General features: G+C 67.2%; 103 protein-coding genes (1 of these 103 cut by a window edge). 68 read left to right on the forward strand and 35 right to left on the reverse strand.

Annotation, left to right across the window (positions count from 1 at the left end; translation table 11 throughout):
- Positions 1-254: 254 nt before the first annotated feature.
- Entirely contained in the window at positions 255-650 is a 396-nt protein-coding gene (locus AC1DCJ_RS15685; protein ID WP_128096965.1) for a DUF2628 domain-containing protein, read from the reverse strand.
- Positions 651-834: 184 nt separating this feature from the next.
- Between AC1DCJ_RS15685 and AC1DCJ_RS15690 the strand changes: the two genes are divergently transcribed.
- Complete coding sequence (locus AC1DCJ_RS15690; RefSeq protein WP_137190453.1) at positions 835-1,020, forward strand: hypothetical protein; 186 nt, start codon at positions 835-837, stop codon at positions 1,018-1,020.
- Between the two features lie 43 nt (positions 1,021-1,063).
- On the opposite strand, the gene AC1DCJ_RS15695 is transcribed toward AC1DCJ_RS15690, so the two are convergent.
- Complete coding sequence (locus tag AC1DCJ_RS15695; RefSeq protein ID WP_428711643.1) at positions 1,064-3,115, reverse strand: TonB-dependent receptor domain-containing protein; 2,052 nt, start codon at positions 3,113-3,115, stop codon at positions 1,064-1,066.
- Between the two features lie 506 nt (positions 3,116-3,621).
- Between AC1DCJ_RS15695 and mdoH the strand changes: the two genes are divergently transcribed.
- From mdoH to hemC, 5 genes are all read left to right on the forward strand, one after another.
- A complete protein-coding gene (gene mdoH, locus AC1DCJ_RS15700) occupies positions 3,622-5,529 on the forward strand; it encodes a glucans biosynthesis glucosyltransferase MdoH (RefSeq protein WP_137190451.1) in 1,908 nt (635 codons plus the stop codon).
- Between the two features lie 42 nt (positions 5,530-5,571).
- Entirely contained in the window at positions 5,572-6,237 is a 666-nt protein-coding gene (locus AC1DCJ_RS15705; protein ID WP_141059469.1) for an alpha/beta hydrolase, read from the forward strand.
- Positions 6,238-6,240: 3 nt separating this feature from the next.
- Complete coding sequence (locus AC1DCJ_RS15710; protein ID WP_137190449.1) at positions 6,241-7,287, forward strand: sensor histidine kinase; 1,047 nt, start codon at positions 6,241-6,243, stop codon at positions 7,285-7,287.
- Positions 7,256-8,020, forward strand: a complete 765-nt coding sequence (locus AC1DCJ_RS15715) for a LytR/AlgR family response regulator transcription factor (protein ID WP_181406281.1) — start codon at positions 7,256-7,258, stop codon at positions 8,018-8,020. The genes AC1DCJ_RS15710 and AC1DCJ_RS15715 overlap by 32 nt, the downstream gene beginning before the upstream one ends.
- Before the next feature lie 133 nt (positions 8,021-8,153).
- Positions 8,154-9,065: a hydroxymethylbilane synthase gene (gene hemC / locus AC1DCJ_RS15720; protein ID WP_137190447.1), complete on the forward strand. Its 912-nt coding sequence runs from the start codon at positions 8,154-8,156 to the stop codon at positions 9,063-9,065.
- Positions 9,066-9,164: 99 nt separating this feature from the next.
- Here hemC and AC1DCJ_RS15725 read toward each other — a convergent pair whose 3' ends face one another.
- Positions 9,165-9,941, reverse strand: a complete 777-nt coding sequence (locus tag AC1DCJ_RS15725; RefSeq protein ID WP_038686071.1) for a DUF481 domain-containing protein — start codon at positions 9,939-9,941, stop codon at positions 9,165-9,167.
- Between the two features lie 119 nt (positions 9,942-10,060).
- Complete coding sequence (locus AC1DCJ_RS15730; RefSeq protein WP_313246318.1) at positions 10,061-10,678, reverse strand: hypothetical protein; 618 nt, start codon at positions 10,676-10,678, stop codon at positions 10,061-10,063.
- Between the two features lie 92 nt (positions 10,679-10,770).
- On the opposite strand from AC1DCJ_RS15730, the gene AC1DCJ_RS15735 reads away from it, so the two are divergent.
- A complete protein-coding gene (locus AC1DCJ_RS15735; protein WP_038686074.1) occupies positions 10,771-11,736 on the forward strand; it encodes a helix-turn-helix transcriptional regulator in 966 nt (321 codons plus the stop codon).
- Positions 11,737-11,832: 96 nt separating this feature from the next.
- Positions 11,833-12,627 (forward strand): MetQ/NlpA family ABC transporter substrate-binding protein, encoded by a 795-nt coding sequence (locus tag AC1DCJ_RS15740; protein ID WP_314404523.1) that lies wholly within the window; start codon positions 11,833-11,835, stop codon positions 12,625-12,627.
- Positions 12,628-12,987: 360 nt separating this feature from the next.
- Here the strand turns inward: AC1DCJ_RS15740 and glpK are convergent, their stop codons facing one another.
- From glpK to AC1DCJ_RS15755, 3 genes are all read right to left on the reverse strand, one after another.
- Positions 12,988-14,487 (reverse strand): glycerol kinase GlpK, encoded by a 1,500-nt coding sequence (gene glpK / locus AC1DCJ_RS15745; RefSeq protein WP_428711640.1) that lies wholly within the window; start codon positions 14,485-14,487, stop codon positions 12,988-12,990.
- Between the two features lie 65 nt (positions 14,488-14,552).
- On the reverse strand, positions 14,553-16,067 hold the full coding sequence (gene glpD, locus AC1DCJ_RS15750; RefSeq protein WP_478071361.1) for a glycerol-3-phosphate dehydrogenase: 1,515 nt from the start codon (positions 16,065-16,067) through the stop codon (positions 14,553-14,555).
- Positions 16,068-16,197: 130 nt separating this feature from the next.
- Positions 16,198-16,836, reverse strand: coding sequence for an OmpW/AlkL family protein (locus tag AC1DCJ_RS15755; RefSeq protein ID WP_478071362.1), 639 nt, complete (start codon positions 16,834-16,836; stop codon positions 16,198-16,200).
- Between the two features lie 191 nt (positions 16,837-17,027).
- On the opposite strand from AC1DCJ_RS15755, the gene AC1DCJ_RS15760 reads away from it, so the two are divergent.
- The 4 genes from AC1DCJ_RS15760 to lpdA all read left to right on the forward strand — a co-directional run bounded on the left by AC1DCJ_RS15760 (position 17,028) and on the right by lpdA (position 21,680).
- The gene (locus tag AC1DCJ_RS15760) at positions 17,028-17,552 is read left to right on the forward strand and encodes a DNA-deoxyinosine glycosylase (RefSeq protein WP_478071363.1); all 525 of its coding nucleotides are present in this window, start codon (positions 17,028-17,030) and stop codon (positions 17,550-17,552) included.
- Positions 17,553-17,752: 200 nt separating this feature from the next.
- Entirely contained in the window at positions 17,753-19,156 is a 1,404-nt protein-coding gene (gene aceF, locus AC1DCJ_RS15765; protein ID WP_137190439.1) for a dihydrolipoyllysine-residue acetyltransferase, read from the forward strand.
- Positions 19,157-19,191: 35 nt separating this feature from the next.
- The gene (locus AC1DCJ_RS15770; protein ID WP_181406280.1) at positions 19,192-19,848 is read left to right on the forward strand and encodes a hypothetical protein; all 657 of its coding nucleotides are present in this window, start codon (positions 19,192-19,194) and stop codon (positions 19,846-19,848) included.
- Between the two features lie 17 nt (positions 19,849-19,865).
- The gene (lpdA, locus tag AC1DCJ_RS15775) at positions 19,866-21,680 is read left to right on the forward strand and encodes a dihydrolipoyl dehydrogenase (protein WP_478071364.1); all 1,815 of its coding nucleotides are present in this window, start codon (positions 19,866-19,868) and stop codon (positions 21,678-21,680) included.
- Positions 21,681-22,258: 578 nt separating this feature from the next.
- Here the strand turns inward: lpdA and AC1DCJ_RS15780 are convergent.
- On the reverse strand, positions 22,259-23,068 hold the full coding sequence (locus tag AC1DCJ_RS15780; RefSeq protein ID WP_392732983.1) for a hypothetical protein: 810 nt from the start codon (positions 23,066-23,068) through the stop codon (positions 22,259-22,261).
- A gap of 554 nt (positions 23,069-23,622) precedes the next feature.
- Between AC1DCJ_RS15780 and AC1DCJ_RS15785 the strand changes: the two genes are divergently transcribed.
- From AC1DCJ_RS15785 to AC1DCJ_RS15835, 11 genes are all read left to right on the forward strand, one after another.
- Positions 23,623-23,991 (forward strand): hypothetical protein, encoded by a 369-nt coding sequence (locus tag AC1DCJ_RS15785; protein ID WP_181394075.1) that lies wholly within the window; start codon positions 23,623-23,625, stop codon positions 23,989-23,991.
- A gap of 31 nt (positions 23,992-24,022) precedes the next feature.
- Positions 24,023-24,817, forward strand: coding sequence for a F0F1 ATP synthase subunit A (atpB, locus tag AC1DCJ_RS15790; RefSeq protein WP_038686091.1), 795 nt, complete (start codon positions 24,023-24,025; stop codon positions 24,815-24,817).
- A gap of 67 nt (positions 24,818-24,884) precedes the next feature.
- Positions 24,885-25,187 carry a F0F1 ATP synthase subunit C gene (gene atpE, locus AC1DCJ_RS15795; protein ID WP_038686092.1) on the forward strand — a complete coding sequence of 101 codons (303 nt, stop codon included), beginning with the start codon at positions 24,885-24,887 and terminating at the stop codon, positions 25,185-25,187.
- A gap of 112 nt (positions 25,188-25,299) precedes the next feature.
- Positions 25,300-25,770 (forward strand): F0F1 ATP synthase subunit B, encoded by a 471-nt coding sequence (locus AC1DCJ_RS15800; protein WP_038686094.1) that lies wholly within the window; start codon positions 25,300-25,302, stop codon positions 25,768-25,770.
- Between the two features lie 3 nt (positions 25,771-25,773).
- Positions 25,774-26,301, forward strand: coding sequence for a F0F1 ATP synthase subunit delta (locus tag AC1DCJ_RS15805; protein WP_128097914.1), 528 nt, complete (start codon positions 25,774-25,776; stop codon positions 26,299-26,301).
- A gap of 44 nt (positions 26,302-26,345) precedes the next feature.
- Entirely contained in the window at positions 26,346-27,893 is a 1,548-nt protein-coding gene (gene atpA / locus AC1DCJ_RS15810; RefSeq protein WP_038686097.1) for a F0F1 ATP synthase subunit alpha, read from the forward strand.
- A gap of 82 nt (positions 27,894-27,975) precedes the next feature.
- Positions 27,976-28,839 carry a F0F1 ATP synthase subunit gamma gene (gene atpG / locus AC1DCJ_RS15815; protein ID WP_038686099.1) on the forward strand — a complete coding sequence of 288 codons (864 nt, stop codon included), beginning with the start codon at positions 27,976-27,978 and terminating at the stop codon, positions 28,837-28,839.
- Between the two features lie 37 nt (positions 28,840-28,876).
- Positions 28,877-30,283, forward strand: coding sequence for a F0F1 ATP synthase subunit beta (atpD, locus tag AC1DCJ_RS15820; protein ID WP_038686100.1), 1,407 nt, complete (start codon positions 28,877-28,879; stop codon positions 30,281-30,283).
- A 112-nt stretch (positions 30,284-30,395) separates the two neighbouring features.
- Entirely contained in the window at positions 30,396-30,818 is a 423-nt protein-coding gene (locus AC1DCJ_RS15825; RefSeq protein WP_038686101.1) for a F0F1 ATP synthase subunit epsilon, read from the forward strand.
- Positions 30,819-31,056: 238 nt separating this feature from the next.
- The gene (gene aroQ / locus AC1DCJ_RS15830; protein ID WP_478071365.1) at positions 31,057-31,593 is read left to right on the forward strand and encodes a gamma subclass chorismate mutase AroQ; all 537 of its coding nucleotides are present in this window, start codon (positions 31,057-31,059) and stop codon (positions 31,591-31,593) included.
- Positions 31,594-31,692: 99 nt separating this feature from the next.
- Positions 31,693-32,052 (forward strand): hypothetical protein, encoded by a 360-nt coding sequence (locus AC1DCJ_RS15835; RefSeq protein WP_081797307.1) that lies wholly within the window; start codon positions 31,693-31,695, stop codon positions 32,050-32,052.
- Positions 32,053-32,101: 49 nt separating this feature from the next.
- Here AC1DCJ_RS15835 and AC1DCJ_RS15840 read toward each other — a convergent pair whose 3' ends face one another.
- Positions 32,102-32,485: a GtrA family protein gene (locus AC1DCJ_RS15840; protein WP_137190433.1), complete on the reverse strand. Its 384-nt coding sequence runs from the start codon at positions 32,483-32,485 to the stop codon at positions 32,102-32,104.
- 86 nt (positions 32,486-32,571) lie between these two features.
- Between AC1DCJ_RS15840 and glmU the strand changes: the two genes are divergently transcribed.
- Positions 32,572-33,936, forward strand: coding sequence for a bifunctional UDP-N-acetylglucosamine diphosphorylase/glucosamine-1-phosphate N-acetyltransferase GlmU (gene glmU, locus AC1DCJ_RS15845; RefSeq protein WP_314403870.1), 1,365 nt, complete (start codon positions 32,572-32,574; stop codon positions 33,934-33,936).
- Positions 33,937-34,217: 281 nt separating this feature from the next.
- Here glmU and AC1DCJ_RS15850 read toward each other — a convergent pair whose 3' ends face one another.
- The 7 genes from AC1DCJ_RS15850 to AC1DCJ_RS15880 form a co-directional block, all read right to left on the reverse strand.
- Positions 34,218-35,561: a sensor histidine kinase gene (locus AC1DCJ_RS15850; RefSeq protein WP_320491873.1), complete on the reverse strand. Its 1,344-nt coding sequence runs from the start codon at positions 35,559-35,561 to the stop codon at positions 34,218-34,220.
- Positions 35,558-36,901 carry a sigma-54-dependent transcriptional regulator gene (locus tag AC1DCJ_RS15855; protein WP_313426217.1) on the reverse strand — a complete coding sequence of 448 codons (1,344 nt, stop codon included), beginning with the start codon at positions 36,899-36,901 and terminating at the stop codon, positions 35,558-35,560. The genes AC1DCJ_RS15850 and AC1DCJ_RS15855 overlap by 4 nt, the downstream gene beginning before the upstream one ends.
- Positions 36,902-36,980: 79 nt before the next feature.
- Entirely contained in the window at positions 36,981-37,373 is a 393-nt protein-coding gene (locus AC1DCJ_RS15860) for a PDZ domain-containing protein (protein WP_478071366.1), read from the reverse strand.
- A gap of 1 nt (position 37,374) precedes the next feature.
- Complete coding sequence (locus AC1DCJ_RS15865) at positions 37,375-38,595, reverse strand: ABC transporter permease (protein WP_141059456.1); 1,221 nt, start codon at positions 38,593-38,595, stop codon at positions 37,375-37,377.
- A gap of 16 nt (positions 38,596-38,611) precedes the next feature.
- Positions 38,612-39,913 (reverse strand): ABC transporter permease, encoded by a 1,302-nt coding sequence (locus tag AC1DCJ_RS15870; RefSeq protein WP_141059455.1) that lies wholly within the window; start codon positions 39,911-39,913, stop codon positions 38,612-38,614.
- 8 nt (positions 39,914-39,921) lie between these two features.
- Positions 39,922-40,641, reverse strand: a complete 720-nt coding sequence (locus AC1DCJ_RS15875; protein WP_038686113.1) for an ABC transporter ATP-binding protein — start codon at positions 40,639-40,641, stop codon at positions 39,922-39,924.
- A gap of 42 nt (positions 40,642-40,683) precedes the next feature.
- The gene (locus tag AC1DCJ_RS15880) at positions 40,684-41,952 is read right to left on the reverse strand and encodes an efflux RND transporter periplasmic adaptor subunit (RefSeq protein WP_137190427.1); all 1,269 of its coding nucleotides are present in this window, start codon (positions 41,950-41,952) and stop codon (positions 40,684-40,686) included.
- 204 nt (positions 41,953-42,156) lie between these two features.
- Here AC1DCJ_RS15880 and glmS point away from each other — a divergent pair, with 204 nt between their 5' ends.
- The 3 genes from glmS (at position 42,157) to AC1DCJ_RS15895 (ending at position 45,203) form a co-directional block, all read left to right on the forward strand.
- Complete coding sequence (glmS, locus tag AC1DCJ_RS15885) at positions 42,157-43,998, forward strand: glutamine--fructose-6-phosphate transaminase (isomerizing) (protein WP_141059452.1); 1,842 nt, start codon at positions 42,157-42,159, stop codon at positions 43,996-43,998.
- A gap of 429 nt (positions 43,999-44,427) precedes the next feature.
- Positions 44,428-44,859 carry a CBS domain-containing protein gene (locus AC1DCJ_RS15890; RefSeq protein WP_038686119.1) on the forward strand — a complete coding sequence of 144 codons (432 nt, stop codon included), beginning with the start codon at positions 44,428-44,430 and terminating at the stop codon, positions 44,857-44,859.
- Positions 44,856-45,203 (forward strand): hypothetical protein, encoded by a 348-nt coding sequence (locus AC1DCJ_RS15895; protein ID WP_478071367.1) that lies wholly within the window; start codon positions 44,856-44,858, stop codon positions 45,201-45,203. Before AC1DCJ_RS15890 ends, AC1DCJ_RS15895 begins: the two co-directional genes overlap by 4 nt.
- A gap of 145 nt (positions 45,204-45,348) precedes the next feature.
- On the opposite strand, the gene AC1DCJ_RS15900 is transcribed toward AC1DCJ_RS15895, so the two are convergent.
- The 4 genes from AC1DCJ_RS15900 to gloA form a co-directional block, all read right to left on the reverse strand.
- Positions 45,349-46,821: a UdgX family uracil-DNA binding protein gene (locus AC1DCJ_RS15900; RefSeq protein ID WP_478071368.1), complete on the reverse strand. Its 1,473-nt coding sequence runs from the start codon at positions 46,819-46,821 to the stop codon at positions 45,349-45,351.
- Positions 46,818-48,089, reverse strand: a complete 1,272-nt coding sequence (locus AC1DCJ_RS15905) for a putative DNA modification/repair radical SAM protein (protein ID WP_141059450.1) — start codon at positions 48,087-48,089, stop codon at positions 46,818-46,820. The genes AC1DCJ_RS15900 and AC1DCJ_RS15905 overlap by 4 nt, the downstream gene beginning before the upstream one ends.
- A gap of 160 nt (positions 48,090-48,249) precedes the next feature.
- Positions 48,250-48,684 carry a VOC family protein gene (locus AC1DCJ_RS15910; RefSeq protein WP_478071369.1) on the reverse strand — a complete coding sequence of 145 codons (435 nt, stop codon included), beginning with the start codon at positions 48,682-48,684 and terminating at the stop codon, positions 48,250-48,252.
- Between the two features lie 132 nt (positions 48,685-48,816).
- Positions 48,817-49,344, reverse strand: coding sequence for a lactoylglutathione lyase (gloA, locus tag AC1DCJ_RS15915; protein WP_478071370.1), 528 nt, complete (start codon positions 49,342-49,344; stop codon positions 48,817-48,819).
- A gap of 110 nt (positions 49,345-49,454) precedes the next feature.
- Here gloA and AC1DCJ_RS15920 point away from each other — a divergent pair, with 110 nt between their 5' ends.
- On the forward strand, positions 49,455-50,567 hold the full coding sequence (locus AC1DCJ_RS15920; protein WP_313246339.1) for a PLP-dependent cysteine synthase family protein: 1,113 nt from the start codon (positions 49,455-49,457) through the stop codon (positions 50,565-50,567).
- A 278-nt stretch (positions 50,568-50,845) separates the two neighbouring features.
- On the opposite strand, the gene AC1DCJ_RS15925 is transcribed toward AC1DCJ_RS15920, so the two are convergent.
- Positions 50,846-51,241, reverse strand: a complete 396-nt coding sequence (locus AC1DCJ_RS15925; RefSeq protein ID WP_320491868.1) for a hypothetical protein — start codon at positions 51,239-51,241, stop codon at positions 50,846-50,848.
- A gap of 157 nt (positions 51,242-51,398) precedes the next feature.
- Between AC1DCJ_RS15925 and AC1DCJ_RS15930 the strand changes: the two genes are divergently transcribed.
- Complete coding sequence (locus tag AC1DCJ_RS15930; protein ID WP_478071371.1) at positions 51,399-53,432, forward strand: M3 family metallopeptidase; 2,034 nt, start codon at positions 51,399-51,401, stop codon at positions 53,430-53,432.
- A gap of 288 nt (positions 53,433-53,720) precedes the next feature.
- Here AC1DCJ_RS15930 and AC1DCJ_RS15935 read toward each other — a convergent pair whose 3' ends face one another.
- Positions 53,721-54,521, reverse strand: coding sequence for an SDR family oxidoreductase (locus AC1DCJ_RS15935; RefSeq protein ID WP_478071372.1), 801 nt, complete (start codon positions 54,519-54,521; stop codon positions 53,721-53,723).
- The gene (locus AC1DCJ_RS15940) at positions 54,512-55,105 is read right to left on the reverse strand and encodes a DUF1415 domain-containing protein (protein ID WP_141059445.1); all 594 of its coding nucleotides are present in this window, start codon (positions 55,103-55,105) and stop codon (positions 54,512-54,514) included. The genes AC1DCJ_RS15935 and AC1DCJ_RS15940 overlap by 10 nt, the downstream gene beginning before the upstream one ends.
- Before the next feature lie 254 nt (positions 55,106-55,359).
- On the opposite strand from AC1DCJ_RS15940, the gene AC1DCJ_RS15945 reads away from it, so the two are divergent.
- From AC1DCJ_RS15945 to AC1DCJ_RS15955, 3 genes are all read left to right on the forward strand, one after another.
- Positions 55,360-56,826 carry a benzaldehyde dehydrogenase gene (locus AC1DCJ_RS15945; protein ID WP_478071373.1) on the forward strand — a complete coding sequence of 489 codons (1,467 nt, stop codon included), beginning with the start codon at positions 55,360-55,362 and terminating at the stop codon, positions 56,824-56,826.
- Positions 56,827-56,840: 14 nt separating this feature from the next.
- Positions 56,841-57,965: an NAD(P)-dependent alcohol dehydrogenase gene (locus tag AC1DCJ_RS15950; protein WP_478071374.1), complete on the forward strand. Its 1,125-nt coding sequence runs from the start codon at positions 56,841-56,843 to the stop codon at positions 57,963-57,965.
- A gap of 115 nt (positions 57,966-58,080) precedes the next feature.
- Positions 58,081-59,181 (forward strand): helix-turn-helix domain-containing protein, encoded by a 1,101-nt coding sequence (locus AC1DCJ_RS15955; protein WP_478071375.1) that lies wholly within the window; start codon positions 58,081-58,083, stop codon positions 59,179-59,181.
- A gap of 65 nt (positions 59,182-59,246) precedes the next feature.
- Here the strand turns inward: AC1DCJ_RS15955 and AC1DCJ_RS15960 are convergent, their stop codons facing one another.
- On the reverse strand, positions 59,247-59,729 hold the full coding sequence (locus AC1DCJ_RS15960; protein ID WP_038686143.1) for a YajQ family cyclic di-GMP-binding protein: 483 nt from the start codon (positions 59,727-59,729) through the stop codon (positions 59,247-59,249).
- Positions 59,730-59,808: 79 nt separating this feature from the next.
- On the opposite strand from AC1DCJ_RS15960, the gene AC1DCJ_RS15965 reads away from it, so the two are divergent.
- From AC1DCJ_RS15965 to AC1DCJ_RS15980, 4 genes are all read left to right on the forward strand, one after another.
- Positions 59,809-60,705, forward strand: coding sequence for a DMT family transporter (locus AC1DCJ_RS15965; RefSeq protein WP_038686144.1), 897 nt, complete (start codon positions 59,809-59,811; stop codon positions 60,703-60,705).
- Between the two features lie 139 nt (positions 60,706-60,844).
- Positions 60,845-61,852, forward strand: coding sequence for a methionine ABC transporter ATP-binding protein (locus tag AC1DCJ_RS15970; RefSeq protein ID WP_478071376.1), 1,008 nt, complete (start codon positions 60,845-60,847; stop codon positions 61,850-61,852).
- Complete coding sequence (locus AC1DCJ_RS15975; RefSeq protein ID WP_038686148.1) at positions 61,849-62,538, forward strand: methionine ABC transporter permease; 690 nt, start codon at positions 61,849-61,851, stop codon at positions 62,536-62,538. Before AC1DCJ_RS15970 ends, AC1DCJ_RS15975 begins: the two co-directional genes overlap by 4 nt.
- Positions 62,539-62,671: 133 nt before the next feature.
- Positions 62,672-62,974 (forward strand): HigA family addiction module antitoxin, encoded by a 303-nt coding sequence (locus AC1DCJ_RS15980; RefSeq protein WP_137190416.1) that lies wholly within the window; start codon positions 62,672-62,674, stop codon positions 62,972-62,974.
- 9 nt (positions 62,975-62,983) lie between these two features.
- Here the strand turns inward: AC1DCJ_RS15980 and AC1DCJ_RS15985 are convergent, their stop codons facing one another.
- Positions 62,984-63,589: a lipocalin family protein gene (locus tag AC1DCJ_RS15985; protein WP_137190415.1), complete on the reverse strand. Its 606-nt coding sequence runs from the start codon at positions 63,587-63,589 to the stop codon at positions 62,984-62,986.
- 161 nt (positions 63,590-63,750) lie between these two features.
- Here AC1DCJ_RS15985 and AC1DCJ_RS15990 point away from each other — a divergent pair, with 161 nt between their 5' ends.
- Both AC1DCJ_RS15990 and AC1DCJ_RS15995 read left to right on the forward strand, forming a co-directional pair.
- Complete coding sequence (locus AC1DCJ_RS15990; RefSeq protein WP_313426241.1) at positions 63,751-64,098, forward strand: hypothetical protein; 348 nt, start codon at positions 63,751-63,753, stop codon at positions 64,096-64,098.
- Positions 64,099-64,132: 34 nt separating this feature from the next.
- Positions 64,133-66,226, forward strand: coding sequence for a prolyl oligopeptidase family serine peptidase (locus tag AC1DCJ_RS15995; RefSeq protein WP_478071377.1), 2,094 nt, complete (start codon positions 64,133-64,135; stop codon positions 66,224-66,226).
- Positions 66,227-66,555: 329 nt separating this feature from the next.
- On the opposite strand, the gene AC1DCJ_RS16000 is transcribed toward AC1DCJ_RS15995, so the two are convergent.
- The 3 genes from AC1DCJ_RS16000 to AC1DCJ_RS16010 form a co-directional block, all read right to left on the reverse strand.
- Positions 66,556-67,242: a hypothetical protein gene (locus tag AC1DCJ_RS16000; RefSeq protein WP_478071378.1), complete on the reverse strand. Its 687-nt coding sequence runs from the start codon at positions 67,240-67,242 to the stop codon at positions 66,556-66,558.
- A 172-nt stretch (positions 67,243-67,414) separates the two neighbouring features.
- Positions 67,415-68,107, reverse strand: coding sequence for a hypothetical protein (locus AC1DCJ_RS16005; RefSeq protein ID WP_478071379.1), 693 nt, complete (start codon positions 68,105-68,107; stop codon positions 67,415-67,417).
- A 136-nt stretch (positions 68,108-68,243) separates the two neighbouring features.
- Complete coding sequence (locus AC1DCJ_RS16010) at positions 68,244-69,431, reverse strand: pyridoxal phosphate-dependent aminotransferase (RefSeq protein ID WP_478071380.1); 1,188 nt, start codon at positions 69,429-69,431, stop codon at positions 68,244-68,246.
- A 113-nt stretch (positions 69,432-69,544) separates the two neighbouring features.
- On the opposite strand from AC1DCJ_RS16010, the gene AC1DCJ_RS16015 reads away from it, so the two are divergent.
- The 8 genes from AC1DCJ_RS16015 to hslU all read left to right on the forward strand — a co-directional run bounded on the left by AC1DCJ_RS16015 (position 69,545) and on the right by hslU (position 77,082).
- Positions 69,545-71,662 carry a S9 family peptidase gene (locus AC1DCJ_RS16015; protein WP_137190406.1) on the forward strand — a complete coding sequence of 706 codons (2,118 nt, stop codon included), beginning with the start codon at positions 69,545-69,547 and terminating at the stop codon, positions 71,660-71,662.
- A 77-nt stretch (positions 71,663-71,739) separates the two neighbouring features.
- A complete protein-coding gene (locus AC1DCJ_RS16020; RefSeq protein ID WP_038686160.1) occupies positions 71,740-72,159 on the forward strand; it encodes a YbaN family protein in 420 nt (139 codons plus the stop codon).
- 175 nt (positions 72,160-72,334) lie between these two features.
- Positions 72,335-72,574 carry an LPS translocon maturation chaperone LptM gene (gene lptM / locus AC1DCJ_RS16025; RefSeq protein WP_038686161.1) on the forward strand — a complete coding sequence of 80 codons (240 nt, stop codon included), beginning with the start codon at positions 72,335-72,337 and terminating at the stop codon, positions 72,572-72,574.
- Positions 72,567-73,418, forward strand: a complete 852-nt coding sequence (gene dapF / locus AC1DCJ_RS16030; protein ID WP_478071381.1) for a diaminopimelate epimerase — start codon at positions 72,567-72,569, stop codon at positions 73,416-73,418. Before lptM ends, dapF begins: the two co-directional genes overlap by 8 nt.
- A complete protein-coding gene (locus AC1DCJ_RS16035; protein WP_137190405.1) occupies positions 73,415-74,092 on the forward strand; it encodes a DUF484 family protein in 678 nt (225 codons plus the stop codon). The genes dapF and AC1DCJ_RS16035 overlap by 4 nt, the downstream gene beginning before the upstream one ends.
- Positions 74,093-74,111: 19 nt before the next feature.
- Positions 74,112-75,002 (forward strand): tyrosine recombinase XerC, encoded by an 891-nt coding sequence (gene xerC, locus AC1DCJ_RS16040; RefSeq protein ID WP_314403764.1) that lies wholly within the window; start codon positions 74,112-74,114, stop codon positions 75,000-75,002.
- A gap of 91 nt (positions 75,003-75,093) precedes the next feature.
- Entirely contained in the window at positions 75,094-75,645 is a 552-nt protein-coding gene (gene hslV, locus AC1DCJ_RS16045; RefSeq protein WP_019183676.1) for an ATP-dependent protease subunit HslV, read from the forward strand.
- 60 nt (positions 75,646-75,705) lie between these two features.
- Positions 75,706-77,082: an ATP-dependent protease ATPase subunit HslU gene (hslU, locus tag AC1DCJ_RS16050; protein ID WP_038686167.1), complete on the forward strand. Its 1,377-nt coding sequence runs from the start codon at positions 75,706-75,708 to the stop codon at positions 77,080-77,082.
- Positions 77,083-77,547: 465 nt separating this feature from the next.
- Here the strand turns inward: hslU and AC1DCJ_RS16055 are convergent, their stop codons facing one another.
- Positions 77,548-78,072: a TetR family transcriptional regulator gene (locus AC1DCJ_RS16055; RefSeq protein ID WP_478071382.1), complete on the reverse strand. Its 525-nt coding sequence runs from the start codon at positions 78,070-78,072 to the stop codon at positions 77,548-77,550.
- Between the two features lie 232 nt (positions 78,073-78,304).
- Between AC1DCJ_RS16055 and smeD the strand changes: the two genes are divergently transcribed.
- The 3 genes from smeD to AC1DCJ_RS16070 are packed head-to-tail and all read left to right on the forward strand — an operon-like array spanning position 78,305 to position 84,065.
- Positions 78,305-79,480: a multidrug efflux RND transporter periplasmic adaptor subunit SmeD gene (gene smeD, locus AC1DCJ_RS16060; protein ID WP_478071383.1), complete on the forward strand. Its 1,176-nt coding sequence runs from the start codon at positions 78,305-78,307 to the stop codon at positions 79,478-79,480.
- Between the two features lie 12 nt (positions 79,481-79,492).
- A complete protein-coding gene (smeE, locus tag AC1DCJ_RS16065) occupies positions 79,493-82,681 on the forward strand; it encodes a multidrug efflux RND transporter permease subunit SmeE (protein WP_428711981.1) in 3,189 nt (1,062 codons plus the stop codon).
- On the forward strand, positions 82,674-84,065 hold the full coding sequence (locus AC1DCJ_RS16070; RefSeq protein WP_141059437.1) for an efflux transporter outer membrane subunit: 1,392 nt from the start codon (positions 82,674-82,676) through the stop codon (positions 84,063-84,065). The genes smeE and AC1DCJ_RS16070 overlap by 8 nt, the downstream gene beginning before the upstream one ends.
- Before the next feature lie 368 nt (positions 84,066-84,433).
- Here AC1DCJ_RS16070 and AC1DCJ_RS16075 read toward each other — a convergent pair whose 3' ends face one another.
- From AC1DCJ_RS16075 to AC1DCJ_RS16090, 4 genes are all read right to left on the reverse strand, one after another.
- Positions 84,434-84,880 (reverse strand): low affinity iron permease family protein, encoded by a 447-nt coding sequence (locus AC1DCJ_RS16075; RefSeq protein WP_478071384.1) that lies wholly within the window; start codon positions 84,878-84,880, stop codon positions 84,434-84,436.
- Between the two features lie 70 nt (positions 84,881-84,950).
- The gene (locus tag AC1DCJ_RS16080) at positions 84,951-85,292 is read right to left on the reverse strand and encodes a hypothetical protein (RefSeq protein WP_137190400.1); all 342 of its coding nucleotides are present in this window, start codon (positions 85,290-85,292) and stop codon (positions 84,951-84,953) included.
- Between the two features lie 62 nt (positions 85,293-85,354).
- Positions 85,355-85,645 (reverse strand): hypothetical protein, encoded by a 291-nt coding sequence (locus tag AC1DCJ_RS16085; RefSeq protein ID WP_478071385.1) that lies wholly within the window; start codon positions 85,643-85,645, stop codon positions 85,355-85,357.
- A 257-nt stretch (positions 85,646-85,902) separates the two neighbouring features.
- Positions 85,903-86,355 carry a nucleoside deaminase gene (locus AC1DCJ_RS16090; RefSeq protein WP_019186053.1) on the reverse strand — a complete coding sequence of 151 codons (453 nt, stop codon included), beginning with the start codon at positions 86,353-86,355 and terminating at the stop codon, positions 85,903-85,905.
- Positions 86,356-86,490: 135 nt separating this feature from the next.
- On the opposite strand from AC1DCJ_RS16090, the gene ubiE reads away from it, so the two are divergent.
- From ubiE to AC1DCJ_RS16120, 6 genes are all read left to right on the forward strand, one after another.
- On the forward strand, positions 86,491-87,252 hold the full coding sequence (ubiE, locus tag AC1DCJ_RS16095; protein WP_038686180.1) for a bifunctional demethylmenaquinone methyltransferase/2-methoxy-6-polyprenyl-1,4-benzoquinol methylase UbiE: 762 nt from the start codon (positions 86,491-86,493) through the stop codon (positions 87,250-87,252).
- A 68-nt stretch (positions 87,253-87,320) separates the two neighbouring features.
- Complete coding sequence (locus AC1DCJ_RS16100) at positions 87,321-88,184, forward strand: GGDEF domain-containing protein (protein ID WP_478071386.1); 864 nt, start codon at positions 87,321-87,323, stop codon at positions 88,182-88,184.
- Between the two features lie 84 nt (positions 88,185-88,268).
- A complete protein-coding gene (locus AC1DCJ_RS16105) occupies positions 88,269-90,194 on the forward strand; it encodes a M1 family metallopeptidase (RefSeq protein ID WP_478071394.1) in 1,926 nt (641 codons plus the stop codon).
- 576 nt (positions 90,195-90,770) lie between these two features.
- Positions 90,771-91,502, forward strand: coding sequence for a hypothetical protein (locus AC1DCJ_RS16110; protein WP_137190396.1), 732 nt, complete (start codon positions 90,771-90,773; stop codon positions 91,500-91,502).
- On the forward strand, positions 91,499-92,122 hold the full coding sequence (locus AC1DCJ_RS16115) for an HAD family hydrolase (protein ID WP_478071387.1): 624 nt from the start codon (positions 91,499-91,501) through the stop codon (positions 92,120-92,122). The genes AC1DCJ_RS16110 and AC1DCJ_RS16115 overlap by 4 nt, the downstream gene beginning before the upstream one ends.
- A 330-nt stretch (positions 92,123-92,452) precedes the next feature.
- Positions 92,453-94,450, forward strand: coding sequence for an LTA synthase family protein (locus AC1DCJ_RS16120; protein ID WP_478071388.1), 1,998 nt, complete (start codon positions 92,453-92,455; stop codon positions 94,448-94,450).
- 428 nt (positions 94,451-94,878) lie between these two features.
- Here the strand turns inward: AC1DCJ_RS16120 and AC1DCJ_RS16125 are convergent, their stop codons facing one another.
- A complete protein-coding gene (locus AC1DCJ_RS16125) occupies positions 94,879-95,817 on the reverse strand; it encodes a carbohydrate kinase family protein (protein WP_137190393.1) in 939 nt (312 codons plus the stop codon).
- A gap of 285 nt (positions 95,818-96,102) precedes the next feature.
- Between AC1DCJ_RS16125 and AC1DCJ_RS16130 the strand changes: the two genes are divergently transcribed.
- From AC1DCJ_RS16130 to AC1DCJ_RS16170, 9 genes are all read left to right on the forward strand, one after another.
- On the forward strand, positions 96,103-97,149 hold the full coding sequence (locus AC1DCJ_RS16130) for a rod shape-determining protein (RefSeq protein ID WP_038686189.1): 1,047 nt from the start codon (positions 96,103-96,105) through the stop codon (positions 97,147-97,149).
- 129 nt (positions 97,150-97,278) lie between these two features.
- Entirely contained in the window at positions 97,279-98,394 is a 1,116-nt protein-coding gene (mreC, locus tag AC1DCJ_RS16135) for a rod shape-determining protein MreC (RefSeq protein ID WP_478071389.1), read from the forward strand.
- Complete coding sequence (gene mreD, locus AC1DCJ_RS16140; protein WP_038686193.1) at positions 98,391-98,876, forward strand: rod shape-determining protein MreD; 486 nt, start codon at positions 98,391-98,393, stop codon at positions 98,874-98,876. Before mreC ends, mreD begins: the two co-directional genes overlap by 4 nt.
- 1 nt (position 98,877) lies before the next feature.
- Positions 98,878-100,947 carry a penicillin-binding protein 2 gene (gene mrdA / locus AC1DCJ_RS16145; RefSeq protein WP_137190391.1) on the forward strand — a complete coding sequence of 690 codons (2,070 nt, stop codon included), beginning with the start codon at positions 98,878-98,880 and terminating at the stop codon, positions 100,945-100,947.
- Positions 100,944-102,056: a rod shape-determining protein RodA gene (rodA, locus tag AC1DCJ_RS16150; protein WP_137190390.1), complete on the forward strand. Its 1,113-nt coding sequence runs from the start codon at positions 100,944-100,946 to the stop codon at positions 102,054-102,056. The genes mrdA and rodA (AC1DCJ_RS16150) overlap by 4 nt, the downstream gene beginning before the upstream one ends.
- Positions 102,057-102,280: 224 nt before the next feature.
- Positions 102,281-103,411, forward strand: coding sequence for a rod shape-determining protein RodA (rodA, locus tag AC1DCJ_RS16155; RefSeq protein WP_478071391.1), 1,131 nt, complete (start codon positions 102,281-102,283; stop codon positions 103,409-103,411).
- Positions 103,412-104,000: 589 nt separating this feature from the next.
- Positions 104,001-105,146 carry a lytic murein transglycosylase B gene (gene mltB / locus AC1DCJ_RS16160; protein WP_137190388.1) on the forward strand — a complete coding sequence of 382 codons (1,146 nt, stop codon included), beginning with the start codon at positions 104,001-104,003 and terminating at the stop codon, positions 105,144-105,146.
- Complete coding sequence (locus AC1DCJ_RS16165) at positions 105,143-106,375, forward strand: septal ring lytic transglycosylase RlpA family protein (protein ID WP_313246367.1); 1,233 nt, start codon at positions 105,143-105,145, stop codon at positions 106,373-106,375. The genes mltB and AC1DCJ_RS16165 overlap by 4 nt, the downstream gene beginning before the upstream one ends.
- Positions 106,376-106,480: 105 nt before the next feature.
- On the forward strand, positions 106,481-107,695 hold the full coding sequence (locus AC1DCJ_RS16170) for a D-alanyl-D-alanine carboxypeptidase family protein (RefSeq protein ID WP_141059427.1): 1,215 nt from the start codon (positions 106,481-106,483) through the stop codon (positions 107,693-107,695).
- 505 nt (positions 107,696-108,200) lie between these two features.
- Here the strand turns inward: AC1DCJ_RS16170 and AC1DCJ_RS16175 are convergent.
- Positions 108,201-109,265 carry a lipid A deacylase LpxR family protein gene (locus AC1DCJ_RS16175; RefSeq protein ID WP_038686205.1) on the reverse strand — a complete coding sequence of 355 codons (1,065 nt, stop codon included), beginning with the start codon at positions 109,263-109,265 and terminating at the stop codon, positions 108,201-108,203.
- A gap of 193 nt (positions 109,266-109,458) precedes the next feature.
- Here AC1DCJ_RS16175 and AC1DCJ_RS16180 point away from each other — a divergent pair, with 193 nt between their 5' ends.
- From AC1DCJ_RS16180 to AC1DCJ_RS16195, 4 genes are all read left to right on the forward strand, one after another.
- Positions 109,459-109,737, forward strand: coding sequence for a DUF493 family protein (locus AC1DCJ_RS16180; RefSeq protein ID WP_038691809.1), 279 nt, complete (start codon positions 109,459-109,461; stop codon positions 109,735-109,737).
- Positions 109,725-110,432, forward strand: a complete 708-nt coding sequence (gene lipB, locus AC1DCJ_RS16185; protein WP_447595753.1) for a lipoyl(octanoyl) transferase LipB — start codon at positions 109,725-109,727, stop codon at positions 110,430-110,432. Before AC1DCJ_RS16180 ends, lipB begins: the two co-directional genes overlap by 13 nt.
- Positions 110,433-110,449: 17 nt before the next feature.
- The gene (gene lipA / locus AC1DCJ_RS16190; RefSeq protein ID WP_038686209.1) at positions 110,450-111,460 is read left to right on the forward strand and encodes a lipoyl synthase; all 1,011 of its coding nucleotides are present in this window, start codon (positions 110,450-110,452) and stop codon (positions 111,458-111,460) included.
- Positions 111,461-111,925: 465 nt separating this feature from the next.
- Positions 111,926-112,063 carry the 5' portion of a carboxy terminal-processing peptidase gene (locus AC1DCJ_RS16195; RefSeq protein WP_137190384.1) on the forward strand. The gene runs 2,040 nt beyond the window's last position, so 138 of the gene's 2,178 nt are visible here — the first part of the coding sequence; the start codon lies at positions 111,926-111,928; the stop codon falls past the right edge of the window.

Below are 112,063 nucleotides of genomic sequence, written 5' to 3' on the forward strand. Positions count from 1 at the left end.
CTGGGGCCCCATGCCCTTGGAGGCGAAATAAAGGAGGAGGTGGCGGCCGCAGGCCGACGCCGGGGGACATTCGCCGGAAAGGGCATGGGGCCCCAGCGCCCGACCCGCCGACGGCTGCGCCTGGAAAGCGTCAAAGCACGTTTCTTCACCTGGAAAGCGTCAAGCACGTTTCTTCTTGCCCCGCTTATGGGCGAAGAACCAAAAAAAAGCCCGGTCATGCGACCGGGCTTTGATTCAACGCGTCAGGGCAGTGCTTACCAGCGCATGCCCGCGAAGGGGTTCCAGCTGGTGTCGCCCTTCACCTTCTCCAGGTAATAGGAGTAGTTGGCGGTCAGGGCGATCAGCAGCGACCACGCAATGGCGATGCCGTTGCCGACAGCCTTCGGCATGAAGGCGGCCACCACCATCACCACGATCGACAGGCCCAGGATGGTCAGGGCCTTGCGCCACATGCCCAGGATCAGGAAGTAGATCCAGCTGAAGAACAGCGCGAAGAAGTTGAAGTTGACCTTGATCTTCTCGCCGAACGGCAACTGCTTGTACGCGGCCTTGAAGGCCGGCGAACTCGGGGCGCCATGCTGGTTGAAGAAGTTGAAGCGGAACTGCCACTTCGGGCTGAGCGGTGCAGAAGAAGAGGTATTGGAATCCATGTCCGTAGTATTTGTGTAAACGCTTACATGATAGCTGTGGTGTTCGGCCCGGCGCCAGTATTTTGGCGCGTCTGCGGGGGAGTGCAGGCGCCGTCACACATTCGAAATCGATTTGATATAGGGTGCGCATTCCGCGCGGCGGGGAGCCGTGGGGCGTATTGGAATGCATCGAGAAAACCAGACCATGTCGAGTGTTGTCACCCTGCCCGAACGCGCTGAAGCGGGTCCGTGCATCGCGCCTTGCCCCATCGCCACCCAGGCCCAGCACCAGCTGGCGCAGCTGCAGTTCTCGCAGTCCGCGTCGCGTGCGTTGGCGCGCCCGCCGGTAGTGGCCGACATCGCGGCGGCCAGCACCAGCCTGACCGCCTGATCGGCGCGCGCGCGGGGACCCCCCGCGCGCTGCCACGCACGCCTCAGAAGCGCGCGGTCATGCCCAGGAAGTAGCTGCGGCCGGCCACGAAGTAGTCGGTGGCGCCTTCGGCGTACAGCTTCTTGTCGGCCAGGTTGCTCACCCCGCCGCGCACGGTCAGCGTGCTGTTGACGTGCCACGCCGCGGTCAGGTCATACAGCGTGTAGGCCTTGATGAAGGTGCTGGCGATGCCGGCCTGCTTGCCGGTGTACTGCGCCGACACCGTGGCCGAGAACGCATCCACCGGGGTCCAGTCCACCGAGGAATAGCCGGAGAACTCCGGCGTATCGATCAGGTTCTCGCCGGTGGTGAGGTTCTTGGCTTCCTTCATCCAGGTGGCCGCGGTGCGCCAGCGCCAGTGGTCGCCCATGTTGAGGTTGAAGTTGCCTTCCATGCCGCTGGTGCGGGCGCGCTCGACGTTGTCCATGCGCGTCCACCAGTACCCGTTGAAGAAGCCGAGGGGTTCGTACTCGATCTTGTTCTTGAAGTCGGTATGGAAGTAGGTGAGCCCGGTGTCCACGGTGCCGTTGTCGAAGTTGAAGCCGATCTCGCGGTTGGTGCTGGTTTCCGGATCCAGGTTCGGGTTGCCGGCCATGTAGCAGCCGCCGGTGACATAGCCCAGCGGGCGCAGCGAACCGCAGCCGCGGCCGCCGGACTGGGTGGCGGCCGACGCCGCGTTCTCGGTCAGGCTGGGCGCACGGAAGCCCTTGGAGATGCCGCCGCGCAGCGTCCAGCTTTCGGCCGGGTGGTAGACCAGGTACGCACGCGGGCTGACGTGGCTGCCGAACTGTTCGTGGTGATCCAGGCGTGCGCCCAGGGTCAGGGCCAGCGTTTCATGCAGCTTCAGTTCGTCCTCGACGAACACCGCCCAGGTATCCACTTCCAGCGATGCGCCATTCACCGGGTTGCCGGCGTAGTCCACCGGGGCCTGGCCGATGGTGTCGGTGTTGGTCAGCTCCTGGCGCTTCCACTGCCCGCCCACGCTCAGCTGGTGGTCCACCCACAGGGTGAACGGCGTGCTCAGGCTGCCTTCCAGGATCATGTCCTTGGCTTCGGAGCGGCCGGTCGGGCCGATGTCGTTCTTGAACTCGGTCCAGTAGCCGGTGACCTTGGAGGTACCGAAGGACCAGTTGCCGGTGTGGCTCAACGACAGGCTGGTGCGCTTGAGCTCGCTGGCGCCCCAGGCGCCGTCGCCCTCATCCTCCAGCGAGGTGCTGGCAAAGGCCTGCTGCACGCCATAGCCCGCTTCGAACTGCAGGCTCTGGGCGTCGCTCAGTTTCCAGTCCAGCAGGGCATCGAAGTTGCGGTCCTTCTCGCCGCCATAGGCATTGCCGTACACGCCGCCATTGCTGCGGTCCGAGTCGCGGTTGGTGTAGCTGGCGCCCACGCGCATGCCGATGTTCTCGGTGAGCGGGCCGGAGAAGTTGGTGCCGATCTGCTGGGTGTCCCCGCGCTTGCCGTCCTGCGGCGAGGTGTAGCTGTGGGTGGCGCTGCCGCCCCAGGTGTCGCCGATGCGGCGGGTGATGATGTTGATCACCCCGCCCATCGCATCCGAACCGTACAGCGAGGACATCGGGCCACGCACCACTTCGATGCGTTCGATCTGGTCCGGCGAGATCCAGTTGAGGTCCTGGCGGCCCAGGTCCGGGCGGTAGTTGGTGGAGGCCGAGCTGCCCACGCGCTTGCCGTCCACCAGGATCAGCGTGTAGTTGGACGGCATGCCGCGCAGCTTGATCTTGGACTGCTCACCGGCGGCGCTGAGCCCGCCGGTGACACCGGGAATGCGGCTGAGCAGGGTGCCCAGGTCATGCACGGGCTGGCGCTCGATATCCTCGCGCGAGATCACGCTGATGCTGGCCGGGGCATCCTTGATCCATTGCTGGTTGCCCGAGGCGGTGACCACCACGGTGTCCAGGTTCTTGGCGGCGGGCTCGCCGGCGGCGTCGGCCAGCGCAACGGCAGGGGTGGCCAGCAGCAGGCACACGGCCATCGCCAATGGTGCGCGGACCAGGCGCGCGGGACGACCGTGCAGGGGGGAGGGGCGGGGAGCAGACATGAGGGTCTTCCATGGAGGGGTAAGAGGTACCCGACCGGGAAGCGACTCGCGAAGACAGCACGACGAAGCAGGCAACCCGACCGGAGGGACTGCGCACGGCGGGGGTGCCGGCGCGTCTGGGTGGGTAGTGCGGTAACGCATGCCTGCCTGGTTAACGTAATGATAACCGTTTACAAAATGAATGGGGAGAGGCCCGTGCCACAAGGCCTGCGGCGTTCTGTCGCAGCGGGCGTGCCGATCGCACGGCCCGATCTGCCTGAATGGGGAGAAATCACGAAAGGAACTTTCGCGCCCGGCTTACATTTGCCCCCCTATGCTGAGCCGCATTTTTCGTCTCGGTACGGTGGAGAGTTCGTGGGTTCCGGTAGTGACAGACAACAGCTGCGTGCCGGCCATGGCCCCGCGCAGGCAGGACGCAAGCACGCCGCTGGGCGTGTCGGGATCTGGATGACCCTCACCGCACCGGGCACGCCCGGCCTGTCATCACCCACGCAGGGGCGCCACCGATGAGTGTGCAAGCCGTCATGCACGTGGCCGATGCCGGGCAGGCGATCCTGCCGGCCGAAGCGCCGATGTCGATGCCCGAGCAGTCCTTCAAGGACGGGCGGCTGCAGGTGCCACGGCAACGCACTGCGCCCCGGATGATGGCGCTGCGGCGCTTCTACATCCTGGGCGGCACGGCAGCGATGACCATCGCCGCGACCGTGATGATGTGGAAGGTGCTGGCCATGAACGGCATCAGCGTGCTCGAAGCGTGCCTGCTGGTGCTGTTCGTGGCCCTGTTCGCGTGGATCGCGCTGTCGTTCTCCGGCGCGGTGGCCGGCTTCCTCACTGCGGTGTTCGACCGGGGCTACAAGCTCGGCATCGACCCCGACCAGCCGTTGCCGGTGGTCCACACCCGCACCGCGCTGCTGATGCCCACCTACAACGAAGACCCGCGCCGGCTGCTGGCCGGGCTGCAGGCCATCTACGAATCGGTGGCCGACACCGGGCAGCTGGCGCAGTTCGATTTCTTCGTGCTCAGCGACACCCGCCGCGAGGACATCGGCCTGGCCGAAGAGCAGGCCTTCGCCGCGCTGTGCGATGCGGTGGGCGGACACGAGCGCCTGTTCTACCGGCGTCGCGGCGACAACAGCGGCCGCAAGGCCGGCAACATCGCCGACTGGGTGCGCCGCTTCGGCGGTGGCTACCCGCAGATGCTGATCCTGGACGCCGACAGCCTGATGACCGGCGACACCATCGTGCGCCTGGTGGCGGGCATGGAACACAACCCCGACGTCGGCCTGATCCAGACCCTGCCGGCGGTGATCGGCGGGCGCACGCTGTTTGCGCGCATGCAGCAATTCGGCGGCCGCGTGTACGGGCCGGTGATCGGCCGTGGCGTGGCCTGGTGGCACGGCGCGGAAAGCAACTACTGGGGCCACAACGCCATCATCCGTACCCAGGCCTTCGCCGAGAACGCCGGCCTGCCCGCGTTGCCGGGCCGCGAGCCGTTCGGCGGCCACGTGCTCAGCCATGACTTCGTCGAAGCGGCCTTGATGCGCCGCGGCGGCTGGGCCACGCATATGGTGCCCTACCTCAAGGGCAGCTACGAAGAAGGCCCGCCCACCCTCACCGACATGCTGGTCCGTGACCGGCGCTGGTGCCAGGGCAACCTGCAGCACGCCAAAGTGGTCGGCTCCAAGGGCCTGCACTGGGTGAGCCGCATGCACATGATGATCGGCATCGGTCACTACTTCACCGCGCCGATGTGGGGCATGTTGATGCTGGTCGGTATTGCCATCCCGCTGTTCCAGGGCGGCATCGATTTCAATGAAATGCTGCACCTGTCGCCGGGCGTGTACTGGCGCCACCAGGACGAAGAGAAAGTGATCCGCATGTTCGCCATCACCATGGTGGTGCTGCTCACCCCCAAGGTGCTGGGCTACATCGCCATGCTGCTGGACCGGGTGGATCGCCGTGGCTGTGGCGGCGGCATCCGCGCGCTGTTGTCGATGCTGCTGGAAACCGTGCTGGCCGCGCTGATGGCACCGGTGGTGATGTACGTGCAGTCGCGCGGCGTGGCCGAGGTGCTGGCCGGCAAGGATTCGGGCTGGGATGCGCAGCAGCGCGACGACGGGGGCATCTCCTGGCCGGCGCTCATCCGCGGCTATGGCGGGTTGAGCGTGTTCGGGCTGTTCATGGGCACCCTGGCCTATGCCGTGTCGCCGTCGCTGGCGGCGTGGATGGCCCCGGTGGTGGTGGGCATGGTGCTGGCCATTCCGGTGGTGGCGCTGACCTCCTCGCGCAGTGCCGGCACGGTGATGCATCGGTTGCGGCTGATGGAGATTCCCGAGGAAACCGCACCGCCCAAGGTGCTGGTGCGCGCCGCCGAACTGCGCAAGGCCGCCGCGGAGCACCCCACGCTGGGCTGAGCGGCGCGGCATAATGCGGTTCGAACGTATTGGAGCCGCACCATGCTGGACAGCGTCATCAACGAAACCGGCACCGACCCGCAATGGGCGGTGCTGTGGCTGCACGGCCTGGGCGCCGACGGCAATGACTTCGCCCCGATCGTGCCCGAGCTGCTGCGCCCGCATTGGCCGGCGATCCGCTTCGTGTTTCCGCATGCGCCGGTGCAGCCGATCACGATCAACAACGGCGTGCCGATGCGCGCCTGGTACGACATCGTCAGCATGGACTTCCGCTCGCGTGCCGACGCGGCCGGCGTGGCGGCCTCGGTGCAGGCGCTGGACACCCTGATCGACCAGCAGGTGGCGGCCGGCATTCCGGCCGAACGCATCCTGCTGGCCGGGTTCTCGCAGGGTGGGGCGGTGATCCTGAGCGCGGTACTGCGCCGCAGCCGCCCGATCGGTGGCCTGATCGCGCTGTCCACCTACCTACCCGACCCGGAAACAGCCGCCGCCCAGCGTGACCCCGACGGTATCCGGCCGCCGGTGTTCATGGCCCACGGCGTGCAGGACCCGGTGATTCCGCAGGCGATTGCCGCGCACACCGCGCAGACCTTGAAGGACCTCGGCTTCCCGCTGGAGTGGCATTCCTACCCGATGGCCCACCAGGTCTGCGCCGAGGAACTGGAGGCGCTGGGCGACTGGCTGGACGCACGGTTCCGGGCCGCCTGAGCCATGAACGACCCCCGCCAGCAGCCGTGGTTGCCCGAGCTGTGCCGGTTGCCGCGGCTGGCGGCGATGCTGGGCCTGGCCGAGCTGGTGGTGGTGGTGGTGGCATTGGCGCCGGATGGCAGCCGCCATTGGAGCCTCTCTGATTTCCTGTCGGCCAGCGGCTTTGCGCTGTGGCTGTCGCTGGCGGTGACGGTGTGCCTGTGCGCGGCGCGCACCGCGTTGTCGCGGTTGCCCGAAGCGGCCGGCACGGCGCTGGCGGTGGCCATGACCGGGCTCATCGCCGCCGCCTGCGCCGGCATCGTGCACGGCCTGTATGGCGTGCTCGATGCACAGAGCTTCGCCCGGCACATCGGGTTCTGGCGCTTCACCCTGGGCAGCGCCACCATGACCGCCCTGATCGTGGCGCTGGCGCTGCGCTACTTCTATGTGAGTGATCGCTGGGCCGCGCAGGTGGTGGCCAACGCGCGTGCCCAGGCCGACGCGCTGCAGGCGCGGATCCGCCCGCATTTCCTGTTCAACAGCATGAACCTGATCGCCAGCCTGGTGCGCCGCGACCCGGTGGTGGCCGAGCGCGCGGTGCTGGACCTGTCCGACCTGTTCCGCGCGGCGCTGGGCGCGGGCGAGGGCGACTCCACCCTGCAGGCCGAGTGCGAACTGGCCGAGCGCTACCTGTCGATCGAATCGTTGCGCCTGGGCGAACGCCTGCAGGTGCAGTGGCAGCGCGACGAGCCGTTGCCGTGGTCGTTGCCGATGCCGCCGCTGGTGCTGCAGCCGCTGGTGGAAAACGCCGTGCTGCACGGCATCTCGCGGTTGCCCGGCGGCGGCACCATCGTCATCGCGTTGTCGTGCGTGAATGGCCAGCTGCATATCCGCGTGCACAACCCCGCGCCGGACCCGCAGGCCCGCGCGCTGCCGCTGACCCAGGGCGCCGGCCACGCCCAGCGCAGCATCGCCCACCGGCTGGCGTGGCGCTTCGGCCCGGCCGCGCGGATGACGGGAGCATGGAGCGACGGCTACTATGCGTGCGACATCACCGTCCCGGTGCCGTGAGGAAACAGCCTTGAAGGTGGTCATTGCCGACGATGAGCCGCTGGCCCGCGAGCGCCTGCGCAGCCTGCTGGCCGAACAGGCCGGGGTAGAGGTGGTGGCCGAGGCCGAGAACGGGGAGCAGGCGCTGCATGCCTGCGCCGCGCTGCAGCCGGACCTGGTGCTGCTGGACATCGCCATGCCTGGGCTGGACGGCCTGGAAGCGGCCCGTCACCTGGCTACCTTCGACCCGCGCCCGGCGGTGGTGTTCTGCACCGCCTACGACGCCCACGCGCTGTCGGCCTTCGAGGCCGCCGCGATCGACTACCTGATGAAACCGGTGCGCCCCGAACGGCTGGCTGCCGCGCTGGAGCGCGCGCGCACCTTCCTGGCCGGGCGCAGCGGGCATCCCGGTACGCCCAACCAGCAGGCGCGCACCGTGTTGTGCGCGCGCCTGCGCGGCAGCCTGCGGTTGATCCCGATCGAGGACATCCACTACCTGCAGGCCGAGGAAAAGTACGTGGTGGTGCACCACGCGCGTGGCGAAGACCTCCTCGAGGAATCGCTGAAATCGCTGGAAGAAGAATTCGCCGGCCGCTTTGTCCGCATCCATCGCAACTGCCTGGTGGCCCGCCACGAGCTGCTCGAGCTGCGACGAAATGGCGCAGGCCAGGTCCAGGCCGTGCTGCGCCATGGCAACGCCCCGCTGGAAGTGAGCCGGCGCTGCGTGGCCAGCATCAAGCAGGATCTCCTGTAGGTATCGACCGTTGGTCGATACGCCGCTTGCCGGCGCAGCGAAGCGCGCCGGCGCTGGTCGATACGTCGCTTGTCCGCGCAGCGAGGCATGCCGGCGTTGGCCGATACGCGCTGCTGCGCGGATAATGGGCGGCATGACAACCCTGCGCATCGCCACCCGAAAGAGCCCGCTTGCCCTGTGGCAGAGCGAACACGTTGCCGACCGCCTGCGCGAGGTACACCCCGGGCTGGACGTGGTGCTGGTGCCGATGAGCACCCGTGGCGATGAAGTACTGGACCGTTCGCTGGCCGCGATTGGCGGCAAGGGCCTGTTCCTGAAGGAACTGGAGCTGGCGATGCTGCGCGGCGACGCCGATTGCGCGGTGCACTCGCTCAAGGACGTGCCGATGGAGCTGGACGCACCGTTCGCGCTGCCGGCCATGCTGACCCGCCACGATCCGGCCGACGGCTTCATCTCCAACCTGTATGCCTCGGTGGACGCGCTGCCGATCGGCGCGCGCGTGGGCACCTCGTCGCTGCGCCGCCAGGCCCAGTTGCGCGCACTGCGCCCGGACCTGGAACTGCTGGACCTGCGGGGCAACGTCAACACGCGCCTGGCCAAGCTGGACAACGGCGGCTACGACGCGATCGTGCTGGCGGTGGCCGGGCTGGAGCGGCTGGGCCTCGGTGGGCGCATCGTGGCCCGGTTGAACGCACCGGCGTGGTTGCCGGCCCCGGCGCAGGGCGCGGTGACGGTGGAATGCAACGGCGACGACGCACGGGTGATGGCGTTGTTTGCCGCACTCGACGATGCGCGCACCCGCGCCTGTGTGGAAGCCGAGCGCGCCATGAACCGTGCGCTGCATGGCAGCTGCCACGTGCCGGTGGCCGGGTTCGCGCAGTGGGAAGGCGAGGATCTGTTCCTGCAGGGCCTGGTGGGCGGCGTGGCCGATGGCCGCCTGGTACGTGCCGAGGCGCGGGGCCCGGGCCGTGACCCGGATGCGCTGGGCAGGCAGGTGGCAGCGGGGTTGCTGGCCGGTGGGGCGGGGGAGTTGTTGGGGGTGTAGCTGGGGTGTCGGGCTGCCGCCCGCCGGGTTTAGGGCAGCCGGGTTGAGGGCAGCCGACCAACGGTCGGCTCTACCCGGGGGTAGAGCCGATCGGGGACATCATTTGAATTTGTAGACCACGTTCATGGTGGTCAGCGTGTCGGTCTTGCGCTTGTCCTCGGCCACGTCGCTGTTGTAACGCGCCTGCCAGCCGGCCTTCAGTGCCAGGTGTTCGTTCATGCTCACCGACACGCCGAAATCGTTCTGGCCGAAGGTGTTGTACGAGCCCGATTCCACCAGCAGCGTGTTGACCAGGTCGGTGTTGGGGGTCAGCGAGTACTTCACGTCGAACAGGCCACGGCCGATCAGGCCGGTGCGGGTTTCGTCGTCTTCGGTGTTGTGCGTGCGGCGCACACCGGGGCCGATCTGCGCGTCCATGTAGAAGCGGTCGCCTTCCACCAGCCGGGTGCCGTAACCCAGACCGAACGAGCTCTGGCGGTCGTAGGTGGCGAAGTCGTCGCGTTCGTAACGCACCGTGGCCGTCAGCTGGCGGTGCTCGCCCAGCTGCAACGCGCTGCCGGCGCTGCCGGTGTAACGGTTGGCGGTGGTGTTGCGGCGCTTGGTGACCGTGCCGTCATCGGCGGTCTCGACATATTCCGAGCGCGAACGCAGCCCGAACAGGTCCATGCTGTGCACCCAGTCGTCGTCGGTATAACGCAGGCGCAGGCGGCCGTTGGCACTTTCGGTGTTGCTGTTGCCGCGGGCCGAGGCGAAGCCCAGCTCACCGCCGCTGCCGCTCCATGGCGAGGTCATCGCAGCCAGATCGGTGGTGTCCTGGGCAAACGCCGCCGGGGCGCACAACAGCAGGGGAACAAGCAACGAGACGCGCAGGGACATCAACGGTTCTCCGGATCAACCAGTGGGGGACGGGCAACGGGGGATGATACTTGATGCATCCAGCGTGCAATTCCCGCCATCTACCGCCGCTTTAGGCGGGGTTCGGTCGAATGCCCTGTTCAGGGAAGGTCGATGCGCAGCGCCGGGTCGTCGAAACGCGAGAAGCGCAGCGTGATCCGGAACGTCTCGCCCTTGGTCTGGCCCTGGCGCTCGATCTGCACCGGCAGGCCCTGTGCGTTGATCCAATACAGCATGCCGTCCGGCGCGGCGCTGGCATGGCGCACCCGGTATTTGTGGGCCGGTTGCCCGCCGATGGCATCACTGCCCAGGTCTTCCACCTGCAGCTGGGCCGGGGCCAGGTCCGGCGGCAACGGGTTGCGCCACTGCGCCAGCAGGCCCGGCGGCACCGGCACCTGGCGGACCTCGCCGGCGCGCTGCAGGAAGAAGGTGTCGCCGATGATCAGCTGCGGGCCGTCATCGGTGACCAGCCGGTAGCGGTCCGGGGCAACGAAGTCCATCGTCGCCTCGACCGTGCGCGGCCCCTGCATGCGCAGGCTGGCGTGGAAGCTGCGCAGCTGGCCGAAGCGCTGGCTGGCGCCCAGCACCGCCTGCACCGGATCCACCGCGGCCGGCACGCTGCCCTGCGCCGGGGTCGGCGCGGTGGCGGCCGGATCGGGCGCACGCGCGCAACCGGACAGCAGCAGGGACAGCACGGCAAGGGCAGGTAACAGTCGCATGACAGGCGGCAACGGGGTTTTCGGGGGCTCCACGATAGCCGAAGATGATGCCGAAGCCGCCACAACGACGGCGACTCGGACATAATCGGGTCATGGACCGATACGAACGCATCAACGCCCTGCATCGCCTGCTCAAGTCCGCCCGTTACCCGGTGACGGTGGCCACCCTGCAGGAAAAACTGGAGTGTTCCCGCGCCACCGTCTACCGCGACCTGGCCTTCCTGCGCGATGCGCTGATGGCACCGGTGGAGGGTGACGGCGAGGCCGGCTTCCGCTACCAGGACGACGAAAGCGACCGCTTCGAGCTGCCCGGCCTGTGGCTCAGTTCCGAAGAACTGCACGCGCTGCTGGCCTCCCAGCACCTGCTGGCGCGTACCGGTGGCGGCGTGCTGTCCTCGGTGCTGGCACCGCTGCAGCAGCGCATCGAAGGGCTGTTGGCCGCCCAGGCCGGCGTGTCCACCTGGCCGGTGGACCGGGTCCGGGTCATTCCGCACCGCGGCCGCAAATTCGACGAGGCCAGCTTCCGCGCCGTGGCCTCGGCCGTGCTGGAGCGCAAGCAGCTGGCGTTCGAATACCGCGCCCGTTCCACCGACGAGGCCACCAAGCGCACCGTGTCGCCGCAGCGCATGACCCACTACCGCGACAACTGGTACCTGGATGCCTGGGACCACGGCCGCGAGGGCCTGCGCAGTTTCGCGGTGGACCGCATCTACAAGGCCCGGGTGGTCGACACCGTGGCCCGCGACGTGGATGACACCGAGCTGGACGAACAGCTGGGCGCCAGCTACGGCATCTTCTCCGGGCCGCCCAAGGGCTGGGCCACCATCGTTTTCAGTGCCAAGGCCGCGCGCTGGGTGGCCGACGAACATTGGCATTCCAAGCAGCAGGGGCGCTTCCTGGCCGACGGCCGCTACGAGTTGAAGGTGCCCTACAGCGTGTCGCGCGAACTGCTGATGGACGTGCTGCACTACGGCTCGGACGCGGAGATCATCGAACCGGTGATGCTGCGCGAACAGGCCAAGGCACTGCTGGCGCTGGCGCTCAGCAATTACGAGTGACCGCCGGGCTCATGCCCGCCGGTCATATGCCACCGATACCGCACGGCCGGGGTGTGCGGTAAGGTTGGGCGCTATCGCTGCCCCCGGATACCCCCCATGAAGAAGTACCTGCTGCTCCCGCTGCTCGCCGCCTCCTTGGCCCTGGCCGCCTGCGGTAAATCCAACCCTGATTCGAAGAAGCTGGTGGTGGCCGCCACCGCCGTGCCGCATGCCGAGATCCTGGCGGTGGTCAAGCCGATCCTGCAGAAGGAAGGCCTGGAGCTGGACGTGCGCGTGTTCAACGACTACGTGCAGCCCAACGACCAGCTGGTGCAGAAGCAGGTGGACGTCAATTACTTCCAGACCGAGCCCTACCTGGACGCCTACAACCGCGACCGCAAGACCGACCTGGTCAAGGTCATCGGCGTGCACATCGAACCGTTCGGTGCCTACTCGCGCCGGTTCAAGTCGCTGGACGAGGTGCCGGTCGGCGCCGACGTGGTGATCCCCAACGACCCCAGCAACAACAGCCGCGCGCTGATCCTGCTGCACAAGGCCGGGCTGATCACGCTGAAGGACCCGACCAACGCGCTGGCCACCCAGCGCGATATCATCGCCAACCCGAAGCAGCTGAAGTTCCGCGAGCTGGACTCGGCCATGCTGCCGCGCGTGCTCGACCAGGTCGACCTGGCCCTGATCAACACCAACTACGCCCTGGATGCCGGGCTAAACCCGACCCAGGACGCGCTGGCGATCGAAAGCAAGGACTCGCCGTACGTGAACTTCCTGGTAGCCCGCCCGGACAACAAGGACGACGCCCGCGTGCAGCAGCTGGCCAAGGCGTTGACCAGCCCGGAAGTGAAAGCCTTCATCGCCGAGAAGTACAAGGGCGCGGTGTTGCCGGCGTTTTGACTGAGGTGGGTCCGACCCAGGGTCGGACACCCCGCCAAAAAAAGGTTCTTCCGGGTCTGTCGCGAGCGTGTGGGCCCCGTCGCGGCCGGTAGGCCCCTGGTGCAAATGTCCCCCGGCCGCGACGGGGCTCGGCTTGCGGCATGGGCGGGAAGCCAAGGCTTTTTCCTGTAGTCGTTGGGTCGGGCGCTGGGCCCCCGTGCCCTTGGAGGCGAACTAAAGGGGGAGGGGGCGGCCGCAGGCCGACGCCGGAGGACATTCGCCGGAAAGGGCATGGGGGCCCAGCGCCCGACCCAACGACACCCGCGCCTGCAAAGGGCCCACGGTTCTGCTGGCCCCGCAGACGGGCGAAGACCCGAAAACTCACCCCACCCGGAACCCCATCGTGGCCTGTACCGCCTGCTGCCAGCCGGCGTACAGCGCCTCGCGCTGGTCCACTGCCATCTGCGGCATGAAGCGCCGGTCCACCGCCCACTGCGCGGCGATCTCGTCCCGGCTGCCCCAGAACCCCGTGGCGAGCCCGGCCAGGTAGGCCGCGCCCAAGGCAGTGGTTTCAGCTACCTGCGGGCGCACCACCGGCACGCCCAGGATGTCGCTCTGGAACTGCGCCATGAAGTCGTTGCCGATCGCACCGCCATCGGCGCGCAGCTCCTTCAGTTCGATTCCGGCATCGGCCTGCATCGCGGCCAGCACGTCGCGGGTCTGGTAGGCCATCGACTCCACGGCGGCGCGGATGAAGTGCTCCTTGCGCGTCCCGCGGGTGATGCCGAACATCGCCCCGCGCACGTCGCTGCGCCAGTACGGCGCGCCCAACCCCACAAAGGCCGGCACCAGGTACACCCCGCCGGTATCAGGCACGCGTTCGGCATAGGCCTGGCAGTCGCTGGACCTGCCGAACATGCGCAGCCCGTCGCGTAGCCACTGCACCACCGAACCGGCGACGAAGATCGAACCTTCCAGCGCGTACTCGACCTTGCCGTCGATGCCCCATGCCAGCGTGGTCAACAAGCCGTTGCGCGATACCACCGCCTTGTCGCCGGTGTTCATCAGCATGAAACAGCCGGTGCCGTAGGTGTTCTTGGCCATGCCGGGCTCGAAGCAGGCCTGCCCGAACAGTGCGGCCTGCTGGTCGCCGGCGATCCCGGCGATGGGAATGTGCTGGTCGAAGAAGAACTGCGCCTGGGTGGTGGCATACACCTCGCTGGAGCTGCGCACCGGCGGCAGCATCGCGCGCGGAATGTTGAACACCTGCAGCAGCTGGTCGTCCCAGGCCAGGGTATGGATGTTGAACAGCAGCGTGCGCGCGGCATTGCTGTAGTCGGTCACGTGCGTGGTGCCACCGCTCAGGTTCCACACCAGCCAGCTGTCGATGGTGCCGAACAGCAGCTCGCCACGCTCGGCGCGGGCCTGCGCGCCGTCCACATGGTCCAGGATCCAACGGATCTTGGTGGCCGAGAAATACGCATCGATCAGCAACCCGGTGCGCTCACGCACCAGCGGCTCATGGCCTTCGGCCTGGAGCCGCTCGCAGATCGCATGGCTCTGCCGCGATTGCCACACGATGGCGTTGTGGATCGGCTGGCCGGTGGCCTTGTCCCACACCACCGTGGTTTCGCGCTGGTTGGTGATGCCGATCGCGGCGATGCTGCGCGGGTCCACCTGCTCGCGGTTGAGCAGTTCGGTCAGCGTGGTGTAGACGCTGGTGAGGATCTCGCGTGGGTCGTGTTCCACCCAGCCGGGCTGGGGAAACAGCTGGGTGAATTCGCGCTGCGCACTGCCGACGCTGCGGCCGGCGCGGTCGAACAGGATCGCCCGCGAACTGGTGGTGCCCTGGTCGATCGCGAGCACGTACTGCTTGTCCATGCGTTGCTCCGTACAACGAATCAAGGGTGGCCCGGCCGGTGACATGCGACGGCCAGCGCCCCAGCCTACGCCATCGCCGCCACCCGCTGCGCGGCGTACTGGGCCAGTACGTCGCGTTGCGCCGCGTCCAGCCGCAGGCCCAGCTTGGTGCGGCGCCACAGCAGGTCATCGAGCGTGCGCACCCATTCGTGCGCGATCAGATAATCCACTTCGCGTGCGTACAGGTCCGCGCCGAAACCGGTGCCCAGCTGCACCGTGCTGGCCGCGTCGCCGAGCACGGCACTGGCGCGGCTGCCGTAGCGTCGAGCCAGCGTGGCCAGCAGCGACGGCGGCATAGCCGGGTACTGTTCCTGCAGGCGTGCCAGCACCACCGGCGCAGCACCGATGTCGCCGCCGGGCAGGGGCGCGCCGTCGGCGGTCCACGCCGGTTCGCCACGGCCCAGCGCCGCGCCGAGCTGGTCCACGGCCTCCTCGGCCAGGGTGCGGTAGGTGGTGAGCTTGCCGCCCAGCACGCTCAGCAGCGGGGCCTGGCTGGCATCCAGCTGCAGGCGGTAATCGCGGGTGACCTTGGCTGCGTCGTGGTGGTGGTCGGCCAGCAGCGGCCGCACCCCGCTGTACTGCCAGACCACGTCGGCCGGCTGCACCGGCGTGCGCAGCCAGCGGCTGGCCGCCGCGCACAGGTACGCCACCTCGCTGCCGGCGGCCTGCACCTCCGCCGGGTCGCCGTCGTAGTCCACGTCGGTGGTGCCGATCAGGGTGAAGTCCTGCTCGAACGGCACCACGAACACGATGCGCTGGTCCGGCTGCTGCAGCAGGTAGGCGCTGTCGTGGGCATACAGGCGGGGCACCACGATATGACTGCCTTGTACCAGTCGCAGTCCGATCGGTGCGTCCATGCCGGCGCGCTCCAGCAGATTGCCGGCCCAGGGCCCGGTGGCGTTGACCACGGCGCGGGTCCGCAGGCGCTGCACGCGGCCATCGGCGTGGCGCAGCACCGCCCACCAGTGGTCGCGGTGGCGGATGAGTTGTTCGCAGCGGGTGCGCACGTGGATCTGCGCGCCGCGTTCGTGTGCGTCCAGTGCGTTGAGCACAACCAGCCGCGCATCATCCACGCGCGCATCGGAATAGCTGAAGCCACTGCGGAAGCCCGGTTGCAGCGCCGCACCGCGCGGGTCGCTGCGCAGGTCCAGCCGCCGCGAGCGCGGGAACGCGCTGCCGGCGTGGCCCAGGTGGTCGTACAGCCACAGCCCGGCGTGCAGCATCCAGCCCGGCCGCAGGTGCGCGGCATGCGGCAGCACGAAGCGGGTAGGGACCACCAGGTGTGGGGCCAGGCGCTGCAGCACGCTGCGCTCGCGCAGCGCCTTGCGGACCAGCCCGAACTCGCCGTACTGCAGGTAGCGCAGGCCGCCGTGGATCAGCTTGGTACTGGCGCTGGAGGTGTGTGAGGCCAGGTCGTCCTGTTCGCACAGGCACACCGACCAGCCGCGCCCGGCTGCGTCGCGGGCGATGCCGGCACCGTTGATGCCGCCGCCCACCACCAGCACGTCGAGCGGGTCCTGTCCGGTTCCGGTATCGCCCATGCGCGCTCCCCGTTTCGCGTCAGGGCCAGTATTGCCGGGCGTGGGGAAAGGGGGAATGAAAGGTGTGGCTGAAAACAACAACGGGCCCGCGAGGGGCCCGTTGCGTTACTGCCTGTTGGCTGGCCGGTGCTTAGAAGCGGGCACCGATGCCGAAGCCGACGGTCCACGGATCCAGCTTGGCCTTGTCGCCGGTCTTGTCACCGTTGACGGTCAGTTCCGGGCGCGAATGCATGTAGCGGGCATCGGCGCGGGCGAACCAGGTGCTGTTGATGTTCATGTCCACGCCCACGGTGCCGATGGCGCCCTTGGCGGTTTCCAGCCCGATGTGACCTACGTCGCTGGCCAGGTCTTCATTGCTGAAGTTCGACTCGTAGTAACCGACGCCCACGAACGGACGGAACACATTGTCGGCCTGGCCGAAGTGGTACTGGCCGCTCAGCGCGATTGGCTGCTGCTCAACCGTGCCCAGGCGCGCACTGTCGGTGCCGCGCACGCGGTGGTCGAACTTGTCGGCTGCGCCCCACAGTTCCACGGCCCAGTTGTCGTTGATGTAGTAGCTGAAGCTGACCGTCGGCGCCGGGCCACCGTCCACCTTGCGCACGCCGTCGATGGGATCGTTCTTGGGCTGCAGCAGCGACACGCCGCCGACCACGGCAAAATGCTTGCCCGAGGCGGTGTCGTCAGTGGTGGTGGTGTCCTGCGCGAAAGCGGCCGGTGCAAAGGCCAGTGCGGTCAGGGTTGCCAGGGTCAGGGTACGGATGGAGCGCATGGGGGAATCTCCTCAGGTATTTTTTTGTTCTGGGCCCCGTTGCTTCCGGGGCGAGGCAAACGTAGTCCCCGCAACATGAATCGAATCCGACGCGCGTTAAATTTTAGTTTGTTCCGTTCAGCGAACAGCGGAAAATCCCTGCAATCGCGGGCAATTCGGCCGGCGAAGATGTTCATGCACCTGTTGGAGATGTGATGGAAGCAACCACGTGCATCGGCTTGCCCGCGCAGGTATCGCCGCAGTGCCGCGTGCTGGTGCTGGGCTCCATGCCCGGCGTGGCGTCGCTGCAGGCCGCGCAGTACTACGCACATCCGCGCAATCGGTTCTGGCCGCTGATGCAGTTGTTGTGCGGCGTGGAGGCAACGCTTGCCTACCCCGCGCGCATCGCCGCACTCAACGCGGCCGGCGTGGGCCTGTGGGATGTCATCGGGCGCTGCGAGCGACGTGGCAGCCTGGATGCGTCGATCGTGCGCGGCAGTGAAGTTCCCAATGCGCTGCCTGCACTGATGGCCGGGTTGCCCCGGCTGCAGGCCATCGCCTGCAACGGTGGTACTGCCCACCAGCTGTTCATGGCGCGCATCGCACCGGCGCTGCCAGCCGCCGATGGGGCGCCGGCGGTCTGGGCGCTGCCGTCCACCAGCCCGGCCAATGCGGCTTGGCCGCTGCCCCGGCTGCAGGCGGCATGGCAGCCGCTGGCCGACGCGTTGCAGGGCTGAGGGCCTGGCCCGGGCCGGACAATACGGTACCGACTGGAAAATACTGCTTCGTGCTGTACCAAGCACAAGCCCGCCAAGGCAGGCCACTGCAACAGCTTGTCCCGGGACAGGGGCAGCAAAAAATCGCCCAGCCGGTTGGCGCTGCCGCCTCCTGCCCTACAATAGGCGATTCCCTACACCAGATTGCCGGAGTTATCCCCATGGCCGAAATCAAGGAAGCACTTGTCCCCGATATCGGTGACTACAGCGATATCCCGGTAATCGAGGTGCTGGTCGCCGTTGGTGACACCGTCAAGAAGGACCAGGGCCTGGTCACGCTGGAATCGGACAAGGCCACGATGGAAGTGCCGTCCTCGGTGGCGGGCGTGGTCAAAGAGATCAAGGTCAAGATCGGCGACAACCTGTCCGAGGGCAAGGTCGTGGCGCTGATCGAAGTGGCCGAAGGCGAGGCCAAGCCGGCCGCCGCCGCTGCCCCGGCTGCCGCCGCCAAGACCGAAGCTGCCGAAACCGCGACCAAGGTCGAGCCAGTTGCCGCCCCGGCGCAGCCGGACAAGCTGGCCGCCCGCGAGATCGAGCAGGCCGCCGCCAAGCCGACCCAGCCGGCCCCGGCCGCTGCGGCCCCGTCGGCCGGCGCGCCGACCAGCCCGCCGGTGCAGTTCAACGCCGACAGCGTGCTGCCGCAGAAGGTGCCCTATGCCTCCCCGGCGGTGCGCGTGTTCGCCCGCGAACTGGGCGTGGACCTGAACCAGCTGAGCGGCACCGAGAAGGGTGGCCGCATCACCAAGGGCGACGTGCAGAAGTTCGTCAAGTCCGCGCTGACCGGCGGCGTCGCTGCCAGCGGCGGCACCGTGGCCGCCGGTGGTGGCCTGAACCTGCTGCCGTGGCCGAAGGTGGACTTCAGCAAGTTCGGTGAGGTCGAGGTCCAGCCGCTGTCGCGGATCAAGAAGATCTCCGGCGCCAACCTGGCCCGCAACTGGGCCATGATCCCGCACGTCACCCAGTTCGAGCAGGCCGACATCACCGAGCTGGAGGCCCTGCGCGTGGCCCTGAACAAGGAAAACGAGAAGGCCGGCATCAAGCTGACCATGCTCGCCTTCCTGGTCAAGGCCAGCGCCGCCGCGCTGAAGAAGTTCCCCGAGTTCAACGCTTCGCTGGATGCCAGCGGCGAGAACCTGACCCTGAAGAAGTACTTCAACATCGGCTTCGCCGCCGATACGCCGAGCGGCCTGGTCGTGCCGGTGATCCGCGATGTCGACAAGAAGGGCGTGGTGCAGATCGCGCAGGAATCGGGCGAACTGGCCAAGAAGGCGCGCGACGGCAAACTGGGCCCGGCCGACATGAGCGGTGGCTGCTTCTCGATCAGCTCGCTGGGCGGGATCGGTGGCACCGCGTTCACCCCCATCGTGAATGCACCGGAAGTGGCCATCCTGGGCGTGTCCAAGTCGTCGATCCAGCCGGTCTGGAACGGCAAGGAATTCGCGCCGAAGCTGATGCTGCCGCTGTCGCTGAGCTACGACCACCGCGTCATCGACGGTGCGCTGGCCGCCCGCTTCACCACCTACCTGTCGCAGGTGCTGGCCGACATGCGGCGCGTGCTGCTGTGAGGCAAGGCCTGGCGTTGCAGCCGGGCAGGGCCGCCATGAAGCCGGGCAGAGCCCGGCTCTACGTGGCTTTGGTGCTGGGCATGGTGCCGGCGGCGCAGGCGCTCGCGGCGGACTGCAGCTCCGGCCTCGGCCGCGGCTGGCCGCCGGCGGTGGGCAACTACGGCCAGGCCGTGGAAACCCTGTTCGAAGGCAAGGCACAGCCGGCGCTGTCGCTGGTGACCCTGCCCAAGAGCGGGGTTGAAACCGGCGTGGCACTGCTGCCGGGCACCCAGGACCAGGAATGGACGCTGCGTTACAGCCGCGCCGACAAGCGGGTCTACAGCTGGAACAACAGCGCCCGCCAGGGCGGTCTTGAACTGCGCGTGGACCAGGAGCCGGACCAGTACCAGGTCAGCATCCCGGCCGCGCTGGCACAACGCCTGGTGCGCAGCTGGCAGGCCGCGCTGGACGCGGCGGTGCCGGCCGACCGCAAGGCACCGGTGCTGGAGGGCGAGGTGTTGTCCTTCCAGGTGGACGGCCAGCGCTTCAGCGGCCCGCGCCCGGAATGCGGTACCGGCAAGCTGATGATGAAACAGGTGGCGCTGCTGATCGAAGCCAGCGACACCAAGGAAAAGAAGCTCGACCGTCGCTGGAAAGATCTGGACGAGTCGCTCGACGAACTGCAGCAACTGCTCGCCGGCACCGCCGGCTGAGTACCAGGAGAACAACAATGGCCGCAATTGAAATCAAGGTTCCCGACATCGGCGATTACAGCGGTGTGCCGGTGATCGAACTGCTGGTTGCCGTGGGCGACACGGTGAAGAAGGACCAGGGTCTGGTCACGCTGGAGTCGGACAAGGCAACGCTGGAAGTGCCGTCGTCGGCCGCTGGCGTGGTCAAGGAAATCAAGGTCAAGCTCGGCGACAACCTGTCCGAGGGCGACGTGGTGCTGTTGCTTGAAGCCGAAGGCGAGGCCGCCGCACCGGCTGCGCCGGCCAAGGCCGACGCACCCAAGGCGGAGGCCGCACCGGCCAGCAAGCCGCCGGTGACCCCGTCGCACCGCGCCCCGGCCGAACCGGCTGCGCCGCAGCCGGCGCTGTCGTCGGGCAAGCCGGCCGACATCGAATGCAAGATGGTGGTGCTGGGCGCCGGCCCGGGCGGTTACACCGCCGCGTTCCGTTCGGCCGACCTGGGCGTGGACACGGTGTTGATCGAGCGGTACGCCAGCCTCGGCGGCGTCTGCCTCAACGTGGGCTGCATTCCGTCCAAGGCGCTGCTGCATGCTGCCGCGGTGATCGATGAAGTCGCCCATGCCGGTGATTTCGGCGTCGAGTTCGGCGCGCCCACGATCACCCTGGACAAGCTGCGCGGCTACAAGGAAAAGGTGGTCACCCAGCTGACCAAGGGCCTGGCCGGCATGGCCAAGCAGCGCAAGGTGCGCACGGTGCAGGGCCTGGCCACGTTCGTATCGGCCAACGAGCTGGAGATCGTCGGCGACGACGGCAAGACCCAGCTGCTGCGTTTCGAGCAGTGCATCATCGCCGCCGGTTCGCAGGCGGTGAAGCTGCCGAACTTCCCGTGGGACGACAAGCGCGTGATGGATTCCACCGATGCACTGGAGCTGRCCGAGGTGCCGGGTTCGTTGCTGGTGGTGGGCGGCGGCATCATCGGCCTGGAAATGGCGACGGTGTATGCGGCCCTGGGCAGCAAGGTGACGGTGGTGGAGTTCATGGACCAGCTGATGCCGGGCGCCGACAAGGACCTGGTGAAGCCGCTGGCCGACCGTCTGAAGAAGCAGGGCGTGGAGGTTCAACTGAAGACCAAGGCGTCGGGCGTGAGCGCCGATGCCAAGGGCATCACGGTGACCTTCGAGGCCGCCACCGAAGGCGAGACGCCCGCGCTGGCGCAGGGCACCTTCGACCGGGTGCTGGTGGCCGTGGGCCGCTCGCCGAACGGCAAGAAGATCGGGGCCGAGAAGGCGGGCGTGCAGGTCACCGAGCGTGGCTTCATTCCGGTGGACCGCCAGATGCGCACCAACGTGCCGCACATCTTCGCCATCGGCGACATCGTGGGTAACCCGATGCTGGCGCACAAGGCCACGCACGAGGGCAAGCTGGCCGCGGAAGTGGCCTCGGGCGAGAAGAAGGAGTGGGTGGCGCGGGTGATTCCGTCGGTGGCCTACACGAACCCGGAAATCGCCTGGGTGGGCGTGACCGAGACCGAGGCGAAGGCCAAGGGTCTGAAGGTGGGCGTGGCGAAGTTCCCGTGGGCGGCCAGTGGCCGTGCGATCGGTATCGGTCGTACCGAGGGCTTCACCAAGCTGATCTTCGATGAGGAGACGCACCGCATCATCGGTGGCGCGATCGTGGGCGTGCACGCCGGCGATCTGCTGGCCGAGATCGGGCTGGCGATCGAGATGGGCGCGGAGGCCGAGGACATCGGTCACACCATCCACGCGCACCCGACGCTGAGTGAATCGGTGGCGATGGCGGCGGAGATCTACGACGGCACCATCACCGATCTGTACATGCCCAAGAAGCGGTAAATCACGACCGTTGGTCGCGACACCGGTTCAACAAAGACCCCGGCAAACGCCGGGGTTTTTCGTTGCTACGTGGTGCGGGGCGGGGCTGTGTCTTTGCCTGCTTTGGTCGCGACCGGATGGGCCCCTTCGTGGCCGGCAGGTCTTTCTGCAAATGTCCCCCGGCGCCGGCCTACGGCCGTCACCTCCTCCTTTATTTTGCGAAAGACCTGCCGAAGAAACGGTAGGTCACGACCGTTGGTCGTGACACCAGTTCAACAAAAACCCCGGCGTTTTCCTGAGTTTTTCTTTGTTGCGTGGCGCGGGGCGGGGCTGTGTCTTCGCTTGCTTTGGTCGCGACCGGATGGGCCCCTTCGTGACCGGCAGGCCCTTCTGCAAATGTCCCCCGGCGCCGGCCTGCGGCCGTCACCTCCTCCTTGATTTTGCGAAAGACCTGCCGGCCACGAAGGGGCTCGGCCTGCTGCAAGAAACAGCGTCGCTCCGTGGCGTCCTCCACACCTGTTGCCTGACAGCCTATCCAAACAAAAAACGCGACAACAGGTTGCCCTGTTGCCGCGCTCGGAGAGAGGTGCTGCGGTTGCTTAGAAGGTGACGCTGATACCGGCCACCGGGCCCTTGAATTCCTGCTTCAGGCCGATGGTGCCGTCGCTGCCCTTCTGGTCGACGTCCAGCTTGAACCAGTCGTAGCCGGCGAACACGCCGAAGTTCTGGGTCAGGCGGTAATCCACGATCGCATTGGCGCGGGTCAGGTCGCCCTTGTAGTCGTCGAAGTTGCCCCAGCTGGTGTTGAGGTACTGGCCCTGCAGCGTGATCAGCCACTTTTCCGACGGCGTGAAGCTCATGCGGGCGCCCACGACCGGGGCCACACCGTCGGCCTTCTCGTCGAGGAAGCGTCCCTGGTACAGGTCACCCACGTCGGCATAGGCCTTGGTGCTCACCTTGGCGTACTCGGCACCCAGCTGCAGGCCGAGGTCGAACTTCTCGGTGTCCACCACCGAGTAGTCGTACACCAGGCTGGCCACCTGATACTTCAGCTCGCCCTTGACGAAGCTGTCGGCCGGCACGGTCACGCCGCCGTAGGAAATGTCCTGGCCGAGCGTCTCGCGGCGGTCCTTGTCGTACTTGAAGTAGTTGAACAGCAGGCGCTGGCGGTCGCTGATGCGGAACATACCGTCGATGCGCGGCTCCCACTCCTTGCCACCCAGCTTGAAGTCTTCGGAGAAGCCCACGTCCTGGCCGGCAACGGTGGTGTTGCCGCGGATCGTGTTGTCCGAATCGATGTTCATCGCGCCCAGGCGCAAGGCAAAGCGATCATCACCTTCAGCGGCGCTGGCAGTGTTGGCGTGGGTCAGTGCCGCCATGGCCAGCGGCAGGGCGAGCAGGGGGAGCATCAGGCGCATCGGTGTGTGTCCTTGCAGTGATTCATTGATGTGGAATCACTTTGCCCAGCGCCGCGTCCACCATTCGTGAACGTATGGTGGACGCTGTGTGTACCGTTCATGCACCGGGGCGTGCCGTCGGTCACATCGGTGGCCGCAACCCGCCCTGTAGCCCGTTCAGGCAACCCGCCGTGGCGCGCATTCGGCGCCAACGACCGGGCCGAAGGCCGGAAAAAAAGTGGCCCCGGAGAGAGTTCGGGGCCACTTTGGGGTGCCAGACCTGCCACAAGGGCGTCGACGAGGATCGAAATGAGCAGGTCGATTGATCTGACAGGAGGCTGCGACCAAAGTTCAATTGGTGCGTCGCAACAGGCGCAGAGCCAGTCAGGCCGGGATTAGCCCGCCGGTGGAACGCAAAATCTGTGGCGATGCAGCAACTTGCGGCTATCCGGGATGAACAGGGGGCGGTTGTCTCGCAAATTGTCCCGTTGCTATAATTTGGCGGCTCGACGGGGCGCTTGCTTGCGACCTCGGCCTTTCTACTCAAGATCTTGCAGGACATACGTGTGCTGAACTCCGTTGATTCGGGTCGGCGACTGATGCTGCGCGCAGCGGTTTACCCGCTGGCTGCAGTGGCTGTCCTGGCTCTGGCCTTCCTGCTGCTGGCAGGAACGATGTACGCCCTGGGGGCGCTGGCATCGGGTGTGGCGGTGTCGGCCGGTGGCTGGGTCGCGGCGCGCATGGCGCTGGGTGGCGGGGTGCAGGCGGCTGGATCGGCAATGACCCGCCTGATCCTGGCCGTGGTGGCAAAGTGGGTACTCGTTTTCGGTGTCCTGATGGTGGGGTTCCTGGTCTTCAAGCTGCCTGCATTGGCGCTGTTGGCCGGTATCGCCGTCGGGTTGATGTTCCAGGTCCTGGCTCTGGCCAGGCGCTGATCCCCTTTATTTAACTCAAGGTTCCGGACACATGGCAGGCGAGGCGCTGACACCCACCTCCTACATCCAACATCACCTGCACAACCTGACGTTCCATATGCAGGAAGGTGGTTTCTGGGCGATCCACGTCGACACCATGGTGACTTCGGTCCTGATGGGCCTGTTGATGGTGTTCGGCTTCTGGATGGCAACCCGCAAGGCCACCGCCGGCGTGCCGGGCAAGTGGCAGGCGTTCGTGGAGATCTGCCTGGAGTTCGTTGACCGCCAGGCCAAGGACACCTACCACGGCACCAGCAAGCTGGTGACCCCGATCGCCATCACGATCTTCTTCTGGATCCTCCTGATGAACCTCATCAAGATGATCCCGGCCGACTTCATCGCCCTGCCGCTGGAAGCCCTCGGCGTGCCGTACTGGAAGCCGGTCCCCACCGCCGACGTCAATGCCACCCTGGGCATGTCGATCAGCGTGTTCTTCCTGATGCTGTTCTTCGCGTTGCGTGCCAAGGGTATTGGTGGCTTCACCAAGGAATTCCTGACCGCACCGTTCGGCAAGTGGATGATGCCGTTCAACCTGATCCTCAACATCGTCGAGTGGCTCAGCAAGCCGATCTCGCTGGCGATGCGACTGTTCGGCAACATGTTCGGCGGCGAAATCGTCTTCCTGCTGATCTGGGTGCTGGGCAGCGCGGGTATCGCCGGCGCCATCGCAGGCGGTGCATTCGGCCTGGGCTGGATGCTGTTCCATCTGCTGGTGATTCCGCTGCAGGCCTTCATCTTCATGATGTTGTCCATCGTGTACCTGAGCCTGTCGGAAGACGCTCACTGAGTTTTCGCTTCACCCTTCATCCGTTTGTTTCTAAACCCTTAGCTATTCAAAGTTCCAGGAGAAAACCATGTACCTCGCCGTCCTGACCAACCTCGCCCAAGTCCAGAGCTCCACCGTCCTCGCCGTCGGCATCATGATCGGCCTGGCCGCGCTCGGTGCCGGTCTTGGTCTGGCCATCATGTCCGGTAAGTTCCTGGAATCGGCTGCCCGCCAGCCGGAACTGATTCCGGTCCTGCAGGTCCGCATGTTCATCACCGCCGGCCTGATCGACGCCGCGTTCATCATCTCGGTCGCCGTCGGCCTGCTGCTGGCCTTCGCCAACCCGACCATCGGCGAGTTCGTTGCCCGTCTGCCGGCCGTTGCAGGCTGATCCAGCGAAAGCGAAACGATCAGGCGCCGTGTGCGCCTGATCGCGGATGAAGGAAAGGCTGCGCCGCCTTGGGCGGCGCAACCACCCCATCACCCCAGATTGAGCGAACCCCATGGATATCGGTTTTACCCTCGTTGCCCAGGCACTGGCTTTCGCCGGTCTGATCTGGATCATCGCGACCAAGATCTGGCCGCCGTTGATGAACGCCATCGAAGAGCGCCAGCAGAAGATCGCTGAAGGCCTCGCCGCTGCCGACCGCAGCCAGAAGGATCTGGCCCAGGCGCAGGAAAAGGTCAACGAAGCACTGAAGGATGCACGCGGCAAGGCCAACGAGATCATCGACCAGGCCCACGCGCGCGCCAACCAGATCGTTGAAGCCGCCAAGAATGAAGCCATCGCCGAAGCGAACCGCCAGAAAGATCTGGCCCACGCTGAAATCGAGGCTGCCGCCAACCGTGCCCGTGAAGATCTGCGCAAGCAGGTATCCGCACTGGCCGTGAGCGGTGCCGAAAAGCTGCTCAAGCGCGAAATCGACGCCAACGCCCACAAGGCGCTGCTCGACGAGCTGGCATCGGAGATCTGATCGATGAGCCAGGCCCTCACGCTTGCACGCCCGTATGCCCGCGCCGCGTTCGCGACCGCGCGCGACGAAGGCACGTTCGCGCCGTGGTCGGACGCGCTTGCGTTCTCCGCCCATGTAGCCGCCGACCCACGCGTGGCGGCCTTGCTGTCGAATCCGGAGCTGGACCGCGGCGATGCCGTCGCGTTGCTGGTGCCGGAATCGTCCAGCGAGACCTTCGGTCGCTTCCTGGCCATCCTGGCCGAAGCGCACCGTCTGCCGCTGCTGCCGGAAATCGCCGGCATGTACGACCAGCTGCGCGCCGACGCCGAACACGTGGTCAAGGCCACCGTGACCTCGGCCACGGAACTGTCCGCCGCTGAACTGGACGCCATCAAGGCCGCGCTGCGTAAGCGCTTCGGTCGTGAAGTGGACGTCTCGACCGCAGTCGATGCTTCGTTGATCGGCGGTGCCGTCATCGACGCCGGCGACGTGGTCATCGATGGCTCGCTCAAGGGCAAGCTGTCGCGCCTGCAGACCGCGCTCGCTAACTGAATTCATTTAACGTCCGGCGTGATCGCCGGCACTAGGACTTGACGATGGCAACCACGCTCAACCCCTCCGAAATCAGCGAACTGATCAAGAACCGCATCGAGAAGGTCAAGCTGGCCGCGGAATCGCGCAACGAAGGCACCGTGACCAGCGTGTCCGACGGCATCGTGCGCATCTTCGGTCTGGCCGACGTGATGCAGGGCGAAATGATCGAACTGCCGAACAACACCTTCGCCCTGGCCCTGAACCTGGAGCGCGACTCGGTCGGCGCCGTGGTCCTGGGTGGCTATGAGCACCTGCGCGAAGGCGACGTCGCCAAGACCACCGGTCGTATCCTGGAAGTGCCGGTGGGTCCGGAAATGCTCGGCCGCGTGGTCAACGCGCTGGGCGAGCCGATCGACGGCAAGGGCCCGATCGCTGCACAGGCCACCGCGCCGGTGGAGCGTGTTGCCCCGGGCGTGATCTGGCGCAAGTCGGTCGACCAGCCGGTGCAGACCGGTTACAAGTCGGTCGACTCCATGATTCCGATCGGCCGCGGCCAGCGCGAGCTGGTCATCGGTGACCGCCAGACCGGCAAGACCGCCCTGGCCATCGATGCGGTGATCAACCAGAAGAGCACCGGCATCAAGTGCGTGTACGTCGCGATCGGCCAGAAGGCCTCGACCGTGGCCAACATCGTGCGCAAGCTGGAAGAGAACGGCGCCCTGGCGCACACCGTGGTGGTGGCTGCCACCGCGTCCGAATCGGCCGCGATGCAGTACATCAGCGCCTACTCGGGCTGCACCATGGGCGAGTACTTCATGGACCGCGGCGAAGACGCGCTGATCGTGTACGACGATCTGTCCAAGCAGGCCGTGGCCTACCGCCAGATCTCGCTGCTGCTGAAGCGTCCGCCGGGCCGCGAAGCCTACCCGGGTGACGTGTTCTACCTGCACTCCCGTCTGCTCGAGCGCGCTGCCCGCGTGTCCGAAGAGTATGTGGAGAAGTTCACCAACGGCGCCGTCAAGGGCAAGACCGGCTCGCTCACCGCGCTGCCGATCATCGAAACCCAGGCCGGTGACGTCTCGGCGTTCGTGCCGACCAACGTGATCTCGATCACCGACGGCCAGATCTTCCTGGAAACCGATCTGTTCAACTCGGGCATCCGCCCGGCCGTGAACGCCGGTATCTCGGTGTCGCGTGTCGGTGGTGCGGCCCAGACCAAGATCATCAAGAAGCTGTCCGGCGGCATCCGTATCTCGCTGGCCCAGTACCGCGAGCTGGCTGCGTTCGCGCAGTTCGCCTCGGACCTGGACGAAGCCACCCGCAAGCAGCTTGAGCGCGGTCAGCGCGTCACCGAGCTGATGAAGCAGAAGCAGTACGCCCCGATGTCGATCGCCAACCAGGCGCTGACCATCTACGCCGTCAACGAGGGTTACCTCGACGACGTGCCGGTCAACAAGCTGCTGGCGCTGGAAGAGGGCCTGCACGCCCACTTCGCCAACACCCAGGGCGAGCTGATCAGCAAGATCAACGCCACCGGCGGTTGGGACAACGACATCGAAGCGGCCTTCAAGAAGGGCATCGCCGAGTTCAAGACCACCGGCAGCTGGTAAGCCGCATGTGTGGCGGGGCCTGACGGCCTCGCTTCACCGTTGAATGGCAGCGGGGCAGAGCCCCGCTATACGGGAAGAAGAGATGGCAAGCGGACGCGAAATCAAAACCAAGATCAAGAGCGTGCAGAACACCCGCAAGGTGACGCGCGCGCTCGAAATGGTCTCGGCCTCCAAAATCCGCAAGGCGCAGGAGCGGATGAAGACGTCGCGTCCGTATGCGCAGGCGATGAAGCAGGTGATCGGTCACCTGGCCCAGGCCAGCACCGATTACCAGCATCCGTTCCTGGTCCAGCGTGACGAGGTCAAGCGGGTCGGTTACATCGTGATCTCCTCCGACCGCGGCCTGGCCGGCGGCCTGAACAACAACCTGTTCCGCAAGATGCTGGGCGAAGTCCGCCAGTACCAGGACAAGGGTGCCGAGATCGACGTGGTGACGGTGGGCCAGAAGGCCTCGACCTTCTTCCGCCGCATCAAGGTCAACATGGTCGGCAGCGTCACCCACATGGGCGACGTGCCGCACCTGGAACAGCTGATCGGCGTGATCAAGGTCATGCTCGATGCCTTCACCGAAGGCAAGGTCGACCGCGTGTACCTGGTCTACAACCGCTTCATCAACACGATGACGCAGAAGGCCAGCTTCGACCAGCTGCTGCCGTTGCCGGCTGCTGAGAAGCAGGTCGCGCACCACGACTGGGACTACCTGTACGAACCCGACGCCGCGACCGTGCTGGAGCACGTGATGACGCGTTACGTCGAGTCGCTGGTGTACCAGGCGGTTCTGGAAAACGTCGCGTCCGAGCATGCAGCCCGCATGGTCGCGATGAAGTCGGCAAGCGACAACGCGAACAAGCTGATCGGAACCCTGCAGCTGGTCTACAACAAGGCCCGCCAGGCAGCGATCACCCAGGAAATTTCCGAAATCGTCGGCGGCGCGGCAGCAGTCTGACGCGCACAGTCAAAGCACACATTAGAGGATTGCAGCAATGAGTCAGGGCAAGATCGTTCAGATCATCGGCGCCGTCGTCGACGTCGAATTCCCCCGCGAGTCGGTGCCGAAGGTGTACCACGCGCTGAAGGTGGACAACACCGAAATCACGCTGGAAGTGCAGCAGCAGCTGGGCGACGGCGTGGTCCGTTGCATCGCGCTGGGCTCCACCGACGGCCTGAAGCGCAACCTGGTGGCCACCAACACCGAACGCGCCATCTCGGTGCCGGTCGGTGCAGGCACCCTGGGCCGCATCATGGACGTGCTGGGTCGTCCGATCGACGAAGCCGGTCCGGTGACCGCCAGCGACACGTGGGAAATCCACCGTGAAGCCCCGTCGTACGAAGACCAGTCCCCGGCCACCGAACTGCTGGAAACCGGCATCAAGGTCATCGACCTGATGTGCCCGTTCGCCAAGGGCGGCAAGGTCGGCCTGTTCGGCGGCGCCGGCGTCGGCAAGACCGTCAACATGATGGAACTGATCAACAACATCGCCAAGGCGCACAGCGGTCTGTCCGTGTTCGCCGGCGTGGGTGAGCGTACCCGTGAGGGCAACGACTTCTACCACGAGATGAAGGACTCCAACGTCCTGGACAAGGTCGCGATGGTGTACGGCCAGATGAACGAGCCGCCGGGCAACCGCCTGCGCGTCGCGCTGACCGGCCTGACCATGGCCGAGTACTTCCGCGACGAGAAGGACGAAAACGGCAAGGGCAAGGACGTGCTGCTGTTCGTCGACAACATCTACCGCTACACCCTGGCCGGTACCGAAGTGTCGGCACTGCTGGGTCGTATGCCGTCGGCAGTGGGCTACCAGCCGACCCTGGCCGAGGAAATGGGCGTCCTGCAGGAGCGCATCACCTCGACCAAGAATGGCTCGATCACCTCGATCCAGGCCGTGTACGTGCCCGCCGATGACTTGACCGATCCGTCGCCGGCCACCACCTTCGCCCACCTGGATTCGACCGTGACCCTGTCGCGTTCGATCGCCTCGCTGGGTATCTACCCGGCCGTGGATCCGCTGGATTCGACCAGCCGCCAGATGGACCCGCTGGTCATCGGCAACGAACACTACGACACCGCCCAGCGCGTCCAGCAGACCTTGCAGAAGTACAAGGAACTGAAGGACATCATCGCCATCCTGGGCATGGATGAACTGTCCGAAGAAGACAAGCAGGCCGTGACCCGCGCCCGCAAGATCGAGCGCTTCTTCAGCCAGCCGTTCCACGTGGCCGAAGTGTTCACCGGCTCGCCGGGCAAGTACGTGACCCTGAAGGACACCATCCGTGGCTTCAAGGCCATCGTCGATGGCGAGTACGACCACCTGCCGGAGCAGGCGTTCTACATGGTCGGCAGCATCGAAGAAGCGGTCGAGAAGGCCAAGAAGATGGCCGAGAAGGCCTGATGCGGCGGGGACGGGCACACGCCCGTCCCGACCGTGACACGGGGTGGGCATCTGCCCACCGCTGCGGAATCCCTGCGGTGGGTCACACCCGCCCCCTAGCGAAGAGAGTTACATGAGCACCATCCGTTGCGACATCGTCAGCGCCGAGCAGGAAATCTTCCGTGGTGAAGCGACCCTGGTCGTGGCCACCGGCGAGCTGGGCGAGCTGGGCATCGCGCCCAAGCATGCCCCGCTGATCACCCGCCTGAAGCCGGGCAAGGTGGTAGTGACCACGCCGAACGGCGAGCAGCTCGACTTCGCCATTTCCGGCGGCATCCTCGAGGTGCAGCCGCAGGTGGTGACCGTGCTGGCCGACACCGCGATCCGTGCCCAGGACATCGACGAAGCGTCGGTACGCAAGGCCAAGGAAGAAGCCGAACGCGTGCTGGCCAACCGTGGCGAAGCCATGGACGTCGCCGAAGCCCAGCAGAAGCTGGCCGAAGCGGTGGTCCAGCTGCAGGCGCTGGAGCGCCTGCGCAAGACGCTCAAGCACTAAGCAGCCCGTCTGCTGATGTTCGACCGCGCCGGCCTTGTGCCGGCGTTGTCGTATCTGGGCCACCGGGCGACCCGATGGCCCGGACTGTGATCGACCCGGTATCGGCGCGCGGGCAGGGCGGGCAGAATCGGCGGCATCCTTTGCCCGAGTCCTGACGATGCAGCCTGCCCGCACCCCCCTGGTCATTGCGGTCCTTTGCAGCCTACTGCTGTCTGCCCGCGTATCCGCGCTCGCGCCGTTGGACAGTCTGGGCGTCTGGGTACAACGGGTGGCGGCGCGCAACGCGATCGCCCACGACGTGGCGGCCTACAAGTTTGTGGCCGGACGCCCGATTGAAGACCCGCAGCGCGAGGCAGTCGTGCTCGCCGGAAAGCGCGAGCGCGCCGTGCAGCTGGGGCTGGACCCGGACGCGGTGGAGGCCGCTTACCGCCAGCTGATCGAGGCCAACAAGTTGCTGCAGCACGTCGATATCCAGCATTTCCTGCTGGGCAGGACGCCCTCGCCGCCGCCGTCGCTGGACGCCATCCGCGAACGCATCGATACCCTCGATGAGCGCCTGCTCTCGCACTGGGCGCAGCTGGACGACGTGCGCGCCGCGCCGGACTGCCCGCGCCAGCTGGCGCGGGCCATCGCCATGCAGGGCACGCGGGGCGCGCCGCTGGAGGAGGCCACGCGCATCGCCCTGGTGCGGGCCACCCTGGGCTTCTGCCTGCACGACAGGGTGCCAGCCGCGGGCGCACCCGATGCGGCGCAGAATGACGCCGCCGGGCATTGATGCTAGAAGTGCACCTGCCCGACATGCACCCGGACGTGCGCGGCCGGAGACTGTCATGCAGGCATTCGAAACCCCTGACCGTTCAATCAAGGAATGACCATGTTCAAGAACGCATTGATTCTCGCGGTGGCCCTCACCGGCCTGGTGGCGTGTGGCAAGAAGGACGACGCTGCCGCGCCGGCCACCCCGACCCCGGCGGCGGCTGCGCCGACCACCGCTGCCCCGGTTGCCGATGCCGGCATCGGCGCGGGCCTGCCGCAGGCCTGTGAGGCCTACCTGACCCGCGCCAAGGCCTGCTTCGACAAGTCCAACCCGCAGACGGCCGCTGCCTTCCAGCAGGGCGTGGACCAGGCCAAGGCCCAGTGGGCCACCATGCAGGACAAGACCGCGCTGGAAGCCGGCTGCAAGTCGGCCAACGACCAGTTCGCCCAGGTGGTCAGCGCGCTGAAGTGCGAATAAGTTGACCCTGCCGGGCACCGTACCGGTGCCCGGTTCCTGCGCCGGCCGCTCAGCGGTAGACGAAGCGCCGCAACAGCAGGAACGAGACGGCGGCCAGGCCGCCTTCGACGATCGGTTTGGCCAGCCAGGCATAGGCCAGGCCGAGGTGCTGCGCCGTTGTGCTCACCAACAGCGTACTGACCGCGGTCAACAGCAGCCACAGCGCCAGGAACCGTGCGAAACGCGCCCAGCCGAGGCGGTGATCGCCATCGGCAGCGAACGTATAGCGGCCGTTGAGCCAGAACCCCAGCAGCATTCCGCATACGCGGCCCAGCACGTTGGCCGGCACGGTCGGCACGCCCAATGCGGTGGCACCGACGAACACCGCCCAGTCCACGACCAACTGCACCAGGCCGATCAGGATGAAGCGGCTGCCTTGGCGGATCAGACTCACGGGACGGCGATACCGGTGCGGAAACGCAGCATGTTAACTGTCCGCGTTCTAGAATCGCAGCCACTACCGCCCAAACACGCTGCCCCATGACCCAAGCCCTGCACGTCATCATCCTCGCCGCCGGCGCTGGCAAGCGCATGAAATCCGACCTGCCCAAGGTGCTGCAGCCGATTGCCGGCCGCCCGATGCTGGCCCATGTGATCGATGCCGCCCGCGACCTGCAGCCGGCCGCCATCCATGTGGTGTATGGCCACGGTGGCGATGCGGTGCGCGAGGCCTTCGCCAGCCAGACCGACCTGCTCTGGGCCGAACAGCGCGAACAGCTGGGCACCGGTCATGCAGTGCAGCAGGCCATGCCGAACGTGCCCGACGCGGCCACCGTGCTGGTGCTGTACGGCGACGTGCCGATGATCCGTACCGACACCCTGCGCCACCTGCTGGCGCAGCCGGGCCGTCTGGCAGTGCTGGTGGCCGAAGTGGCCAACCCCACCGGGTATGGCCGCATCGTGCGCAATGCCGAGGGCCGGGTCGCGGCGATCGTGGAGCAGAAGGACGCCACCGACGAGCAGCTGTCCATCCGCACCATCAACACCGGCATCATCACCGCCGAGTCCACGGCGCTGCGCACCTGGTTGTCGCAGCTGTCCAATGCCAACGCACAGGGCGAGTACTACCTGACCGACGTGTTCGCTGCCGCCGCGCATGACTACACCCCGGCCGACATGGCGTTCGTCGAGGACGCGCAGGAAGCCGAAGGCGCCAACGACCCGTGGCAGCTGGCACAGCTGGAACGCGCGTGGCAGCTGCGCGCGGTGCGGGCGCTGTGCACGCAGGGCGCGCGGGTGCTGGACCCGGCACGGTTGGACATCCGCGGCACGGTCAGCGTCGGGCGCGACGTGCAGATCGACGTCAACGTGATCCTGGAAGGCCGGGTCGAACTGGGCGACGGCGTCAGCATCGGGCCGTTCACGCGGCTCAAGGACGTGTCGCTGGCCGCGGGCACCGTGGTCAAGGCGCACTGCGACCTGGACGGCGTGGTCAGCGACGGCGCGGCGGACATCGGGCCGTTCGCACGCCTGCGCCCGGGCACGGTGCTGGCCGCCGGCAGCCACGTGGGCAACTTCGTGGAAACCAAGAAGGTCACGCTGGGGCCGGGCAGCAAGGCCAACCATCTCACCTACCTGGGCGATGCGGTGATCGGGGCCAAGGTCAACATCGGTGCGGGCACCATCACCTGCAACTACGACGGGGTGAACAAGTCGCAGACCACCATCGGCGACAACGCCTTCATCGGCTCCAACAGCGCGCTGGTGGCCCCGGTGGTGATTGGCGCAGGCGCCACCATCGCCGCCGGCTCGGTCATCACCCGTACCGCCCCCGACGGCAAGCTCACCCTCGCGCGCGCGCGGCAGGAAACCATCGACGGCTGGAAGCGCCCGGTGAAAAAATAAAGGCGGGCAGGCGCTCACCATCGGTAGGCGCCCATCGCCGGTAGGTACCCACCGCCGGTAGGTGCCTACCGTTGGTAGGCACACGCTCCTACGCCTTGGCCGTCCGACGCCACGACCAACGGTCGTGGCCTACACCGGCAAAAAAATCTGACGCGCGCCATCGCGCACCCGGTAATGCCGGCGGCTGGCCGGCAACCAAGCGATACGGGTAGTGCCGGCCGCTGGCCGGCAACCCGACGATGCCAACGCCCCGTAGTGCCGGGCTCTGCCCGGCAACCCGATTAGACCGGCAGAAAAATCGCCACGCACAACCCGCCTTCGCGGCGGTTCTGCAGCGAAATCCGACCGCCGTGCGCTTCCACGATTTCCCGGGTAAGCGCCAACCCCAACCCGGTGCCGTTGCGCTTGGTCGAGTAGAACGGCATCAACGCGTTCTGCAGCACGGCTTCATTCATGCCCTTGCCGCGGTCCAGTACTTCCAGGCGCAGCCACTGCGGCAGGCGGGTCAGGCGGACCTCGACATCATCATTGGGCGGCTCGGCATCGCCGCCCGCTTCATGCGCGTTCTTCAGCAGGTTCAGCAGCGCCTGGCCCAGCTGGGCGATATCCACCCGGCTGTGCAGGTCGTCGCCGATGCCCTGCATGCGGAATGGAATCTGGTGCTGCAGGCTGGTCAGGAATTGAATCCACTGCACGTTCTGCAGCTGCGGCTGCGGCAGCTTGGCAAAGCGCGCATAGCCACGGATGAAGCCTTCCAGATGGCGCGCCCGCTCCTCGATGGTGGCGAACACTTCTTCCAGCCGCTCGGTCTTGCCACGCCGCACCAGCTCGCCGCCGGAATGGGCCAGCGAAGCGATCGGCGCCAGCGAGTTGTTGAGCTCGTGGCTGATCACCCGGATCACCTTCTTCCAGGTCTGCACTTCCTGGCGGCGTAGTTCGGCGGTGAGCAGGCGGATCAGCAGCAGGTCGTGCGGGCGGCCGTTGAGATGGAAGTTGCGCCGCGACAGGTGGTACACCTGCTCGTCTTCTTCATCGTCGCTGTCACCCTCGCGAACCGCGAACAGGCTGTCGCCGCCGCGCACGATCGCATCGCGCAGTTCCACCGGCATCGTTTCCAGCACGTCCTGCATGCGCTGGCCTTCCAGCTTCCAGCCGTTGTGCAGCAACTTGCGCGCGGCCAGGTTGGAGAACACCACGCGCTGGATGCCGTCACCGCCGTTGGCGAGCAGCAGCATCGCCACCGGCGTGTTCTGCACCATCGTGTCCAGCAGCAGTTCCCGTTGCACCAGCCCCTGGCGCTGTTCGCGCAGCACGTCGCCCAGCTCGCGGTGCGCCTGCACCAGGTCGCCCAGTTCGTCGTTGCCTGGCCAGTACACCGAGAAATTGTATTCGCCGTCGCGGTAGCTGCTGGTGGTGCCCGACAACGCCCGCAGCAGCGAGCGCACCGGCGCGGTGGCCCGGCGCAGGCTGAACCACATCACCGACAGCAGCACGATGATCGACACCACGCTGACCGCCCACCCATGGTCCAGCCAGAACGCCAGGTACCAGGGAAACGCAGCGGCCAGCGCCAGCACCGGCAGCAGGCGCAGGAACAGCCGGAAGGTGAAGGAGCGGCGTGTCATTCGCGCGGGATGCCGTGGCGATCCATGCGCCGGTACAGCGCCTGGCGGCTCAGGCCCAGCTCGGCGGCCGCCTGGGCGATGATGCCGTGGTTGTGGGCCAGCGCCGCTTCGATCCGGCTGCGATCCGGATCGGCGCTCGGTGCGGTGGGCCGCGCCGCGACCGGCGCCCGCGGCAGGTTGAGGTCGGCTACTTCGATGCGGGTGCCCTGGGCCAGCAGTTCGGCGCGCTGGATGACGTTGCGCAGCTCGCGCACGTTGCCCGGCCAAGGGTGGCGCTGCAGTGCCGTGGCGGCCGCACTGGACAACGCCTTGCCGCCACTGAGGAAGCGTTCGGCCAGCGGCAGGATGTCGCCCGGGCGCTCGGCCAGCGGTGGCAGCGCCAGTTCAACGGTATTGAGGCGGTAGTAAAGGTCTTCGCGGAAGCTGCCGTCGCGGATCATCGCAGGCAGGTCGGCATTGGTGGCACTGACCACGCGCACCTTGACCTGGCGTTCGCGGTTGGAGCCCAGGCGCTCGAAACGCCCGGTTTCCAGTACGCGCAGCAGCTTCATCTGCCCGCCGAGTGACAGGTTGCCGATCTCGTCCAGGAACAGCGTGCCGCCATCGGCAGCCTCGAATTTGCCTTCGCGGGCCTTGTTGGCGCCGGTGTAGGCGCCGGCCTCGCTGCCGAACAGTTCGGCTTCGATCAGCTCGGCCGGAATGGCGCCACAGTTGAGCGCCACGAACGGGCCCTTGGCCACCAGCGAGTTGGCCTGGATGATCTCAGCGATCTTTTCCTTGCCGGCACCGTTGGGACCGGTGATCAACACCGGCAGTGCCGAACGTGCGACCTGGCAGGCCAGGTTCACCACCCGCTCGCTGGCCGGATCGGCGACCACCGCGCCGCGCAGGTCATAGCGTGCTTCCAGCGCCGTGCGGTCGCGCTGCTCGCGGTCGCGCCGGCGATCGAGCTCGCGGCGCGTTTCGGACAGCTCCAGCAGGTTGTTCACCGTGACCAGCAGCTTGCGGTCGTCCCACGGTTTGGCGAGGTAGTCGGCTGCGCCGGCACGCACCAGGTCCACCGCGCTGCTGAGGTGGGTCCAGGCGGTCAGCAGGATCACCGGCAGGTCGGGGTGGCGAGCGCGGATCTGCTGGAACAGCGCTTCGCCTTCCTCGCCGGAGGTGGTGTCTTCGGTGAAGTTCATGTCCTGGATCACCAGGTCCACCGGCTGTTGTTCCAGCAGCGCCAGCCCGGCTTCGGGCGACAGCGCGTGCAGCGCGTCGATATCGTGCAGCGAGAACAGCACTTCCAGTGCGGTGCCGACGCTGGCGTTGTCATCAATGATCAGGATCGAAGGCATGCGTCGACAGGGCACCGGGAGAAGGACAGAGAGTACCGGAGCCCGGCGCCGGCGGGCAGGGCCGCCGGCGCCGGCCGGGCTACCGCCGCGGCGGTGGCGGCGGTGCAGGGGCCGGCGGGGGCAGCACCCCACGCCACGCGGCGGTTGGCACCTGCACGGTCTGCTCGCGGCCATCGCGCTGCACGGTCACCGGCACCGCGCCCGGGCCGCTGCGGCCCAGCGCGGTGGTGAGGTCATCCACGCTGCGCACCGGCTGCGTGCCCACCCGCAGCACGCGGTCGCCGGCACGCACGCCGAAATGCCCGGCCGGCGTGGCGTTGCGCACGCGCACCACGCTCTGTTCGGCATCCAGTGCCAGGTGGTGGCCGTCTTCGCGCCAGTCCAGGCGCGACGACTCGCGGTGGGTGGCCGACAGCGCCGGGGCGCTGGCCAGCAGCAGGCACAGTGCCAGGGAAGGTGTAGGCAGGCGCATGTCAGGCACTCCGGGTGGCGATGGCCGGTGCCACGGCGGCGGCGCGACGGGCCGGGCCGAACACCGCGATCTGGCCCAGCAGCCACAGCAGTACCGCGCCGATCGGCAGGTAGCTGATGGGCATGCGCGGCAGCTCGTAGGTGTTCATCAGCCACAGGTTGATGGTGTAGGCCATCAACATGCCCAGCACGATGCCCACCGTGGCCAGCAGGAAGTTCTCGGTCTGGAAGTAGCGCAGGATCTGCCCCCGCGTGGCGCCCAGTGCACGGCGGATGCCGATCTGCTTGGTGCGCTGCTGCACCCAGAAGCTGGCCAGGCCGACGATGCCCAGCGCGGTGACCACCAGCAGGGCCACGCATACGGTGATCAGCAGGCCGACCATCGCGCGGTCATTGGCGAAGTACTTGTTGCGGGTTTCCTCGTAGGTGACCTTGGCGCGCACCAGGCGGCTGGAATCCACCCGTTCGAGCGCGGCCACGGCGGCCTTGAGCACTTCATCGCGGCGCGACGGGTCGGTGACCCGGATCAGGTAGAAGCCCATGTCGTAGGACATGCGGATCGGCAGCAGCATCGAGTGCTGGGTATTGCCCTCGGACCGGTTGGGGCGGCCCAGCACCTTGACCACGCCGGTCACGCGCAGCGGCATGCGGCCGCTGTACACCGTCTTGCCCAGCGCATCGCCGTCGGGAAAGAGCTTGTCGGCGGCGGACTTGGTCAGGATCACCGAGCTGCCCTTGGTTTCAGATTCGGGGTCGCTGGCGACCTCGTCGTACTCGCGGTACTCACCGGGCTGGAAGTCGCTGCCGGCGATCAGTTCGACGCCCAGCGTGTCCAGCGTGCCCTCGCGGGCGAAGTACTGCGCGGCGCTCAAGGTCGGGCGTTCCTGGTCGGGAACGCGCGACAGGCTGGTGTTCCAGGAGTTGCGGCGGAACGGCAGCTGGTTGAGCGCCACCGCGCTCTTCACCCCGGGAAGCCCGCGCAGCGCGGCCAGGTCTTCGCGGGTGCGGGCTTCGACGTTGACCTGCTTGCCGATGCCGCCCAGACGCACTTCCACCAGTTCCTTCTCGGCGATGCCGCTGGGCTGGCTGATGGTGTCGATGCGCTGCCCGATCAGGAACAGCGCGTTGCAGACGATGGCGCAGGTGAGCGCGATCTCCAGCACGATCAACGCTGCGGCGGTCTTGTGCCGGCGCAGGGTGGACAGGATGGGACGGATATCCATGATGTGCTCCGGTGCCTTACTGCGATTTGAGTTGGATGGCGGGTGCAACCTGCATCGCGCGCAGCGCGGGCAGGAATCCGGCCAGCAGGCTGGCCACCAGGGTCAGGCCGAAGGTGAGCAACAGCATCTGCCCGTCCAGCGTGGCCAGCTTGGCGTACTCCACCGGCTGCTGGCGGACCGCATACAGGCCGACCAGGGCCAGGCCGAGCCCCAGCACGCCACCGGCCAGGCCGACGGTGCCGGCTTCAACCAGCGACTGCAGGAAGATCTGCCCGCGGCTGGCGCCCAGTGCACGGCGCACGCCGATCTCGCCGCTGCGGCGCAGGAACTTGGCCAGCAGCAGGCCCACGGTATTGATCAGGCAGACCAGCAGGAAGCCCATCGCCAGCCACAGCTGCAGGCGCACATCGCTGGGCACCACCTGCTTGTAGTCCAGCCACTCCATGACATTGCGCAGCCGCACGTTGGCCGGGCGCTGGAAACGACCGGCCGCCTTCTGCTGGGCGGAGTAGTTGTCCAGGTAGGCGCGGTAGGTAGCCGCGTCGGCGGGCGAGGGCAGTTCCACCCAGTACTGCAGCCAGGTGCAGGGGGCGTTGACGCCGATTTCGTCGCCGTTGCTGTTGCCCCAGCAGTTCATGTTGCCGTTGCGGCCCAGCTTGAGGTCCATGGCCGTGGCGAACGGCAGGTAGACGTCTTCGGTGCCCCCATAGCGGCCGGTTTCCAGGTCGTAGAAGTGCGGGTTGGGGCTCCACTCGTCGAGCACGCCGACCACGGTGAACACGTGGCCGTCCATGCGCAGCGGCTTGCCGACGCTGTCGGCACCGTCGAACAGTTTCTGGTTGAGCGTGCGCGAAATCACCACCACCCGCGCACGTCCCTCGTCATCGCTGGTCGGCCAGGCGCGGCCGTACAGGAACGGGGTGTCGAACATCGGGAAGAAGTCGGTGGAGGTGTAGCGTGCATCGGTGTCGAAGGGCCGCAACGAGGCCTTGTCCGACTCCACGGTCACGCCGCCACCGGTCATCACCGCCTGGCGCTGTGCGTGCTTTTCGCGCAGCAGGGCCTCGGCATCGAAGCGGGTCATCTGGTCTTCCGGCTCTTCGCCGGCCTGGTAGCCCAGCATCGGCCGCGGATCGACCTGCACGGCGAACAGGCGATCGCTCTTCTGCGGGATCGGGTCGCCAGACAGCACATGGAACACGGTGAGGGTGGTCATCGACGCACCGATGCCCAGCGCGATGGCGATCACCATCAGCGCGGTCAGCACCTTGTTGCGCCGGAAGCTGCGCAGGGCCAGTCGGAAGTAGTAGGCGAACATGGCAGGCCTCAGTCGTTGACGGTGACGATGGCGGGGCGCGGGGTGGCCAGCACCGGTTCGCGCACCAGGTCGGTGGCCTGGCCGTCGACGATGTGCACGTTGCGCTGCGCGCGCGCGGCCAGTTCCGGGTCATGGGTCACCATGACGATGGTGGTGCCGGCGGCGTTGATTTCCTCCAGCAGCTCCATGACGCCGCGCGCCATCTGGCTGTCCAGGTTGCCGGTCGGTTCATCGGCCAGCAGCAGGCGCGGGCTGCCAGCCAGGGCGCGCGCGATCGCGGCACGCTGCTGCTGGCCGCCGGACAGTTCGGCCGGGTAGTGCTTCATGCGCGAGCCCAGGCCAACCTGGCCCAGCGCCTTTTCGATGCGCTGCTTGCGCTCGGCCGCCGGCATGCCGCGGTAGCGCAGCGGCACGTCTACGTTGTCGAACAGGTTGAGGTCGGAGATCAGGTTGAAGCCCTGGAAGATGAAGCCGATCTTCTGGTTGCGCAGGCGGCTGCGCGCGTCATCGCCGAGCTTGCTCACGTCCTGCCCATCGAGCAGGTAGGTGCCGCTGGTGAAGGTTTCCAACAGGCCGGCGATGTTGAGGAAGGTCGTCTTGCCCGACCCGGACGGGCCGGTGACAGCGACGAACTCGCCCTCGCGCACGTGCAGGTCGAGCGACCGCAGGGCATGGGTTTCCACCTGTTCGGTACGGAACACTTTGGCGACCGAGCGCATCTCGAGCATGACTGTTTTCCTTTGCAGTTCGTTCAGAAGGATGGAGAGGGATCAGTTGATGGACACCTGTTCGGCATCGCCGAACAGGTCGCTGCCAGACACCACGACGCGATCGCCGGGCTGCAGGCCAGAGAGGATTTCCACTTCGCCCAGGCTGCTCACGCCCAGCTTCACCGGGCGACGCACGGCCGTGCTGCCGCTCATCACGTAGGCCTGGCCGTTGCCCTGTTCGACGAAGGGACCGCGCTCGATCTTGAGCACGTTGCGGCGCGTATCCAGCACCACCCGCGCCTGCATCCGCTGGCTCTGGCGCAGGCCCTGCGGCTGCTTGTCGGAGAAGCGGATACGGGCATTCACTTCACCGGCCACCACCTCCGGGGACACCGCGCTGATCTCACCGGGGAACGGCTGGCCGTTGCCGCTGGTCAGCTGCGCCGGGATGCCGATCGCCAGGTCGCGGGCGAAGCTTTCCGGTACCTTGATTTCGATCTCGAAGCGCGACAGGTCGACCACGCCCAGGATCGGCGCATTGGCAATCACGTTGGTGTGCTGGGTGGCCTGCACCTGGCCCACCTGGCCGTCGAACGGCGCGCGCAGGGTGAGCGCGTCCACCTGGCGCTGCACTTCGGCCACCACGGCCTTCTGGCGTTCGGCCAGCAGGTGCTTGTTGCGTGCGTCCAGGTCGGCGCCCTGGCCCTGCAGGCGCGCGTCGGTCTGCGCGTTGGCCAGCTGGATGTCGGCCTTCTTCAGGCTGTCGTTGGCCTTGGCCAGGTCGATCTGCGGCACCGCGCCGCCGTCGAAGCCGCGCTGGTAGCGCTGCAGGTCGCGCTCGGCGGCCTGGCGCTCGATGCTGGCCTGGTCGGTTTCCTTGCGCGCCTTGGCCCGGGCCAGGGTGGCATCCAGGGTGGCGCGGCTGGCTTCGGCTTCCAGGCCGGCCAGGGTGGACTGTTCCTGGGCCAGCTTGCTGCGCAGTTCGGGGCTGTCGATCACCGCCAGTTCCTGGCCCTTCTTGACCACGTCACCGGCGACCACCTTCAGGTCCACGGTGCCGGCCGAGATGGCGTACAGGATCGGGCTGTTGGCCGCGATCACGCGGCCGTCGGCGGCGATGTCCCGGACCAGGTCGCCGCGCGTCACTTCGGCCACGCGCACCCGGGCACTGTCGAAGGAACGGCTGGCGCCGAGCCAGGCGCGGGCGGCAAAGCCGATGGCGACCAGCACCACCAGCGCGGCCAGCCCCGGCCACAGCCAGCGCTTCCACGGGGCAGAGGTGCCGGCAACGGAGAGGGTCTGGTCCTGGGCGGAAGTGTCGCGGATCATCGGGCTCGTTCGCGGTTGGGTTGCCCAGTACAAAGCACACCGCGTGCCAACTTTTCGGCCATTGAAATCAATGGGTTGCATGCGCCACCGGAGTGTCCGGGCGTCCGCGGACAGTGCCCCGGACACTTTCGTTAAGCGGACAGGCGCCAAGCGTCCCCGGCCGCCACGCTAGAATGCGGGGATCAACGGCAGGGATCAGAAACTATGTGCGGCATTGTGGGAGCGATCGCCAATCGCGACGTGGTACCGGTACTCATCGAAGGACTGAAGCGGCTGGAGTATCGCGGCTACGACTCCTCCGGCATTGCCGTCATCGACCGCTCCGCTGCCCAGGCCGACGTGCGCCGGGTGCGCCGGACCGGCCGCGTGGCCGAGATGGAGAAGGCCGCGGCCGCGGAGGGCTTCGACGCGCTGCTGGGCATCGGCCACACCCGCTGGGCCACCCACGGCGGCGTGACCGAAGCCAACGCCCATCCGCACATCAGCCACGGCGTGGCGCTGGTCCACAACGGCATCATCGAAAACCACGAAGAACAGCGCGAGAAGCTGCGCGCGCTGGGCTACGTGTTCGAGTCGCAGACCGACACCGAGGTCATCGCGCACCTCATGCACCACCACCTCAAGGGCGGTGACAGCCTGCTGACCGCGCTGCAGCACACCGTCAAGGAGCTGACCGGTGCCTACGCGCTGGCGGTGATGAGCCGCGCCGAGCCGGACCACTTCGTCTGCGCGCGCATGGGCTGCCCGTTGCTGGTGGGTCTGGGCGAGGGCGAGAACTTCGTGGCCTCGGACGTCTCGGCGATCGTGTCGTCCACCCGCCGGGTGATCTTCCTGGAAGAGGGCGACACCGCCGACATCCGCCGCGACGGCGTGCAGGTGTTCGACGAGCACAACCAGCCGATCGACCGCGGCGTGCACCTGTCCGACGTGTCGCTGGCCTCGCTGGAGCTGGGCCCGTACCGCCACTTCATGCAGAAGGAAATCCACGAGCAGCCGCGCGCGCTGGGCGACACCATCGAAGCGGCGATCGACGCCGGCGGGTTCCCGGCCGAGCTGTTCGGCAAGAATGCCGAAGCGGTGCTGTCGGGCATCGAAGGCGTGCAGATCCTCGCCTGTGGCACCAGCTACTACTCCGGGCTCACCGCGCGTTACTGGATCGAGTCGATTTCCGGCCTGCCGTGCAGCGTGGAAATCGCCAGCGAGTACCGCTACCGCGCCGCGTATGCCAACCCCAAGCACCTGATCGTGACCATCTCCCAGTCCGGCGAAACGCTGGATACGATGGAAGCGCTGAAGTACGCCAAGTCGCTGGGCCACCTGCACACGCTGTCGATCTGCAACGTGCCCGAAAGCGCGATCCCGCGTGCCAGCGAACTGGTCTGCTACACCCGCGCCGGCGCCGAGATCGGCGTGGCCTCGACCAAGGCCTTCACCACCCAGCTGGCCGCGTTGTTCCAGCTGACCGTGGTGCTGGGCAAGCTGCACGGGCGCGTGGATGCCGCGCAGGAAGCCGAGTACTTGGAGCAGCTGCGCTTCCTGCCGGGCAGCGTGCAGCATGCATTGAACATGGAGCCGCAGATCGCCGCCTGGGCCGAGCGCTTCGCGCGCAAGAGCAGTGCGCTGTTCCTGGGCCGTGGGCTGCATTACCCGATCGCGCTGGAAGGCGCGCTCAAGTTGAAAGAGATCACCTACATCCACGCCGAAGCCTACCCGGCCGGTGAGCTCAAGCACGGGCCGCTGGCGCTGGTGGATGAAGACATGCCGGTGGTGGTGATCGCGCCGAACGACAGCCTGCTGGAGAAGGTCAAATCCAACATGCAGGAAGTGCGCGCGCGCGGTGGCGAACTGTTCGTGTTCGCCGACCAAGACAGCAACTTCGTCGAGTCCGAGGGCGTGCATGTGATCCGCACCCCGCGCCACGCCGGCGTGCTCAGCCCGGTGGTGCACACCATTCCGGTGCAGCTGCTGGCCTACCACACCGCACTGGCACGCGGCACCGACGTGGACAAGCCGCGCAACCTGGCCAAGAGCGTGACGGTGGAATAAACGCGCGCGCAGGCGATGTGGATGGGGAGAAGGGGGCCGCGAGGCCCCCTTTTTCGTGGGCGTTGGGTTGGGGGGAGCAGCCACCCATGGGGTGGCTCTACACCCGTATTCATCGGTAGAGCCACGCCATGCGTGGCTGCCTTTTGATCCGGCGCCGACGCAGCCACCCGTGGGGTGGTGCCACATGCGGCAGAAGGCCGTGAAACTTTAGTCGTGGGCCGCGGCGGCATTCAGCGACGGTTTTAGTCGCGGTGCCATTCTCGGGGTCGTCAGCGGTTTCGACGACGAACTGTCCCAGATTTGCAAACTCCTGGGCCAAGCCGCAGTCGTAGAATCGAGTGACCGAGGGCAGGCAGACGCATGGCGCCGCCGCCCTCGCTGCAACCAGGCGCACCTCTCGACTTCAGTAACCTGTAACAGGAAACAAGAATGAACGTCCGCGAACTCCTGCAATCCAAGAAAGATGCAATCGTCACCATCGATGTCGAGGACACCATCGGTGCCGCCGCGCACAAGATGAGCGCGCACAAGATCGCTGCCTTGGTGGTGATGAAAGACGATGCCCCGGTGCGAATCATTTCCGAGAAGGACATCGTGCGCAGCCTGGCCGATGACGGCCCGCAGGCAGGTCGCCGGGTGATCGCCAGCTTGCCGTCGGCAGGCCTGGAAGGCATCGCCCCGGATGCAACGCTGAAGCAGGCGATGGCGCTGATGACCTACTCGCGCCACCGCCACTTGATGGTGACCGAAGACGCCAAGCTGGTCGGCATCCTGAGCCTGGGCGATATCGTCAAGAACCTGCTCAGCGAGCTGGAGCTTGAGAAGGCGGTCCTGCAGGACATCTACATGGCGGCGCATTGACGCCAGCCCATGGCATCGCGGACAGGTGCCGACCCCGCGTCGGCACGCGTCTCCGTCGCATCGCTGTTGGACTGTTCAACCTGCTGCTGATTCCGGCGGCATATGCCACCACCCAATGTCCCCCTGAAGCCGGCCACAAGCCCGAGTGGATCGGCTGGTTGGCGGTGGCGCTGCTGGGCGGCGGCCTGATCGCGGCCCCACTGCTGGCATGGTGGGTCTTCGCGCGCAGCAAGGGCGCGCGGCTGGGCTGGCGCGTAGTGACCGCCTTCGCCGGGCTGCTGCTGATGCTCGGCCTGTGGGTGGGCTGCGGCGCACTGGCCGGCCACCTCATCCTGAGCTGCTGATCGGCAATGCCGGCCGCTGGCCGACAACTGCTAATCGGTAATGCAGGCGCTGGCCGGCTACTGCTAATCGGTAGTGCCGGCCGCTGGCCGGCAACCCCCTGACGCATCCAAAGCAGCGTACGCAGCCCACCAACGCCGACCTGCATCACCCCTCGCGCGGATCGTCCAGCAATCGCCGCAAATCCTCCACCAGCCCACGATACGCCGCCTCCCGCGCCTCGCCCTCGCCCTGACGCAGCACCCACGCCGGGTGCACCGTGGCGAACGCGCGCGTGCCGTCGTCCAGCGCGTGCCAGCGGCCGCGCTTCTCCATCAGGTTGAAGCCCGCACCGAAGACGGCAGTAGCCGCAGTGGCGCCCAGGCACACTATCACCTGCGGGCGCACGTTCTCTATTTCGGCCATCAGCCACGGTTTGCACGCAGTGACGTGGGTCATCTGCGGCTTGCTGTGGATGCGCCGTTTGCCGCGCCGCTCAAACCGGAAGTGCTTCACCGCATTGGTCATGTACAGCGTGCCGCGGTCGATATCCAGTTCGGCCAACGCGCGGTTCAACAGCTGCCCGGCCGGCCCCACGAAGGGGTGCCCGCTCAGGTCTTCGCTGTCGCCGGGCTGCTCGCCCACCAGCATCACCTTGGCGTTCTGCGGTCCTTCACCGAACACCGTCTGGGTGGCCGGTTCCCATAGTGGACAGCGGCGGCACCCCATGGCCGCCGTGCGCAGCGCATCCAGGTCATCGCCGTTGGCCGTGGCCGGCGCACGCGGGGTAATCCGGCGGTCGGGAATGCGGCGCTGCGGTGCCTGCACGTCGCGGTCATGCATCTCCTGTACGCGGTCGCCGGCGTCGCGCACCAGCATCGGCAGCAGCGTTGCTTCAGGCAGGTGTTTCCAGTACCTGGCGGGCATTTCCTGCCGCATCATGCGCGTGTTGAGCCGGGCCGGGTTGAAGATATTGGCGTAGTAGGTGCGCCACAATTCTTCGCGCGCGTCCTCGCGCGGCGCCTGCTCCTGGCTGCCGCCGGGGCCGAATGACAGCGTGCTGCCATCCCATCGCGCGCTGCGCGTCGGGGTCAGGATCGCCCACCGCATGCCGGCGAAGCGACGCGCGAAGAAGGGCGCCACCCGGTCCACGATGTGGTGGTCTGGCTCGAACCAGGCAATGAACGCCTCCTGCTCGCCGGGTACTTCCCGGAAGCGCACGAACGCCTTCATTTTGTGCGCATCGCGGCGTACTGCCTGCGCCAGGGCCATGGCGCGCACCACGTCGGGGTCGGCCGGGTTGGTCAGCAGGCGCCGCTCGCCGTGGGTGATCCGCCACAGCATGCGGTACAGCAGCGCCAGCCGCTGCGGCTCACGGTGGCACAGGCAGGTGGCGGCCAGTTCGAGAAAATCACGGGGTACCGCGGCCTGCGTCGGCGTGGGCTCCACCGGTAGCGGCGCATCCAGCACCGAAGGGGCATCGAGCAGCGAGCGGTCGCCGGCATCGAGCCAGTCCAGCTGGGGCGGTGTGACCTGTCGCTGCAACGCCGCCCGCGCTACCGCGCGCCATGCCTCCACCGACCACGCCGGGTCCACCCGCGCGCTCCAGCGCTGCAGGTCCGTACGTGCCGGACCAGTCAAAACAACGCACCCTGCTTCGGTGGCGGCGCCAATCGCGCGCGCAGGGTGGCAGGATCATCCAGCTGCTTGCGGGGATGGTGGTCGGCCAGCTGGACGAACGGCAACAGTTTGCTCATCGGCGCGCGCAGCCGGGCCACGTCGGCCACCCGCAGGCGGCCATGGCGGCGCGCCATCAACACGCGCTTGACGTTGCGTACGCCCAAGCCGGGAATGCGCAACAGCAATTCCTTCGGCGCCGTATTGACGTCCACCGGAAAACGCTCGGGGTGTCGGATCGCCCAGGCCATTTTCGGATCGATGTCCAGGTCGAGCATGCCGCCCTGGGTGGTGTCGGTAATCTCTTCCACCCCGTAGCCGTAAAAGCGCAGCAGCCAGTCGGCCTGATACAGCCGGTGCTCACGGGCGAGGGGCGGCGCTTGCAGCGGCAGCGCTTTGCTGGCATCGGGGATCGGGCTGAACGCGGAGTAATAAACCCGGCGCATATGGTAATTGCCATACAGGTTGTCCGCCGCGCCCAGGATCTGCAGGTCGCTCGCGCCGTCGGCACCGACGATCATCTGTGTACTTTGCCCGGCCGGTGCGAAGCGCGGCGCTCGCGGTTTCCGGGTGCGCGGGGCCGGGTCGGCCAGCGGCAGGGTCGCGGTCGCCTTGCGCGCCTCCTTGGCCTCCTCGATCCGCCAGCTGAGCTCGCCCATCGCGCCCCGGATGGAGGGCATCGACTTTTCCGGGGCGTAACTGGCCAGTCCATCTTCAGTGGGCAGTTCGATGTTGATCGACAGGCGATCGGCATAGCGCCCGGCGGCAGCCAGCAGTTCCGGCGACGCCTCGGGAATGGTCTTCAGGTGGATGTATCCGGCGAACCGATGTTCCTGGCGCAGCACCCGCGCCACTTCCACCATGCGTTCCATCGTGTAGTCGGCGTTGCGGATGATGCCGCTGGAAAGGAACAGGCCCTCGATGTAATTGCGCTTGTAGAAATCCATGGTCAGCGCGACCACCTCGTCCACGCTGAAGCGCGCCCGCTGCACGTTGCTTGAAACCCGATTCACGCAGTAGGCGCAGTCGTAGATGCAAAAGTTGGTCAGCAGGATCTTCAGCAACGAGACGCACCGCCCATCCGGGGTATAGCTGTGACAGATCCCCGCGCCCTCGGTGCTGCCGATGCCACCGGATTTGACCGAGTTCCGCTTTCCCGCGCCGCTGGAGGCGCAGGAGGCGTCGTACTTGGCGGCATCGGCGAGGATGGCGAGCTTGCGGAGGGTGTCCATGCGGGCACCCTAAGCAGGGACGATCTCATCCAGTGAGATTGACGGCGGGGCACCCTGAAGCGTTCATGCCACGCAACGGCAGTGTTTGCGCTGCTTGAGATCCTGACCAGGCGGGCGCGCTGCGTGCCCGCCCCGCGGCGGTGGGCGCAGGGCGCCGCGTCTACTGCGAGAAGCTCACCTTCACCGCATCGGCGCTGTAGTCGGCCGGGCCGTGGTAGACCACTTCGATGTTGTTGCCGTCCGGATCGATCGCGAACGCGGCGTAGTAGCCCGGGTGGTACGGGCGTTCGCCGGGCGCGCCGTTGTCCTGGCCACCGGCGGCCAATGCGGCCTGGTGGAACGCCTCGACGGTGGCGCGGTCGCGGGCCTGGAAGGCCAGGTGGTGGCGGCCGGTCAACTGGCCGGCGGCGGCCTCGCTGCTGGCGGTGGAAATGAACAGTTCGTCGGCCCAGAAATAGGTGTCGCCTTCACCGGCGATGGGGATGCCGATGCTGTCGAACACCGCCTGGTAGAAGCGGCGGCTGGTGGCCAGGTCCTTGACCACCAGTTGCAGATGGTCGATCAGGCGACCCCGGTACAGTTCCATGGTTTCCATGCGCACTCCTCGGCTTGGGCAGGTGCGCAGGTATACCACCGGTGCGGCGCGGCGGCATGTCCGCCGCGTGCACGTTGCTGACCCGGCGGCGGTGTGCCGACCAACGGTCGGCACCTACCGGATGCACCGCTCTCAGGCGATCGGGGTGTTGGAGATGATCTCCACCCAGTAGCCGTCGGGGTCCTTGATGAAGGCCAGATGCTTCATGCGGCCGTCTTCCAGGCGCTTCTGGTAGGGCACCTGCAGGTCATCGAAGCGCTTGCAGGCGGCCTGGATGTCGGGCACCGACACGCAGATGTGGCCGAAGCCGCGCGGGTCGCTGTTGCCGTCGTGGTACACCGCGCCCGGCTGGGATTCGGTGCCGTGGTTGTGGGTCAGCTCCAGCACGCCGGGAATACCGGCCATCCACACCCGGCGCGCGTCGTCGCCCTCGGGGATCCGGGTGCCGGCCGGCAGCAGGGCCAGGAAGTACAGGCTGAACTGGGCTTCGGCGAAGTCGCGCTGGTCGATCAGGCGGAAGCCGAGCACGCGGGTGTAGAAATCCAGCGAGGCGGTGATGTCCTTCACGCGCAGCATGGTGTGGTTGAACACGAAACCGGTGGTTTCGGCCGGCGGCTGGGCGGCAACGCCGGGCTGGGACTGCAGGGAAGCAACGCTCATGGGGGGAATCCTGTGGCAGCGGGGGCCGCGGGTTCACGGCCATGGGCCCATTTTAGCGGGGGGACTGCAAGGCGACGTAGAATGCTGCGTCTCCTTGCACAGTCCTGGCCATGTCGCAGCGTGAATGGGTGGCTGCCGCCATCCGCAAGATCGAAGCCGATTTCAACCGTTCGGCCGATACCCACCTGATCCCGATGGATCTGCCCGGGCATGCCGGCATCGACCTGTACTTCAAGGACGAGTCCAGCCACCCCACCGGCAGCCTCAAGCATCGTCTGGCGCGCTCGCTGTTCCTGTATGCGCTGACCAACGGCTGGCTGCGTGAGGGACGCCCGGTGATCGAGGCGTCCAGCGGCTCCACGGCGGTGTCCGAGGCGTACTTCGCACGGCTGCTGGGCCTGCCGTTCATCGCGGTGATGCCGGCCACCACCTCACCGGAGAAGATCGCCGCGATCGAGTTCCATGGCGGCCGTTGCCACCTGGTCGAGCGTGCCTGCGATCTCAATGGTGATTCGGAGCGACTGGCCCGCGAAACCGGCGGCCACTTCATGGACCAGTTCACCTACGCCGAGCGGGCCACCGACTGGCGCGCCAACAACAACATTGCCGAGTCCATCTTCAAGCAGATGGCCGAAGAGCCGCACCCGGTGCCGGAATGGATCGTGTGCAGCCCAGGCACCGGCGGTACCGCGGCCACGCTGGGCCGTTACGTCAGCTACCGCCGGCACGACACCCGCATCCTGTGCGCCGACCCGGAAGTGTCGGTGTTCTACGACGGTTACTGCGCGGCTTTGGCTGGGGAGCCGTGGCGCGAGCTGACCTGCAGCGGCGGTTCCCGCGTGGAAGGCATCGGCCGGCCGCGGGTGGAATCCAGCTTCATACCGACCAGCGTCGATGCGATGGTGAAAGTGCCCGATGCGTTGAGCCTGGCCGCGATGCGGCATGTGAGCCGGCAGCTGGGCCGCCGCGTGGGGGGCTCCACGGGCACCAACTTCATCGGCGTGCTGCAGGCGGCGGAGATGATGCGCAAGGCCGGCCGCAGCGGCTCGATCGTGACCATCCTGTGCGACAGCGGCGAGCGCTACGCGCACAGCTACTACAACCCCGACTGGTACCCGCGCCAGGGCATCGACGTGGAGCAGGCCGACGCGCTGATTGCCACGGCGGTTGCGGGGCAGGGCTTGCCGGTACTGCCGTGTGCGTCGTTGGAAGCGGTGTACTGAAGGTAGAGCCGGGCTCGGCCCGGCTGCTCCGGCCTTCACCAGGTAGAGCCGACCGTTGGTCGGCTGCTCTGGCCTTCAGTGGGTAGAGCCGACCGTTGGTCGGCTGCTCTTGCCGTGACGCCGGAAATCAGCCGACCAACGGTCGGCTCTACCTCTGTGCGCGCGGGACGTCAGCCGACCAACGGTCGGCTCTACGCTTGTACGTGCCGGAAATCAGCCGACCAACGGTCGGCTCTACCCCCTGTGCGCGCGGGACGGCAGCCGACCAACGGTCGGCTCTACGCCTGCACGCGCTGGTAGGCGTCCAGGACGGTGTCGCGCAGGACCGGTGGCAGCGTTTCATACGTTGCCGCCAGGTCGTCGAACTGCAGGGCCAGGTCCACGTCCAGGCGCTGGCCGGCCTGCACGGCCAGGATGACCAGCAGCGTGCACAGGACGAATTCGCGCTCATGGCCCGGCGCATAACGCGCGGCGCCGCGTTCGATCACTTCGTAGGGATACCAGAGCTGGTCCTCGTGCAGCCGGCCCTGCTGCGGTCCCACCACCTGCTGCAGCGCCGTGCGGTGGCGCGCCTGTTCGTCGGGGTGGCCCAGCCCGGCAATCCAGTCCAGTTCGGCGTGGCTGGCGGTGCCGATCAGCGCGAACGCCGGCAGGGTGTGGGTGACATCATCCATGATCGCTCCGGACCGCCACGGTGGGGCCTTCAGCGTCGGTCCGGCGGCGTCAGTCGCGCGTGAACATCGGCTTGCCGTGCCGGCGCAGGGCTTGTGCAGGGGTGGGGGCGATGCCATATCGTGGGCGAATGCCGCTGTGCGGCCCCGTTGTCTGGAGATGCCTGTGACCCCCACCAACCCCCTGCTCGACTTTTCCGGCCTGCCGCGCTTCGACGCGATCCAGCCCGAGCACATCGGCCCGGCCATCGACGCGTTGCTGGCCGACGCCGAGGCCGCGGTGAAGGCCGCCGAAACCGTCAGCCCGGTCACCTGGGCCAGCTTCGTGGCGCCGCTGGACGATGCTACCGAACGCCTCTGGCGCGCCTGGGGCCAGGTGGGCCACCTGCAGGCCGTGGTCAACACGCCGGCGCTGCGCGAGGCCTACAACGCCACCCTGCCCAAGGTGACCCGGTTCGGCAGTGCGCTGGGCCAGAACCTGGCGCTGTTCGAGCAGTACCGGCGCCTGGCGGCGGTCCCCGAGGCCGCGGGTTTTGATGAGGCCCAGCGCAAGGTGCTGGACAACGCGCTGCGCGATTTCCGCCTGGGCGGTGCCGAGCTGGACGACGACGCCAAGGCACGCTTCAGTGCGATCAAGGAAGAGCTGTCGGCGCTGTCGGCTAAGTTCTCGCAGAACGTGCTGGATGCCACCGATGCATGGTCGCTGCACGTTGAAGATCGCGCCGAGCTGGATGGCCTGCCCGAAGACGTGATCGCCGCTGCACGCGCGGCCGCCGAAAAGGACGGGCTGCCCGGCTGGAAGCTGACCCTGCAGATGCCGTGCTACCTGCCCGTGCTGACCTACGCCACGCATCGCCCGCTGCGCGAAACGGTGTACCGCGCCAACGCACTGCGTGCCTCGGAATTCGGCGATGCCGCGTTGGACAACAGCGCCAACATCGACCGCGTGCTGGCCCTGCGCGCGGAACTGGCCGCGCTGCTTGGCTTTGACAACTACGCCGCCTATTCCATCGCCACCAAGATGGCCGAAGACGCCGACCAGGTGCTCGGCTTCCTGCGCGACCTGGCCGCGCGCGCCAAGCCGCACGCGCAGCGCGACCGGGCCGAACTGGATGCCTTCGCCCGTGACGAACTGGGCCTGCCCGCGCTGGAAGCGTGGGACCTCGGGTTTGCCAGCGAGAAGCTCAAGCAGGCCCGGTACAGCTATTCCGAGCAGGAGGTGAAGCAGTACTTCACCGAGCCGAAGGTGCTGGCCGGTCTGTTCGGCGTGATCGAAGGCCTGTACGGCCTGAAGGTGCAGCCCGACAGCGCGCCGGTGTGGCACCCGGACGTGCGCTTCTTCCGCCTGGTGGATGCGCAGGGTGCGCTGGTCGGCCAGTTCTATCTGGACCTGTACGCACGCGAAGGCAAGCGCGGCGGTGCGTGGATGGATGACTGCCGGAACCGGCGTGACACCGCCCAGGGCGTGCAGACGCCGCTGGTCTACCTGGTGTGCAACTTCGGCAAGGGCGCCAACGGCGCGCCGGCCACCTTCAGCCACAGCGACGTGACCACCCTGTTCCACGAAATGGGCCATGGCCTGCACCAGCTGCTCACCCGCATCGGCGAGCTGGGCGTGGCCGGCATCAATGGCGTGGAATGGGACGCGGTGGAGCTGCCCAGCCAGTTCATGGAGAACTTCTGCTGGGAGTGGGCGCGCGTGCAGGCGATGACCGCGCACGTGGACAGCGGTGAGCCGCTGCCGCGCGCATTGTTCGACCGCATGCTGGCCGCGCGCAACTTCCAGAGCGGCATGTTCACCGTGCGCCAGCTGGAATTCGCGCTGTTCGACATGCAGCTGCACAGCAGTTTCGACCCGGTGCAGGACACCGTGCTGCAGCTGCTGGAGCGCGTACGCGACGAGGTGGCGGTGAACCGGCCGCCGGCCTGGAACCGCTTCCCGCATCAGTTCAGCCACATCTTCGCGGGCGGGTATGCCGCCGGCTACTACAGCTACAAGTGGGCTGAAGTGCTCAGCGCCGACGCCTACGCCGCGTTCGAAGAGGCGCCGGACCAGGTGGCGGAAACCGGCAAGCGTTTCCGCGACGAAGTGCTGTCGCGCGGTGGCAGCCGCAGTGCGGCGGAGAACTTCGCCGCGTTCCGCGGGCGTGCACCGAATGTGGATGCGCTTCTGCGGCATAACGGCATGGCGTGATCCCGGCCCGATGGAGCCGGCCGTTCGAAATGCATAGGGCGTGATCCCGGTAGTGCCGGCCGCTGGCCGGCTCCCCGGGGTGCATGACACCGTGCGCCGGTGGGATAGCGCAGAGCCGGCCAGCGGCCGGCACTACCGGGCATCGTGCTTCTGTGTCCGACGCGGACGCGTACCGACCAACGGTCGGTACCTACCGCGGTAGGAATCGACCGTTGGTCGGTGCGCGCGCCATCAATCATATGCAGACGACACCCACGGTAGGTACCGACCGTGGGTCGGTACGCCCCTCTATTCGGCGTAGATCATCTTCCGGGTCATGCCGCCGTCCACCACATGGTCCTGGCCGGTGATGAAGCCGGACAGGTCCGACAGCAGGAACACCGCCAACGCGCCGATGTCCTCCGGCTGGCCCACGCGGCCCACCGGGTGCTGGGCGTGGTCGCGGCGCGACAGCTTCGGCGTGCGCCGCCGCGCGGGGGCCTGCCAGGCGTCGGTGGTAATCCAGCCCGGGCTGATGCAGTTGACCCGCACGGCCGGGCCTTCGCTGATTGCCAGGGCATGGGTGAAGGCCACCAGCCCGCCCTTGGCCGCCGCATAGGCTTCGCTGTCCGCCTCGGACTGGCCGGCGCGGGTAGAGGCGATGTTGAGGATGCGCCCGCCGTGCTCACGCAGTGCCGGCAGCGCGTGCTTGCTGCACAGGAAGGCCCCGTGCAGGCTCGACAACCGGCGCTGCCATTCGGCCAGCGGCATCTGCGCCAACGGGGTGCCATGCGCCGCGGCAATGCCGGCATTGTTGACCAGCCCGTCGATACGCCCGAAACGCTTCAGCGCGGCCTTCACCAGCGCCTGGACACTGCGCTCGCTGGCCACGTCCGCGCGCTGGAAGGCCGCCCGTTCGGGCAGCGCCCATTCTTTCAGGCAGGCCTTGCCGGCATCGGCATCCAGGTCGGCAATCACCACGCTGCCGCCGGCGCCCAGCACCGCCTGCGCGATGCCGCGGCCCACGCCCTGCGCACCGCCGGTGACGATCACCACGCGGTCGCGCAGCGGCTGCGTGGACCAGTCGGTGATCGGCGGCGTCAGTGGCATCGCGAGTTGTCCTTGCGCCCCAGCAGGCGGATCCAGCCTTCCACGCCCAGCTTGTCCAGCGTCTCGATGTTGCGCTCCACGATCACGTCCGGGTCCGGGAACGCCGCCACTGCACGTTCCACGCTGTCTTCGCGCAGCAGGTGCAGGGTGGGGTAGGGCGAGCGGTTGGTGTAGTTGCTTACATCGTCCGGCGCCACGCCCTCGAACTGGTATTGCGGGTGGAAGCTGGCCACCTGCAGGATGCCCTGCAGGTCCAGGGCCTCGATCGCCGCGTCGGCGTTGTCGAGGAAATCGTTGTAGTCCAGGAAGTCGGTCAGCACGTACGGGTGCACGATCAGCGTGGTGTCGGTCTCTTCCGGCGAGGTGTCGCGCAGGCGCAGCAACTCCTCGGCCAGCTCTTCCACCAGCGCTTCGGGCGTGGTGGCATCGCTGAGCACGAAACGCACCTGGTGCTTTACATACACCGCCTTGGCGAACGGGCACAGGTTCAGCCCGATCACGATCTGCTCCAGCCAGGTGCGGGTTTCGGCGATGAAGTCGGTGCCGTCCGGGGCGCTGTCGTCGGTGAAGGCGTGCTCATTCATGGCGGGCGGTATCGCGGGCTGGGCAGGCGATTGTACGGCGCATGGCCGCACGCACGCGTGGTGGCGCCGTTGGCATGGACACCACTGTCCATTAACTGGACACCGGGCATGCTTGAAAACCCTTTACCGGCAGGGGCTTGCGCGTTTCCCGCGCACGGCCAATAGGCGGTGCGACGCGGCAGGTATCCAATGCCAGGGTGAACCATGTGCAGAAGACGGCCATGCGGCCGTGCTTCGTCAAAAGGAGCCAACAGATGCATGCAACTTCGGAATTCCTCCCCACCGCGCTGTGGTCCGGCAAGCTGTTCGACGGCCAGTGGCAGTCCGGCGCCAGCGCCCAGGATGTGATCGAACCGGCCACCGGCACCGCCTTGGGCCAGATCGCAATGACCAATCCGGCCGGCATCGCCGCCGCCGCCAGCACCGCCGCCACCGCCCAGCGCGACTGGGCCGCCGCCCCCTACGAGACCCGCGCCCAGGTGCTGCGCCGCGCTGCGCAGTTGGCCGAGCAGTACAACGATGAGATCGTGGAATGGCTGGTCCGTGAGAGCGGTTCAACCCGGCTCAAGGCCGGCTTCGAGGCCAAGGTGAACACCAAGGCGCTGCATGAAGCCGCGGCGCTGCCGTCGCGCAGCATCGGCGAAGTACTGCCGTCCGAGCCCGGCCGCCTGAACCTGGCCCGCCGCCGCCCGCTGGGCGTAGTGGGCGTGATCGCCCCGTTCAACTTCCCGCTGTACCTGGCCATGCGCGCGGTTGCCCCGGCGCTGGCGCTGGGCAATGCGGTGGTACTCAAGCCCGACCCGCGCACCGCGGTGTGCGGTGGCTTCGTGATCGCGCGGCTGTTCGAACTGGCCGGGTTGCCGGCCGGTCTGCTGCACGTGCTGCCCGGTGATGGCGCGGCCGGTGCCGCGCTGACCAGCGACCCCAACATCGCGATGATCCAGTTCACCGGGTCCACCGGTGCCGGGCGCAAGGTGGGCGAAGCGGCCGGCAAGCACCTCAAGAAGGTGTCGCTGGAGCTGGGCGGCAAGAACTCGCTGATCATCCTGGACGACGCCGACATCGACCTGGCCATCGCCAATACCGCCTGGGGCGTGTACCTGCACCAGGGCCAGATCTGCATGGCCACCGGCCGCGTGCTGGTCCAGCGCAGCCTCTATCCGCGCTTCCTGGAGAAGCTGGTGGCCAAGGCGAAATCGCTCAAGGTCGGCAACCCGGCCACCGGCGATGTGGCCATCGGCCCGCTGATCAATGCCCAGCAGCGCGACCATGCCGCGAAGATCGTGGCCGACGCGCAGGCGGCCGGTGCCACGCTGGCCACCGGCGGCGGCTACCAGGACCTGTTCTTCGAGCCGACCGTGCTCAGTGACGTGGGCCGCGACAACCCCGCTTTCCACGAAGAGATCTTCGCGCCGGTCGCGGTGGTGGTCCCGTTCGACACCGACGACGAGGCCGTGGAACTGGCCAATGACAGCGAGTACGGCCTGTCGATGGCGATCGTGTCCAGCAACGTGGGCCGCGCGCTGAAGCTGGGCGAACGCCTGCGCACCGGCCTGCTGCACATCAACGACCAGACCGTGAACGATGAAGTGATCAACCCGTTCGGCGGGGTGGGCGCGTCCGGCAACGGCACCAGCATCGGCGGCCCGTCCAACATCGACGAGTTCACCCAGTGGCAGTGGATGACCGTCAAGGGCGAAGCGCCCGCCTACCCGATCTGAACAAGGAAACGAGCATGACCGCTACAGCAGAACTGCGCGACATCACCGTGGCCGTGGTGCGCGAGAAGGAACAGCCCTTCACCATCGAACCGGCGCGCATCCGCGCCCCGCAGGAGGACGAAGTGCTGGTGCGCGTGATCGCCACCGGCCTGTGCCATACCGACCTGATCGTGCGTGACCAGTACTACCCGGTGCCGTTGCCGGCGGTGCTCGGGCATGAAGGCGCGGGCATCGTCGAAGCGCTCGGCCCGGGCGTGAAAGACCTCAAGGTGGGCGACCACGTGGTGCTCACCTACGGCGCCTGCGGCCACTGCAATCCGTGCAGCGGCGGGCATGGTGCCTACTGCAAGGACTTCTTCGGGCTCAATTTCGGTGGCGGTGCGCTGGACGGCAGCACCGCCATCCAGGACCCGGACGGCAACCCGCTGCACGATCATTTCTTCGCACAGTCTTCGTTTGCCACGTATGCGTTGAGCCGCGAGAACAACGCGATCAAGGTGCCCGACGACGCCCCGATCGAACTGCTGGGCCCGCTGGGCTGCGGCATCCAGACCGGTGCCGGTGCGGTGATCAACTCGCTCAAGGTCACTGCCGGCAGCAGCTTTGCCAGCTTCGGCGCGGGCGCGGTGGGTCTGAGCGCGGTGATGGCCGCGCACGTGGCCGGTGCGACCACCATCATTGCCATCGATGTGGTGCCGTCGCGCCTGGAACTGGCCAAGGAGCTGGGCGCCACCCATGTCATCAACAGCCGTGAGGTTGATGTGGTCGAAGCGGTGCGGGAGATCACCGGGGGCGGGGCCAACTTCGCACTCGAATCCACCGGCCGCCCCGAGGTGCTCGCGCAGGGCATCGAGGCGCTGGGCGGGCGTGGCGTGATCGGCGTGGTGGGCGCGCCGAAGCTGGGCACCAAGGCCGAGTTCGACGTCAACAACCTGCTGCTGGGCGGGCGCAGCATCCGCGGCATCGTCGAAGGCGACAGCGTGCCCAAGGTGTTCATTCCGCAGCTGGTGCAGCTGTACCAGCAGGGCCGCTTCCCGTTCGACAAACTGGTGAAGTTCTACCCGCTGGACCAAATCAACCAAGCCGCCGAAGACAGCACCCGCGGCATCACGCTCAAGCCGATCCTGACCATCGGGTAGTGCCGGCCGCTGGCCGGCAGCACGATGAAACGCACCGTCGCAGGCCGCGTGGCCTGCGGCGGTGCAGTCAGTCAGCTTGGCGGGTGTACGCTCCAGATCCGGTTTGGAGGATCCCATGGGCGGCATGCAGCTGGAGCAGCAACAGGCATTGGCAGCGGCGCGCCAGCGTTTCGCCGACGGCGGGGCGCTGGCCGAGTCGTTGCTGGCCCCGTCCGTGCAGCGCTCCTGGGAGCGCTCGCGGCTGGCCGGCGTGCAGCCGCGCCAGGAACCGCATTACGCCCCGTTGGCCGCATCCGGGCCACGCCTGGACGACCCGGCCGACCGCAGGCTGGCGCGCTGCGTGCGCGATGACCTCGACCATCTCTGGGCCGCCTTCGGTGGCCGTCAGTGGACGCTGTTCTGCGTCAATGCCGGGGGCATGATCGTGGCCCAGCGCGAGCATGGCCTGGCCGATGTGCCGGTGTTGCGCCCGATCCAGGTGGGCCGGCGACTGCGCGAGATCGACATCGGCACCACCGCGCCGGCCTGCAGCCTGGCCGACGACGCGCCCGCGCTGGTGCGCGGCAACGAACACTACCTGGACCGGTTCGCCGCGGTGTTCTGCCTGAGCGTGCCGCTGCATGGGCTCGATGGCGAAGTGCTGGGCGCGCTGGACATCACCGGCGCCGGCGACCGCGATGCCGAACTGCTGCATGGCTATTTCCGCCAGGCGGCGCTGTCCACCGAAAACCGGCTGATGATCGAACACCGGCCCTGCCACCTGCTGGCCGTGCAGCACGATGCGCGCTGGCTGCAGTCACCGCTGCAGGGGCTGCTGGCGATCGAGGAAGACGGCAGCGTGCGTGCGGCCAACCGGGTGGCGCGCCGCTTGTTCGGCCTGCCACGGCGCGGGCCGCTGCCGCTGCTTGCGCTGGAGGGCCTGTTTGCCGGCGCCAGCGTGCATCAGCGGCGGCGGTTGCTGCAGACCGGGCCTGCGCACCGGGTGCGTATCGGCGAAGACACGGCGGTGTATGTGCAGTACCTGCGCGGGCCGTTGGCGGCGCGCGCAGGCGTGCGGATTGAGGCTGCGGCGGGCCATGCGGGTGCGCCGTCGCTGCGTGCGCTCACCGCACAGGGTGTGCGTGAGGCGGTTGCCGCGCACCACGGCAACATTGCGGCGGCGGCGCGGCAGCTGGGGATTTCGCGGACGACGTTGTACCGCCACCTGCGCGGGTAAGGACGCGGTGTTGCCGGCCAGCGGCCGGCGTTACCGCCCCGCGTTACGCGGGCGATCGGGTGCGATCAATCGCGGAAATTGTCGAACTGCAGCGGGACCTCGAAGGTTTCCTTCTTCAGCAGCGCGATCGCATCCTGCAGGTCGTCGCGCTTCTTGCCATTGACGCGCAGCTTGTCGCCATTGATCTGGCTGTCCACCTTCAACTTGCCTTCCTTCAGCTTCGCCGCGATCTGCTTGGCGACCTTCTGCTCGATGCCCTGCTTGACCGTCACCTTCTGGCGCGCACCGGCCAGGTTGGTCTCGACGTCGCCGAACTCCAGGCAGCGCACGTCGATGCCGCGCGCGATCAGGCGCGCACGCAGGATGTCGGTCATCTGCTGCAGCTGGAAATCGCTCGGCGCGGACTGGCTGATCACGCTGTCTTCCAGCACGAACTTGGCCTCCACGCCCTTGAAATCGAAGCGGGTCGACAGCTCGCGGTTGGCCTGGTCGACCGCGTTGGTCAGTTCGTGGGTGTTGACTTCGGAAACGACGTCAAAGGAAGGCATGGGGAAACTCCAACGGGTGAATGCCGTCATTCTAACCACCCCGGCATGGACGGCCCGCCCATCGTGGCGATAATGGGCAATGATCACCCAGAAATCCCCCTCCCGCGCCGTCGCCTGGATGTTGATGGCCGTCGCCTGCTTCTCGCTGATGGACGCTGGCATGAAGCAGCTTGCCAGCAGCTATCCCACCCTGCAGGTGACCTTCCTGCGCGGCGCGGCCTCGCTGCCGTTCGTGCTGGTCTGGGTGCTGGCCACCGCCGGCCCGCGTTCGCTGGTGCCCAAGCGCTGGGCCCTGCACCTGCTGCGCGGGGCGCTGGGCATGGCGATGATCGGCTGCTTCGTCTACGCCCTGCGCAGCCTGCCGCTGTCCACCGCCTACACCATCTACTTCGTGGCCCCGCTGCTGATCGCCGCGTTGTCGGTGCCGCTGCTGGGCGAACACGTCGGCCCGCGGCGCTGGATCGCCATCGGCATCGGCCTGGTCGGGGTGCTGGTGGTGTTGCGGCCGGGCGTGGGGGGCTTCATCTCGGTGCCGGGCCTGATGGTGCTGCTGGCCGCCACCGCCTATGCCGTGGCCGCCATCACGGTCAGCATGCTCACCCGCACCGACACCCCGCAGTCGATGGTGGTCTGGTTCCTGGTGATCATGGCGGTGGGCGCCGGCCTGCTCGCCATCCCCGACTGGCAGCCGTTGCAGCTGGGCCACGCCGCACTCATCGCCGGCATGGGGCTCGCCGGGGCCGGCGGGCAGGTCGCCCTGACCCGCGCGTTCCAGCTGGGCGAGGCCTCGCTGATCGCACCGCTGGAGTACACCGGGCTGGTCTGGGTGATCGGCTGGGACCTGCTGTTCTGGGGCGCGCTGCCGGACCGCTTCACCTGGCTGGGCGCGGCGATCATCGTCGCCTCCGGCCTGTACCTGCTGCACCGGGAGCGGGTCCGCCAGGTCCAGGCGCCCGCGCCGCTGGACCATCCCTGAGCCGGGCAGGGCCGTCCCGGGCCCGATCACGCCGGCTTAGAACCAAACGGAATATCATTCCGCACAGCCGCGCGGGCCAGGGCCGTCCCGCGCTGGTAGGCTGCACGCCCCCTCCCGTCGATGCCCGGTTGACCGCGAAGTGATCGAGTTCCAGCGCCTGCACAAATCCTATGCCGTCGGCGGCCGCGCGATCGCCGCGCTGCAGCCGCTGGACCTGACCATCGAGGCCGGCGAGGTATTCGGCATCATCGGCCACTCCGGGGCAGGCAAGTCGACCTTGATCCGCCTGATCAACCGGCTCGAAGAACCCACCGGCGGCCGCCTGCTGATCAGCGGCGAAGACGTCACCGCGCTCGACGCCGACGGCCTGCGCACGCTGCGCCGTCGCATCGGCATGATCTTCCAGCACTTCAACCTGCTGTCCTCGCGCACGGTGGCGGCCAACGTCGCCTTCCCGCTGGAGCTGGCCGGTACCCCGCGCGCCGAGATCGACGCGCGCGTGGACGAACTGCTGCATACCGTGGGCCTGGAAGCGCATGCGACCAAGTACCCGGCGCAGTTGTCCGGCGGGCAGAAGCAGCGCGTCGGCATTGCCCGCGCCCTGGCCACCCGCCCGCAGATCCTGCTGTGCGATGAAGCCACCAGCGCACTGGACCCGCAGACCACCGCGTCGGTGCTGAAGCTGCTGGGCAAGATCAACCGCGAGCTGGGCCTGACCATCGTGCTGATCACCCACGAGATGGACGTGATCCGCGGGGTCTGCGACCGCGTGGCCGTGCTCGATGCCGGCCACCTGGTGGAAACCGGCCCGGTCACCGAGGTGTTCCTGCACCCGCAGCACCCGACCACGCGCCGCTTCGTGAGCGAATCGGAGCAGGTGGACGAGGGCGAGCTGCACAAGGACTTCGAGGCGGTCGCCGGGCGCATCGTGCGCCTGACCTTCCTCGGCGCGGACACCTACGAACCGCTGCTGGGCCGCATCGCGCGCGAAACCGGCGTGGACTACAACATCCTGTCCGGCCGTATCGACCGGATCAAGGACACCCCCTACGGCCAGCTGACGGTATCGCTGGTGGGCGGCGACGTGCAGGCCGCGCAGGCCGGCTTCGTGGCCGCCGGTGTCCACCTTGAGGAGCTGCGTCGATGATGCTGGGTACTGCCGGCGGGTTCTTCCGCCATCTGGATGCGGGCAAGTGGGCCGATATCGGCCAGGCCACGCTGGATACCCTGCTGATGCTTGGTGGCTCGCTGCCGCTGACGCTGGCCATCGGCCTGCCGCTGGGCGTGCTGCTGTTCCTGACCGGCTCGCCGCAGCTGCACCGCAAGCCGGTGCTGTACGGCGCGTTGGCGGTGCTGGTGAACCTGCTGCGCTCGGTGCCTTTCATCATCCTGATGATCGTGCTGATTCCGCTCACCTTGTGGATGATGGGTACCTCGCTGGGCGTGCGCGGTGCGATCGTGCCGCTGGTGATCGGCGCGGCGCCGTTCTACGCACGCCTGGTGGAAACCGCGCTGCGCGAAGTGGACCGTGGCGTGATCGAAGCGAGCCAGTCGATGGGCGCCACCACCTGGCAGCTGGTCACCCGGGTGTTGCTGCCCGAGGCGCGGCCCGGCCTGATCGCCGGTGCGACAGTCACGGTGATCGCGCTGATCGGCTTCACCGCGATGGGCGGTGCCATCGGTTCCGGCGGCCTGGGCGACCTGGCCTTCCGCGACGGCTACCAGCGCTCGCACACCGACGTGGCCCTGGTCACCGTGGTGCTGCTGCTGGTACTGGTGCAGATCCTGCAGATGCTGGGCGACTGGCTGGTGTCGCACTACAGCCGGAAATAACCGGTAGGTACCGACCGTTGGTAGGTACGCCCGGCGATGCCCGGCGTCGTTTCTATCGGGTTTGTGACCCCGGTGGCTCTACAGCCGCGACGGATACCCTAGGCTCCTTGCACCGCTTGCATGTCTGCCATCCATGAGCCGCCCCACCAACAACCTCAGGGCCGTCCATCCGGGCGAAATCCTGCGCGAGGAGTTTCTGCTGCCGTTGCAGCTGAGCATCACTGCGCTGGCACGGGCGCTGGATGTGCCCCCTACGCGATTGCATGCCATCGTGCATGAAACCCGCGGCGTCACGGCGGATACCGCAGTGCGCCTGGCACGTCATTTCGGTGGGGACGCCGCGTCGTGGCTGGCCCTCCAGGCCGAGTACGATCTGAAGACGCTGCCGACCCGCCAGGAAATCGAGCGCAGGGTGCAGCCGCGCGAGGCAGCCTGACCGCCACGCTCACCGCACGTTCGGCACCTCATACCCCAGCCGGTCCACCTGCTCGGGATGCTGCGGCACGCGCTTCAGCTTGTCGGTATTGACCCCGTAGTCGTCGCGCAGGCGGGTGGCCAGTTCCTTGTAGAGCTCTTTGTCCATGTCCGGCTGGCGCGCGAAGATCCAGGCCATCTCGCGGCCGGGATAGCCCAGCATCGCCCACGAATAGTCCGGGGCCACTTCCAGCACGCGGGTGTGGGTCGGTACGATCTTGTAGAACCAGGTGCGCCAGTTGTGGTTGCCGCTTTCCTCATCCACCGAGGCGCGCACGGTCAGCTGCTGGAGCGGTTCGGAGAACCCGTTGCGGTACCGATAGGTGATGGACACCTTCTGGTCGCCGCGCAGGCTGAACTCGTTGACGCTGGCCACATGGCCGCGTTCGATCGGGTTGGGAACCCGGCCGATCACATACCAGGTGCCCATGAACTTCTGCAGGTCGATGGGGGCGCCGGTCGCTTCAGTGGCCACCGGTACCGGACTCGGCTTGGCCTCGTGGCGGAAGGCGCAGGCGGACAGCAGCGACAGCGTCGACAGCAACAGGACAGCGCGAAGCGGGCGGTTCAGAGACATGCGGCAGAAGGCTCCAGTGGCTGGCACGGGCATGGTGGGTGGGACGACGGAGAACGTCAATGGTGGCGTTCATGCTTGCCGTGCCGGTTGCGGCAACAGGTCGCAGCCGGTGAGATGGTGGCACGGCAAGGTGACGCATCACTTTCGCACGGAGTCGTGTCATGTCCTTGTCGTCGTCGCGTCATACCCCGCGTTCACAGGCCGCCGCACGCCTGGCCAGCACCCCCGATCCGCAGGTGCTGCGCGGCGTCCGGCAGGCCGCCCTGGCCGGGCTGGCCCTGGTGCTGGTGTGGCCGGCGGCACGCGGCAGCAGCGAATGGCTGGGCTGGCTGCCCCTGTGGCTGGTGGGCATGCCGTGGCTGGCCTGGTGGAGCCTCTACCGGTTCCGCCTGCCAACGGCGCTGCTGCGCCGCCGCGGCACGGGCCGTCGCCGCGGCCCGCAGGCCCGCCGCCGCACCCGCGTGGCGCGCCCTGACCTTCGACACGGGAGCGCCGGCCGGGCGGTGTGATAGCGTCCGGGACTTATGTCCGCTTGGAGCTGCAATGTCCAAAATCGCTTCCGCCTGCCTGATGGCAGGCCTGATCACCGCCGGTGCGGTAGGTACTGCCATGGCTGCTGAGACGCCCGCCGACCCGTACGCGTGGCTCGAAGACGTGACCGGCGACAAGTCGCTGGACTGGGTCAAACAGCAGAATGCCAAGTCGGAGGGCCGCCTGGCCCAGACCCCGGCGTTCAAGCAGATGGAAGCCAGCATCCGCGAGGTGCTCGATTCGGACGCCAAGATTCCCGGCGTGCAGAAGATCGGTGACTACTACTACAACTTCTGGAAGGACAAGCAGCACGAGCGCGGCCTGTGGCGCCGCACCACGCTGGCCGAGTACCGCAAGGCCTCGCCGACCTGGGAAACCGTGCTCGACCTGGATGCCCTGAACAAGGCCGAGGGTGAGAACTGGGTCTGGCACGGCGCCGACTGCCTGCGCCCGGACTATTCGCGCTGCCTGATCGCGCTGTCGCGCGGCGGCGCCGATGCCGATGTCACCCGCGAGTTCGACCTGGCCAACAAGACCTGGATCAAGGACGGCTTCTTCCGCCCCGAATCCAAGGGCGGGCTGAACTGGATCGACCGCGACACGGTGTTCGTCTACACCGATTTCGGCACCGGCACCATGACCACCTCCGGCTACCCGCGCGTGGCCAAGCTGTGGAAGCGCGGCACGCCGATGGCCAGCGCCAGCGTGGTGTACGAAGGCAAGCCCGATGACATGTACATCGCGGCCATGCACGACGACACCCCCGGCTACGAGCGCAACCTGGTCAGCCGCACGCTGGCCTTCTACAACAACGAGGTCTACCTGCGCGGCGACGACGGCACGCTGACCAAGATCGACGCACCGAACTCGGCCGAGAAGGGCCTGCACAAGCAGTGGCTGACCCTGGAGCTGCGCGATGCGTGGACGGTGGGCGGCAAGACCTACACCGCCGGTTCGCTGCTGGTCACCAAGCTGGACGATTACCTGGCCGGCAAGCGCGACTTCGAGGTGCTGTTCGCGCCCACCGACACCACCTCGCTGGCGGGCAGCAGCTGGACGAAGAACCATCTGGTGCTCAACGTGCTGGATGACGTGAAGAGCCGCCTGAGCGTGCTCACCCCGACCGACAGCGGCTGGAAGAAGAGCGACTTCACCGGCGCGCCGTCGTTCGGCACCGTGGCCGTGGGTGCGGTGGATGCCGATGACAGCGACGCGGTGTGGATGACCGTCACCGACTACCTGACCCCGACCACGCTGGCCATTGCCGAGATCGGCAAGCAGCCGGAAGTGCTCAAGACCATGCCGGCGTTCTTCAATGCCGAGGGCAAGGTGATCGAGCAGCACTTCGCCACCAGCAAGGACGGCACCCGCGTGCCGTACTTCGTGGTGCATGCCAAGGACATGAAGCGGGATGGCTCCAACCCGACGCTGCTGTACGGCTACGGTGGCTTCGAGATCTCGCTGACCCCGTCGTACTCGGGCGGCATGGGCCGGGCGTGGTTGGAGAAGGGCGGTGTGTACGTGGTGGCCAACATCCGCGGCGGTGGCGAGTACGGCCCGCGCTGGCACCAGGCGGCGCTGAAGCAGAACCGGCACAAGGCCTATGAAGACATGGCCGCGGTCGCCCGCGACCTGGTGAGCCGCAAGATCACCTCGGCCAAGCACCTGGGCGTGCAGGGCGGCAGCAACGGTGGCCTGCTCACCGGCAACATGCTCACCCAGTACCCGGAGCTGTTCGGGGCAGTGGTGGTGCAGGTGCCGCTGCTGGACATGAAGCGTTACAGCCACCTGTTGGCCGGCGCATCCTGGATGGCCGAATACGGCAATCCGGACACGGCCGACTGGGAGTTCATCAAGACCTTCTCGCCGTACCACCTGTTCGATGCGAAGAAGACCTACCCGCCGGTGCTGTTCACGACATCCACCCGTGACGATCGGGTGCATCCGGGCCATGCTCGCAAGATGGCCGCGAAGATGATCGAAGCGGGCAAGGACGTGACCTACTACGAGAATATCGAGGGCGGTCACGGCGGCGCGGCCAACAATGCGCAGGCCGCGCACATGTCGGCATTGGCCTATAGCTTCCTGTGGGAACAGTTGCGGTAGAGTCGAGCGTTGCTCGACTGCTGGGATGGCCCATCGGCCCGGTAGCCGCAGGAATTCACCGAAGGCCGCTTCGGTCCGCCTCCGGGTGGTGGGGCGTCAGGTTGGCTCCACCCCATTTCGACGCCGCGCAGAGATGCGCGGCGTTTTTTTGGTTGTTGTGCCACTGGCGGGCCCAAAACAACAGCAGTTTGCGCATGGCTTTACGGGCGTCCCTGGCTTCCTGGAGGCACGGTGGCAACGGTCCCGCGCCGGACCCGTCTGTACCGCCGTGCCCGCTTTACCTGAAGAATTCGGGAGCGTGCGCCTGATTCACGCTCTTCGCGTCATGGCTACGGGCTCTGAAGAATCTTCACCGCGAACGCGGCCAGCCCGGAATGAGGCTCAATGGCAAGGTTCCCATATGAATCGTCGGAGATGCTGAAGGGCTGTGGCACCGACTCGTCGATCTCGACGGGACTCATGGCGTCGGTGGCGATGGTGTAGATGTAAACCAGCGTGCCCCTGGGTGGCAGCCCGTCTGCCTCGGACGCGGTCAAACCTTTCGTCGGCTCCAGTGAAGGCAGCTCGGCGTAACCGATCAAGCGGTCATTATCGAGGATGCGCCATTCGATGACGGTCGCGTCGCCGGGTGCATGCGGCCGTTTGGGTGGCCTGGCGATGTCCTTGAGCCCGTCGACGGAGGCGACCACATACGCCGCGTTGCTGAGATCGAGCAAGACCCACTGCCGATTCGGACTAACTCGAAAGCCGAAAATCGTTCCATTGGCCGGTGCCGGCCTGATCAACTGATCGCTTGCATCCACAATGCGTGCTTCCGCTGAACCCGGCGCGCGCAGCCTGAACGGCAGCGGCTCGCGCTTCCCGATTGGCGACGATGTTTGCTCCAGCGGCAGCGCAATAAGCTTGTAGTGGCCTGCTTTTTGTTCCGCTGATACCGTTGAGCAAGCCGCCAACTCAGGGGTGCAGGAAAACACGAGCAGCGCGCCGACCAGGGTGAGATTGTGCAGCAGCTTCATGAGTTGCGCCTCAGATCTTCAAGCAATGCACTGGCAACGGTCCTGCGCCCGATCCACCTGTGCCGCCGTGCGCGACAAGGTGAAAAGTGCCATGAACTTCTTCTCGTCCACGTCAATGGATACCTCGGATCAGCCAGGAGCGCGCGCCTGATTCATGCTCCTCGTGTCATGGCTACGGGATCTGAAGGATCTTCAGCCCGAAGGCGGCCAGCCCAGAATGAGGCTCAATGGCAAGGTTCCCATACGAATCGTCGGAGATGCTGAAGGGCTGTGGCACCGACTCGTCGATCTCGACGGGACTCATGGCGTCGGTGGCGATGGTGTAGATGTAAACCAGCGTGCCCCTGGGTGGCAGCCCGTCTGCCTCGGAGGCGGTCAAGCCTTTCGTCGGCTTGAGCGAAGGCAACTGTGCGTAACCGATCAGGCGATCATCATCGAGGGGGAGCCATCTGAAACCAGTGGCGTCGGCGGCTGCAGCGGGCTGTATCGGTGGCTTGGCAATGTCCTTGAGTCTGTCGACAGAGGCGACCGTATAGTCCGCATCGCCGAAATACAGCAGGACCCATTGCCGCTTTGGGCTAACCTTCATCTCAGCGATTGATCGGCCCTTGGGTGCTCGTCTGATCTCGTTCCCGCCCTTGTCGACAATGTGTGCGCGGGATGAGTTAGGCGCAACAAGCCTGAGTGGTGGTGGCTCGCGCTTCGGAGGGTGAGGAGGCGGCTCGACCAGCGGTACCGCGACCAGCCTGTAGCGAACCACCTGCGTTTCTGGTGGCGTTGGTGCGGGACCCGCTGTAGCCAACTCAGAGGTGCAGGCAGACACAAGCAGCGCGGCGACCAGGGTGAGATTGTGCAGCAGCGTCATGCGTTGCACCTCATTGACGCTAATGGCTCCAACTGCGCCGCCGCACTCGTACGCTGTAACAGTGTGGGGAGGCCATTGACCGTATTGGTGAGTGCGTTTGCAAAGCGACGGTTGAAGTAGTTGCGGGCCGTAGCGGTCACCTCACCCACGTCTCCAACCCACGCCGGATCCGTGCCACGGCTTCTTCCAGGCGCGGTACTTCCTGCGTATAGGCCAGTCGCACGTGCGCGTTGGCGCGGTAGTGTCCGAAATCCAGCCCGGGCGTAAAGGCCACGTGCTGGGTTTCCAGGAAGTGCGCGCAGAACGCCTGCGCGTCATCGGTGAACGCGCTGACGTCGCAGTACAGGTAGAAGGCGCCTTCAGGCTCCACCTCGATGCGGAAACCCAGGGCGCGCAGCGCCGGCAGCAGGTAGTCGCGGCGCTCGCGGAAGGCCGCGCGGCGGTGTTCGAAGATGGCCATGCTTTCCGGGGTGAAGCAGGCCAGGGCGGCATGCTGGGCAATGCTGGAGGCGCTGATGTACAGGTTCTGCGCCAGCTTCTCCAGGTCCGGTACCGCCTGCGGTGGGGCGACCAGCCAGCCCAGCCGCCAGCCGGTCATGCCGTAGTACTTGGAGAAGCTGTTAAGCACGAAGGCCTCGTCGTCCACCTGCAGCACGCTGGCCGCGTCCATGCCGTAGGTGAGGCCGTGGTAGATCTCATCCACCACCAGGTGGCCGCCCCGCGCCTTCAACGACTGCGACAACCCGGCCAGCTGGGGCGCGGACAGTACCGTGCCGGTCGGGTTGGCCGGCGAGGCCACCAGCGCGCCTACGCTGGCCGCGTTCCAGTGCTGCTCGATCAGCGCCGGGGTGAGCTGGTAGGCCGTCTGCGGGCCCACCGGCACCAGTTGCGCGGCGCCCTCGACCAGGCGCAGGAAGTGGCGGTTGCACGGATAGCCGGGGTCGGCCAGCAGCCAGTGCTTGTCCGGGTCCACCAGCAGGCTGCTGGCCAGCAGCAGCGCGCCCGAGCCGCCGGGCGTGACCAGGATGCGCTCGGGGTCGATCTGCAGCTGGTACCGCTGCTGGTAGAACCCGGCGATGGCCTCGCGCAGCGCGGGCAGCCCGCGCGCGGCGGTGTAGCGGGTGTGGCCGGCGGCCAGGGCGGCCTGGCCGGCCTGCACGATCGGCGCGGCGGTGGTGAAATCCGGCTCGCCGATCTCCAGGTGGATCACGTCGTGCCCGGCCTGCTCCAGCGCCTGCGCGCGGGCCAGCAGCGACATCACGTGGAAGGGTTCGATTTCCTGGCTGCGGCGGCTGTAGGCGGCCGTGGGGGTAGGGGTGCTCATGCTGCCGATGATAGGTGCAGTGACCATCGGCAGGCTTGCCGCTGCCCCAACGCCCGCCCAGACTGGGGCCGACCATGGACGCCATTGCATTCCCCCGTAAGGAGCCTTATCTCGTGAAACCCGCCCTTTGTTTACTGGTTGCCAGCCTGATGACCTCCAACGTGCATGCCGCCCCCGCGCTCACCCCGCCCGACGCCGAGAAGCAGCCGCACACGGTCAAGGCGCCGTTCGGCGCGACCCGCAACGACGACTACTACTGGCTGCGCGACGACAAGCGCGAAGATCCGAAGATGCTGGCCTACCTGAATGCGGAGAACGCCTACACCGACCAGGTGGTGGCGCCGCTCAAGCCGCTCGAGGACACCCTGTACAAGGAGATCGTGGCGCGCATCAAGCAGGACGATGCCAGCGTGCCCGCGCGTGATCGCGGCTACTGGTATTACACCCGCTTCGAGACCGGCAAGGATTACCCGATCCAGGCACGGCGCAAAGGCAGCATGGAGGCGCCCGAAGAGATCCTGCTGGACATCAACGTGATGGCCGAGGGCAAGAACTACTTCGATGTCGGCGATGCCGATGTCAGTCAGGACAACCACCTGCTGGCCTGGGCCGAAGACGATGTCGGCCGCCGCCAGTACGTGATCCGTTTCAAGGACCTGCGCACCGGCCAGGTGCTGCCGGACCGCATCGAGAACGTGTCGCCCAACGTGGTCTGGGCCGACGACAACCGCACTCTGTTCTACGTCGAGAATGATCCGGAAACCCTGCTCACCGTGCGCGTCAAAAAGCACGTGCTGGGCACCCCGGCCAGCAGCGACGTGCTGGTGTACGAAGAGAAGGACGACAGCTTCTACATGGGCGTCGGCCGCACCCGCGACGACAAGTTCCTCACCATCGAACTGCACAGCACGGTCAGCTCGGAAACCCGTTACGCCCCGGCCGCCAACCCGCAGGCATTCACCCTGCTGGCGCCGCGTGCGCGCGATGTGGAATACGACGCCGACCACTTCAACGGCCGCTGGGTGATCCGCACCAACGATGCCGGCGCGAAGAACTTCAAGATCGTCACCGCGCCCACCGATGCCACCGCGCGCACGCAGTGGACCGACTGGGTGGCCCATGACGATGCGGTGCTGGTGGAAGGGTTCGAGCTGTTCGACGGCTTCAGTGCGATCGCCGAGCGTTCCAATGGCCTGGAGCGCATCCGCCTGCTGTATCCCGATGGTCGCCAGGACTACGTCAAGGCCGACGAGCCGGCCTACTCGATGGGCCTGGCCGCCAATCCCGAGCCGGACAGCCCGTGGCTGCGCTACGCCTACAACTCGCTGACCACCCCGACCACCACCTACGAGCTCAACACCGTTACCGGTGAGCGTCGCCAGCTCAAGCAGCAGCCGGTGATCGGCTACGACCCGGGCAAGTACACCACCGAGCGGGTCTGGGTGACCGCGCGCGACGGAGCCAAGGTGCCGGTGTCGCTGGTGTACCGCAACGGTTTCAAGAAGGACGGCACCGCGGCGCTGTACCAGTACGCCTACGGCAGCTACGGCATGTCGATGGACCCCGGTTTCAACCAGACCGTGGTGAGCCTGCTCGACCGCGGCGTGGTCTATGCCATCGCGCATATCCGCGGCGGCGAGGAAATGGGACGTGCGTGGTACGAGGACGGCAAGCTGCTGAAGAAGCAGAACACCTTCAACGACTTCGTCGATGTCACCCGCGAGCTGGTGCGCCTGGGCTATGCGTCCAAGGACCGCGTGGCCGCGTCCGGCGGCAGCGCCGGCGGCCTGCTGATGGGCGCGGTGGCCAACCAGGCCCCGCAGGATTACCGGGTGATGGTGGCGCAGGTGCCGTTCGTGGACGTGGTCACCACCATGCTCGACGCCAGCATCCCGCTGACCACCAACGAGTACGACGAGTGGGGCAACCCGGAGCAGCGCGAGTACTACGACTACATGCTCGGCTACTCGCCCTACGACAACGTCAAGAAGCAGGCCTACCCGGCGCTGTTCGTCGGCACCGGGCTGTGGGATTCGCAGGTGCAGTACTGGGAGCCGGCCAAGTGGGTGGCCAAGCTGCGCGATGACAACACCGGCACCCATCCGATCGTGTTCCGCACCAACATGGAGGCCGGGCACGGCGGCAAGTCCGGGCGTTTCCAGCGCTACCACGAGCTGGCCGAATCGTATGCGTTCGTGCTCGACCAGCTGGGCGTGACCGCCGCCCCGTAATGCCGGCCTCGGGCCGGCAACCCGCCCTCCGGACGGCGACCATCGCGGTCGTCGTCCGGCCTCGCTATGCTGGGCACATGACCGTGCCCGAACGCCCCGACGTTGCCGATGCCCCTGCCACGCGGCCACCGGTGCGGTTCCGCTGGGCATGGTGGCTGCTGGCCTATGCCAGCCTGGCCACCGGCATCGTCGGCATCTTCGTGCCGGGCCTGCCCACCACCGTGTTCATCCTGATCTCGGCCTGGGCCGCCTCGCGCGGCTCCGAGCGTCTGCACACCTGGCTGCTGCAGCATCCGCGCTTTGGCCCCTCCATCCGCAACTGGCAGGCCCACGGCGCGGTCAGCCGCTACGCCAAGTGGATGGCCACCCTGACCATGGCGGTCTGCGCCGGCATCATGCTCTGGTGCGTGCCGATCGCGTGGGTGAAGTGGTTCTCCATCGGCAGCATGGCGGCGGTGGCGATCTGGCTGTGGAGCCGCCCACTGCCACCCCGGTAGCGCCGGCCGCTGGCCGGCAACCACGCATGCACTGAAGGACACACGGGCTGCCGGCCGCTGGCCGGCAATCGCATGACCCTGGCATCGTGAGCAGCCGACCCGCAGCCGGCACCCCCATGGCCGCGTTCATCGAATCGATACCCTCGGTCAAAGAACCCACGGCTATACTCGGGCCATGAGCATCCCCCATCGCAACCGAATCCTGATTCCGTTGGCAGCGGCCTCGCTGCTTCTCCTTGCCGCCTGCGGCAACAAAGGCCCGCTTGTGCTGCCGCAGAAGCCGGTGCCGGTCGAAGAAATCGCCGAGCCGGCCGTCGATGAGACCACCCCGGCGGCCGTGGATGACACCAACAACCCGCCGGTGGTGCCCGATCCGGTCGACGCGCCGCTGAAGTCCGAAAATGGTAATGACTAAGGCCGCCTCCACGGCGCTGCGCTTCAGCAAGATGCACGGCGCCGGCAATGATTTCGTCGTCCTGGACCTGCGTGACGGTACGCCCGCACCCACCCCGGCCCTGGCGGCCCGCCTGGCCGATCGCCATACCGGCGTCGGCTGCGACCAGATCCTCACCATCGAACCACCGCGCGCGGAAGGGTCGGTGGCGTCCTACCGCATCTGGAACGCCGACGGCTCGCAGTCCGAGCAGTGCGGCAATGGCGCCCGGTGCGTGGCCGCGTGGCTGGTGCGCGATGGCGCGGCCGGTCAGGACAGCTTCGCCATCGACAGCCCGCTGGCTACCCACACCATCGAGCGGCTGGGCAACGACCAGTACGCGGTGGCGATGGGCGTGCCGCGCTTCGAGCCGGCGCAGGTGCCGCTGCTGGGCTTTGCCCGTGCGCGCGATGAATACCTGCTGCCGTTGCAGGGCGATACGGTGCGCTTCGGCGCGGTGTCGATGGGCAACCCGCATGCGGTGATCGAAGTGGGCCTGATCGATGCCGCCCCGGTCGAACGCCTGGGCAACCTGCTGCAGCAGCACGCCACCTTCCCGCAGTCGGTGAATGTCGGCTTCGTGCAGGTGATCGACCCCCGCCATGCGCGCCTGCGCGTGTACGAGCGCGGCGTGGGGGAAACCCTGGCCTGCGGCAGCGGCGCCTGCGCGGCGGCGGTGGTGATGATGCAGCGTGGCCGCCTGGAGCGCGACGCCACGTTGTCGCTGCCCGGCGGCGAGCTGCGCCTGCGCTGGCCGGCCGACGACGCCCAGGTGGTGATGTCCGGCCCGGCAGCCTTCGTCTTTGAAGGGGAGTGGCACGCATGAACGAGACGGTCGAGAAGATCGGTGCGCACGAAGTCGCCGCCTGGCTGCGGCGGCATCCGGCGTTCCTCAAGCAGTTCCCGGACCTGGCGCTGACCATGGTGGTGCCGCGCGATGACGGCCCGACCGCGTCGCTGGCCAGCTACCAGCTGGACGTGCTGCGCGACAAGAACCGCGAGCTGTCGCGACGGCTCGCCGACCTGGCCGCCAACGCGCAGGTCAACGAACGCCTGGCCGTCCGCACCCATCAGCTGACCCTGGCGCTGATGAAGCAGACCACGGCCGCCGATACCCTGCGTGCCATGGCCGCCTCGCTGGAAGAAGACTTCGCCGGCGACAAGGTGCGCCTGGTGATGCTGCAGCCGGTTGCCGGGCTGGAGCAGGCGCCGTGGCTGCAGGTGATCCCGGCCGACAGCCCGCTGCTGGGGTCGTTCCGCGATTGCCTGGCCGATGGTGAGCCGATCTGCGGCCGCCTGCAGGCCGAGAAGAACACCGTGCTGTACGGCGCGCTCGCCGACACGGTGCAGTCCAGCGCATTGCTGCCGCTGCCGGGTGTCGGCCTGATCGCCGTGGGCAGCCACGATCCCAACCGTTTCTACCCGGGCATGGGCACGCTGTTCCTGCGCATGATGGGCGAAGCGCTGGCGGTCGGCCTGGCCCGCTTCACGCACGACTGAGGCCGACGTGGGCGCTGGCATGGGGGCCGCTGCGGAATTCCTCGCGCACCTGGAGGTGGAGCGGCGCATGTCGGTGCACACCCTGGATGCCTACCGCCGCGACCTGGACGCCTTGACCGGCTGGGCCAACGACCACGACGCGCGCATCGATGTGCTCGATGGCGAGCAGCTGCGCCAGTTCATCGCCGCCGAACACCGCCGCGGGCTCTCGCCCACGTCGCTGCAGCGTCGCCTGTCGGCGTGCCGCAGTTTCTATGCGTGGCTGCTCAAGCATCGCCGCATCGACGCCAGCCCCGCCGCGGGGCTCAAGGCGCCGAAGGCGCCGCGCAAGCTGCCGCAGGTGCTCGATGCCGACGAAGCCGTGCAGCTGGTGGAACTGCCCACCGACGGGCCGCTGGGCCTGCGTGACCGCGCGCTGCTGGAACTGTTCTATTCCTCCGGGCTGCGTCTGAGCGAGCTGTGCGCGCTGATCTGGCGTGACCTGGATTTCGCCACCGGGCTGGTCAACGTGCTGGGCAAGGGCAACCGCGAGCGGCGCGTGCCGTTCGGCTCGCACGCGCGCACCGCGCTGGAAGGCTGGCGTGGCGAGAGCGGCGGCAGCGACGCCCAACCGGTGTTCCCGGGCCGCAAGGGCGGGCCGATCAGCCAGCGCGCCATCCAGATCCGCATCCGCCAGCTGGCCCAGCGCCAGGGCCTGTTCAAGCATGTACACCCGCACATGCTGCGGCACAGTTTTGCCAGCCACATTCTGGAATCCTCCGGCGACCTGCGCGGCGTGCAGGAGCTGCTCGGGCATGCCGATATCGCCACCACGCAGATCTACACCCACCTGGATTTCCAGTACCTGGCCAAGGTCTACGACGCCGCGCACCCGCGCGCGAAGCGGCGCAAGAGCGGCAACGAAAGCTGAATCGATCCACTGCGTCACCGGGCCGCAGGGCAGGGTGGGTTGAAGCCCCCGGCAACGACCCCACCTCAGTCTCTGTCACCCCGGAGGCTCCATGGACCCCAGTCAGAACCCCAACGTATTTCACGCCACCACCATCATTTCGGTGCGCCGCAACGGTCATGTCGCGGTTGCCGGCGATGGCCAGGTCACGCTTGGCCACACGGTGATGAAGGGCAACGCCCGCAAGGTGCGCCGGCTGGGTCGCGAGGGCCAGGTCCTGGCCGGTTTCGCCGGTGCCGCCGCCGACGCCTTCACCCTGTTCGAGCTGTTCGAGGCCAAGCTTGAGAAGCACGGCCAGCTGCAGCGCGCCGCGGTGGAACTGGCCAAGGACTGGCGCACCGAGCGCCGCCTGGGCAAGCTCGAAGCGCTGCTGGCCGTGGCCGACAAGGACACCTCGCTGATCATCAGCGGCACCGGCGATGTGATCGAGCCGGAAGACGGCATCATCGCGATCGGTTCCGGCGGTTCCTACGCGTTGTCGGCCGCACGCGCGCTGATGGCACACACCGAACTGGATGCCCGCACCATCGCCACCGAGTCGATCAACATCGCCGGCGACATCTGCATCTACACCAATCGCAACGTGGTGGTCGAGGAACTGTAAGCCTAGTGCCGGCCGCTGGCCGGCAACCCCGACCCACCACATTCATTCGTGAGCACACCCATGCCGCACAAGATTGAAGTTTCGTCCGCCACCATGACCCCGCGCGAGATCGTGCAGGAACTGGACCGGCACATCGTGGGCCAGCACGACGCCAAGCGCGCGGTGGCCATCGCATTGCGCAACCGCTGGCGCCGCATGCAGCTGCCGGCCGAGCTGCGCAACGAAGTGATGCCCAAGAACATCCTGATGATCGGGCCGACCGGCGTCGGCAAGACCGAGATCGCGCGTCGCCTGGCCACGCTGGCCAACGCGCCGTTCGTGAAGGTGGAAGCCACCCGTTTCACCGAGGTCGGCTATGTGGGCAAGGACGTGGAGCAGATCATCCGCGACCTGGCCGACACGGCGGTCAAGCTGTACCGCGAGCAGGCCAAGGTGCGCGTGCGCACCCAGGCCGAGGAGCGCGCTGAAGACCGCATCCTGGACGCGCTGCTGCCGCGCCGCAGCGCGGGTATCGGTTTCGATGCCGAGGCCGCGCGCAACGAGCCGTCGGCGCAGGACAACGAAACCCGCATCAAGTTCCGCCGCATGCTCCGCAACGGTGAGCTGGACGAGCGCGAGATCGAGCTGGAAGTGTCGGCCAACGTCAGCATGGACATCATGACCCCGCCGGGCATGGAGGAAATGGGCCAGCAGCTGCGCCAGATGTTCTCGAGCATGGGCGGGGCGAAGGCGCAGAAGCGCACGCTGAGCATCAAGGCCGCGCGTCCGCTGCTGATCGAGGAAGAGGCGGGCAAGCTGGTCAACGAAGACGATATCCGCAGCGCGGCGATCGAGGCCTGCGAGCAGCACGGCATTGTGTTTATCGACGAGATCGACAAGGTGGCCAAGCGCGGTGAGGCCGGCTCATCCGGCGGCGATGTGTCGCGCGAGGGCGTGCAGCGCGATCTGCTGCCGCTGGTGGAAGGCTCCAATGTGTCGACCAAGTACGGCACGATCAAGACCGACCACATCCTGTTCATTGCCTCCGGTGCATTCCACCTGGCCAAGCCGAGCGATCTGATTCCGGAGTTGCAGGGTCGTTTCCCGATCCGGGTGGAGCTGGGCGCGCTGAGCAAGAACGATTTCGTGCGCATCCTGACCGAGCCGAAGGCGGCGCTGACCAAGCAGTACGAAGCGCTGCTGCAGACCGAAGGCGTGTCGATGAAGTTCACCGAGGACGCCGTGGACCGTCTGGCGGAGATCGCGTTCCAGGTGAACGAGCGCCAGGAAAACATCGGCGCCCGCCGCCTGCACACGGTGCTGGAGCGCCTGCTGGACACGCTCAGCTACGAAGCCCCGGACCGCGATGGCGAGACCATCAGCATCGACAAGGCTTACGTGGATGCGCACCTGGGCGAGCTGGTACAGGACCCGGACCTGAGCCGCTACATCCTGTAACGCATCACACCAGTCGGGTGGTAGGGAAGCGGCGGCGCGAAAGCGTCGCCGCTTTTTTTATCTCCACTGCAGTGGATCAAAAGCGGCCGCTACTCTGCCTTCGCTGGTTGGGTCGGGTGTGTGGGGGCTCGCGGGACACGCCGCAAGTACGTCCGTGTAGGCTCGTGAGCGCCATCCATGGCGCCCAACGGTCCCGCGAGCCCCCACACACCCGCCCTCGACACATTCCTGTCGCGCACAGAGAGAGCAACGGCACATCGAGACTTCAGGCCAACGAGGTGCTGCAAACGCGTCGCCTTGAACGAGAGAACGATTCTGCAAGAAGTAAAAGGATGTTCCAGCAAATCGCGCACGTTCGCTGTTGTGTTTCCCATGACCACCAGCCCAATGTCGAGGGTGGGGCGGTGTGGGTTCGCGGGACCGTTGGGCGCCATGGATGGCGCTCACGAGCCTCCAGGGATGGATTCACGGCGTGTCCCGCGAACCCACACTCACGATACGGGCCACCGTGTCCACGTCCACCCCCTCGCGCAACTGCCCCAACTCGCGCGCGCGCTGGAATGCCGCCGCGAAAATGCCCAGCTCCTCGCGCGATGCCTCCAACTGCAGCTCCTGCATCGCCTGGCTCTCCACCGACAGATCGTTGCGCAGCATGATCTCCATCATGTTGCGCAACCGCTCGTCATCGGCCAGCTCCTGGAACGACACCAGCAACGCCGACCGCAGATCCAGCACCGGCGTCGTGCGCTTGGACGACGTCGTCCGCCGCAACCGCTCGATGAACGGAATGCGCTCACGGTCGATCATCGCCGTCAGCACCTCCGTCTTGTTCTTGAAGTGCCAGTACACCGCCCCACGCGTATAGCCGGCGCGCGCACCGATCATCGCCAGGCTCGTCCCCGCCACCCCGAATTCATGGAAACAGGCCTGGGCCGCGTCGAGGATCCCCGCGCGGGTCGCCTGCGCCTCTTCTTTGGTCTTTCTGGCCATTGCGCTTTGCAGTTGCTGGATGAAACCGACCTGAATTGTACCCCTTTACAAACAAACATGCATGTATGTATATTTCCGTCCCACTGATCCCCGGTGAGGACCGCGCGTAGCCGCGCCAAAGCCGAAGCCGTCAGATTTGCCGTATTTGCCGACCTGTTGGCTGTCATTCGTCGCTTTTAAAGGCGGGGTAGTGCTGCAGGCGACCCTTTTTCGTTTCCTGTGAGCCCCCACCATGTCCCGAACCCCGTACCGTCTTCTCGCGCTGTCCCTCGCGATCGCCTTGACCGTGTCCGCCTGTGGCGGCGGTGAGCAGGAGGGGCCGCAGGGCGGCCCGGGCCAGGTCACCGTTGCCACCCTCAAGGGCGAACAGGTCAGCCTCACCCGCGAACTGCCCGGCCGCACCAACGCCTTCCTGGTCGCCGAAGTGCGCCCCCAGGTCAGCGGCATCGTCGCCAAGCGCCTGTTCACCGAAGGCGGCCTGGTCACCGCCGGCCAGCCCCTCTACCAGGTGGATGACGCCAGCTACCGCGCCCAGGCCAACAGCGCCCGCGCCCAGCTTGCCCGCGCCGACGCCACCGCCAACGCCGCGCGCCTGAGCGCCAAGCGCATCACCGAACTGGCCAAGGTCGACGCCGTCAGCAAGCAGGACCTGGAAAACGCCGTGGCCGCCCAGAAGCAGGCCGAGGCCGACGTGGGCGCCGCCAAGGCCGCCCTGGATGCCGCCAACGTCACCCTGGGCTACGCCCGCATCACCGCCCCGATCAGCGGCCGCATCGGCAAGTCCTCGGTCACCCAGGGCGCGCTGGTCAGCGCCGGCCAGGCCGACGCGCTTGCCACCGTGCAGCAGCTCGACCCGATCTATGTCGACCTCACCCAGTCGGCCAGCGAACTGCTGCAGATGCGCCGTGAACTGGCCAGCGGCCGCCTGCAGGACAACCAGACCCTGCCGGTCACCATCCTGCTCGACGACGGCACCGAGTTCGCCCACAAGGGAACCCTGGAGTTCTCCGAAGTCAGCGTCGACCCCACCACCGGCAGCTACGCGCTGCGGGTCAAGGTCGACAACCCCGACCAGGTGCTGATGCCCGGCATGTACGTGCGCGCCCAGGTCGGCAGCGGCGTGCGCGAAAACGGCATCCTCGTGCCCATGCAGGGCATCGCCCGCGATCCCAAGGGCGACACCACCGCCATGGTGGTCGGCAAGGACAACAAGGTCGAAGTGCGCCCGGTCAAGGTCAGCCGCGCGGTCGGCAGCAAGTGGCTGGTCGAAGACGGCCTGAAGCCGGGCGACAAGGTCATCGTTGAGGGCCTGCAGAAGATCCAGCCGGGCATGCCCGTGCAGGCCACCGAGATGGGCGCCGCGCCGGCCAAGCCGGCCACGCCGGCGGCGTCGGCCGACAAGCAGTAAGCGGAGAATCCAATGGCTCGTTATTTTATTGATCGCCCCATCTTCGCGTGGGTGATTGCGATCATCATCATGCTCGCCGGTGCGCTGGCCGTGGTGAAGCTGCCCGTGTCGATGTACCCCGAAGTGGCCCCGCCCGCCGTTGAAATCAGCGCTACCTACCCGGGTGCGTCGGCCAAGGTGGTGGAAGACTCGGTGACCCAGATCATCGAGCAGAACATGAAGGGCATCGATGGCCTGATCTACTTCTCCTCCAACAGCTCGGCCAACGGCCAGGCCACCATCACCCTCACCTTCGAGAGCGGGACCAACCCGGACATCGCGCAGGTGCAGGTGCAGAACAAGCTGCAGCTGGCCATGCCGCTGCTGCCGCAGGAAGTACAGCGGCAGGGCATCAACGTGGCCAAGTCGAGCAGCGGCTTCCTGCAGGTGATCGGCTTTGTGTCCAACGACGGCAGCATGGACGCCAACGACATCTCCGACTACGTCGGTTCCAATGTCGTGGACCCGCTCAGCCGCGTACCGGGCGTGGGCAACATCCAGGTGTTCGGTGGCAAGTACGCCATGCGCATCTGGCTGGACCCCAACAAGCTGCACACCTACAAGCTGTCGGTGGATGAAGTGACCGCGGCGATCACCGCGCAGAACGCGCAGGTCGCCATCGGCCAGCTCGGCGGTGCGCCGTCGGTGAAGGGCCAGCAGCTCAACGCCACCATCAACGCGCAGGACCGCCTGCAGACCCCGGAACAGTTCCGCAACATCCTGGTCCGCGGCGGCACCGACGGCAGCGAGCTGCGTCTGGGCGACGTTGCCCGCGTGGAACTGGGCGCGGAAAGCTACGACTTCGTCACCCGCTACAACGGCAAGCCGTCCACCGGTATCGCCATCACCCTGGCCACCGGCGCCAACGCGCTGGACACCGCCAACGGCGTGCGCGCCGCGCTGGAGGACATGAAGTCCAACTTCCCGGCCGGGCTGGAATCGGTGGTGCCGTATGACACCACGCCGTTCGTGCAGGTCTCGATCAAGGGCGTCATCAAGACCCTGATCGAAGCGATCGTGCTCGTGTTCGTGGTGATGTACCTGTTCCTGCAGAACTTCCGCGCCACCCTGATCCCGACCATCGCGGTACCGGTGGTGTTGCTGGGTACGTTCGGCATCCTGGCCGCGCTTGGCTTCTCGATCAACATGCTGACCATGTTCGCCATGGTGCTGGCGATCGGCCTGTTGGTCGATGACGCCATCGTGGTGGTGGAGAACGTCGAACGCATCATGTCCGAAGAGGGCCTGTCACCGCTGGAGGCCACCCGCAAGTCGATGGGGCAGATCACCGGCGCGCTGGTGGGTATCGGCCTGGTGCTGTCGGCGGTGTTCGTGCCGATGGCCTTCATGAGCGGTGCCACCGGCGTCATCTACCGGCAGTTCTCGGCCACCATCGTGTCGGCCATGGCGTTGTCGGTGCTGGTGGCCATCGTGCTCACCCCGGCGCTGTGCGCCACCATGCTCAAGCCGCTGAAGAAGGGCGAGCACCATGTGGCGCACAAGGGCTGGTCGGGCCGGTTCTTCGGCGGCTTCAACCGCGGCTTCGACCGCTCCAGCGAAACCTACCAGCGCGGCGTCAAGGGCATCCTGGCCCGGCCGTGGCGCTTCATGTCGATCTTCGCCGTGCTGGCACTGGTGATGGGCCTGCTGTTCATGCGCCTGCCCAGCTCGTTCCTGCCCAACGAAGACCAGGGCATCCTGATGGCGCTGGTGCAGACTCCGGTCGGCGCTACCCAGGAACGCACCCTGGAAGCGATGTACCAGCTGGAAGAACACTTCCTGAAGAATGAAACCGAGGCGGTCGAATCGGTGTTCTCGGTGCAGGGCTTCAGCTTCGCCGGCATGGGCCAGAACGCGGGCATGTCCTTCATCAAGCTCAAGGACTGGAAGGAGCGCGACGCCGACCAGGGCGTGGGTCCGATCACCGGCCGCGCGATGGGCGCACTGGGCCAGATCAAGGACGCCTTCATCTTCGCCTTCCCGCCGCCGGCCATGCCGGAGCTGGGCATCGGCTCGGGCTACACCTTCTTCCTGAAGGACACCAGCGGGCAGGGCCACGAAGCACTGCTCAACGCACGCAACCAGCTGCTGGGCGGCGCAGGCGGCAGCAAGCTGCTGGCCAACGTGCGTCCCAACGGCCAGGAAGACACCCCGCAGCTGCGCATCGACGTGGACGTGGAGAAGGCCAATGCGCTGGGCCTGTCGGTGGCCTCGATCAACAACACCCTGGCCACCGCGTGGGGCAGCAGCTACATCGATGACTTTATCGACCGTGGCCGGGTCAAGCGCGTGTACGTGCAGTCCGATGCGGATTTCCGCATGAACCCGGACGACTTCAACGTGTGGTCGGTGAAGAACAGCCAGGGCGAGATGGTGCCGTTCAGTGCCTTCGCCTCCAAGCGCTGGGACTACGGTTCGCCGCGCCTGGAGCGCTACAACGGTGTGTCGGCCATGGAAATCCAGGGCGAACCGGCCCCGGGCGTGGCCTCGGGCGATGCCATGGTGGAAATCGAGCGTATCGCCAAGGACCTGCCGCCGGGCTTCGAGATCGAGTGGACCGCGTTGTCCTACCAGGAACGCCAGGCCGGTTCGCAGACGCCGCTGCTGTACACGCTGTCGCTGCTGATCGTGTTCCTGTGCCTGGCCGCGTTGTATGAAAGCTGGAGCGTGCCGACCTCGGTGCTGCTGGTGGCCCCGCTGGGCATCCTCGGCGCAGTGCTGGCCAACACCATGCGTGGGATGGAACGCGACATCTACTTCCAGGTGGCCATGCTCACCACGGTGGGCCTGACCAGCAAGAACGCGATCCTGATCGTGGAGTTCGCCAAGGAAAACCTGGAGAAGGGTGCTGGCCTGATCGAGGCCACCATGCATGCCGTGCGCGACCGTCTGCGCCCGATCATCATGACCTCGCTGGCCTTCGGCCTGGGCGTGCTGCCGCTGGCGATCGCCTCCGGTGCCGGTTCGGGCGCGCAGCGCGCGATCGGTACCGGCGTGCTCGGCGGCATGGTGGTGGGCACCGTGCTGGGCGTGTTCTTCATCCCGCTGTTCTTCGTGGTGGTGCAGCGCCTGTTCAACCGCAAGCTGCGCGCGGCCGAGGCATCCCCGCAGGCCGGCACGCAACACAACGGCGATACGCCGGAAGGTGGCAATCATGAGTAAGGCATCCTCCCTGTTGGCCCTCGCCGTGGCTGCGGCGCTGTCCGGCTGCGCCACGCTGGTGCCGTCCAGCACCGAGGTCGCGCCGGCGATCCCGGCGCAGTGGCCAGCCGCCACCAGCGGCACGTCCTCGGCCACCGTCGAGGTGGCCGACATCGGCTGGCGCGATTTCTTCGTCGATCCGCGCCTGCAGGCGGTGATCGCCCAGTCGCTGGACAACAACCGCGACCTGCGCGTGGCCGTGCTCAACGTCGAAAAGGCGCGGGCGCAGTACCGCATCCAGCGCGCCGACCGCGTGCCTGCGGTCGGCGTGCAGGGGCAGATGACCCGCACCGGTGGCGATGCCCCGGTGACCGAGCAGTTCAGCGCGAACCTGGGTGTGGTCGAGTTCGAGCTGGACCTGTTCGGCCGCGTCCGCAACCTGAGCCAGGCGGCGTTGCAGCAGTACTTCAGCGAGGCGGCCAACCGGCGCAGCGCGCAGCTCAGCCTGGTGGCCGAAGTGGCCAATGCCTGGCTGACCCTGGGCGCGGACAACGAACAGCTGCGCATCGCCCAGGCCACCCTGGCCAGCTACGAAGACTCGCTGCGGCTTGCCGAGGCGCGTCATCAGCTGGGCGGCGCGTCGTCGCTGGAACTCAGCCAGACGCGTACGCTGGTGGAAACCGCACGCACCGACGTGGCCCGCTTTGCCGGGCAGGTGGCGCAGGACCGCAACGCGCTGGTGCTGCTGGCCGGTGGTCCGGTCGATGACACCTTGTTGCCGGCGACCGAAGTGACCGAGATCGCGGCGGTACGCCCGCTGCCGGCCGGCGTTCCCGGCGAGGTGCTGCTGCGCCGTCCCGACGTGATGGCCGCCGAGCACACGCTGTTGTCGGCCAATGCCAACATCGGTGCGGCCCGTGCGGCGTTCTTCCCGTCGATCAGCCTGACCGGCAGCATCGGCTCGGCGTCCTCGGAGCTGTCCAACCTGTTCGACAGCGGCACCCGTGCCTGGAGCTTCGTGCCGACGCTGAACCTGCCGATCTTCCAGGGCGGCAAGCTGCGCGCCAATCTGGGCGTGGCCACCGCCAACCGCGATATCGCGCTGGCGCAGTACGAAAAGGCCATCCAGTCCGGCTTCCGCGAGGCGGCCGATGCATTGGCGCTCAACGACAGCCTGGATGCGCAGCTGGCCTCGCAGCAGGCCCTGATGGCGGCGGCCACGCAGGCGCAGACGCTGTCGCAGGCACGCTACGACGCGGGGCTGGACAGCTTCGTGACCCTGCTGGATGCGCGGCGCACCGCCTATACCGCGCGCAAGTCGCTGGTCAGCACCCAGCTGGCGCAGCAGTCCAACCAGGTCGCGCTGTACAAGGTGCTGGGCGGCGGCTGGCACGAGCGCGGCTGAGCCGGTAGCGCCGAGGCGTAGAGCCGACCGGTAGATAGAGCCGACCGGTAGAGCCGACTGTTAGTCGGCTGCTCTCAGGTGGCACGCAAGGGCAGCCGACTAACAGTCGGCTCTACCGGTCGGTTCTACCGGGCGTGATTTCTTTCCGGAGGTCGGTAAAGGCAGCCGACTAACAGTCGGCTCTACCGGTCGGTTCTACCGGGCGTGATTTCTTTCCGGTGGTCGGTGAGGGCAGCCGACTAACAGTCGGCTCTACCGGGCGGTTCTGCCGGTCGTGATTTCTTTCCGGTGGCCGGTAAAGGGCAGCCGACTAACAGTCGGCTCTACCAGTCGGCTCTACCGGGCGGCTCTACCAGTCGGCTCCGCCGTCATGATCGGTCGTGACCTCGGTTATCCACCCGGCCATCATCCCGCCCATCACCATGGCAGGCACGCGCGCGTTCCAGCGCGTCGCCGGCTTCGCGTGCCATGCGCTCGTATTCGCGGCGGATCTCTTCCAGTCGCTCTTCGTCGAGCTCTTCCAGGTCCAGCAGTTCGTTGTTGGCCTCGGCGTTGGCACGGATCAGCTCATCGAGCTTGATCTGCACCGCAGCTGCATCCGCGTTCTGGCTGTGCTGGATCAGGAACACCATCAGGAAGGTGATGATCGTGGTGCCGGTGTTGATCACCAGCTGCCACGTATCATTGAATTTGAAAACGGGGCCGCTGAGTGCCCACAGCACCACGATGGACACGGCGGCAAGGAACGTCCAGGGCGTTCCCGCGGCATAGGCCGCCTTCCTGGCGACCAGGTTGAAAACACGTCGAAGGCTCATGCGGCACGGCAGGGTAGCAACGGGACCCCATCATTGGCGGCGCGCCGTGTACGCGCCGTGCAGCGTGTACTCAGGCGCGTGCAGCACCCAGGCGCGGGCGCGTGGCCACGTCGTGGCGGCTGGCCAGGTACACATGTTCCCAGCAGGACTCGACGAATGCGCGGGCCTGCTCTTCGGTGAGGCGCGGCATGATCTGCAGCGCGTACTGGGTCTGGAACGATTCATCGCGCTGCTCGTCGCTCGCACGCGGCTGGGTGATCAGCGAATCGCAGGCGAACTTGATCCACGGCACGTAGTGGCCGAACGACCCCGAGCCCGTGCCAAGGTTGCCGTCGGCGTGGCGCTGGCGCCAATACGCAACCTCTGCGTCTACGTCGATCACGGCAGGGATGGAAAGCTGGGCGGAAGACATGGTGGCATCGATATGCAAGGAGGGAGTTTTACAAGAGTGCGTAAAGCGCAGTGCATGCGATGTCATTGTGGTGTCGACTCCGCGTGGCGGTCCTGGCTGACATGTTCAGCGCAGCGTTCGCCCAGCAACTGCGCATGATCGACCACGCCCAGCTGTTCGGCCAACGTAGCCAGCTGGTTGCAGACATCGATGCGCCGCTCCGGATGGCCGAGGGTCAACGCGTCCTGGATGGCTTGGTAGGCGGTCCAGAACGGAGCGGAATTCTGGTAAGTGTCGTAATGCACCTGCAGTTGTTCCCAGGCAGTAACCAGCGCGGGGTCCATGGCGGCGGTGCGGCGTATTCGGGCATTCATGACGTCTCCTCGACGCTGCTGCCCCCTGTGCATCCACCATAGGCGGTCGCTGTGCACGGTTTGTTAGTGCAGCGTCGTCGCGCGGTGCCGCAGGTGTGGACACTGCGGTGCGTGAAAACGGCCATACGCTGCTGGCACAGCGCGTTCACCCGGCTGACGGGAACTGAAGCGTTCAGAACCGGAGGGGCTGCGACCGGGTGTCACAGCACCGCACAGGCGCAGTGGAATGGCTTAACCCACTGCGCAAAGCATCGCGATCACTCGCCGATGTCTTCGTTCCAGACCTCCGGGTGCGCCGAGATGAAGCCGCCCAGCAGGTCGATGCAGGCCTGGCTCTGCATGTCGATGACCTTGACCCCGTTTTCGCGCAGCCATTCGATGCCGCCCTGGAAGGTGACCGACTCGCCCACCACCACGGTGCCGATGTTGAACTGGCGCACCAGCCCGCTGCAGTACCAGCACGGGGCCAGCGTGGTCACCATGATGGTGTCCTGGTAGCGGCGCTGGCGGCCGGCCTTGCGGAACGCATCGGTTTCCCCGTGCACCGACGGGTCGCCTTCCTGCACGCGGCGGTTGTGGCCGCAGCCCAGCAGGCGGCCGTCGTTGTGGTACAGGGCCGCGCCGATCGGGATGCCGCCTTCGGCCAGGCCCTGGCGGGCTTCGGCGATGGCGGTTTCAAGCAGGGCGGCGTAGTCGGGGGTGGTGATCATGGGCGGTCCGTAAGCATCTGGACCGCCATGATAGTGGCCGCCAGCGGCTTCGGCACCGGCCGGCGCGGGGCCCCTGCGGCGCCCGGTCGCAGGGGGCGGGTGCCGCAGCGCGCCGAGCGGTGCGATAATCCGTCCATGAGCGAATCCCCCTACAAGACTGGCACCACCCATTTCGGCTTCCGCGATGTCGCAGCCAAGGACAAGCAGAAGCTGGTGGGCGAAGTGTTCACCTCGGTCGCGCGCAGCTACGACCTGATGAACGACCTGATGAGCCTGGGCATCCACCGGGCCTGGAAGCGCTACTACGTGGCCACCGCGCAGGTGAAGCCGGGTGACCGCGTGCTCGACCTGGCCGGCGGCACCGGCGACATCGCCGCGCTGATCAAGGAGCGGGTGGGTGACGAGGGTGAAGTGGTGCTGGGCGACATCAACGCCGGCATGCTGTCGGTGGGCCGCGACCGGCTGATGAACCGCGGTCTGGTGAAGGGCCTGGAGTACGTGCAGTGCAACGCCGAGGCGCTGCCCTTCCCGGATGCCAGCTTTGACCTGGTGACCATCGCCTTCGGCCTGCGCAACGTGACCGACAAGGACGCCGGCCTGCGCGAGATGTACCGCGTGCTCAAGGTGGGCGGCCAGGCGCGCGTGCTGGAGTTCTCCGAAGTCACCGCGGACTGGTTCAAGCCGATCTACGACTTCCACTCGTTCAAGATCCTGCCCAAGCTGGGCCAGCTGTTCGCGCGTGACGGCGACAGCTACCAGTACCTGGCCGAGAGCATCCGCAAGCACCCGCCGCAGGAACAGCTCAAGACCATGATGGGCGAGGCGGGCTTTGCGCGCTGCCATTACAAGAACCTGACCGGCGGCATCGTCTCGATCCACTCCGGCTACAAGGTTTGAGACACCGGTCCAGTTCCCGCTGAGGGAGCTGGTCCACACTGCGGGCAGGCTGTCAGAGAGGGCCTGCCATGCGTCTGTACCGCGGCCTGGCCCGCGTGTTTCCCCGGTCGTTCAGCGCCAAGCTGATGACCGTGGTGTTCGTTGGCGTGCACGTACCGCTGCTGGGGCTGCTGCTGTGGATGGCGGTCAGCGGCCACTACCAGCGCGACACGATGTGGACCGTGGTCGGCGTGGTGCTGGGCGCCACCCTGGTGGGCACCGCGATGGCGATGATGGCGCTGTACCGGCTGATGGCGCCGCTGCGTCAGGCCGCCGACGCGCTGGAGGCCTACTACGACGAACAGCGCCTGCCGCATCTGCCCGACCTGGGCCATGACGAGATCGGCCGGCTGTTGCGCAGCATCAACCGCAACCTCCACGGCGTCGATGCCGGCCTGCGCGACCTGCGCCGCAGCGTGCTGCTCGATCCGCTCACCCAGGCGCTCAACCGGCGCGGCTGCGAGCAGGCCCTGGCCGACTCGGCGCAGCTGGCGCAATCGCGGCGGCAGCCGTTGAGCCTGTTCGTGGTGGACCTGGACAACCTCAAGCCGATCAATGACGCGCACGGCCACCTGGCCGGCGACCAGGTGCTGGTGCGCCTGGTGGAATCGGCGCGGCAGTGGCTGCAGCCCGGCGACTGGATCGGGCGCTGGGGCGGGGATGAGTTCGTGTTGGCCGTGCACGCCAGCCACGCGGTGGCCTGCGTGCGGTTGCGCCACTGGTTGGCCGTGCTGGCCGCAGACAGCGGTGAACAGATGCCGCTCAAGGCCAGTGCCGGTGGCGCGGCCTATCGACCGGGCGAAGACCTGCGCGAGGTCTACCGCCGCGCGGACGCGGCGATGTACCGCGCCAAATACGCCGGCGGCGCGCGGTTGCTGTGCGAACCCGACTGAATGCGCAGCCCGGGGCGGCGGCGCTGTGGGGCGGGGCGGACAGGGGGTAAACTGGTCGTTTCACCCTGATCGGTCCCGATGTCCATGCGATCTCCGTTCCTGCTCATTCCCCTTGCCGTGGCGCTGGCCGCCGGCTGTTCCAAAGAAGCGGCCGCCCCGGCTGCCGCGCCCACCGCCACCGCACCGGCGAGCACTGCCATGAAAGCCGACAGCCGCAGCCACGATGAAAGCTCCTACGCCGAGCCGGACAAGGTGGTGGTCAAGGACCTGGCGCTGGACCTGAAGCTGGATTTCGACGCCAAGCAGATCGGCGGCACCGCCACCTACACCCTGGAGTGGAAGGACAAGGCGGCCAAGCAGCTGGTGCTCGACACCCGCGAGCTGACCGTGTCGAAGGTCGAGGCGATCGACGCCGACGGCAAGGCATCGCCGCTGCAGTTCGTGCTGGCCCCGGCCGACAAGGTGTTCGGCAGCAAGCTGAGCATCGAGGCGCCTGCGCAGCCGGCCAAGGTGCAGATCACCTACCACACCGCCCCGACCGCCTCGGGCCTGCAGTGGCTGGAGCCGTCGATGACCGAGGGCAAGAAGCTGCCCTTCATGTTCAGCCAGTCCCAGGCCATCCACGCCCGTTCGTGGGTGCCGCTGCAGGACACGCCGAGCGTGCGCTTCACCTACAGCGCGCATGTCACCTCGCGCCCGGACGTGATGGTGCTGATGAGCGCCGACAACGATCCCAAGGCCGCGCGTGACGGTGATTACACCTTCAAGATGCCGCAGCCGATCCCGTCCTACCTGCTGGCCATCGCCGCCGGCGACCTGGTGTTCGAGCCGATCTCCGGCCGCTCCGGCGTTTGGGCCGAACCGACCATGGTCGGCAAGGCTGCCAAGGAATTCGAAGACACCGAGAAGATGATCGGCGCCGCCGAAAAGCTGTACGGCCAGTACCGCTGGGGCCGCTACGACATGCTGGTGCTGCCGCCGTCGTTCCCGTTCGGTGGCATGGAAAACCCGCGCCTGACCTTCGCTACCCCCACCGTGATCGTGGGCGACAAGTCGCTGGTCTCGCTGGTGGCCCACGAACTTGCGCACAGCTGGTCGGGCAACCTGGTGACCAACGCCAGCTGGAAGGACATCTGGCTCAACGAAGGGTTCACCACCTACGTGCAGGGCCGCATTACCGAAGCGCTGTATGGCCAGGAAATGGCCGAGATGGAGCGCGAGATCGACCAGAACGACCTGCTGGCCGAAGTGAAGGACATGAGCCCGGCCGACCAGGCGCTGGCGCTGCCGCCGCTGACCGAGCGTGATCCGGACGACGCGCTGAGCCAGGTGGCCTACGTCAAGGGCGCCTGGTTCCTGCAGTTCCTGGAGCAGCGTTTTGGTCGCGAGACCTTCGATCCGTTCCTGCGCGGCTGGTTCGATGACCACGCCTTCCAGAGCGCGAACACCGACCAGTTCGTTGCGTACCTGAAGAAGAACCTGCTCAACAAAAAGCCGGGCGCCGTGACCGACGCGGAGCTGAAGGCATGGCTGGACGAGCCGGGCATTCCGTCGTTCGCGACCAAGGCCCGCTCGCGCAACTTCTCCATCGTCGATACCGCGCGCATCGCCTGGCAGGGCAGCAACACCCTGCCGAACGTGCAGATCACCGGCGAGTGGGGCACCCAGGAATGGGTGCACTTCATCGACGGCCTGGGCAAGACCCTGCCGTTGGACAAGCTGGCGGCGCTGGACAAGGCGTACCACTTCACCGGGACCGCCAATGGCGAAATCGCGATGCGCTGGTACCCGCTGGCCATCCGCAGCGGGTATGCCGAAGCCAACGAACCGGCCGCGGCGTTCATCGAGCGCGTGGGCCGTCGCAAGCTGATCCTGCCGATCTACGCAGAACTGGTGAAGACCCCCGAAGGCCTGGCGTTCGCCAAGGCGGCCTTCGAGAAGGCCAAGCCGGGCTACCACCCGATCACCACCGCGTCGGTGCAGGACATGCTGGACAAGGCAAGCAGGTAGTGCCGGCCGCTGGCCGGCAACTCAGCCCAGCCAGCACCGCGCGACGCAATGCCTGAAAACGGCGGGGAAACCCGCCGTTTTTTTGTGCGCGACGCCATGCGCAGCGGCGCCCCGTCAGATCGACACCGCGCCCCCCGGTAGGGTCGCATCCCAATCGACCGCCATTGCATCGCCCACGTTCGATACCGGCATGGACATCAAACGGAAAGAGCCTTGGCTCCGTCCCAGATAATGCCAACACCGCACGCAGACCCACCGAGGGCGGTCGATAGGGATGCGACCCTACCGCGTCACAGGGACCCGTCAGATTGACGCCGAGCGTCCCCCGTCACAGCGATCCGTCAGATCGACACCGCGCTACCCCGGTAGGGTCGCATCCCAATCGACCGCCATTACATGGCCCCCGTTCGATATCGGCATGAACATCAACGGAGAAGGCCTTGGCTTCGTCCCAGGTAATCCCAACACCGCACGCGGACTCACCGAGAGCGGTCGATAGGGATGCGACCCTGCCTGCTCCCCCGTTACAGTAGGCCGGTGACGCCATTGGGCGCCTTGCCAATCACGGAGTACGCAATGAAACGACTGATCCTGGCCGCTGCCTGTGCCTTCGCGCTGGTTGCCTGCAGCAACCCCGAGGAAGAGCGCAAGGCGCAGGAAGCCGCCGCTGCCGCCGCCAAGGCGCAGCAGGAAGAGAAGGCCGAAGGCGTGGCCAAGCAGTACGAGATGGCGGTGGCCGCGCAGGACTGGGAGCGTGCGCGCATCCATGGTGGCGCCTTGCTGGACCAGTACAAGGACACCGACGTGGCCGCGCGGATCGAGCCGGGCTTCGCCGAGGTGCAGGCCAAGGGCGATGCCGCGCGCGACCTGCGCCGCATGCAGGGCCTGTGGCAGTACAACCAGATCCCCGTGGGCAGCAAGGGCATGCAGGTCTCGGCGCAGATCTACAGCAAGCAGCGCGTCGACGTGGACGGCAGCGGTGCCAAGCCGGTGCAGCTGGTGTTCCGCGACCACCCCGAATGGAAGCGGCATGCCTACCTGGTGCTGCAGGCCGGCGACTTCCGCTGCCCGCAGTGCAAGGTGCAGGTCAGCGTGGACGGTGGCAAACCGATCGCGATGGCCGCCTGGCGGCCCAAGACCGACGAGGCGATCGCGATGTTCATCACCGACCAGAAGGCGCTGTGGAAGCTGGCGCGCAAGGCCAAGGTGATCAGCATCGAATTCCCGGTCAAGGCCGGCGGCACCCGCACCGCGGTGTTCGAGACCGGCGGAGTAGACGCCAACCGCATGCCGAAGTGGTGGGAATGACCGCGACCGCCGACCCGACCGCGGCGTTGCCGCTGTCGGCGATCCGCCACTGGGTGTTCGACATGGACGGCACCCTGACCGTGGCGGTGCACGACTTCGAGCGGATCAAGCGCGAACTGGCGATCCCGGTGCAGGACGACATCCTCACCCACCTGGCCGGGTTGCCCGCGGCGGAGGCCACGGCCAAGCACGCCTGGCTGCTGGCGCATGAGCGTGCGCTGGCCGCCGAGGCCCAGCCCGCGCCGGGCGCGGTGGCGCTGGTGCGCGCGCTGCAGGGGGCGGGCTGCCGGCTGGGCATCCTGACCCGCAACGTGCGCAGCCTGGCGCAGATCACCCTGCAGGCCATCGGGCTGGGCGACGTGTTTGCCGAGCAGGACATCATCGGCCGCGACGAGGCCGAGCCGAAACCCTCACCGGCCGGGCTGCAGTACTTCGTGCAGCGCTGGCAGGTGGACCCGGCGCAGGTGGTGATGGTGGGCGACTACCGCTTCGACCTGGAATGCGGCCGTGCGGCGGGCACCCGGACGCTGCTGGTCAATGCCCCGGACAACCCGTGGCCGGGCATGGCCTGCTGGCACCTGGCCGACTGCCGCGCGGTGCTGGCGCACTGCCAGCGCTAGCGCACGGGGGGGGCGGCCGGTGGAAACCGCCGCCCAACGCCGGCAAACGGGCGATCACGTTTCCGGTCGACGCCAGCGCTATTCCCTGTATTGTTCGGAACCGGCCGTGTGTCGGATAGATGACGGACGGGTCGGGCGTGGGGCGGGGCGCGGTTGGGGAACCGCCGCCGCCGACCGGAGCGGCCTGATCCAGGCAGCGACAGGCGTTGAACCGTGGCGGCGGCAGGTGCGCTGCGCTGGCGGGTGTGTGTCGGGTAACACGTGGTCAGGTGTGGCCCGCTGCCAGGGATGGGCGCTGGCTGTTCGTCGTTCCCTTTCTGGATTCCTTTCATGCTCCGAGCTGTATGGGTGTCGCTGTACCGGCGTCTGTCTCCGATTGCCGCTTTCTTCCTGTTCGGCCTGGTGGCCCTGTCGGTGTCCCGGCTGGGGCTGGCGTTGTGGCATGCCGCGCGGGTCAGCGCGGCCGACGGCTGGGGCACGGTGTTCCTGCAGGGGATACGGGTGGATGTGGCCACCCTCTGCCTGCTCTATGGCATTCCGGCGGTGCTGGCGCTGCTGCTGCCGGTGGACGGGCGGCTGGGCCGCGCCTGGCGGCACCTGCTGCGCGGCTGGCTGATCGCGGCGAGCGTGCTGCTGGTGTTCATGGAACTGGCCACGCCCAGCTTCATGGCCGAATACGGGCTGCGCCCGAACCGCCTGTTCCTGGAATACCTGATCTATCCCGAAGAAGTCGGGATGACCCTGCTGCGGGGCCACTTGCTGGCCGTGGTGATCGAGGTGACCGCGGTGATCGTGCTGTTCTGGGTGTTGCTGCGCGGCTCGCGCCGCTGGGTAGTGCCCACGCCGACGGTCCCGGTCGAGGCCGGCTGGCTGTGGCGGCTGCCGTTGGCGCTGCTGGTGCTGCTGCTGGCCGCCATGGGCGTGCGCTCCAGCCTGGGGCATCGGCCCTTGAACCCGGCGCTGGTGGCGTTCTCCACCGACCCCACCATCAACGCGCTGCCGCTGAACTCGCTGTACACCGTCGGCTTTGCCGCGCGGCAGCTGGCAACCCGCAGCGAAACCTCGCGCGTGTATGGCGACCTGCCGCTGGCCGAGGTGGTCAGCGAGCTGCGCGCCACCAGTGGCCTGCCGGCATCGGCGTACGTGTCCGATGACCTGCCGAGCCTGGCGCTGCGCCCGCCGATGCACACGGGCACGCCGCGCAACCTGGTGATCGTGCTGGAAGAAAGCCTGGGCGCGCAGTTCATCGGCAGCCTGGGTGGGCGGCCGCTGTCGCCCAACTACGACCGCTTGAGCACGCAGGGCTGGGCGTTCGAGCGGCTGTATGCGACCGGCACGCGCTCGGTGCGCGGGATCGAGGCGGTGCTGACCGGCTTCCCGCCCACCCCGGCCGAATCGGTGGTCAAGCTGCCCCCCTCCCGCCAGCGCTTCTTCACCCTGGCCGATGTGCTGGGCCGGCATGGCTATGACACCGGCTTCTACTACGGCGGCGAAAGCCACTTCGACAACATGCGCGAGTTCTTCCTCGCCAACGGCTTCACCCGCATCGTGGACCGCAAGGACTACCGCAAGCCGGCGTTCGTCGGGTCGTGGGGGGCGTCGGACGAGGACCTGTTCGGCCGCGCCGACCAGCAGTTCCGCGAGTTGAATGCGCAGGGCAAGCCGTTCTTCGGGCTGGTGTTCACCTCCAGCAACCACGATCCGTTCGAGTTCCCCGACGGCCGCATCGACCTGTACGAGCAGCCCAAGCAGACCCGCGACAATGCCGCCAAGTACGCCGATTACGCGCTGGGCGAGTTCTTCCGCAAGGCGATGGCGTCACCGTACTGGGAAAACACCGTGTTCCTGGTCGTGGCCGACCATGATTCGCGGGTGTTCGGCAAGGACATGGTGCCCATCGCCAATTTCCATATCCCCGGGTTGATCCTGGGCGGTGGCATCGCGCCACGCCGGGATGGCCGCATCGTGAGCCAGATCGATCTGCCGCCGACGCTGTTGTCGCTGCTGGGCATCGCCGATCCCACGCCGCTGGTCGGGCAGGACCTGACCGACGCGCGCCGGCTGCAGCCCGGGCGCGCGCTGATGCAGTACGACCGCAACCTGGCGTGGATGGAGGGCAACGAGGTGGCCATCCTGCAGCCGGACAAGCCGGCACAGGGCTACCGCTACGACCCGGCCAGCGACCAGCTGCAGCCGCAGCCGCTGAACCCGGCGCTGGCACGGCGCGCCCACGCCTATGCCATGTGGGGCACGCTGGCCTACGAAAAAGAGCTGTACCGGTTGCCGGAGAAGGCCAAGCCGACGCTTACGCCCAAGCCCAAGCCTTGAGTCCGAGCCCTGAGTCCTGAGGCGGGCAACGGGGCGGGGAGCCTGGGGATTGCTGCGCCGGCGCGGGCGCAGCTGCGCGTCCTGGTTTGGGCGTGATGCGCGCGTCCGGGGCCGCTTGGCAGCCGGCAGGCCCTTTCGCAAATGTCCCCCGGCCGACGCCTGCGGCGCCGACCTCCTCCTTTAGTTTGCCAAGGACCTGCCGGCCGCCAAGCGGCCCGGCTTGCGGTGGCAGACAGCGGGAGTCAAGCGGGTGCGCTTTTACGGGTGCCTTGAATGGGCCACGACCTGATACAGCGGTAGGTCACCACCGTTGGTGGTGACGCCAACGTGCCGGTAGGTCACCACCGTTGGTGGTGACGCCAACGTGCCGGTAGGTCACCACCGTGGGTGGTGACGCTGATCCACGGCGGTGTCTGATCGCAGCGCGATCAAACGTTCAGCGCGTAACCGAACTGCTGCTTGAACTGCTCGTTGAACTCTTCAAACGTGAAGCGCTGGTTCTGCGTGCCCGGGTGTTCCACCTTCAGCGCGCCCATCAGGTTGCCCATGCGGCCGATGGTGAGCCAGTCGAAGCCCTTCTCGATGCCGTAGATCAGGCCGGCGCGGAACGCGTCGCCGCAGCCGGTCGGGTCGACCACGCGACGCTCGTGCGCCGGCGGGATGTCATAGGTCTTTTCCGGGGTGTGGATGACCGCGCCCTTCGGGCCACGGGTGGTGATGTAGGCCTTGACCCGGCTCACGATCGCCTTTTCGTCCCAGCCGGTGCGCTCCTGCAGCAGGTTGGACTCGTAGTCGTTGACCACCACGTAGTCGGCCTGCTCGATGAAGGTGCGCAGTTCCGGACCATTGAACAGCGGCATGGCCTGGCCCGGGTCGAAGATGAACGGCACGCCGGCCTCGAAGAACTCCTGGGAGTTCTGGATCATGCCCTCGCGCCCGTCCGGGCCGACCAGGCCCAGGGTCACGCCCGGCACGTCCTTCACGTGGTTCTCGTAGGACCGCATCATTGCGCCCGGGTGGAAGGCGGTGATCTGGTTGTTGTCGTGGTCGGTGGTGATGAACGCCTGTGGCGTGAACAGCTCATCGATCACCTTGACCCGCGCCAGGTCGATGCCCAGGCCCTGGAAGTACTCGCGGTACGGGCCGAAATCCGAGCCCACGGTGCCCATCGGGATCGGGTCGCCGCCCAGCAGGTGCAGGTTGTAGGCGATGTTGCCTGCGCAACCGCCGAATTCACGTCGCATGCGCGGCACCAGGAACGACACGTTCAGGATGTGCACCTTGTCCGGCAGGATGTGATTCTTGAACTGGTCCGGGAACACCATGATGGTGTCGAAGGCAAGAGAACCACAGATCAAAGCGGACATCGATTAAGGCCTATGCGGAAGGGAGTTTGAGGCCCGCCAGGCGGGCAACGAAACGGCGCCTTGAGGCGCCCTGCGGCGCAAAGGTTAACGGGTGAGGCGGCTTTGGGCCAGAACCGGTGCTGTCCGAGCCGGGTCAAATTCGCCTGAATGGCCGTGAAGGCTGGCTTTGCACCAGATTTGTCCTTGCTCGCGCACAGGGGGATTGCTAGGCTTGTCGACCTCGAATTCTGCCCATTTTTTCGCCATCCCGCGTTGGGCGCGACACCCCTCAGGATCAACTCCCAGATGTTCAAGAAACTGCGCGGCATGTTCTCCAATGACCTGTCCATCGACCTGGGCACGGCCAACACCCTCATCTATGTGCGTGGGCAGGGAATCGTGCTGAACGAGCCGTCCGTGGTCGCCGTGCGCCAGGACCGTGCCATCGGTGGTACCCGTTCCGTGGCTGCCGTAGGCGCCGAAGCCAAGCAGATGCTGGGCCGTACCCCGGGCCACATCACCACCATCCGCCCGATGAAAGACGGCGTCATCGCCGATTTCACCTACACCGAGGCGATGCTCAAGCACTTCATCAAGAAGGTGCACAAGTCGCGCTTCCTGCGCCCGAGCCCGCGCGTGCTGGTCTGCGTGCCGGCCGGCTCGACCCAGGTCGAGCGCCGCGCCATCAAGGAATCGGCCGAGGAGGCCGGTGCGCGTGACGTGTTCCTGATCGAAGAACCGATGGCCGCGGCGATCGGCGCCGGCATGCCGGTGACCGAAGCCCGTGGCTCGATGGTCATCGACATCGGCGGCGGCACCACCGAAGTGGCCGTGATCTCGCTGAACGGCATCGTCTATTCGGCCTCGGTGCGCATCGGCGGCGACCGCTTCGACGAGTCGATCACCAACTACGTGCGCCGCAACCACGGCATGCTGATCGGTGAAGCCACCGCCGAGCGCATCAAGGTGGAGCTGGGCTGCGCCTACCCGCAGGCGGAAGTGATCGAGATGGAAATCTCCGGCCGTAACCTCGCCGAGGGCGTGCCGAAGATGATCAAGATCAACTCCAACGAAGTGCTGGAAGCCCTGCACGAGCCGCTGTCGGGCATCGTCAGCGCGGTCAAGCTGGCCTTGGAACAGACCCCGCCGGAACTGTGTGCCGACGTCGCCGAGCGCGGCATCGTGCTCACCGGCGGTGGCGCGCTGCTGCGCGACCTGGACCGCCTGATCTCCGAAGAAACCGGCCTGCACGTGCAGGTGGCCGATGACCCGCTGACCTGCGTGGCCCGCGGCGGTGGTCGTGCGCTGGAGCTGGTGGACATGCACGGCAACGAGTTCTTTGCGCCGGAGTAAGCCGAACCGGCTGTGCTCCCTGCACGCGCCCCTGCGGCGTGATGCCCACTGCGTGATTGCCACGCCGGGTATCGCAACGCCGGGGCGTTGTCGCATCCTTCTTTCGTTTTCCTCCAGTCGAAGCCAGTCGTGCCGCCCTACGCCGGTCCCCCCGTAGCCTCCCGCCAGGGCGATGCCGCCAGTCCACTGCGGCTGCTCGCTTACCTGGCCCTGGCCATCACCCTGATCGTGCTCGATGACCAGGCCGGCTGGCTGGCGCGCCTGCGCGCGCAGGCCAACGTGCTGGTGCAGCCGGTATGGGCGCTGGCCGGGCTGCCCGGCAAGCTGGGCACCCAGGTCAAGGACAATGCCGCCAGCCATGGCCAGCTGGTGGAAGAGAACCGCGCGCTGCGCAACAAGCTGCTGATCGCCAACGCCCGCCTGACCCGCCTGCAGACCGCCGCGCTGGACAACGCGCAGCTGCGCGAGCTGCTCAACGTGGCCGAGCGCAGCGGGTTGGACGTGCAGCTGGCGCCGATCCTGGACATCGACCTGGACCCGGTCCGGCAGCGCCTGGTGCTGGCCGCCGGCAGCCGCGACGGTGTGCACCTGGGCCAGGCCGTGATCGATTCGGGTGGCCTGATGGGCCAGGTGATCGCCACCACCGGCAGCAATGCCACGGTGCTGCTGCTCACCGACCCGGACCACGCGGTGCCCGTAACCGTGGCCCGCAACGGCGTGCGCCTGATCGTGTACGGCCGGGGCGACACCCTGGAACTGCGCGACATTCCGCTCAGCGCAGGCGTGGAAGTGGGCGATGAGATCGTCACCTCCGGCCTGGGCGGGCGTTTCCCGGCCGGGTTCCCGGTGGGCAAGATCACCGCGCTGCGCCCCGATGACACCCATGCCTTCCTGGTGGGCGAACTGAAACCGGCCGCCCAGCTCGACCGTGGCCGCGATGTGCTGCTCCTTCGCCCCGGCGCGGCGATTCGGATTCCGCCCAACCTGCGCCTCTCCGGCGAAGCCGGCGGGCCGTCGGCGGTACCGTTGCAGGAGGCAGCTGGTACGACGGCCCAGCCCCCGCAGCCAACCACCACCCCGGTAGTGCCGGCCGCTGGCCGGCAAGCCTCGCCGGCCCAACCCGTAGCGCCGGGCTCTGCCCGGCAACCCCAACCCTCTGCCGTAGCGCCGGGCTCTGCCCGGCAACCCCAGCCGGTAGTGCCGGCCGCTGGCCGGCAAGCCCCGCCCGTGGAGAATCGCGAATGAGCCGCCTGCGCGATAAACCCTGGGTGCTGCCGGTCAGCGTGGTGCTGGCACTGCTGCTGGGCCTGCTGCCGCTGCCGGCGCTGCTGCAGCCGCTGCGGCCGTACTGGCTGGCGCTGGTGCTGGCCTACTGGGTGATCGAGGCGCCGGACCGGGTCGGGCTGGGCATCGCGTTTGCCAGCGGCGTGGTCGCCGACCTGCTGTACGGCGGGGTGCTGGGCGAACAGGCGCTGCGCCTGGTCATGCTCACCTTCATCCTGCAGCGCTTCCGCGCGCGCATCCGCTTCTTCCCGATGTCCCAGCAGATGCTGGCCATCGGCGGCTTGCTGTTCAACGACCGCATCGTCAGTTCGGTGGTGCACATCGTGGTGGGCGAGCCGACCCTGCCGTGGTCGTACTGGTGGGCCCCGCTGCTGGGCATGGGCCTGTGGCCGCTGCTGTTCATCCTGCTCGACGCGGTCCGCTTCGGGCGTCGCGGGCGCTGACGTGTACGTGCGCCGCCAGGCCAAGAATCCCCACGCCGAGGGCGAACAGTTCCGGCGTCGCGCCGCGCTGGGCTTCCTGGGCGTGCTGGTCTGCCTGCTCGGGCTGGGCGGCTGGTACTTCAAGCTGCAGGTGCTGGACCACGACATCTACGCCACCCGCTCGGAAGCCAACCGGATCAAGCCACGTCCGGTAGTGCCCGGGCGCGGCATGATCTACGACCGCAACGGGCGCCTGCTCGCCGAGAACGTGCCTGCGTTCCGGCTGGACATCACCCCGGACAAGGTCAAGGACATGGACGCCACCCTGGCCGGGCTGGCGAAGATCCTCGAACTGAGCCCCGAGGACATCGAAACCTTCAACAAGTCGCGCAAGGCGCGCCGCAAGTTCCTGCCGGTCACGCTCAAGCTGCGGGTCAGCGATGAGGAAATGGCGCGCTTCGCGGTGGACCGCTGGCGCTACCCCGGCGTGGAGCTGGAGCCCTACCTGACCCGGCGTTACCCGTACGGCGACCTGTTCGCCCACATCATCGGCTACGTGGGTCGGGTGGACGACAAGGACCTGGAGATCCTCGGCGAAGGCAATGCCGCGCTGACCCACATCGGCAAGTCCGGGCTGGAGCGCTACTACGAGTCGCAGCTGCGCGGGAAAGTGGGCTACGAGCAGGTCGAGACCAACGTGCAGGGCCGCGCCATCCGCACCATCGGCCGGGTGGCCGCGCAGTCCGGCAGCGACCTGCGACTGTCCATCGACGCCGACCTGCAACGGGCGATGGTGGCCGCGTTCGGCGAGTTCGAAGGCGCGGCCGTGGCGATGGACCCGCGCACCGGCGAGGTGCTGGCGATGGTCAGCCTGCCCTCGTACGACCCGAACCTGTTCGTCAACGGCATCTCGCATGCCGATTTCCAGGCGCTCAACAGCAACCCCTCGCGGCCGCAGTTCAACCGGCTGGTGCTGGGCGGCGTGGCCCCCGGTTCGACGATCAAGCCGCTGATCGGCCTGGCCGGTCTGGACAGCGGCACGCGCAAGCCGGAAGACAAGATCCTCTCCACCGGCATGTTCTACCTGCCGGGCACATCGCGTGGCTGGGGCGATGCCAACCGCGGCGGCCACGGCTGGACCGACCTGCGCAAGTCGATCACCCAGTCGGTGAACACGTACTACTACAAGCTGGCGCTGGACATGGGCATCGAGCGCTTCGACCAGTACATGGGCTACTACGGGTTCGGCGCGCCTACCGGCATCGATCTCACCGGCGAAATCGGCGGCATCCTGCCCTCGCCGCAGCACAAGTACAAAACGCGCAAGGAACGCTGGTACCCCGGCGACACGGTCAACGTAAGCATCGGCCAGGGCGACTGGAAGGTGACCCCGCTGCAGCTGGTGCATGGGGTGAGCGGCATCGGCAACGGCCAGCTGCGCACGCCGCACCTGGTGATGCAGCAGCGTGCCGGGTTCGACGCCGACTGGACCGCGGTGCCGGCCGGCGATACCAAGCCGGTCAGCCCCAGCCCGGGCAACCTGCAGGCGGTGCGCGAAGGCATGATGGGCACGATGCGCCCGGGTGGCAGTGGCGCGCGCGCCGCGGCCGGCGCGCCGTACACCATTGCCGGCAAGACCGGTACGGCGCAGGTGATCAGCCGCCGCGGTACGGCCGCGGTGAACCCCAAGAGCCTGCCGATGCACCTGCGCCACCGTTCGTTGTTCGTGGGCTTCGCGCCGGCCGAGAACCCGGTGATCGCCGTGGCGATCGCGGTCGAGGGCGGCGGTTACGGTGGCTCGGCGGCGGCGCCGATCGCGCGCAAGCTGTTCGATGCGTGGCTGCTGGGCAAGATGCCCGACGGGCTGGAGCCGCTGGACAGCGAGCGCGGCACCACGGCGATCGGGATCACCGGGTTCGAAAGCAGCGACAACAACGCGCGCGCGGCCGGCGATGCGGCCGCGGCGGTACTTGAATCCCTGCCGATCCAGGTGGGCCTGCCGGTTGCACCGGCGCCGGTGCCATCGCCGGTGCCAGGCGCCCCGGTGCCCGCCGCCACCGCACCGCCCACTGCGCCGGAGCGCTCACGATGAAGGTGTTCCTGCGTTGGGCGACCGACATGGTCGTGCGCTTCAGCAGTTCGCTGGACTGGGTACTGTGCCTGGCCCTGGGCATGCTGATGCTGATCGGGCTGGCGGTGCTGAAGAGCGCCGGCGGCGACGGGCTGGTGTTCGCGCAGGGCGCGCGCTTCGCGGTGGGCCTGGGCGCGATGTGGGCCATTTCGCGGATGTCGATCCTGCGCATCCGGTCGGCGACGCCGTTGATCTATGCGATCTCGATGATTCCGCTGCTGGCGGTGTTCGTGCTGGGCACGGGCAAGTACGGGCGGCAGTGGCTGGACCTGAAGCTGTTCTACCTGCAGCCGGCGGAGCTGTTGAAGGTGAGTCTGCCGATGATGGTGGCCTGGTACCTGCACAAAATGCCGTTGCCGCCGCGTTTTTCGACGGTGATGGTGAGTGCGGTGATCATCGGGGTGCCGACCGGGCTGGTGATGCTGCAGCCGGACTTCGGGACCGGGGTGCTGATCGCGGCGAGCGGTGCGTTCGTGCTGCTGCTGGCCGGCCTGCCGTGGTGGTGGGTGGGGGTGGCCGTGGGCGGTGTGGCGGCGGCGGCGCCGGTGGCGTGGATCTGGCTGCTGCGTCCCTACCAGAAGGACCGGATCATGATGTTCCTGGACCCGGAGATGGACGCGCTGGGCGCCGGCTGGAACATCATCCAGTCGAAGATCGCGATCGGGTCGGGCGGGTTCGACGGGAAGGGCTGGGGGCAGGGCTCGCAGTCGCACCTGAACTTCATTCCCGAGCAGACGACGGACTTTGCGTTCTCGGTGCTGAGTGAGGAATTCGGCTGGATCGGCGTGGCCACGGTGCTGGTGCTGTATCTGGTGGTGATCGGGCGTTGCCTGTGGATCGCGTCGCAGTCGCGGGACTCGTATTCGCGGTTGTTGGCGGGCGCAACGGGGTTGGCCTTCTTTGTGTATGTGCTGGTGAACGGCGGGATGATTTCCGGGCTGTTGCCCGTGGTGGGCGTGCCGATGCCGTTGATCAGCTACGGCGGCACGTCGGCGGTGTCGCTGCTGGCCGGATTCGGGCTGGTGATGGCGGCACGCAGCCACCAGCCGGTGCACGGCGGCTACGGCTAGCCCGTAGAGCCGGGCTCTGCCCGGCTGCTCTCCTGTATCAGCCCGTAGAGCCGGGCTCTGCCCGGCTGCTCTGACCCTCGCGCACCGGGCGCAGGTTGGCCAAGACTCAGCTTGCCCAACAAACCGCATGCTACGGTCGTGCGCTTGCGCCGGACCGCTCGGGTCCGCTTTTTGCTGTCGTGTCGCCGTCTGCTGTGCGTCGCGCATTTCCAGGAGTCGCCCGCATGGTCGAACACCTGCAGCGCGTACGCGCCGCGTTTCATTTTTTCCTGCATTCGCTGGACCTTCCGCTGTTGGTCGCGTTGTGCCTGCTGATGCTGGCCAGCCTGGCGGTGTTGCACAGCGTGGAAGGGCCGGTGCAGGCGCAGGCGATGCGCTATGCGGCGGGGCTGGCGGCGATGTGGGGGTTGTCGCGGCTGCCGGTGCTGCAGTTGCGGGCGTGGTCGCCCTGGATCTATGCGCTGTCGCTGCTGCCGTTGTTGGCGGTGTATGTGGTGGGCACGGGGAAATACGGGCAGCGCTGGTTGAACCTGGGCGTGTTCTACCTGCAGCCGTCGGAGCTGCTCAAGCTCAGTCTGCCGATGATGATGGCCTGGTACCTGCACCGGCAGGCGCTGCCGCCGCGGCCGAAGGTGGTGCTGGTGGCCGCGCTGTTGATCGGGGTGCCGGCGGTGTTGATTCTGCTGCAGCCGAACCTGGGCACGGCCACGCTGGTGACGGCCAGCGGAATGTTCGCGCTGCTGTTGGCGGGCCTGCACTGGGGCTGGGTGGCGCTGGCGCTGGGCGGGGTGTCGGTGGCGGCACCGCTGGCGTGGTTCGGGCTGCTGCGGCAGTACCAGAAGGACCGCGTGCTGACCTTCCTGTATCCGGAGAATGACCCGCTGGGGACCGGCTGGAACATCATCCAGTCGCGCATTGCCATCGGGTCCGGTGGGATGCACGGGAAAGGCTGGGGGCAGGGCACCCAGGCGGCGCTGGATTTCCTGCCGGAATACACCACCGACTTTGCGTTCTCGGTGCTGGCCGAGGAGTTCGGCTGGGTCGGGGTGGTGGCGGTGCTTGCGTTGTTCCTGTTCGTGATCGCGCGCTGTCTGTGGATCGCAGCGGGCACCCGATGCGGCTACTCGCGGTTGCTGGCCGGCACGACCGGCCTGGTGTTCTTTGTCTATGTGCTGGTCAACGGCGGGATGATTTCCGGGCTGCTGCCGGTGGTCGGGGTGCCAATGCCGCTGATCAGTTATGGCGGCACCTCGGCGGTGTCGTTGCTGGCGGGGTTCGGGCTGGTGATGGCGGTGCAGGGCAGGCAACCGGTCCACGGCCGCCAGCGCCACGGGCCGCTTCCAACCGCCGCGTAACCGGTAGTGCCGGCCGCTGGCCGGCGCCTCCAGAGGCTCGACCCCGGTGCCCCCCCAGCGCACACGTTTAGCAAAATTGCGGAATTCGCGTCATCTGCCGTCGTGTTTGGTGCAGGTTTCGTCAAGAAAGTGGCGCAAAAGTGAGATGTGGCGCACACATATGACGTCACTTGATCCTGATCAATGGACTTGTCGTAAACGGCCTGCACAATGGCGGCCCGTCAGCAGGGTGCAGTGAGCCAAGCGCTGCATCTGGGGAGCTCGACGGGGAGTAGTTGACCTTACGGGTACAAGGAGCGAGGCGCGCGCTGGGGAGTTGCGCGCCGCGCTGGTACCGACCTGGTCGGTTTGGCCGGTTGCGTCCATGGGGATGGGGGCGCAGCCGGCACGACCTCAGTGGCCATGGGCCCGCACGTTTTGAACCCGTACCGCAGCTATTGCTGATCGGTTCGCGGCGCTTTATCTGAATGGGGATGTGATCGCGGTCGAAATACACACCGCCTTAACGACTCGGCACCCCCTGCCGCAATTCGTTGTGATTCATGGTGTTAGGGGTTTTAATTCATCCTTGACCTGCTAACCTGCCGCGATGATTCGACGCACTCTGGCCTGCATGCTCACGCTCGGTTTGGTCGCCTGCGCGACCCAACCGCCCTCTCCGTCACCGTCACCGCAGGCATCGGGTGCACCGAACAAGCCGGTGCCCGGGCAGAAAGGCCCGGCCGAAGCCGCGCCGGAAGCCGCTGCGGCCACCGCCGCGCCGGTCGACCTGACCCCGGTGCCGTTCGAGGTGGCCCGCGCCAACTTCGTGCGCGATACCGCCCAGCGCTACGGCATTCCGGCCGCGCAGATCGAAGCGACGCTGGCCCAGGCGCAGATCCGCGACCCGATCATCGCCGCGATGTCGCGCCCGGCCGAACGGGTCAAACCGTGGAACGAGTACCGGCCGATGTTCATCAGCCAGGCCCGGATCGACGGGGGCCGGAAATTCCTGGCCGAACACCGCGACGAACTCACCCGCGTGCAGCAGCGCACGGGCGTGCCGGCCGAAGTGATCGTGGCCATCATCGGCGTTGAAACCAGCTATGGCCGCAATACCGGCAGTTATCGCGTGCTCGACGCGCTGTATACGCTGGCCTTCAAGTACCCGCGCAGCGGCGATCCGGCCAAGCTGGAACGCGAAGTGCGCCGCGAACTGTATTTCCGCGATGAGCTGGCGCGCCTGTTCGCGCTGACCCGCGACGAGAAGCTGGACATCACCGCGATCAAGGGCAGCTACGCCGGTGCGATGGGCATGGGCCAGTTCATGCCGTCCAGCTACCAGGACTTCGCGGTGGACGGCAACGGCGATGGTCGCCGTGACCTGTTCAACAGCTACGACGACGTGTTCTCCTCGATCGCCAATTACTTCGTCAAGAAGGGCGGCTGGGTGCGCGGCGGCCCGGTTGCGGTACCGGCCACGCTGGCCGCCGGGCGCGAGGAGTTCAATCCCACCGAATGGGCGCCCACCTGGACCCTGTCCGCGTTGGCCCAGCGCGGTTACCAGCCCAGCGTCACCGTACCGGCCGGGCTGACCGCAACCCCGATCACGCTGGAAGGCAGCACCGGCAAGCAGTACTGGCTGGGCTTCCAGAACTACTACGCGATCACCCGTTACAACCTCTCCAAAATGTACGCAATGGCCGTGTTCCAGTTGTCCCAGGCCATCGCCGGACAGGAGCTGCCCCCGGCATGAACGCACGCGCACGCTGCAGATGGCTGGTCCCAAGTCTGCTGATCCTGGCGCTTGCCGCCTGCAGCAGCGCGCCCAAGAAGCCGGCCACCGCCGGCAGCGCCAAGCCCGGCGGCACCCTGGTGCAGGGCAAGGGCAAGGGCGGACGCCCGGCCCATTGCCCGGATGGCTCGCCGTACAAGGCGGCCACCGAAGATCCCAGCACCCGCGGCGACTATCGCGCCGGCGGGCTGTACAAGCCGGGCGTCAACGACAGCACGCCCACCTACATTCCGAACGTGGCCTGCATTCCCGAACCGGACGTGGTCGCCCTGCCGCGCTCGCCGGTGGGCAACAAGTCGCCGTATGTCGTGCTGGGCAAGCAGTACCAGGTGCTGGACAAGACCAGCGGCTATGCCGAGAAGGGCACCGCCTCGTACTACGGCGCCAAGTTCCACGGCCGGCTGACCTCCAACCGCGAGGTGTACGACATGTACGCCTTCACCGCCGCGCACAAGACCCTGCCGCTGCCCAGCTTTGCCCGGGTGACCAACCTGGACAACGGCGAATCGGTGATCGTGCGGGTCAACGACCGCGGGCCGTTCCATGATGGCCGCGTGGTCGACCTGAGCTACGCCGCCGCCGTGCGCCTGGGCATTACCCAGCGCGGCACCGGCAACGTGGAAGTGCGTGCGCTCAGCCCGGGCGACGACAACCTGCTGGTCGACAAGCCCTCGCGCCGCGAGCGCCGTGCCGCGGCCGCCGCCAGCGTGGCCAGCGCCGCGCCGGCGCGCACGCCCAGCGACATGGACACGCTCGTGGGCCGACTGCCGTCGCCGTCGCCCGCGTCGCCCAGCGCCGGCCGCCCGGCCGCTACCCAGGCCGCCCAGATCGACAATGCCCCGGTCACGGTGAGCGCGCTGCCCGCCGCCCCGGTGGCCGTTGCCGCCGCCGCCCGCCCTGCGCCGCGCCCGACACAGGCCGCCGCGCCTGTCCCGGGCAGCACCCTGCAGCAGCAGGTGGGCAACGTGTTCCTGCAGGTGGCCAGCTTCGCCAGCCGCGACAACGCCACCCGCGCGCTGGGGCAGTTGTCCTCGGCCGGCATCGTCGGGGCCAGCATCAGTGACATCGTCAGCGGGGGCCGCACCCTGTGGCGCCTGCGGGTTCCGGCCGCCGACCACGCCAGTGCGTCGGAACTTGCCGGCCGCATCGTGGGTCTGGGCTTTGGATCGCCGCAGATCGTGAAGGATTGACCGGCCCGGCGGCCCCGCCGGCCGCCACACGCCGCACCGTTGCATGGGCCTACAATGGCCCACCCCCTCTTTCCACCTTGGCGCCCTCCAGGAGCTTGCTGTCCGATGAAATTCCGCTTTGCCGCTGCTGCCATGGCCACGACCCTGTTGGTGGGCGTGGTCTCTGCCCAGACCCCGCAGCCGGCCCCGCAGCCGACGCCTGCTCCCGCCGCCGCCCCGATCACCGTTGCCACCCCGCCGGCGCCCAAGCCCAGCGTGTCCAAGGCCTGGGTGCTGATGGACTACGCCACCGGCCAGGTGCTGGCTGGCGAGAACGAACATGAACAGCTGGCCCCGGCCAGCATCACCAAGGTGATGACCTCCTATGTGGTCGCCGCCGAGGTCAAGAACGGCAAGGTCCGTCCCGACGACCAGGTGATGATGAGCGAGCGCGCCTGGCGCGAAGGTGGCGCCGGTACCGACGGCAGCTACAGCGGCTTCCCGGTCAACCAGACCGCGCGCCTGGAAGACATGGAAAAGGGCATGGCGATCCAGTCCGGCAACGATGCCGCGATTGCCCTGGCCGAACACGTGGCCGGCAGCGAAGAAGCCTTCGCCTCGCTGATGAACAGCTACGCCGCCAAGATCGGCATGAAGAACTCGCACTTCGTCAACGCGCACGGCCTGACCGCGCCGGGCCACCACAGCACCGCCTTCGACCTGGCGCTGCTGGGCCGGGCGATGGTGCGTGACTACCCGGAGACCTACGCCTACAACAAGGTGAAGGAATTCACCGTGGGCACCATCAAGCAGCCCAACCGCAACCTGCTGTTGTGGCGCGACGGTAGCGTGGACGGCATCAAGACCGGCCACACCTCCGAAGCCGGCTACTGCCTGATGAGCTCGGCGCAGCGCGGCGACCAGCGCCTGATCGCGGTGGTGCTGGGCGGCAGCTCGGAAAAGCAGCGTGCCGATGACAGCCTGGCGCTGCTCAACTGGGGCTTCCGCTTCTTCGAAACCCACCGCATGTACGAGCCGGGCAAGGCCGTGGCCGAGCACAAGGTGTGGAAGGGCAAGACCGACACCGTGCAGCTGGGCGTGGCCCAGCCGCTGCTGGTAAGCGTGCCGCGTGGCCGCTACAACGACCTCAAGCCGACCATCGACGTGCCCAAGACCCTGGAAGCGCCGTTCACGGCGGGCCAGCAGATCGGCTCGCTGAAGGTGACGCTGGATGGCAAGGTGGTGGCCGAATCCCCGCTGGTGGCCGTGGCCGCCGTGGAAGAAGCCGGCTTCTTCAAGCGCCTGTGGGACAGCTTCTGGATGTGGTGGGAATCGGAGTGATTGCTGCCCGATCGTGGTGAAAAAAAGACCGGCGCATGCCGGTCTTTTTTTGGGGTGGGCGATGGGCCGATTGATGGTGTGCCGACCAACGGTCGGCACCTACCGCGGAAGGGGGGCGAATCCCGGGCCGAACCGGTGCGAATCCGCGCGAACCGCTGGGAATCTGCGTGAACCGCTGCGAATCCCGGGCGAAACGGTGCGAATCCCGGGCAAAACGGTGCGATTCCGGGTAGTGCCGGCCGCTGGCCGGCTCCTCGCACACCCGGCTGGGGTCATGGGGCGCCGACCAACGGTCGGCACCTACCGGTGGTCGGCTGGGGTCATGGGGCGCCGACCAACGGTCGGCGCCTACCGGTGTTTGGATGGGTCATGGGGAGCCGGCCAGCGGCCGGCACTACCGGTGTTCGGCGGGGAAGGCAAAAAAAGACCGGCGGGTGCCGGTCTTTTTCTCTTCGGTGTGCCGACCAACGGTCGGCAGCTACCCGCTTCACCATCAGTCGCTCGCTTACAGCGAGCGGCTGATGGTGAAGCTGCCAAATACCGGCGACTGGCGCTGGCCGTCGAACTCGCGGGTGCTGTGGTAGCGGGCCACGGCGAACTTCCAGCGCCCGCGCATCACCGCCACACCGTAGCCGGCCTGGCCCACCACGTGGCGCTTGTCCACGCTGTGGCTGTTGCGGAAGGTGTTGCCGTCCAGGGTGATGTCGCGGATCACCCAGGCCGCGTCGGTGGTGGCGAACAGGTGCCAGGACCAGCCGGCCGGCTTGCCGCCGCGGGTGGGGGCGGTGTTCTCGCCGGCCGGGCGCAGCGGGGTGCTGCCGAAGTCGTCGGGCAGCTTCCAGCCGAAGCGCACTTCACCGCCCGCATTGACGTGGGTGGCCAGGTTGCCCACCGCGCCGCCGTAATGGCTGATCGCATCCCAGCCCCAGCCGGTTGCGTTGTCGGTGGCATCGGCCGGCCAGCGGCGCATGCGCTCGTGGGTGAGCATGAACACCGGTTCGTTGTGCAGCTGGTTGTCCCAGCCCTGGAACTTCTCGTCGCCCAGCAGCTCGTGCACCGCGTTCTGCACCTGCTCGCCCTGTGCCCACGGGCCGACCACGCCCACGGCCAGCTGGGTGGTCTGCAGGCGGTCGCCCCGGCGGGCGTTGTAGCCGAAGCTGCCGATCAGCACGCCGGCGTAGGGCCGGTCGTCCTCGATCAGGTCCTTCCGGGTGAAATCGGTGGGGGTGAAAATGCCCTGGGCCAGGCTGAAGATCATGTTCTGCTGCTCGAACTCGCCCGGGTGCAGCTTTTCCAGGTGGCGGTTGACCCAGCGCGCCAGGCGCGGCAGGCAGGGGTCGTCGGTGTAGTCCACCAGGTTGGGCGAGACCAGGGTGAGCTGGGCGCCGTTGGTGTAGCCCTGGTCCTGGTCGGCCCCGCCGAACAGGTCGTTGTCGACGCGGAAGTTCACCTGCGGAGGGTGCTCACGCATCGCGTCGGGGCCGCACTGGTTGGCGGCCTGCACCGCGGGGGCGACGAACGCCAGGGCGCCGGCAAGTGCGGCCGACAACGCATAGGGCTTCAACGACATGGAATTCCCGCTCAGGATTTGTTTTGTTTTTAAGCGCATGCAGCGTAGTGAACGCGTGATGTACTGACCATACCCGCGCACGCACTGGAGCGTTTTGCTGGTGAAGGCCGATTTTCACGTAGCGTTGGGTGCAGCTATGGGCACGATCATGCAGCGCTTGGGTTCGGCCGCCGGCGTCCCCATAATCGCGGTCATGGAGATCAAGTCTGACAACCCCGACCACGGCTTCCAGTTCCCCGGCCAGTTCGAACTCAGCGCCATGGGCGCGGCCGGCCAGGAGCTTGAACGCGAATTGCCGCGCCTGCTTGAGCAGGCCGGCGTTGAAGTACTGACCGAGCGGGTCAGCTGGAAACACTCGTCCAACGGCAAGTATGTGTCGGTGCGGCTGGTGTTCAAGGCCGACAACCGCGAGCAGTACGACGCCGCCCACGCCGCGCTGCGTGACCACCCGGAAGTGAAGTGGACGCTGTAGCCGCCTGCGACAGCGTTCCCAGCCCGGGCGCCCGCCCGCCGCAGCCGGCGCGCGTGCGCCAGCTTGGCCGGCAGCCCTATGCGCCTGTCTGGCATGCCATGCAGCGGTTCACCGACAACCGCGACGACAGCACGGCCGATGAGCTGTGGGTGGTCGAGCACGACCCGGTGTTCACCCTGGGCCAGGCCGGCAAGGACGAGCACGTGCTGGCGCCGGGCGACATTCCGGTACTGCACGTGGACCGCGGCGGCCAGGTGACCTACCACGGGCCCGGCCAGATCGTGGTCTACCCGCTGCTGCAGCTGCGCCGGCTGGGGATCGGGGTGCGCGATTACGTGTGCCGGATCGAGCAGGCGATCATCGACACGCTGGACGAATGGAATATCGGCGCTGAACGGCTGGACGGGGCGCCCGGGGTCTACGTGGGCGGCGCGAAGGTCGCCGCGCTGGGCATCCGGGTCCGCCGCGGCTGCACCTTCCACGGGTTGGCCTTCAACGTGGCCATGGACCTGGAGCCGTTCCACCGCATCAACCCCTGTGGCTACGAAGGGCTGCAGGTGACCTCGGTGGTAGACTTGGGGGGACCGTCCGGCATGGCGGCCGTGACGCCGGTGCTGCTGGGCCATCTGGCCCGCCAGTTCGGCCTGGACCTCCAGCCGACCACTGATTTGCCCGATCTGACAGAGGCGGCGTAACGCCGCCGACCAAGGCCATGACTGAAACCACCGCTCGCCTCATTCCCCTGCAGATCGTGCAGGGCGACACGCCGTCCGTTGCGCCGCTGCAGACGGGCGTCAAACAGCTGGGCGGGGACAAGATCGGCCGCTCGCCGGTGCAGTTCGCCGATGCGCCGGTGCTGCGCAAGCCGTCGTGGATCCGGGTGCGGATTCCGTCGGGCAACGCGGTGCAGACGCTGAAGGCCAAGCTGCGCGAGAACCGTTTGGTGACGGTCTGCGAGGAAGCCAGCTGCCCGAACATCCACGAGTGCTTCAGCCATGGCACGGCGACGTTCATGATCCTGGGCGAGGTGTGCACGCGGCGCTGTTCGTTCTGCGACGTGGCCCACGGGCGGCCGAAGCCGCCGGATGCCAACGAGCCGGCCAGCCTGTCCCAGACGGTGGCCGACATGGGCCTGAAGTACGTGGTGGTGACCAGCGTGGATCGCGATGACCTGCGCGATGGCGGTGCCCAGCACTTCGCCGACTGCATCGGAGCCATCCGCGAGAAGTCGCCGAACACGCGCATCGAGGTGCTGACCCCGGACTTCCGTGGCAAGGGCCGCATGGAGCGCGCGCTGGACATCCTGGCGACCAACCCGCCGGACGTGTTCAACCACAACATCGAGACGGTGCCGGACCTGTACCGCAATGTGCGGCCGGGGGCGGACTACCAGTGGTCGCTGACGCTGCTGAAGAACTTCAAGGCGCAGCATCCGTCGATCGCGACCAAGTCCGGCATCATGCTGGGCCTGGGCGAGGATCTGGACCAGGTGCGGGCGACGATGCGCGACCTGCGCGCGCACGACGTGGACATGATCACGATCGGCCAGTACCTGCAGCCGACGCCGCACCACCACCCGGTGCTGCGCTACTGGACGCCGGACGACTACAAGGCGCTGGAGGTCTACGGCTACGAGCTGGGCTTCAGCCACGTGGCCTCGGGCCCGATGGTGCGTTCGTCGTACCACGCCGACGTACAGGCCAAGGGCGCAGGCGTAGCCTGATCCCGCCTGGCGCTGCCCGGCAAACGCTTTGCACGTAGCGCCGGGCTCTGCCCGGCATCGCTTTGCACGTAGTGCCGGGCTCTGCCCGGCATCCAGCAAACAGCACACAGCAGCGCTTCAGTTCTCCACGTGCCCGGAGGGGGCAGGCCGCCCCTCCCCGACAATTTCCTGCGCTGGCGGTTGCCTACCCCGGTAGGTACCGACCGTTGGTCGGTACGGGCTCGCCCGCCCGGTTGCGCCACCTCACGCCCACCCCCCTCGCTCCGCCCGTTTCCACCGACCAACGGTCGGTGGCTACCCGGCGCGGCGGCGCTGCTCCCACATTCACAATTTGCTACAGACCCCGGTTTAGGCTGGAAATACGTGTTGCGCGGCGATGGATGACAAAGCCCGCAACTTTCGGCACTGTCGTGTGGTCTGATCCGCACGCAGTCTCCCCCTTGGCAAGGTGCCATGAGCAAGTTGATGAAATTCAAAGCCCCCGCATTCCTGATGGCCCTGGCGCTCACCGCGCCGCTGGCACTGGCCGCCTATGCCGATTCGCCGGCGCTGCCGTCGGCGGCGACGGCCGACCAGGTGACAACCTCCAAGCTGGTGTACGGG

It is taken from the genome of Stenotrophomonas sp. 10N36 (genome assembly GCF_056395005.1).

What these genes read in the sequence shown, in the direction of transcription:
- AC1DCJ_RS15960 (WP_038686143.1), bottom strand. Translation starts at nt 59,729, where the DNA reads ATGCCTTCCTTTGACGTCGTTTCCGAAGTCAACACCCACGAACTGACC.
- lipA (WP_038686209.1), top strand. Translation starts at nt 110,450, where the DNA reads ATGACTGAAACCACCGCTCGCCTCATTCCCCTGCAGATCGTGCAGGGC.
- mreD (WP_038686193.1), top strand. Translation starts at nt 98,391, where the DNA reads ATGAGCCGCCTGCGCGATAAACCCTGGGTGCTGCCGGTCAGCGTGGTG.
- AC1DCJ_RS15735 (WP_038686074.1), top strand. Translation starts at nt 10,771, where the DNA reads ATGGACCGATACGAACGCATCAACGCCCTGCATCGCCTGCTCAAGTCC.
- AC1DCJ_RS15975 (WP_038686148.1), top strand. Translation starts at nt 61,849, where the DNA reads ATGATGCTGGGTACTGCCGGCGGGTTCTTCCGCCATCTGGATGCGGGC.
- AC1DCJ_RS16080 (WP_137190400.1), bottom strand. Translation starts at nt 85,292, where the DNA reads ATGTCTTCCGCCCAGCTTTCCATCCCTGCCGTGATCGACGTAGACGCA.
- AC1DCJ_RS15685 (WP_128096965.1), bottom strand. Translation starts at nt 650, where the DNA reads ATGGATTCCAATACCTCTTCTTCTGCACCGCTCAGCCCGAAGTGGCAG.
- AC1DCJ_RS15955 (WP_478071375.1), top strand. Translation starts at nt 58,081, where the DNA reads ATGGGCGGCATGCAGCTGGAGCAGCAACAGGCATTGGCAGCGGCGCGC.
- ubiE (WP_038686180.1), top strand. Translation starts at nt 86,491, where the DNA reads ATGAGCGAATCCCCCTACAAGACTGGCACCACCCATTTCGGCTTCCGC.
- xerC (WP_314403764.1), top strand. Translation starts at nt 74,112, where the DNA reads ATGGGGGCCGCTGCGGAATTCCTCGCGCACCTGGAGGTGGAGCGGCGC.
- AC1DCJ_RS15770 (WP_181406280.1), top strand. Translation starts at nt 19,192, where the DNA reads ATGAAGCCGGGCAGAGCCCGGCTCTACGTGGCTTTGGTGCTGGGCATG.
- lptM (WP_038686161.1), top strand. Translation starts at nt 72,335, where the DNA reads ATGAGCATCCCCCATCGCAACCGAATCCTGATTCCGTTGGCAGCGGCC.
- AC1DCJ_RS16100 (WP_478071386.1), top strand. Translation starts at nt 87,321, where the DNA reads ATGCGTCTGTACCGCGGCCTGGCCCGCGTGTTTCCCCGGTCGTTCAGC.
- glmS (WP_141059452.1), top strand. Translation starts at nt 42,157, where the DNA reads ATGTGCGGCATTGTGGGAGCGATCGCCAATCGCGACGTGGTACCGGTA.
- mltB (WP_137190388.1), top strand. Translation starts at nt 104,001, where the DNA reads ATGATTCGACGCACTCTGGCCTGCATGCTCACGCTCGGTTTGGTCGCC.
- atpD (WP_038686100.1), top strand. Translation starts at nt 28,877, where the DNA reads ATGAGTCAGGGCAAGATCGTTCAGATCATCGGCGCCGTCGTCGACGTC.
- AC1DCJ_RS16120 (WP_478071388.1), top strand. Translation starts at nt 92,453, where the DNA reads ATGCTCCGAGCTGTATGGGTGTCGCTGTACCGGCGTCTGTCTCCGATT.
- AC1DCJ_RS15890 (WP_038686119.1), top strand. Translation starts at nt 44,428, where the DNA reads ATGAACGTCCGCGAACTCCTGCAATCCAAGAAAGATGCAATCGTCACC.
- AC1DCJ_RS15870 (WP_141059455.1), bottom strand. Translation starts at nt 39,913, where the DNA reads ATGTTCGCCTACTACTTCCGACTGGCCCTGCGCAGCTTCCGGCGCAAC.
- AC1DCJ_RS16130 (WP_038686189.1), top strand. Translation starts at nt 96,103, where the DNA reads ATGTTCAAGAAACTGCGCGGCATGTTCTCCAATGACCTGTCCATCGAC.
- AC1DCJ_RS15990 (WP_313426241.1), top strand. Translation starts at nt 63,751, where the DNA reads ATGTCCTTGTCGTCGTCGCGTCATACCCCGCGTTCACAGGCCGCCGCA.
- AC1DCJ_RS15950 (WP_478071374.1), top strand. Translation starts at nt 56,841, where the DNA reads ATGACCGCTACAGCAGAACTGCGCGACATCACCGTGGCCGTGGTGCGC.
- AC1DCJ_RS15980 (WP_137190416.1), top strand. Translation starts at nt 62,672, where the DNA reads ATGAGCCGCCCCACCAACAACCTCAGGGCCGTCCATCCGGGCGAAATC.
- glmU (WP_314403870.1), top strand. Translation starts at nt 32,572, where the DNA reads ATGACCCAAGCCCTGCACGTCATCATCCTCGCCGCCGGCGCTGGCAAG.
- AC1DCJ_RS15860 (WP_478071366.1), bottom strand. Translation starts at nt 37,373, where the DNA reads ATGCGCCTGCCTACACCTTCCCTGGCACTGTGCCTGCTGCTGGCCAGC.
- AC1DCJ_RS15865 (WP_141059456.1), bottom strand. Translation starts at nt 38,595, where the DNA reads ATGGATATCCGTCCCATCCTGTCCACCCTGCGCCGGCACAAGACCGCC.
- AC1DCJ_RS16005 (WP_478071379.1), bottom strand. Translation starts at nt 68,107, where the DNA reads ATGACGCTGCTGCACAATCTCACCCTGGTCGCCGCGCTGCTTGTGTCT.
- AC1DCJ_RS16115 (WP_478071387.1), top strand. Translation starts at nt 91,499, where the DNA reads ATGACCGCGACCGCCGACCCGACCGCGGCGTTGCCGCTGTCGGCGATC.
- AC1DCJ_RS15755 (WP_478071362.1), bottom strand. Translation starts at nt 16,836, where the DNA reads ATGCGCTCCATCCGTACCCTGACCCTGGCAACCCTGACCGCACTGGCC.
- atpA (WP_038686097.1), top strand. Translation starts at nt 26,346, where the DNA reads ATGGCAACCACGCTCAACCCCTCCGAAATCAGCGAACTGATCAAGAAC.
- AC1DCJ_RS16035 (WP_137190405.1), top strand. Translation starts at nt 73,415, where the DNA reads ATGAACGAGACGGTCGAGAAGATCGGTGCGCACGAAGTCGCCGCCTGG.
- AC1DCJ_RS15835 (WP_081797307.1), top strand. Translation starts at nt 31,693, where the DNA reads ATGTTCAAGAACGCATTGATTCTCGCGGTGGCCCTCACCGGCCTGGTG.
- glpD (WP_478071361.1), bottom strand. Translation starts at nt 16,067, where the DNA reads ATGGGCGATACCGGAACCGGACAGGACCCGCTCGACGTGCTGGTGGTG.
- smeD (WP_478071383.1), top strand. Translation starts at nt 78,305, where the DNA reads ATGTCCCGAACCCCGTACCGTCTTCTCGCGCTGTCCCTCGCGATCGCC.
- dapF (WP_478071381.1), top strand. Translation starts at nt 72,567, where the DNA reads ATGACTAAGGCCGCCTCCACGGCGCTGCGCTTCAGCAAGATGCACGGC.
- AC1DCJ_RS16170 (WP_141059427.1), top strand. Translation starts at nt 106,481, where the DNA reads ATGAAATTCCGCTTTGCCGCTGCTGCCATGGCCACGACCCTGTTGGTG.
- AC1DCJ_RS15710 (WP_137190449.1), top strand. Translation starts at nt 6,241, where the DNA reads ATGAACGACCCCCGCCAGCAGCCGTGGTTGCCCGAGCTGTGCCGGTTG.
- AC1DCJ_RS16010 (WP_478071380.1), bottom strand. Translation starts at nt 69,431, where the DNA reads ATGAGCACCCCTACCCCCACGGCCGCCTACAGCCGCCGCAGCCAGGAA.
- AC1DCJ_RS16070 (WP_141059437.1), top strand. Translation starts at nt 82,674, where the DNA reads ATGAGTAAGGCATCCTCCCTGTTGGCCCTCGCCGTGGCTGCGGCGCTG.
- AC1DCJ_RS15825 (WP_038686101.1), top strand. Translation starts at nt 30,396, where the DNA reads ATGAGCACCATCCGTTGCGACATCGTCAGCGCCGAGCAGGAAATCTTC.
- AC1DCJ_RS15935 (WP_478071372.1), bottom strand. Translation starts at nt 54,521, where the DNA reads ATGCCACTGACGCCGCCGATCACCGACTGGTCCACGCAGCCGCTGCGC.
- AC1DCJ_RS15940 (WP_141059445.1), bottom strand. Translation starts at nt 55,105, where the DNA reads ATGAATGAGCACGCCTTCACCGACGACAGCGCCCCGGACGGCACCGAC.
- AC1DCJ_RS16175 (WP_038686205.1), bottom strand. Translation starts at nt 109,265, where the DNA reads ATGTCGTTGAAGCCCTATGCGTTGTCGGCCGCACTTGCCGGCGCCCTG.
- AC1DCJ_RS15905 (WP_141059450.1), bottom strand. Translation starts at nt 48,089, where the DNA reads ATGGACACCCTCCGCAAGCTCGCCATCCTCGCCGATGCCGCCAAGTAC.
- AC1DCJ_RS15930 (WP_478071371.1), top strand. Translation starts at nt 51,399, where the DNA reads ATGCCTGTGACCCCCACCAACCCCCTGCTCGACTTTTCCGGCCTGCCG.
- AC1DCJ_RS16075 (WP_478071384.1), bottom strand. Translation starts at nt 84,880, where the DNA reads ATGAGCCTTCGACGTGTTTTCAACCTGGTCGCCAGGAAGGCGGCCTAT.
- rodA (WP_478071391.1), top strand. Translation starts at nt 102,281, where the DNA reads ATGGTCGAACACCTGCAGCGCGTACGCGCCGCGTTTCATTTTTTCCTG.
- AC1DCJ_RS15875 (WP_038686113.1), bottom strand. Translation starts at nt 40,641, where the DNA reads ATGCTCGAGATGCGCTCGGTCGCCAAAGTGTTCCGTACCGAACAGGTG.
- AC1DCJ_RS15730 (WP_313246318.1), bottom strand. Translation starts at nt 10,678, where the DNA reads ATGCGACTGTTACCTGCCCTTGCCGTGCTGTCCCTGCTGCTGTCCGGT.
- AC1DCJ_RS15715 (WP_181406281.1), top strand. Translation starts at nt 7,256, where the DNA reads ATGCGTGCGACATCACCGTCCCGGTGCCGTGAGGAAACAGCCTTGAAG.
- AC1DCJ_RS15965 (WP_038686144.1), top strand. Translation starts at nt 59,809, where the DNA reads ATGATCACCCAGAAATCCCCCTCCCGCGCCGTCGCCTGGATGTTGATG.
- mdoH (WP_137190451.1), top strand. Translation starts at nt 3,622, where the DNA reads ATGAGTGTGCAAGCCGTCATGCACGTGGCCGATGCCGGGCAGGCGATC.
- AC1DCJ_RS15850 (WP_320491873.1), bottom strand. Translation starts at nt 35,561, where the DNA reads ATGACACGCCGCTCCTTCACCTTCCGGCTGTTCCTGCGCCTGCTGCCG.
- AC1DCJ_RS16090 (WP_019186053.1), bottom strand. Translation starts at nt 86,355, where the DNA reads ATGATCACCACCCCCGACTACGCCGCCCTGCTTGAAACCGCCATCGCC.
- AC1DCJ_RS16020 (WP_038686160.1), top strand. Translation starts at nt 71,740, where the DNA reads ATGACCGTGCCCGAACGCCCCGACGTTGCCGATGCCCCTGCCACGCGG.
- atpB (WP_038686091.1), top strand. Translation starts at nt 24,023, where the DNA reads ATGGCAGGCGAGGCGCTGACACCCACCTCCTACATCCAACATCACCTG.
- AC1DCJ_RS15995 (WP_478071377.1), top strand. Translation starts at nt 64,133, where the DNA reads ATGTCCAAAATCGCTTCCGCCTGCCTGATGGCAGGCCTGATCACCGCC.
- AC1DCJ_RS16055 (WP_478071382.1), bottom strand. Translation starts at nt 78,072, where the DNA reads ATGGCCAGAAAGACCAAAGAAGAGGCGCAGGCGACCCGCGCGGGGATC.
- AC1DCJ_RS15725 (WP_038686071.1), bottom strand. Translation starts at nt 9,941, where the DNA reads ATGTCCCTGCGCGTCTCGTTGCTTGTTCCCCTGCTGTTGTGCGCCCCG.
- rodA (WP_137190390.1), top strand. Translation starts at nt 100,944, where the DNA reads ATGAAGGTGTTCCTGCGTTGGGCGACCGACATGGTCGTGCGCTTCAGC.
- AC1DCJ_RS15855 (WP_313426217.1), bottom strand. Translation starts at nt 36,901, where the DNA reads ATGCCTTCGATCCTGATCATTGATGACAACGCCAGCGTCGGCACCGCA.
- AC1DCJ_RS15910 (WP_478071369.1), bottom strand. Translation starts at nt 48,684, where the DNA reads ATGGAAACCATGGAACTGTACCGGGGTCGCCTGATCGACCATCTGCAA.
- AC1DCJ_RS16125 (WP_137190393.1), bottom strand. Translation starts at nt 95,817, where the DNA reads ATGTCCGCTTTGATCTGTGGTTCTCTTGCCTTCGACACCATCATGGTG.
- AC1DCJ_RS15695 (WP_428711643.1), bottom strand. Translation starts at nt 3,115, where the DNA reads ATGTCTGCTCCCCGCCCCTCCCCCCTGCACGGTCGTCCCGCGCGCCTG.
- AC1DCJ_RS15740 (WP_314404523.1), top strand. Translation starts at nt 11,833, where the DNA reads ATGAAGAAGTACCTGCTGCTCCCGCTGCTCGCCGCCTCCTTGGCCCTG.
- AC1DCJ_RS16085 (WP_478071385.1), bottom strand. Translation starts at nt 85,645, where the DNA reads ATGAATGCCCGAATACGCCGCACCGCCGCCATGGACCCCGCGCTGGTT.
- aceF (WP_137190439.1), top strand. Translation starts at nt 17,753, where the DNA reads ATGGCCGAAATCAAGGAAGCACTTGTCCCCGATATCGGTGACTACAGC.
- AC1DCJ_RS15800 (WP_038686094.1), top strand. Translation starts at nt 25,300, where the DNA reads ATGGATATCGGTTTTACCCTCGTTGCCCAGGCACTGGCTTTCGCCGGT.
- AC1DCJ_RS15925 (WP_320491868.1), bottom strand. Translation starts at nt 51,241, where the DNA reads ATGGATGATGTCACCCACACCCTGCCGGCGTTCGCGCTGATCGGCACC.
- hslV (WP_019183676.1), top strand. Translation starts at nt 75,094, where the DNA reads ATGGACCCCAGTCAGAACCCCAACGTATTTCACGCCACCACCATCATT.
- AC1DCJ_RS15805 (WP_128097914.1), top strand. Translation starts at nt 25,774, where the DNA reads ATGAGCCAGGCCCTCACGCTTGCACGCCCGTATGCCCGCGCCGCGTTC.
- AC1DCJ_RS15690 (WP_137190453.1), top strand. Translation starts at nt 835, where the DNA reads ATGTCGAGTGTTGTCACCCTGCCCGAACGCGCTGAAGCGGGTCCGTGC.
- atpE (WP_038686092.1), top strand. Translation starts at nt 24,885, where the DNA reads ATGTACCTCGCCGTCCTGACCAACCTCGCCCAAGTCCAGAGCTCCACC.
- AC1DCJ_RS15780 (WP_392732983.1), bottom strand. Translation starts at nt 23,068, where the DNA reads ATGCTCCCCCTGCTCGCCCTGCCGCTGGCCATGGCGGCACTGACCCAC.
- gloA (WP_478071370.1), bottom strand. Translation starts at nt 49,344, where the DNA reads ATGAGCGTTGCTTCCCTGCAGTCCCAGCCCGGCGTTGCCGCCCAGCCG.
- hemC (WP_137190447.1), top strand. Translation starts at nt 8,154, where the DNA reads ATGACAACCCTGCGCATCGCCACCCGAAAGAGCCCGCTTGCCCTGTGG.
- hslU (WP_038686167.1), top strand. Translation starts at nt 75,706, where the DNA reads ATGCCGCACAAGATTGAAGTTTCGTCCGCCACCATGACCCCGCGCGAG.
- AC1DCJ_RS15945 (WP_478071373.1), top strand. Translation starts at nt 55,360, where the DNA reads ATGCATGCAACTTCGGAATTCCTCCCCACCGCGCTGTGGTCCGGCAAG.
- AC1DCJ_RS16105 (WP_478071394.1), top strand. Translation starts at nt 88,269, where the DNA reads ATGCGATCTCCGTTCCTGCTCATTCCCCTTGCCGTGGCGCTGGCCGCC.
- AC1DCJ_RS15985 (WP_137190415.1), bottom strand. Translation starts at nt 63,589, where the DNA reads ATGTCTCTGAACCGCCCGCTTCGCGCTGTCCTGTTGCTGTCGACGCTG.
- AC1DCJ_RS15705 (WP_141059469.1), top strand. Translation starts at nt 5,572, where the DNA reads ATGCTGGACAGCGTCATCAACGAAACCGGCACCGACCCGCAATGGGCG.
- AC1DCJ_RS16110 (WP_137190396.1), top strand. Translation starts at nt 90,771, where the DNA reads ATGAAACGACTGATCCTGGCCGCTGCCTGTGCCTTCGCGCTGGTTGCC.
- AC1DCJ_RS16000 (WP_478071378.1), bottom strand. Translation starts at nt 67,242, where the DNA reads ATGAAGCTGCTGCACAATCTCACCCTGGTCGGCGCGCTGCTCGTGTTT.
- AC1DCJ_RS15920 (WP_313246339.1), top strand. Translation starts at nt 49,455, where the DNA reads ATGTCGCAGCGTGAATGGGTGGCTGCCGCCATCCGCAAGATCGAAGCC.
- smeE (WP_428711981.1), top strand. Translation starts at nt 79,493, where the DNA reads ATGGCTCGTTATTTTATTGATCGCCCCATCTTCGCGTGGGTGATTGCG.
- AC1DCJ_RS16165 (WP_313246367.1), top strand. Translation starts at nt 105,143, where the DNA reads ATGAACGCACGCGCACGCTGCAGATGGCTGGTCCCAAGTCTGCTGATC.
- atpG (WP_038686099.1), top strand. Translation starts at nt 27,976, where the DNA reads ATGGCAAGCGGACGCGAAATCAAAACCAAGATCAAGAGCGTGCAGAAC.
- AC1DCJ_RS15880 (WP_137190427.1), bottom strand. Translation starts at nt 41,952, where the DNA reads ATGATCCGCGACACTTCCGCCCAGGACCAGACCCTCTCCGTTGCCGGC.
- AC1DCJ_RS16180 (WP_038691809.1), top strand. Translation starts at nt 109,459, where the DNA reads ATGGAGATCAAGTCTGACAACCCCGACCACGGCTTCCAGTTCCCCGGC.
- glpK (WP_428711640.1), bottom strand. Translation starts at nt 14,487, where the DNA reads ATGGACAAGCAGTACGTGCTCGCGATCGACCAGGGCACCACCAGTTCG.